General features: G+C 64.9%; 93 protein-coding genes and 4 pseudogenes (2 of these 97 running past the window's edge). 37 read left to right on the top strand and 60 right to left on the bottom strand.

The genetic code is table 11. The annotated features are described in order from the left end of the window. The 6 genes in view from ACVMIH_RS40675 to ACVMIH_RS40650 are tightly spaced (at most 31 nt apart) and all read left to right on the top strand, a layout consistent with a single transcriptional unit that may run on beyond the window. Positions 1–272: the 3' end of a DUF1028 domain-containing protein gene (locus ACVMIH_RS40675; RefSeq protein ID WP_456784279.1), read on the top strand. 439 nt of this gene lie to the left of the window's left edge; only the last 272 of its 711 coding nucleotides appear in the window; the start codon falls outside the window, past its left edge; it ends in the stop codon at positions 270–272. After that, entirely contained in the window at positions 269–1258 is a 990-nt protein-coding gene (locus tag ACVMIH_RS40670) for an ABC transporter ATP-binding protein (RefSeq protein WP_456784278.1), read from the top strand. Before ACVMIH_RS40675 ends, ACVMIH_RS40670 begins: the two co-directional genes overlap by 4 nt. After that, positions 1255–2352 carry an ABC transporter ATP-binding protein gene (locus ACVMIH_RS40665; protein WP_456784277.1) on the top strand — a complete coding sequence of 366 codons (1098 nt, stop codon included), beginning with the start codon at positions 1255–1257 and terminating at the stop codon, positions 2350–2352. The genes ACVMIH_RS40670 and ACVMIH_RS40665 overlap by 4 nt, the downstream gene beginning before the upstream one ends. 17 nt (positions 2353–2369) lie before the next feature. Continuing rightward, positions 2370–3881 carry an ABC transporter substrate-binding protein gene (locus tag ACVMIH_RS40660; RefSeq protein ID WP_141340829.1) on the top strand — a complete coding sequence of 504 codons (1512 nt, stop codon included), beginning with the start codon at positions 2370–2372 and terminating at the stop codon, positions 3879–3881. 31 nt (positions 3882–3912) lie between these two features. Then, complete coding sequence (locus tag ACVMIH_RS40655) at positions 3913–4854, top strand: ABC transporter permease (RefSeq protein ID WP_016842919.1); 942 nt, start codon at positions 3913–3915, stop codon at positions 4852–4854. Between the two features lie 4 nt (positions 4855–4858). Next, positions 4859–5749, top strand: a complete 891-nt coding sequence (locus ACVMIH_RS40650; RefSeq protein WP_057017605.1) for an ABC transporter permease — start codon at positions 4859–4861, stop codon at positions 5747–5749. A gap of 273 nt (positions 5750–6022) precedes the next feature. Here ACVMIH_RS40650 and cnbZ read toward each other — a convergent pair whose 3' ends face one another. The 6 genes from cnbZ to ACVMIH_RS40620 all read right to left on the bottom strand — a co-directional run bounded on the left by cnbZ (position 6023) and on the right by ACVMIH_RS40620 (position 13163). Beyond that, positions 6023–6766, bottom strand: a complete 744-nt coding sequence (cnbZ, locus tag ACVMIH_RS40645) for a 2-amino-5-chloromuconate deaminase CnbZ (RefSeq protein WP_456866218.1) — start codon at positions 6764–6766, stop codon at positions 6023–6025. 132 nt (positions 6767–6898) lie between these two features. Continuing rightward, the gene (locus ACVMIH_RS40640) at positions 6899–10000 is read right to left on the bottom strand and encodes a multidrug efflux RND transporter permease subunit (protein WP_057017603.1); all 3102 of its coding nucleotides are present in this window, start codon (positions 9998–10000) and stop codon (positions 6899–6901) included. 81 nt (positions 10001–10081) lie between these two features. Further along, positions 10082–11275 carry an efflux RND transporter periplasmic adaptor subunit gene (locus ACVMIH_RS40635; RefSeq protein ID WP_076827115.1) on the bottom strand — a complete coding sequence of 398 codons (1194 nt, stop codon included), beginning with the start codon at positions 11273–11275 and terminating at the stop codon, positions 10082–10084. A gap of 1 nt (position 11276) precedes the next feature. Further along, on the bottom strand, positions 11277–11978 hold the full coding sequence (locus ACVMIH_RS40630) for a TetR/AcrR family transcriptional regulator (RefSeq protein WP_076827113.1): 702 nt from the start codon (positions 11976–11978) through the stop codon (positions 11277–11279). 64 nt (positions 11979–12042) lie between these two features. Further along, positions 12043–12633: a thiamine pyrophosphate-dependent enzyme gene (locus ACVMIH_RS40625; protein ID WP_028338816.1), complete on the bottom strand. Its 591-nt coding sequence runs from the start codon at positions 12631–12633 to the stop codon at positions 12043–12045. Then, positions 12630–13163: a thiamine pyrophosphate-binding protein gene (locus ACVMIH_RS40620; protein ID WP_057017601.1), complete on the bottom strand. Its 534-nt coding sequence runs from the start codon at positions 13161–13163 to the stop codon at positions 12630–12632. Before ACVMIH_RS40620 ends, ACVMIH_RS40625 begins: the two co-directional genes overlap by 4 nt. Before the next feature lie 204 nt (positions 13164–13367). Between ACVMIH_RS40620 and ACVMIH_RS40615 the strand changes: the two genes are divergently transcribed. Both ACVMIH_RS40615 and rocD read left to right on the top strand, forming a co-directional pair. Further along, complete coding sequence (locus tag ACVMIH_RS40615) at positions 13368–14591, top strand: cytochrome P450 (protein WP_229190412.1); 1224 nt, start codon at positions 13368–13370, stop codon at positions 14589–14591. 117 nt (positions 14592–14708) lie between these two features. Next, a complete protein-coding gene (rocD, locus tag ACVMIH_RS40610) occupies positions 14709–15923 on the top strand; it encodes an ornithine--oxo-acid transaminase (protein WP_229190413.1) in 1215 nt (404 codons plus the stop codon). Positions 15924–16448: 525 nt separating this feature from the next. On the opposite strand, the gene ACVMIH_RS40605 is transcribed toward rocD, so the two are convergent. Continuing rightward, positions 16449–16904 (bottom strand): hypothetical protein, encoded by a 456-nt coding sequence (locus tag ACVMIH_RS40605; protein ID WP_456784273.1) that lies wholly within the window; start codon positions 16902–16904, stop codon positions 16449–16451. Positions 16905–16955: 51 nt separating this feature from the next. Between ACVMIH_RS40605 and ACVMIH_RS40600 the strand changes: the two genes are divergently transcribed. Further along, entirely contained in the window at positions 16956–17879 is a 924-nt protein-coding gene (locus ACVMIH_RS40600) for a Spy/CpxP family protein refolding chaperone (protein WP_244558778.1), read from the top strand. 129 nt (positions 17880–18008) lie between these two features. Beyond that, complete coding sequence (locus ACVMIH_RS40595) at positions 18009–18701, top strand: potassium channel family protein (RefSeq protein ID WP_028331847.1); 693 nt, start codon at positions 18009–18011, stop codon at positions 18699–18701. A gap of 42 nt (positions 18702–18743) precedes the next feature. On the opposite strand, the gene ACVMIH_RS40590 is transcribed toward ACVMIH_RS40595, so the two are convergent. The 10 genes and pseudogenes from ACVMIH_RS40590 to ACVMIH_RS40545 form a co-directional block, all read right to left on the bottom strand. Beyond that, positions 18744–19607: a sugar phosphate isomerase/epimerase family protein gene (locus ACVMIH_RS40590; protein WP_456866214.1), complete on the bottom strand. Its 864-nt coding sequence runs from the start codon at positions 19605–19607 to the stop codon at positions 18744–18746. After that, positions 19607–20800, bottom strand: coding sequence for a dihydrodipicolinate synthase family protein (locus ACVMIH_RS40585; RefSeq protein ID WP_456866211.1), 1194 nt, complete (start codon positions 20798–20800; stop codon positions 19607–19609). The genes ACVMIH_RS40590 and ACVMIH_RS40585 overlap by 1 nt, the downstream gene beginning before the upstream one ends. Before the next feature lie 14 nt (positions 20801–20814). After that, a pseudogene (locus ACVMIH_RS40580) lies at positions 20815–21968 on the bottom strand (Gfo/Idh/MocA family protein). Next, entirely contained in the window at positions 21965–23371 is a 1407-nt protein-coding gene (locus ACVMIH_RS40575) for an enolase-like domain-containing protein (protein ID WP_057017595.1), read from the bottom strand. The pseudogene ACVMIH_RS40580 and the gene ACVMIH_RS40575 overlap by 4 nt, the downstream one beginning before the upstream one ends. Positions 23372–23385: 14 nt before the next feature. Beyond that, complete coding sequence (locus tag ACVMIH_RS40570) at positions 23386–24231, bottom strand: ABC transporter ATP-binding protein (protein WP_057017594.1); 846 nt, start codon at positions 24229–24231, stop codon at positions 23386–23388. 124 nt (positions 24232–24355) lie between these two features. After that, positions 24356–25354 (bottom strand): ABC transporter substrate-binding protein, encoded by a 999-nt coding sequence (locus ACVMIH_RS40565; protein ID WP_057017654.1) that lies wholly within the window; start codon positions 25352–25354, stop codon positions 24356–24358. Positions 25355–25490: 136 nt separating this feature from the next. Continuing rightward, positions 25491–26300 carry an ABC transporter permease gene (locus tag ACVMIH_RS40560; RefSeq protein WP_057017593.1) on the bottom strand — a complete coding sequence of 270 codons (810 nt, stop codon included), beginning with the start codon at positions 26298–26300 and terminating at the stop codon, positions 25491–25493. 284 nt (positions 26301–26584) lie between these two features. Next, a complete protein-coding gene (locus ACVMIH_RS40555) occupies positions 26585–27241 on the bottom strand; it encodes a TetR/AcrR family transcriptional regulator (protein WP_057017592.1) in 657 nt (218 codons plus the stop codon). A gap of 235 nt (positions 27242–27476) precedes the next feature. Continuing rightward, a pseudogene (locus ACVMIH_RS40550) lies at positions 27477–28237 on the bottom strand (IS5 family transposase). Positions 28238–28313: 76 nt separating this feature from the next. Further along, complete coding sequence (locus ACVMIH_RS40545; protein WP_057017489.1) at positions 28314–29162, bottom strand: VOC family protein; 849 nt, start codon at positions 29160–29162, stop codon at positions 28314–28316. A 226-nt stretch (positions 29163–29388) separates the two neighbouring features. Between ACVMIH_RS40545 and ACVMIH_RS40540 the strand changes: the two are divergent. Continuing rightward, a pseudogene (locus tag ACVMIH_RS40540) lies at positions 29389–30283 on the top strand (sugar kinase). 21 nt (positions 30284–30304) lie between these two features. Next, positions 30305–31240 (top strand): ribokinase, encoded by a 936-nt coding sequence (gene rbsK / locus ACVMIH_RS40535; protein ID WP_057017491.1) that lies wholly within the window; start codon positions 30305–30307, stop codon positions 31238–31240. A 102-nt stretch (positions 31241–31342) separates the two neighbouring features. Here rbsK and ACVMIH_RS40530 read toward each other — a convergent pair whose 3' ends face one another. Beyond that, a complete protein-coding gene (locus tag ACVMIH_RS40530; RefSeq protein WP_057017492.1) occupies positions 31343–32566 on the bottom strand; it encodes an NAD(P)/FAD-dependent oxidoreductase in 1224 nt (407 codons plus the stop codon). A gap of 259 nt (positions 32567–32825) precedes the next feature. On the opposite strand from ACVMIH_RS40530, the gene ACVMIH_RS40525 reads away from it, so the two are divergent. Beyond that, entirely contained in the window at positions 32826–33620 is a 795-nt protein-coding gene (locus ACVMIH_RS40525) for an enoyl-CoA hydratase/isomerase family protein (RefSeq protein ID WP_057017572.1), read from the top strand. A 14-nt stretch (positions 33621–33634) separates the two neighbouring features. Here the strand turns inward: ACVMIH_RS40525 and ACVMIH_RS40520 are convergent, their stop codons facing one another. The 4 genes from ACVMIH_RS40520 to ACVMIH_RS40505 form a co-directional block, all read right to left on the bottom strand. Continuing rightward, positions 33635–34975 (bottom strand): TRAP transporter large permease, encoded by a 1341-nt coding sequence (locus ACVMIH_RS40520; RefSeq protein WP_456866206.1) that lies wholly within the window; start codon positions 34973–34975, stop codon positions 33635–33637. Beyond that, positions 34972–35556: a TRAP transporter small permease gene (locus ACVMIH_RS40515; protein ID WP_456866203.1), complete on the bottom strand. Its 585-nt coding sequence runs from the start codon at positions 35554–35556 to the stop codon at positions 34972–34974. Before ACVMIH_RS40515 ends, ACVMIH_RS40520 begins: the two co-directional genes overlap by 4 nt. A 153-nt stretch (positions 35557–35709) precedes the next feature. Then, positions 35710–36711 (bottom strand): TRAP transporter substrate-binding protein, encoded by a 1002-nt coding sequence (locus ACVMIH_RS40510; protein ID WP_057017493.1) that lies wholly within the window; start codon positions 36709–36711, stop codon positions 35710–35712. Positions 36712–36865: 154 nt separating this feature from the next. Further along, the gene (locus ACVMIH_RS40505) at positions 36866–38569 is read right to left on the bottom strand and encodes an IlvD/Edd family dehydratase (RefSeq protein WP_456866200.1); all 1704 of its coding nucleotides are present in this window, start codon (positions 38567–38569) and stop codon (positions 36866–36868) included. Between the two features lie 172 nt (positions 38570–38741). Here ACVMIH_RS40505 and ACVMIH_RS40500 point away from each other — a divergent pair, with 172 nt between their 5' ends. Next, entirely contained in the window at positions 38742–39434 is a 693-nt protein-coding gene (locus tag ACVMIH_RS40500) for a GntR family transcriptional regulator (protein WP_057017495.1), read from the top strand. A 34-nt stretch (positions 39435–39468) separates the two neighbouring features. Beyond that, positions 39469–40035: an invasion associated locus B family protein gene (locus ACVMIH_RS40495; protein WP_141340326.1), complete on the top strand. Its 567-nt coding sequence runs from the start codon at positions 39469–39471 to the stop codon at positions 40033–40035. On the opposite strand, the gene ACVMIH_RS40490 is transcribed toward ACVMIH_RS40495, so the two are convergent. Continuing rightward, complete coding sequence (locus ACVMIH_RS40490; protein WP_456866197.1) at positions 40036–40857, bottom strand: NAD-dependent epimerase/dehydratase family protein; 822 nt, start codon at positions 40855–40857, stop codon at positions 40036–40038. A 113-nt stretch (positions 40858–40970) separates the two neighbouring features. Here ACVMIH_RS40490 and ACVMIH_RS40485 point away from each other — a divergent pair, with 113 nt between their 5' ends. After that, a complete protein-coding gene (locus ACVMIH_RS40485) occupies positions 40971–41933 on the top strand; it encodes an SMP-30/gluconolactonase/LRE family protein (protein WP_076827002.1) in 963 nt (320 codons plus the stop codon). 219 nt (positions 41934–42152) lie between these two features. Here the strand turns inward: ACVMIH_RS40485 and ACVMIH_RS40480 are convergent, their stop codons facing one another. Together ACVMIH_RS40480 and ACVMIH_RS40475 are read right to left on the bottom strand one after the other, a co-directional pair. After that, positions 42153–43586: an aldehyde dehydrogenase family protein gene (locus tag ACVMIH_RS40480; protein WP_076827004.1), complete on the bottom strand. Its 1434-nt coding sequence runs from the start codon at positions 43584–43586 to the stop codon at positions 42153–42155. A gap of 292 nt (positions 43587–43878) precedes the next feature. Further along, on the bottom strand, positions 43879–46245 hold the full coding sequence (locus tag ACVMIH_RS40475) for a transketolase (RefSeq protein WP_456866194.1): 2367 nt from the start codon (positions 46243–46245) through the stop codon (positions 43879–43881). A gap of 131 nt (positions 46246–46376) precedes the next feature. Between ACVMIH_RS40475 and ACVMIH_RS40470 the strand changes: the two genes are divergently transcribed. Then, positions 46377–46838: an Lrp/AsnC family transcriptional regulator gene (locus tag ACVMIH_RS40470; protein ID WP_016841346.1), complete on the top strand. Its 462-nt coding sequence runs from the start codon at positions 46377–46379 to the stop codon at positions 46836–46838. 743 nt (positions 46839–47581) lie between these two features. On the opposite strand, the gene ACVMIH_RS40465 is transcribed toward ACVMIH_RS40470, so the two are convergent. Next, the gene (locus ACVMIH_RS40465; RefSeq protein WP_456866191.1) at positions 47582–48754 is read right to left on the bottom strand and encodes a fumarylacetoacetate hydrolase family protein; all 1173 of its coding nucleotides are present in this window, start codon (positions 48752–48754) and stop codon (positions 47582–47584) included. A 148-nt stretch (positions 48755–48902) separates the two neighbouring features. On the opposite strand from ACVMIH_RS40465, the gene ppk2 reads away from it, so the two are divergent. The 3 genes from ppk2 to ACVMIH_RS40450 all read left to right on the top strand — a co-directional run bounded on the left by ppk2 (position 48903) and on the right by ACVMIH_RS40450 (position 51462). Continuing rightward, a complete protein-coding gene (gene ppk2 / locus ACVMIH_RS40460; RefSeq protein ID WP_057017503.1) occupies positions 48903–49835 on the top strand; it encodes a polyphosphate kinase 2 in 933 nt (310 codons plus the stop codon). Positions 49836–49987: 152 nt separating this feature from the next. Next, a complete protein-coding gene (locus tag ACVMIH_RS40455; RefSeq protein WP_057017504.1) occupies positions 49988–50410 on the top strand; it encodes a DUF6294 family protein in 423 nt (140 codons plus the stop codon). 173 nt (positions 50411–50583) lie between these two features. Then, positions 50584–51462 carry a transporter substrate-binding domain-containing protein gene (locus ACVMIH_RS40450; RefSeq protein WP_057017505.1) on the top strand — a complete coding sequence of 293 codons (879 nt, stop codon included), beginning with the start codon at positions 50584–50586 and terminating at the stop codon, positions 51460–51462. 171 nt (positions 51463–51633) lie between these two features. On the opposite strand, the gene ACVMIH_RS40445 is transcribed toward ACVMIH_RS40450, so the two are convergent. The 8 genes and pseudogenes from ACVMIH_RS40445 to ACVMIH_RS40410 form a co-directional block, all read right to left on the bottom strand. Further along, the gene (locus tag ACVMIH_RS40445) at positions 51634–52302 is read right to left on the bottom strand and encodes an amino acid ABC transporter permease (protein ID WP_057017506.1); all 669 of its coding nucleotides are present in this window, start codon (positions 52300–52302) and stop codon (positions 51634–51636) included. Between the two features lie 58 nt (positions 52303–52360). Next, the gene (locus ACVMIH_RS40440; RefSeq protein ID WP_057017507.1) at positions 52361–53620 is read right to left on the bottom strand and encodes an NAD(P)/FAD-dependent oxidoreductase; all 1260 of its coding nucleotides are present in this window, start codon (positions 53618–53620) and stop codon (positions 52361–52363) included. A gap of 4 nt (positions 53621–53624) precedes the next feature. Then, positions 53625–54376 (bottom strand): annotated as a pseudogene (locus tag ACVMIH_RS40435) (SDR family NAD(P)-dependent oxidoreductase). Between the two features lie 107 nt (positions 54377–54483). After that, positions 54484–55566, bottom strand: coding sequence for a zinc-binding dehydrogenase (locus ACVMIH_RS40430; protein WP_057017508.1), 1083 nt, complete (start codon positions 55564–55566; stop codon positions 54484–54486). A gap of 117 nt (positions 55567–55683) precedes the next feature. Then, a complete protein-coding gene (locus ACVMIH_RS40425) occupies positions 55684–59589 on the bottom strand; it encodes an autotransporter domain-containing protein (protein WP_456866189.1) in 3906 nt (1301 codons plus the stop codon). Positions 59590–59836: 247 nt separating this feature from the next. Continuing rightward, positions 59837–60781 (bottom strand): DMT family transporter, encoded by a 945-nt coding sequence (locus ACVMIH_RS40420; RefSeq protein ID WP_199805253.1) that lies wholly within the window; start codon positions 60779–60781, stop codon positions 59837–59839. Between the two features lie 233 nt (positions 60782–61014). After that, positions 61015–61854 (bottom strand): aldo/keto reductase, encoded by an 840-nt coding sequence (locus tag ACVMIH_RS40415; RefSeq protein WP_057017573.1) that lies wholly within the window; start codon positions 61852–61854, stop codon positions 61015–61017. Between the two features lie 266 nt (positions 61855–62120). Next, positions 62121–63605 (bottom strand): aldehyde dehydrogenase family protein, encoded by a 1485-nt coding sequence (locus ACVMIH_RS40410; protein WP_057017574.1) that lies wholly within the window; start codon positions 63603–63605, stop codon positions 62121–62123. 118 nt (positions 63606–63723) lie between these two features. Here ACVMIH_RS40410 and ACVMIH_RS40405 point away from each other — a divergent pair, with 118 nt between their 5' ends. Then, positions 63724–64809 (top strand): substrate-binding domain-containing protein, encoded by a 1086-nt coding sequence (locus tag ACVMIH_RS40405; RefSeq protein ID WP_057017575.1) that lies wholly within the window; start codon positions 63724–63726, stop codon positions 64807–64809. A 94-nt stretch (positions 64810–64903) separates the two neighbouring features. On the opposite strand, the gene ACVMIH_RS40400 is transcribed toward ACVMIH_RS40405, so the two are convergent. The 6 genes from ACVMIH_RS40400 to ACVMIH_RS40375 form a co-directional block, all read right to left on the bottom strand. Continuing rightward, a complete protein-coding gene (locus ACVMIH_RS40400; RefSeq protein ID WP_456866186.1) occupies positions 64904–65803 on the bottom strand; it encodes an SMP-30/gluconolactonase/LRE family protein in 900 nt (299 codons plus the stop codon). A 194-nt stretch (positions 65804–65997) separates the two neighbouring features. Next, positions 65998–66423 carry a globin family protein gene (locus tag ACVMIH_RS40395; protein WP_141340332.1) on the bottom strand — a complete coding sequence of 142 codons (426 nt, stop codon included), beginning with the start codon at positions 66421–66423 and terminating at the stop codon, positions 65998–66000. A gap of 115 nt (positions 66424–66538) precedes the next feature. Then, positions 66539–67333 carry an ABC transporter ATP-binding protein gene (locus tag ACVMIH_RS40390; protein ID WP_057017512.1) on the bottom strand — a complete coding sequence of 265 codons (795 nt, stop codon included), beginning with the start codon at positions 67331–67333 and terminating at the stop codon, positions 66539–66541. 10 nt (positions 67334–67343) lie between these two features. Further along, positions 67344–68246 carry a nitrate ABC transporter permease gene (gene ntrB / locus ACVMIH_RS40385; RefSeq protein ID WP_076827017.1) on the bottom strand — a complete coding sequence of 301 codons (903 nt, stop codon included), beginning with the start codon at positions 68244–68246 and terminating at the stop codon, positions 67344–67346. 60 nt (positions 68247–68306) lie between these two features. After that, positions 68307–69617, bottom strand: coding sequence for a CmpA/NrtA family ABC transporter substrate-binding protein (locus ACVMIH_RS40380; protein WP_076827018.1), 1311 nt, complete (start codon positions 69615–69617; stop codon positions 68307–68309). A 343-nt stretch (positions 69618–69960) separates the two neighbouring features. Then, entirely contained in the window at positions 69961–70875 is a 915-nt protein-coding gene (locus tag ACVMIH_RS40375; protein WP_076827021.1) for an intradiol ring-cleavage dioxygenase, read from the bottom strand. 169 nt (positions 70876–71044) lie between these two features. Here ACVMIH_RS40375 and ACVMIH_RS40370 point away from each other — a divergent pair, with 169 nt between their 5' ends. The 3 genes from ACVMIH_RS40370 to ACVMIH_RS40360 all read left to right on the top strand — a co-directional run bounded on the left by ACVMIH_RS40370 (position 71045) and on the right by ACVMIH_RS40360 (position 75418). After that, positions 71045–72319, top strand: coding sequence for a serine hydrolase domain-containing protein (locus tag ACVMIH_RS40370; protein WP_456866184.1), 1275 nt, complete (start codon positions 71045–71047; stop codon positions 72317–72319). A gap of 183 nt (positions 72320–72502) precedes the next feature. Beyond that, entirely contained in the window at positions 72503–74011 is a 1509-nt protein-coding gene (locus ACVMIH_RS40365) for a sensor histidine kinase (protein WP_200844599.1), read from the top strand. A gap of 87 nt (positions 74012–74098) precedes the next feature. Further along, complete coding sequence (locus ACVMIH_RS40360; protein ID WP_057017518.1) at positions 74099–75418, top strand: dicarboxylate/amino acid:cation symporter; 1320 nt, start codon at positions 74099–74101, stop codon at positions 75416–75418. A gap of 51 nt (positions 75419–75469) precedes the next feature. Here ACVMIH_RS40360 and ACVMIH_RS40355 read toward each other — a convergent pair whose 3' ends face one another. Then, positions 75470–75784: a hypothetical protein gene (locus ACVMIH_RS40355; protein WP_156436237.1), complete on the bottom strand. Its 315-nt coding sequence runs from the start codon at positions 75782–75784 to the stop codon at positions 75470–75472. Positions 75785–76348: 564 nt separating this feature from the next. Here ACVMIH_RS40355 and ACVMIH_RS40350 point away from each other — a divergent pair. Next, positions 76349–76744: a helix-turn-helix domain-containing protein gene (locus ACVMIH_RS40350; RefSeq protein ID WP_016844123.1), complete on the top strand. Its 396-nt coding sequence runs from the start codon at positions 76349–76351 to the stop codon at positions 76742–76744. 523 nt (positions 76745–77267) lie between these two features. After that, positions 77268–77585: a hypothetical protein gene (locus ACVMIH_RS40345; protein WP_076827027.1), complete on the top strand. Its 318-nt coding sequence runs from the start codon at positions 77268–77270 to the stop codon at positions 77583–77585. Between the two features lie 39 nt (positions 77586–77624). Here ACVMIH_RS40345 and ACVMIH_RS40340 read toward each other — a convergent pair whose 3' ends face one another. From ACVMIH_RS40340 to ACVMIH_RS40305, 8 genes are all read right to left on the bottom strand, one after another. Continuing rightward, a complete protein-coding gene (locus tag ACVMIH_RS40340) occupies positions 77625–78707 on the bottom strand; it encodes an isocitrate/isopropylmalate dehydrogenase family protein (protein ID WP_057017521.1) in 1083 nt (360 codons plus the stop codon). A 109-nt stretch (positions 78708–78816) separates the two neighbouring features. After that, positions 78817–79887 (bottom strand): alcohol dehydrogenase, encoded by a 1071-nt coding sequence (locus ACVMIH_RS40335; RefSeq protein ID WP_057017522.1) that lies wholly within the window; start codon positions 79885–79887, stop codon positions 78817–78819. A gap of 84 nt (positions 79888–79971) precedes the next feature. Further along, complete coding sequence (locus tag ACVMIH_RS40330; protein WP_057017523.1) at positions 79972–80940, bottom strand: ABC transporter ATP-binding protein; 969 nt, start codon at positions 80938–80940, stop codon at positions 79972–79974. Then, positions 80937–81923, bottom strand: a complete 987-nt coding sequence (locus tag ACVMIH_RS40325; RefSeq protein ID WP_057017524.1) for an ABC transporter ATP-binding protein — start codon at positions 81921–81923, stop codon at positions 80937–80939. Before ACVMIH_RS40325 ends, ACVMIH_RS40330 begins: the two co-directional genes overlap by 4 nt. Then, positions 81920–82792: an ABC transporter permease gene (locus tag ACVMIH_RS40320; RefSeq protein ID WP_057017525.1), complete on the bottom strand. Its 873-nt coding sequence runs from the start codon at positions 82790–82792 to the stop codon at positions 81920–81922. Before ACVMIH_RS40320 ends, ACVMIH_RS40325 begins: the two co-directional genes overlap by 4 nt. Then, positions 82779–83729, bottom strand: coding sequence for an ABC transporter permease (locus tag ACVMIH_RS40315; RefSeq protein ID WP_057017526.1), 951 nt, complete (start codon positions 83727–83729; stop codon positions 82779–82781). The genes ACVMIH_RS40320 and ACVMIH_RS40315 overlap by 14 nt, the downstream gene beginning before the upstream one ends. 6 nt (positions 83730–83735) lie before the next feature. Continuing rightward, entirely contained in the window at positions 83736–85277 is a 1542-nt protein-coding gene (locus ACVMIH_RS40310; RefSeq protein ID WP_456866180.1) for an ABC transporter substrate-binding protein, read from the bottom strand. 117 nt (positions 85278–85394) lie between these two features. Continuing rightward, positions 85395–86627: a CaiB/BaiF CoA transferase family protein gene (locus tag ACVMIH_RS40305; RefSeq protein ID WP_456866178.1), complete on the bottom strand. Its 1233-nt coding sequence runs from the start codon at positions 86625–86627 to the stop codon at positions 85395–85397. A gap of 153 nt (positions 86628–86780) precedes the next feature. On the opposite strand from ACVMIH_RS40305, the gene glgA reads away from it, so the two are divergent. Both glgA and ACVMIH_RS40295 read left to right on the top strand, forming a co-directional pair. Next, a complete protein-coding gene (gene glgA, locus ACVMIH_RS40300) occupies positions 86781–88208 on the top strand; it encodes a glycogen synthase GlgA (protein WP_456866175.1) in 1428 nt (475 codons plus the stop codon). A gap of 180 nt (positions 88209–88388) precedes the next feature. Then, positions 88389–89447, top strand: a complete 1059-nt coding sequence (locus tag ACVMIH_RS40295) for a class I SAM-dependent methyltransferase (protein WP_057017529.1) — start codon at positions 88389–88391, stop codon at positions 89445–89447. Positions 89448–89558: 111 nt separating this feature from the next. On the opposite strand, the gene ACVMIH_RS40290 is transcribed toward ACVMIH_RS40295, so the two are convergent. The 5 genes from ACVMIH_RS40290 to ACVMIH_RS40270 form a co-directional block, all read right to left on the bottom strand. Then, positions 89559–91190: a L,D-transpeptidase family protein gene (locus ACVMIH_RS40290; protein WP_456866172.1), complete on the bottom strand. Its 1632-nt coding sequence runs from the start codon at positions 91188–91190 to the stop codon at positions 89559–89561. Positions 91191–91453: 263 nt separating this feature from the next. Further along, positions 91454–92692, bottom strand: coding sequence for an MFS transporter (locus ACVMIH_RS40285; RefSeq protein ID WP_229190824.1), 1239 nt, complete (start codon positions 92690–92692; stop codon positions 91454–91456). Positions 92693–92780: 88 nt separating this feature from the next. After that, positions 92781–93311 carry a PRC-barrel domain-containing protein gene (locus tag ACVMIH_RS40280; RefSeq protein ID WP_456866694.1) on the bottom strand — a complete coding sequence of 177 codons (531 nt, stop codon included), beginning with the start codon at positions 93309–93311 and terminating at the stop codon, positions 92781–92783. A gap of 60 nt (positions 93312–93371) precedes the next feature. Further along, a complete protein-coding gene (locus ACVMIH_RS40275) occupies positions 93372–95573 on the bottom strand; it encodes an amylo-alpha-1,6-glucosidase (RefSeq protein ID WP_168857902.1) in 2202 nt (733 codons plus the stop codon). A gap of 84 nt (positions 95574–95657) precedes the next feature. Beyond that, the gene (locus tag ACVMIH_RS40270) at positions 95658–97421 is read right to left on the bottom strand and encodes an ABC transporter ATP-binding protein (protein ID WP_456784256.1); all 1764 of its coding nucleotides are present in this window, start codon (positions 97419–97421) and stop codon (positions 95658–95660) included. A gap of 313 nt (positions 97422–97734) precedes the next feature. On the opposite strand from ACVMIH_RS40270, the gene ACVMIH_RS40265 reads away from it, so the two are divergent. The 6 genes from ACVMIH_RS40265 to ACVMIH_RS40240 all read left to right on the top strand — a co-directional run bounded on the left by ACVMIH_RS40265 (position 97735) and on the right by ACVMIH_RS40240 (position 103687). Further along, positions 97735–98802 (top strand): glycosyltransferase family 4 protein, encoded by a 1068-nt coding sequence (locus tag ACVMIH_RS40265; protein ID WP_057017535.1) that lies wholly within the window; start codon positions 97735–97737, stop codon positions 98800–98802. 302 nt (positions 98803–99104) lie between these two features. After that, a complete protein-coding gene (locus ACVMIH_RS40260; protein ID WP_057017536.1) occupies positions 99105–100358 on the top strand; it encodes an ABC transporter substrate-binding protein in 1254 nt (417 codons plus the stop codon). 16 nt (positions 100359–100374) lie between these two features. Continuing rightward, the gene (locus ACVMIH_RS40255; RefSeq protein ID WP_028334343.1) at positions 100375–101244 is read left to right on the top strand and encodes a branched-chain amino acid ABC transporter permease; all 870 of its coding nucleotides are present in this window, start codon (positions 100375–100377) and stop codon (positions 101242–101244) included. Continuing rightward, complete coding sequence (locus ACVMIH_RS40250) at positions 101244–102230, top strand: branched-chain amino acid ABC transporter permease (protein WP_057017537.1); 987 nt, start codon at positions 101244–101246, stop codon at positions 102228–102230. The genes ACVMIH_RS40255 and ACVMIH_RS40250 overlap by 1 nt, the downstream gene beginning before the upstream one ends. Before the next feature lie 10 nt (positions 102231–102240). Then, positions 102241–102990: an ABC transporter ATP-binding protein gene (locus tag ACVMIH_RS40245; RefSeq protein ID WP_057017538.1), complete on the top strand. Its 750-nt coding sequence runs from the start codon at positions 102241–102243 to the stop codon at positions 102988–102990. Continuing rightward, on the top strand, positions 102983–103687 hold the full coding sequence (locus tag ACVMIH_RS40240) for an ABC transporter ATP-binding protein (protein WP_199805251.1): 705 nt from the start codon (positions 102983–102985) through the stop codon (positions 103685–103687). Before ACVMIH_RS40245 ends, ACVMIH_RS40240 begins: the two co-directional genes overlap by 8 nt. Positions 103688–103807: 120 nt before the next feature. Here the strand turns inward: ACVMIH_RS40240 and ACVMIH_RS40235 are convergent, their stop codons facing one another. Together ACVMIH_RS40235 and ACVMIH_RS40230 are read right to left on the bottom strand one after the other, a co-directional pair. Then, positions 103808–105751 (bottom strand): alkyl/aryl-sulfatase, encoded by a 1944-nt coding sequence (locus ACVMIH_RS40235; RefSeq protein WP_057017540.1) that lies wholly within the window; start codon positions 105749–105751, stop codon positions 103808–103810. Between the two features lie 49 nt (positions 105752–105800). After that, entirely contained in the window at positions 105801–107621 is a 1821-nt protein-coding gene (locus ACVMIH_RS40230) for a flavin-containing monooxygenase (RefSeq protein ID WP_082653805.1), read from the bottom strand. A 123-nt stretch (positions 107622–107744) separates the two neighbouring features. On the opposite strand from ACVMIH_RS40230, the gene ACVMIH_RS40225 reads away from it, so the two are divergent. Further along, positions 107745–108533, top strand: coding sequence for an IclR family transcriptional regulator (locus ACVMIH_RS40225; RefSeq protein WP_057017541.1), 789 nt, complete (start codon positions 107745–107747; stop codon positions 108531–108533). Between the two features lie 209 nt (positions 108534–108742). Here the strand turns inward: ACVMIH_RS40225 and ACVMIH_RS40220 are convergent, their stop codons facing one another. From ACVMIH_RS40220 to ACVMIH_RS40205, 4 genes are all read right to left on the bottom strand, one after another. Further along, positions 108743–109846, bottom strand: coding sequence for an ABC transporter ATP-binding protein (locus ACVMIH_RS40220; RefSeq protein WP_057017542.1), 1104 nt, complete (start codon positions 109844–109846; stop codon positions 108743–108745). A 15-nt stretch (positions 109847–109861) separates the two neighbouring features. After that, a complete protein-coding gene (locus ACVMIH_RS40215; protein ID WP_244558777.1) occupies positions 109862–110887 on the bottom strand; it encodes an ABC transporter substrate-binding protein in 1026 nt (341 codons plus the stop codon). Between the two features lie 23 nt (positions 110888–110910). Beyond that, positions 110911–112653, bottom strand: a complete 1743-nt coding sequence (locus tag ACVMIH_RS40210) for an ABC transporter permease (protein ID WP_050385128.1) — start codon at positions 112651–112653, stop codon at positions 110911–110913. 611 nt (positions 112654–113264) lie between these two features. After that, on the bottom strand, positions 113265–113627 hold the full coding sequence (locus ACVMIH_RS40205; protein WP_456866169.1) for a darcynin family protein: 363 nt from the start codon (positions 113625–113627) through the stop codon (positions 113265–113267). A 140-nt stretch (positions 113628–113767) separates the two neighbouring features. Between ACVMIH_RS40205 and ACVMIH_RS40200 the strand changes: the two genes are divergently transcribed. Next, the gene (locus ACVMIH_RS40200) at positions 113768–114328 is read left to right on the top strand and encodes a TetR/AcrR family transcriptional regulator (protein WP_456866166.1); all 561 of its coding nucleotides are present in this window, start codon (positions 113768–113770) and stop codon (positions 114326–114328) included. A gap of 99 nt (positions 114329–114427) precedes the next feature. Next, positions 114428–115343: the 5' portion of an MFS transporter gene (locus ACVMIH_RS40195; protein ID WP_253640382.1), read on the top strand. Its footprint extends 482 nt past the window's final position; 916 of the gene's 1398 nt are visible here — the first part of the coding sequence; the start codon lies at positions 114428–114430; the stop codon falls past the right edge of the window.

The following is a 115343-nucleotide window of genomic DNA, read 5'->3' as shown; positions in this document are numbered from 1 at the left end:
CGATGTTCGCCGGCGAAGCGGCCGGCGGCGACAAGCGCGGCAAGCAATCGGCGGCTCTTCTGATCCACGGCGCGGAGGAATGGCCATTGCTCGACCTGCGCGTCGACGACCACGCCGATCCCCTGCGCGAGCTGGAGCGGCTGGAGGCCGTCAGCCGCGAGCACTGGGCGCCATTCCGGAGCTTCATGCCGACCCGCGACAACCCGGCCGGAACCAGCGATCGCGCCACCATCGACGCCGGCATCGCGGCGGCAACCACGAGCCGTAAATGACAGCAGGCCCGCTGATCGAGATCGAAGGCCTGCGCGTCACCTTCCAGGGCGATGACGGCCGCACCACGCATGCCGTCGACAGCGTCGATCTCTCCGTCGCCAAGGGCGCCACGCTCGGACTGGTCGGCGAGTCCGGCTGCGGCAAGAGCGTGACCTCGCTCGCGATCATGGGGCTGTTGCCGAAGCAATCCGCCGCGGTGTCCGGCGCGATCCGCTTCGACGGCTTCGACCTGCTCGAGGTGCCGGACGAGACGTTGCGCGACCTGCGCGGCGATCGCCTCGCGATGATCTTCCAGGAGCCGATGACCTCGCTCAATCCGAGCTTTACCATCGGCGACCAGATTACGGAGACGATTCTGCGCCATCGCGGCGGCTCCCGCCGCACGGCGCGCGAACGCACCATCGAGCTGCTGCGCCGCGTGCATATTCCCTCGCCCGAGAAACGCATCGACGAGTTTCCGCACAAGCTGTCCGGCGGCATGCGCCAGCGCGTGATGATCGCGATGGCGCTGGCTTGCGACCCGCAGCTTCTGATCGCCGACGAGCCGACCACCGCACTCGACGTCACCTTGCAGGCGCAGATCCTCGATCTGATGCGGGAGCTGAAGGCCGCGAGCGGCGCCGCGATCATCCTGATCACCCACGATCTCGGCGTCGTCGCCGAAGTCTGCGACGAGGTCGCGGTGATGTATGCCGGCGAAATCGTCGAGCGCGCGCCGGTCGACGAGCTGTTTGCCAATCCGCAGCATCCCTACACGGTCGGCCTGCTCGGCTCGATCCCGCGGCTCGACCGCCGCACCAGCCATCTCGCCACCATCGAGGGCATGGTGCCGAACATGGCGAACCCGCCCGCCGGCTGCCGCTTCGCCGCGCGCTGTCCGTTCGTCGAGGATGCCTGCACCAAATCGCCGCCGCCGCTCGCGCTGCTGAGCCCGACCCACGCCTCGCGCTGCATCCGCGCGCCGCTGGAGCGGCTGGTGTCATGACGGCGCTGCTCGAGGTCGAAGGGCTGGTGAAGCATTTCGTCGCCGAACGCTCGCTGTTCGGCCGGCCGACCGCCCATGTGAAGGCGGTCGACGGCGTCAGCTTCACGGTCGAGGCCGGCAAGACGCTAGCGCTGGTCGGCGAATCCGGCTGCGGCAAATCCACCGTCAGCCGGCTGGTGCTGCGGCTGATCGAGCGGGATGCCGGACGGATCCGCTTCGAAGGCCGCGACCTCGGCACGCTCAATGCCGAGCAGCTCCGCGCATTCCGCCGCGACGCGCAGCTGATCTTCCAGGACCCCTACGCCTCGCTCAACCCGCGCATGACGGTGAGCCAGATCCTGACCGAGCCACTGGCGCTGCACAATCTCGTCCCGGCCGCGGACCGCCGCGCGCGGGTCGAGGAGCTGCTGCGTCTGGTCGGGCTCGAGCCGCGCTTTGCGCGGCGCTATCCGCACGAATTCTCTGGCGGCCAGCGCCAGCGCATCGCGATTGCCCGCGCGCTCGCGGTCGAGCCGAAGCTGATCATCTGCGACGAGCCGGTGTCGGCGCTCGACGTCTCGATCCGCTCGCAGATCCTGAACTTGCTGCGCGACCTGCAGGACCGCCTGAAGCTCGCCTATATCTTCGTCTCGCACGATCTCGCCGTCGTGAAGCACATCGCCGATCGCGTCGCCGTGATGAATCTCGGCACCATCGTCGAGACCGCCGATGCACAGGCGCTGTTCGCGGCCCCGCGCCATCCCTACAGCCGTGCGCTGCTATCGGCGATCCCGGTGCCGAAGCCGCGCGCCAGGCGCAGCCGCATCGTGCTCGAGGGCGAGTTGCCGAGCGCGCTCAATCCGCCCTCCGGCTGCCGCTTCCATACCCGCTGTCCCTATGCGATCGCGCGCTGCCGCAGCGAAGTGCCGCAATTGCGCGAAGATGGCACCGGATATGCAACGGCCTGTCACCGGACGGGCGAGCTGCCCGGCGCGGAGGCGATCGTGCCCTCCGATGGCGGGTTCTCGCCGACACTGGAAAAGCTGGTGGCGGCGTTCAATGCGGCGGAAGCCTCGGGACAGCCCGGGGTTATTTCACAGGGAACAGAGGCGTAGGGAACAAGGGGTTGGCGATGAGATTTTGGCGCTTGGCGGTCCTGATGGCGGCCCTCGTGACCTGGTGCGGAACGAGCGCGCGTGCCGAGACGACACTCCGCATCGGGCTCGCCGAGGACCCGGACATCCTCGATCCTTCAATCGGACGCACCTATGTCGGCCGCATCGTCTTTTCAGCCTTCTGCGACAAGCTGTTCGACATCGACGAGAAGCTGAACATCGTTCCGCAACTCGCGCTGTCCTACGAGAACTCGGCCGACGGCAAGGAGATGACGATCAAGCTCCGGCCGGGCGTCAAGTTCCACGACGGTGAGCCGTTCGACGCCGAAGCCGCCAAATTCTCGCTGGAGCGCCATCTGACACTGCCGACCTCGTTTCGCAAACCGGAATTGGCTGCTCTCGACCACGTCGACGTCGTTGATCCCCTGACCATCAAGCTGGTGCTCAAGACGCCCTACTCGCCGCTGATCGCCCAGTTGACCGACCGCGCCGGCATGATGGTTTCGCCGAAGGCGGTGAAGGAAGCGGGTGACAAATTCGGACTGCATCCAGTCTGCGCAGGACCCTACAAGTTCGTCGAACGCGTGCAGCAGGACCGCATGGTGTTCGAGAAATTCGGGGATTACTGGAACAAGGACAACGTCTTCATCGATCGCATCGTGTTCCTTCCTATCGTCGATGCCACGGTGCGGCTCGCCAATCTGAAATCCGGCGGGCTCGATCTGATCGAGCGCGTGCTCGCCACCGATATCAAGGACGTCCGAGGTGACAAGCGGCTCGTGCTGTCGACCGCACCTGAACTCGGGTACCTCGGCCTCACCATCAACGTCGGCAACGACAAGAGCAAGGGGCCGCTCAGCCAGTCGGAAAAGGTGCGCCAGGCGCTCGATCTGTCGATCGACCGCGAGGCGCTCAACCAGGTCGTCTTCAACGGCGAGTTCACGCCGGGCAATCAGTGGGTCAGCCCGACACACCCTTACTATCAGAAGGCGTTTCCGGTTCGGGGACGCGACATTGCCAAGGCCAAGGCGCTGCTGAAGGAGGCCGGTGTCACGCTGCCCGTCGCCATCGACTACATGGTCCCCAAAGGCGCCGAGAACGAAGCCGTAGCCCAGGTCGTGCAGTCGATGGCGGCCGAAGCCGGCTTTGACATCAAGATCCGCGTGGTCGAATTCGCGACGACTTTCAAGCAGGCCCAGGCCGGCGAATTTCAGGTGTTTCAGATCAACTGGAGCGGCCGGATCGATCCCGACGGCAATTCCTATGTCTTCCTGCACACCAAGGCGCCGCAGAACGATGGCGGCTATTCTAACGCGGAAGCCGACAAGCTGATGGAAGATGCACGGCTGATCAACGATCCCGCCCAGCGCAAGGCAATCTACGAGAAGATGACCAGGATCGTGCTCAATGACGAGCCGATCATCTATCTCTATCACCGCACACTCCTGATCGCGCATTCCACAAAAGTCGCGGGTTACCGGCAGATGCCGGACGGATTGGTGCGCGTGGTCGGGCTGAAATTGAAATGATCGCCACAGCGCAGGACACGCGAGGCCGACAATGCTGAACTTCCTCGCCAAGCGGCTGGTTCAGCTGGTCCCGACGCTGTTCTTCGTCTCGCTCCTGATCTTCTCGCTGCAACATTTGCTGCCCGGCGATCCGGCACTCGTCATGGCCGGCGAGGAGCGCGATCCGGCCGTCATCGAACAGATCCGCCAGCAATACCATTTGGATCAACCGATCCCGGTGCAATACGCCTATTGGGTCAAGGGCGTGCTCACGGGCGACCTCGGCGAGTCACTGCGCAACAAGATGCCGGTGTCGAGCCTGATCGCGCAGAAGCTGCCGGTTACGATGCAAATCGCCGGCATGGCGATCGTGGTCGCCTTCCTGATCGGCATTCCCGCCGGCATCATCTCGGCGGTGAAAATCGGCACCGCGTGGGACTATGGCGCCAATTTGTTCGCGCTGTGGGGTATCTCGACGCCGAATTTCTGGCTCGGCATCATGCTGATCTTCCTGTTCTCCGTCGAACTTGGCTGGCTGCCGGCCTCCGGCTACGTGCCGCTCAGCGAAAACTGGCGCGCGAGCCTCGCCGCATCGGTCATGCCGGCCTTCGTGCTCGGCAATGCGATCGCGGCGATCCTGATGCGGCATACGCGAAGCGCGATGCTGCAGGTGCTGGAGAGCGACTATGTCCGCACCGCGCGCGCCAAGGGCCTGTCCGAGCGCACCGTGATCCTCAAGCATGCGATGCGCAACGCGCTGACGCCGATCATCACGCTCGGCGCGCTCGAGCTCGGCACGCTGCTGTCGGGCGCGGTGCTCACTGAGCAAATCTTCTCGATCCCGGGCTTCGGCAAGCTGATCGTCGATGCCGTGTTCAACCGCGACTATGCGGTCGTGCAGGGCGTGGTGCTGACCACGGCGACGATCTACATCACGCTCAACCTGATCGCCGACATCGCCTACATCCTCGTCAACCCGCGGCTGAGGGGTTGATCGGATGACCGACGCTGCACTCAGCCCCCTCGCTCCGCTTGCCGCCGCCGAAACGCTCGAGAGCCCGGCGCGGCGCGCCTGGCGGCGGCTGATCCGGCGCAAGGGTGCCGTGCTCGGGCTCACCGTGATCGCGCTCTTCATCCTGCTCGCCGTGTTCGCGCCGTTGATCGTGCCCTATGATCCGGTCGCGACGAGCTGGTCGCTGGTACGCAAGGCGCCGTCGGCGCAGCACTGGCTCGGCACCGACGAGCTCGGCCGCGACGTGTTCGCCCGCGTCGTGTTCGGCGCTCGCGCCTCGCTGCTTGCCGGCGTCATCTCGGTCGGCATCGCGCTTGCGGTCGGCGTGCCGCTCGGCCTCGTCGCCGGCTATCGCGGCGGTTTCATCGACGCGCTGATCAGCCGCATCACCGATGCGATGCTGGCCTGCCCGTTCCTGATCCTGGCGATCGCACTCGCAGCGTTCCTCGGCCCGAGTCTTAGCAATGCCATGATCGCGATCGGCGTCTCGGCGACCCCGATCTTCATCCGCCTGACCCGCGGCCAGGTGATGAGCGTCAAGGTCGAGGACTACGTCGAGGCGGCGCGCGCCATGGGCAATCCGCGCTGGCGCATCGCGCTGGTCCACATCCTGCCCAACATCCTGCCGGCGCTGCTTGTGCAGGCGACGCTGTCGATCGCGGCCGCGATCATCGCCGAGGCCGCGCTGTCGTTCCTCGGCCTCGGCCAGCAGCCGCCGGCGCCGTCCTGGGGCAGCATGCTCAACGCCGCGCAACGCTTCCTGACCAGCGCGCCATGGATGGCAGTCTGGCCTGGGCTTGCGATCTTCCTGGTCGTGTTGTCGTTCAATCTGGTCGGCGACGGCCTGCGCGACGCGCTCGATCCGAAGGCGCGGTAGTGGATTCGTGCCACAGCGAGCGCCTGTGCTCTCTCCGTCACCCCCGCGCAAAGGCTCGCCTTTGTCGCTGGAGGAGCGCGCATCTTGCGCGCGTCTCGAAGGGTCGACGGCCACCGACCGGGCCGTTCATCCTTCGAGACGCGCTACGCGCTCCTCAGGATGACGGGACACCAAGTTCTCGTCATTGCGAGCGAAGCGAAGCAATCCACCATCACCGAGCATGCGGAACTATGGATTGCTTCGTCGCTTCGCTCCTCGCAATGACGGCGGAAGCTAAATCACCACTTCCCTGAGCACCCTGCGGCAATCCATCTCGTATTCGAGATCGACGACCGGCGGGCGACAGAAGTGCCAGGTCAGGCCGGACCGGGTGGCGCCGCGGCGGACCAGCTCGTCGACGAGCACGGGATGGATGTCGTGCACGGTGTAGGCCTGCACCGCCGTCGTCTCCTGCCAGCCGAAGCTGAACTCCGCAAGACGGCGTTCCATCTCGCCGGCGGTGAAGCGGACCTTCTCCCGCCACGCGCCGGGACTGAGATCGCGATAGCAGACGATGCGGTCGGGATAGCTGGCGGTGCCGCCGCGGGCCTCCGCGCCGCCGGCGATCACGAAAGACGGCGACGTCGTCGTGCTCGGCCGCGTGAACGAGAACGCATGGAACGACGGCTCGGCCGGCGGATCGATCTCGGGACAGACGTTGCTGCGCGCCACCGGATTGATGGTGCCGTCGAACAGGCCCCATTCGGCGAGCGTCTTGACGTAGTGCTGGTTGAAGGCACGGAAGCCGTCCTCGGTGAAGGCGGCCGGCGAACGCAATTCGCAGGCGCAGAACGCGGTCAGCGGCCGGCCGGCGTCGCGGATGTAGGTCGCGATCCGCGCAAAACCTTCCGCGAGCGGCAGCAGGCGATCGAAGCGCACCCGCTCGATCTCATAGCCCGCGTTCGCCTGCACGCCGCTTGAATATTGGAACACGGCCGGAATGAACCGGTAATTGCCCGCCGCAAACTCGCTCGCCATGCCTGTTTCCTCCGGATTTCCTTGAGGCGAGTATTTTCTGCCCGCCGTCGGCAAAGGCTATCACGAGACAAAGAAAAGGCGGCAGTGGCTTTTGCCAGTGCCGCCTTCCCTGCGAGCATGGGCTTGGAGGGCTCAGGTCGGTTTCAGCGCGCCGCCGCGACGGTCGAGCTCGTAGTCGGCGATCTGCTTGGCGCGATCGGAATGGGCCGCGGCCTGGTGGTCGGTCGCAATCACCGTGTAGACCATCGGCAGCACGAACAGCGTGAACAGCGTGCCGATCGTCATACCGGCGACGACCACGAGCCCGATCGAGAAGCGGCTGGCAGCGCCGGCGCCCGAGGCCGTGAGCAGCGGCAGCAGGCCGGTGACCATGGCCGCCGTCGTCATCAGGATCGGACGCAGGCGGATCCGGGCGGCCATCTCGATCGCCGCGCGGCGGTCCAGTCCCTCGTTGAGCTGCAACTCGTTGGCGAACTCCACCATCAGGATGCCGTGCTTGGTGATCAGTCCGACCAGCGTCAGCAGGCCCACCTGGGTGTAGATGTTCATGGTGGCGACGCCGAAGAACAGCGGGATCAAGGCGCCGACGATCGCCATCGGCACGGAGATCATGATCACGAACGGATCGCGCAGGCTCTCGAACTGCGCCGCCAGCACCAGGAAGATGATGATGATGGCGAACGCGAAGGTGACCAGCAGCTGGTTGCCTTCGTGGACGTATTGCCGGGAGTCGGCCAGGAAGTCGTAGCTGAAGCCGGACGGCAGCTTCTTGGCTTCACCCTGCAGGAACTCGACCGCCTGGCCCATCGAGACGCCGGGCATCGGCACCGCCTGGAAGGTCGACGAGTTGAGCTGGTTGTAGTGGGTCAGCGCGTTCGGATCGACGCCGGTCTCGACCGAAACCACGGTGGACAGCCGCACCAGCTGCCCGGTCGCGGTCGGGACGTAGTAATCGTTGAACGCCTCAGGCGCGAGCCGGCTGGCGCGCGGCACCTGCGGAATCACCTGGTAGGAGCGTCCTTCCAGATTGAAGCGGTTGACATAGTTGCCGCCCAGCAGCGTCGCCAGGGCGCCGCCGATCGACTGCATGGTGATGCCGAGGTCGCTCGCCTTCGAGCGGTCGACCTTCACCCGGACCACCGGCTGGTTGAAGTCAAGGTCGCTGTCGGTGACGATGAACAGGCCGCTCTTACGCGCCGCATCCTTCAGCTTGCTCATCTGGTCGAACACCTGCTGGAATCCGGCCGTCGAAGAGATCACCATCTGTACCGGCAGACCGCCGGGGCCGCCGGGCAGCGGCGGCAGGCTGAACGCGAACGCGCTGATGCCCTCGATCTTGGACAGCTCGGCCTGAACCAGCGGCTGCAGCGCCTGCGCGCTGCGCTTGCGCTCATCCCACGGCTTGAGCAGCATGCCCGCGAAGCCGCCCTGCGGACCGGTGATGCCGTTCAGGATGAACCGCAGGTCGGTCTCGGGAAACTTCTGGAACTCCTTGTCCATCTTGTCGCCGTAGAAATCGATGTAGTCGATGTTGGCGTATTTCGGCGCCTTGGTCACCGCGAACACGATGCCCTGGTCCTCCTGCGGCGCCAGCTCCTTCTGGATGTGCATATAGAGGAAGCCGACCAGACCGAGGATGGTCACAGCGAACAGCGCCGTGATCGGGCGGTAGTCGAGCGAACGGTCGAGCTGACGGCCATAGGCCCGCGTCAACGCGCCGAACACGCGATTGACCACCTTGGCGAAACGCCCCTCCTCCGCGCTCTTGAGGAACACCGAGCACATCATCGGCGACAGCGTCAGCGCGATCACGCCCGACACGATCACCGAGCCCGCCAGCGTGAAGGCGAATTCGCGGAACAGCGTGCCGGTCACGCCGCCGAGGAAGCCGATCGGCGCGTACACCGCCGCCAGCGTGATCGTCATGGAGACGACGGGACCGACGATCTCGCGGGCCCCCTTTAGCGATGCCTGCACCGGTGGCAGGCCCTCCTCGAGATGTCGATGGATGTTCTCCACGACAACGATCGCGTCGTCGACCACGAGGCCGATCGCCAGCACCATCGCCAGCAGCGTCAGCAGGTTGAAGCTGAAGCCGGCGGCCAGCATCAGGATGCAGACGCCGATCAGCGACAGCGGGATGGTGACGACGGGAATGATCACCGACCGCAGCGAGGCCAGGAACAGGAAGATAACGACGACGACGATCAGGACCGCTTCGGTGAGCGTCTTCTCGACCTCATCGATCGACGATTGAATGAACTTGGTGGAATCGTAGGCCACCTTCATCTTCATCGACGGCGGCAGGTTGCGCTCGAGGTCGGGGAACAGCGCGCGCACGCCCTTCACCAGGGTCAGCGGGTTGCCCTGCGGCGTCGCCTTGATGCCGATGAAGATCGCATGCTCGCCGTTGAAGGCGACGCTGGCGTCCGTGCTCTGCGCCGCGAGCTCCACCGTCGCGATGTCCTCGATGCGCACGAAGCCGCCGTCCTTCGCCTTCACGATCATCCGCTTGAACTGGTCGATGTTCTGAAGGTCGGTATTGGCCGAGACGTTGGAGACGATGAAGAAGCCCTTGGTCTGGCCGGCGGCCGCCTGGAAGTTGTTGGCGGCGATCGCGGCGGCGACGTCGTTGGGCGATACGCCGCGTCCGGCCATGCGGGTCGGATCGAGCCAGACGCGCATCGCGAAGGTCTGGCCGCCGAGGATGTCGGCCGAGGCGACGCCATCGACCGTCGAGAGCACCGGCTGCACGACGCGGGTCAGATAGTCGGAGATCGACGATCCGGTCAGCTCCTCGCTGGAGAAGCCGAGATACATCACGGCGATGGTGTCACCGGTCGCCTTGGTCACGACGGGATCGAAGGCTTCCTTCGGGATCAGGTATTTGACCGAGTTGACCTTGGCGAGCACCTCGGTGAGCGCCTGGTTCGGATCGTGATTGAGCTTGACGTAGACCTGAATCGTCGAGGTGCCGAGCACCGAGTTCGACGTCATGTAATCGACGCCTTCGGCCGACGCGACGGCCTGCTCGATCGGCGTGGTGATGAAGCCGTTGATCAGCTCGGGCGACGCACCGGGATATGACGTGGTGATCGTCACGACGGTGTTCGAAAGATTCGGATATTGCCGGATCGGCAAAACCATCGCCGCGCGCAGGCCGATCAGCAGGATCAGCAGACTGACGACGACCGACAGCACCGGGCGCTTGATGAAAATATCAGTGAAGGCCATCGCCAACTCGATTCGTGTTCTGCCGGCTTGCGGCAAGATGTGGCGGAGGGCCGATGGCCCTCCGAGTTCGATGAATGAAGATCAGTAGCGCGGCGGTTCGGCCGGAACCGGCGGCGGCGGATCGGTCGAGATCGCAACCGGCATGCCCGACTGCAGCTTGATCTGGCCGACTGCGACGACCTTGTCCCCCGCCTTCAGACCCTTGAGGATCTCGACACGGCCCTCGACGCGGTTGCCGGTCTTCACGAAGGTGCGGTCCGCGGTCAGGGTGGTCTTGCCGTCGTCGCCCTTCTTCTCGGTGATCAGGAACACCGAGTCGCCGTACAGCGTGTAGTCGACCGCGGTTTCGGGAATGGTCACGACCGGCGGCTTCCCGGGCAGCACGATCGTGGTGGTCGCGAACATGCCGGGCTTGAGGATGCTGTCCGGATTCTGGATCGTGGCCTGCACCCGGATGTTGCGGGTGTCGGTCGCGATCTGCGGCTCGATGGTCGTGATCTTGCCCTCGAAGGTGCGGCCCGGATAGGCGTCGACCGAGACCCGTACGGCCTGGCCGACCTTGATCTGAGAGCTCTGCTTCTCGGTGACGGTCAGGTTGGCGTACAGCACCGACAGATCGGTCAGCGACACGATCTGCGTGCCGGCCGTCAGATACTGGCCGACTTCGACCTGGCGCACGCCGAGATCGCCTTCGAACGGTGCGCGCACCAGCTTCTGCGAGATCAGCGCTTCGGTCTTGGCAATGCCCGCCTTGGCCTGGTCGTAAGCCGCCTGCGCCGTATCGACGGTCGACTGCGGACCGAACTGGCGCGACGCGAGTTGCTTGGCGCGGTCGAGCTGCAGCTCGCCCACGGTCGCCTGCGCCTTGTAGTTGGCGAGGTCGCCCTGCTCCGGTGCGTCGAACAACTGCACCAGCGGCGTACCGGCCTTTACGTGGCTGCCGGCGGTGAACTGGATCTCGGTGATGCGGCCCGGCACGTCGGTCGTGACGTTGACCTGGTGCACGGCGACGAGATCGCCGACAGCGGTCAGCAGGTTCGGAATCACCTCAGTCTTCGCCTCGACGGCCGACACGTTCGCCGGCGGCGGCTTATTGTTGGCAAAGAACTGCGCGATCATGTGGCTGCGGAAGGCGTTGAAGCCGACCAGCGCACCGACGAGCAGGGCCAGCAACAGGCCTACGATGATGAACCAGCGCACCATGCGGACGGGACGCTTGGCTTGCTTCTCCTTGATCGGTTGCCCCGAGATGTGGCTTTCGGTCTGAATATTCATGTCATGCACTTTCTGCAGTTACCGACGGTCCTGCGATCGGCGACGGCTGGCGGCCCAAATGAGTTGAAATTGCGGCTTCGGTAAGTCCGATGCCGCGAAGGATGAATTGGCAAAGCTGCCGCTCGGCCGCAGCGGCATCGCCGTAGGGGAGACATGGTGTCGCAGGCAGCTGGGTCAGCGCACCCATCAGCACGGTATGGTGCGCAAACCAGAACAGGTTGAGCGGCTCGTCGCCGATCTTCGTGGCCTCGCCGGCGGCGATCGCCCGCTCGAGCGAGGCGGCGAAGGTCGGGCCGATCAGCTTGCCGACCTTGTCATAGAGCAGGCGCGCAAACTCGCCGTCGTCGAGATGGCTCGTCACCATCAGCCGCATCCGCTGCGTCTCTTCCTGGTCCGGCGCATCACGCAACTGCATGAAGTGATCGACCATGCCTTGCACCAGCTCGACCAGGGTCGCGGTCGAGGGCTCCTGGCCGAGCAGATGCGCGAGATCGGGATCCGCCTCGCACTCCTCGGCAAGGATCTCGGCATAGAGCGCCGCCTTGGACGGGAAGTGCTTGAACAGCAGCCCTTCCGAAATGGCAGCCGCGGCCGCCACGCTCTTTGTCGTGGTGCCGGCAAAGCCGCTGCGGGCGAAACACCGCTTGGCGGCGCTCAGGATCAACTGACGCCGCAAGTCACTCGTCATGCGTAAGGTAGACATTTGGGTCGTGAGTAATCACTCACTTTACCAAAAGTCAAGGTTCTATTGCACCGCGAAAGCCACTTTAAATAGGAGTGTGGCCGATCGACCCTCTGATGCGGTTCACGAGGTAGGTGCCGTCGCGGCTGGACAGCACGCGCTCCAGATTGGCCCCGTCGATCTTCGCGCTGGCGAACCGCGGCCCCGCCGTAACGTCTTGCAAAGACGAGGCAAAAGCCTCGACCTCAGCCATCGTGCTGATCGCTCGGCTATCCCCGATTCCGCAGGCTTTGGCAACACCCACGAGGTCGGCGGTTCCGCCGGTATGGCTGGCCTGGCCGCCGGTCTCGCCGTAAGCCTCATTGTCCAGCACGATGATCGAGAGATTTTTCGGCTGCTGCAGGCCGACGGTGGCGAGGCTTCCCATCCCCATCAGCATCTCGCCGTCGCCGGTGATCACGACGACCGGCAGCGTCGGCTGGGCCAGCGCGAGGCCGAGCCCGATCATCACGGCGCCGCCCATGCCACCCCAGAGATAAAAGTTGCGGTCGTGGTCGCCGGCAGCGGCGATGTCATAGGTCGAGGCGCCGAGGCCGCCGACGGCGAACGCGCCCTTGCGATCTTTCAGCAGTTCGGAAACGACGGCACGGCGGTCGAGGAGATTGGCTTTGCTCATTTGGTGAAGACCTTTGCCCCGATCAGGCGCTGCGACAGCAGGACGGCGGTGGGCGTGCAGGCGTTAAAGGCCTGCGCTGCGCCGGCCTCGACGACTTCGCGGACTTCTTCAGGGTGCGAGGCGCGCAGCACCTTGATCCCGGACAGTTCGAGTATCCCTTGCGTGTTCGAGCCCATCGGCACCTGCCAGGGATTGAACTCGCCCCATTCGCCGCGCATCGTCACCAGCGTCAGGAACGGCAGGCGGAAGATCTGCACCAGCGACAGCATGTTGATGCAATTGCCGACCCCGCTCGACTGCATCAGCAGCACGCCGCGCTGGCCGCCGGCCCAGGCGCCCGCGAGCAGCGCCACGCCCTCTTCCTCGGTGGTCAGCGCGATGCCGCGCATCGAGGACGACCCCAGCACCCGCTCGATCAGCTCTGAATGGCCGGCGTCGGGCACGTAGGGCACCTGACGCACCTCGAAGCGCTGCAATATCGAGAAGATCTCCTCGGGCCAGGAGGCCGCAGTGTCGGCACGGGCATGCATTGGCGTTTCCGGTCTTGTTGTTTGATCGCGACTGTAGAGGGGCGCGCGCGCTTCATCAAAGCGCAAAACCGCATATGGCTCTGCGATTTGCTCGCACCACGCGACGCCCCGCCGCGCTGTTCCCGGCCCCAGCAAATTGTGTTGCGCGGCCGCCGCACGCGGCTTACGATAGTTGCAAATGAAACTAATTGGGTTGGATGCGCCATGAACGGACACGCGCGCGAGCTGGCTGACGGCTTCGACCTCGAGAAGCTGACGCCGGAGTTCTATGCCGACCCCTACCCGACCTATCGCGCGTTGCGCGAGAGCGCGCCGGTCAAGCGGCTGCCGAACGGCTGCTATTTTCTCACCCGCTACGACGACCTCATCGCCGCCTACAAGAACACCAAGGCATTCTCCTCCGACAAGAAGAAGGAGTTCTTGCCGAAATACGGCAACTCGCTGCTCTACGAGCATCACACGACCAGCCTCGTCTTCAACGATCCGCCGGCGCATACCCGCGTGCGGCGGCTGATCATGGGCGCATTGTCGCCGCGGGCGATCGCCGGCATGGAGCCTGACCTGATCGCGCTGGTCGACAGCCTGCTCGACCGGATCGAGACCCGCGACCGCTTCGAGCTGATCGGCGACTTCGCCTCGGCCATTCCGGTCGAGGTGATCGGCAATCTGCTCGACGTGCCGCACGACGAACGCGAGCCGCTGCGTGACTGGTCGCTGGCGATCCTGGGCGCGCTGGAGCCGGTGATCGGCAAGGAGGCGTTCGATCGCGGCAACAATGCGGTGAAGGATTTCCTCGCCTATCTCGAAACGCTGGTTGAACGCCGCCGCAAGAAGCCGGGCAACCCCGAACGCGACGTGCTGACAAGGCTGATCCAGGGTGAGGACAATGGCGAGCGGCTGACCGCGAAGGAATTGCTGCACAACTGCATCTTCCTGCTCAACGCCGGCCACGAAACCACGACCAATCTGATCGGCAACGGGCTGGTGACGCTCAGCCAAAATCCGGATCAGAAGCAACGGCTGATCGCGCAACCCGAGCTGATCAAGACCGCGGTCGAGGAGATGCTGCGCTACGAAAGCTCGAACCAGCTCGGCAACCGCATGATCGTGGAAGAGACCGAGCTCGGCGGCATCAAGCTGCCGGCGGGCACGCTGGTCACGCTCTGCATCGGCGCGGCCAACCGCGACCCCGCGCAATTCCCCAACCCCGAAGCTTTCGACGTCGCGCGCACGCCGAACCGCCACCTCGCCTTCGGCACCGGCGCGCATCAATGCGCCGGCATGGCGCTGGCGCGCCTCGAAGGCGCCATCGCGATCTCGCGGTTCCTCAAACGCTTCCCGAACTACGCGCTCGACGGCGAGCCGGTGCGCGGCGGGCGGGTGCGCTTCCGCGGCTTCCTCAGCGTGCCCTGCAGCATCAGCGCATAAATTGTCCCCTGCGAATTCGGCCGGCGACACACTTCCCTGTGGAGGAACTGATGCCCAAATCAACTGCAGGCACGATTTGATGTAATCTCTCGTGCGCTGCAGCGGGAGTGACGCATGATGAATGCATCGGTCACTGATTTCCTCGCAACCGAGGCGCAGTTCGGCACTTACAATTACGAGCCGATCGGGGTCGTGCTGTCCCGCGGCGAAGGCGTCTGGGTCTGGGATACCGATGGCAACCGGTACCTCGACTGTCTCTCCGCCTATTCGGCGGTGAGCCAGGGCCACTGCCATCCTAAGATCCTCGCAGCCATGATCGAGCAGGCGCAGCGGCTGACGCTGACCTCGCGCGCCTTCCACAACGACCAGCTTGCTCCCTTCTACCGCGAGCTCGCGGAGCTGACCGGCTCGCACAAGGTGCTGCCGATGAACAGCGGCGCTGAAGCGGTGGAGAGCGCGATCAAGTCGGTGCGCAAATGGGCCTATGAGGTCAAGGGCGTGCCGGACGGGCAGGCCGAGATCATCGTCTGCGCCAATAATTTCCACGGACGCACGCTCGGCATCGTCGGCTTCTCGACCGACCCCGGCTCGCGCGATCATTTCGGCCCGTTCGCGCCGGGCTTCAAGATCATCCCGTTCGGCGATGCCGCCGCGCTCGAGCAGGCGATCACGCCGAACACCGCGGCCTTCCTGGTCGAGCCGATCCAGGGCGAAGCCGGCGTCGTGATTCCTCCGCCAGGCTATTTCGCCCGCGTGCGCGAGCTGTGCACCGCGCATAATGTGATGCTTGTGCTCGACGAGATTCAGACCGGGCTCGGCCGCACCGGCAAGCTGCTCGCCGAGCAGCACGAGGGGATCGAGGCCGACGTGACGCTGCTCGGCAAGGCGCTGTCGGGCGGCTTCTATCCGGTGTCGGCGGTGCTTTCCAACAACGCCGTGCTCGGCACGTTGCGGCCCGGCCAGCACGGCTCGACCTTCGGCGGCAATCCGCTGGCCTGCGCGGTGGCGCGGGCGGCGCTGCGCGTGCTGATAGACGAGGGAATGATCGAGAACGCGGCGCAACAGGGCGCCCGCTTTCTCGCCGGATTGCAGGACATCCGCGCCAACGTGATCCGCGAGGTGCGCGGGCGCGGGCTGATGTTGGCGATCGAGCTGCATCCGGAAGCCGGCGGCGCCCGTCGCTATTGCCTGGCGCTGCAGGCGCGCGGCATCCTCGCCAAGGACACCCACGAGCACACCATCCGGATCGCTCCGCCGCTGGTGATCACGGCCGATCAGGTCGACTGGGCGACGGAGCGGATCGCGGCGACCCTCACGCAGGACGTCTCCTGACGGTTCCCCTCGCCGGAAGACCGTAACGCCGGCCGCAGCCACAACGAACGAATCCGACGTCGGTGCGTTAAAGTACTGCGGGCGACTGTTGAACGGAGAGCTAAGCTCATGCTTTCCCGCAGCGCTTTGCTTGTTGTCTTTTCGATTGGCAGCTCGATGCTCGTGCCGCACGGCGGCGCGTCCGCCCAGCCACACGGAAAGGGTCCACCGGCGGCAAGGCCGGCTGCACCGGCCGCAATGGCGCGTCCCGCCGCGCCGATGGTACACGCCGCCCCTCCCGCAATGGCCAGGCCGCCCGCAATGGCGAGACCGCCTGCAATGGCTCGGCCACCCGCGATGGCACGGCCGGCAGCACCCGCGTTCCACGCCCCGCAGCGACCGGCGATGGCGCCGCGCCCGGCCCCGCATTTCGCCGCCCCGTCGGTGCGCCAGGCCCCCCATATCGCCGCGCCGCGTGTCGCAACGCCACGCCCCGGATTCCGTCGAGGAGCACCGCAGCGCCAGGCTCCGCATATCGCGGCGCCATCACGCCCGAGTCCACCTTCGCGCTTGAGCGAGCGGCCGTCGCCGACGGAGCGCGTTCAACAGCGCGCGCAGCAGCATCAGCAGATGATCCAGCAACGCCAGCAGGCGGCGCAGCAGCGGCAGCGTGACGCGCTCTCGCGCCAGACCACCGAGCGGCAGACCCGGATCGATCGCCTGCAGCAACGCGTGCAGCAATTGCAGTCGCAAAAGGTCCAAGGTGCACGCGCGCAACGCGTCCATAACCGTGCCCTGCAGGCGCAGAGCCGTCTGTTGCAACGCGAGCAGCGTGCGCAGCAGGCCGACGTTGCCCGCCAGCAGAGATTGGCGCCGGCAGCAACGGTTGGAGCCGCGGTCGCGACCACAGCCGCGACGCAGGCGGCGCAGCGCGAGCGGTTTGCCGCGCACTTCCGCGAGCAGGCAGGCGCGCAAGGCCCGGCAGGGCTTGCGGCGCGCCAAGGCGGCTGGGCGCCCCGACATGCCTGGCGACGCGGCAGCCACGCGGCCTTCGTGGCGTGGCTTGGGCCGGTGTTCTGGCCCTACGCCTATTCGGACATCTTTGACTACACGTTCTGGTCCTATGCCTACGAGCCCGGCTATTGGGCCTACGCCTATGACGACTTCGTCGACACCGTGTTCTGGGACACCAACAGTCCCTACTCCGCCTATGCCAGCATCTATCCTGGCGACTATCCGGCGACCGCGGGCCGCGATCGGTCCCGTCAGCGCACCGACACGAGCCCGCAGGCAGTCAAGCAGCTCTGCGGCGAACCGGACAAGGGCGTCACGGCCTGGCCGCTTGCCGACATCGCGCGGGCGGTACGGCCGGACCAGCAGCAGCGCGCCCTGCTCGACGAGTTGAAGACATCAGCGGCAAAGGCCGCCGATATCTTCAAGGACTCCTGTTCGGACAGCTATGCCATGACGCCCACCGGCCGCTTGCGGTCGATGCAAAACCGCATCAGCGCGACGCTCGAGGCGATCAAGATCGTGCGGCCTGCGCTGGAGAATTTCTACAGCTCGCTCAGCGACGAGCAACAGGCCCGCTTCAATGCGCTCGGTCCACATGTCGGCGAGCGTTCGCCGCAGCAGGAGGCGACCGCGCAAGCCGGCAATTGCGGCGATTCGAAATCCGACCTGGCGCACCTGCCGATCAACCGGATCGCGGCCTCGCTTCATCCAGCCGGCAAGCAGAAGGAGGCGCTCGACCGCCTGAGCGATGCGACCACAAGAGCCATAGCGGACCTGCAGGCGGCCTGCCCGAACGACGTGCAGCTGACGCCGGTCGGCCGGCTGGAGGCGATGCAGCACCGGCTCGAAGCCATGCAGAAGGCCGCGAAGCTGATCGAGCCGGCACTGGACGAGTTCTATGCGATGCTGAGCAGCGAGCAGAAAGCCCGCTTCAACACGCTGCAGCGGGTCGCGAGCCCCTGAGACGGCCGGACGGCGATCCGGATCGCCGGGCGCGCCACAGAATGCCAGCCCCCCATCTTGCCTTTGCGGCCGGCGCGCAGCAATGTCTGGTACCGGCATCCTGATGCAATGCCGAATGACGGGGCGGGAATGAAGCGCGGCTGGATGAGCACTGGCGAGCTACGCGAGCGCTGGGGCGATTCCTTGTTGACGGTGCTCACTGTCCTGCTCCTGGTCATGATTTTCGTGGTGGCGCCGTTGCAGGCGTTGGGCCTGTTCGAATTCCAGATTTTTGAGCTCCTGCTCGCGCTGGTCCTGGTCGGCGGCGTCTTCCTGATGTCAGGCAGCACGCTGGCGGTCGTCACGATGCTGGTCGCGCTCGTCATGATCGTCACGGGCGGGATCCTGAGACTACGCTCACCTTCAATTTTCGATCTCAACCTGTTCGCCGCATCCTGGCTGCTCGTCGGCCTCACCATGGCCGTGACGGTGGCGCGCGCGACGTTCGCGCCAGGCCGCGTCACCTATCACCGTGTGATCGGCGCGGTCCTGCTCTATCTCACGGTCGCCGTGATCTTCGCGGCGCTCTACACCTTTGTCGGCACGCTGAGGCCCGACGCATTTCCCGGCATGAAGGTGGAAGACAGCCCGACATTGGCGAGCCGCGTCCTCTATTTCAGCTTCGCCACGCTCACGACGACAGGTTATGGCGACGTCGCTCCGTTGCATCCGATCGCGCGGAGCCTGTGCAATCTCGAGGCGATCTTCGGCCAGCTCTATCCGGCAACGCTGCTGGCGCGGCTCGTCACGCTTGAGATCGAGCACCGCAACGAGGAGTCCTGATGGGGCGGGAAGCATGCAGCGCCGTGCCCACCTGACGGCGTACTAGATCACCGTCCGGTGCCGCTCGATGCAGGTTCGCAGCACTTCGTCCAGCGGACGGCCCCACCAGTCATTCGAAAAGATCTCAATCTCCGAATAGCCGTCAAAGCCCTGCGCCTCGACGGCGGCGCGCACCGATCTGATGTCGATGACGCCGTCACCCATCATGCCGCGGTCGTTGAGGATGTCCTTGGTCGGCACCAGCCAGTCGCAGACATGGAACGCGAGCAGGCGATCCTGGCCGGCGCGCGCGATCTGGCGCATCAACTCCGGATCCCACCAGATGTGATAGACGTCGAGCGCGACGCCGATCGCGCCGGTTCTGCCGGGATCGAGTGCGTCGCAGATATCGAGCGCATGCCTTGTGGTGTTCACGCAGGCGCGGTCGGCGGCATAGGCCGGATGCAGCGGCTCGATCGCGAGCGGCAGCTTTGCTTGTTTCGCATAGTCCAGCATCTCGGCGATGCCGTCATGCACCTGCGATCGTGCCAACGCTATATCCTTCGACGCCGCGCTGCCTGGCCGTGAATATTGCGGCAGGCCGCCGACCACCAGCACGATGCAGGAGGCGCCGAGCGCCGCCGCCTCGTCGACAGCACGGCGATTGTCGTCGCGCGCCTCGCTGCGATGCGCGCCATCTGCCGTGAACATGCCGCCGCGGCAATAGCCCGACAGATCGAGCCCGGCATCCCTGACCGCACGGACGGCGCGATCGAGGCCGACGGCTGCGACCTGGTCGCGCCAGGGATCGATGGCTCGGATGCCATGGCGCGCGCAGGCCTCGACGATGGCGAGAAGATCGCCCTGCTTGTGGACGGTCGCCGTGTTCAGCGACAGCCAGCGGTGGTCGTTGGAAAAGTCGCGCATCAGGCGTCGATGCCGCGCGTGGCCAGGATCGTCGCCATCCGGCGCGTCGCGAGCTCCGGATTGGCGAGCAGACCAGCCTTGTCGGCGAGCCGGAACAGCTCGGCAAGATGCAAGGTCGAGCGCGCGCTCTCCTGCCCGCCGACCATCGTAAAATGATCCTGGTGCCCGTTGAGATAGGCCATGAACACGATGCCGGTCTTGTAGAAGCGCGTCGGCGCCTTGAAGATGTGGCGCGACAGCGGCACCGTCGGTCCAAGCACATCGTGGAAGCTGGCCTCATCGCCGGCCGCGAGCCGCGACAGCGCGTAGGACGCCGCCGGTGCGATCGCATCGAAAATGCCGAGCAGCGCGTGGGAAAATCCCTTGTCGTCGCCGGCGATCAGTTCGGCATAGTTGAAGTCGTCGCCGGTGTACATTTTGACCCGCGGATCGAGTCGGCGCCGCATGTCGATCTCGCGCTGCTTGTCGAGCAGCGAGACCTTGACGCCATCGACCTTGGCCGCATTGGCGTTGATGATCGCAACCGCCGTATCCATCGCCTTGTCGAGATCGGCCGTGCCCCAGTAACCTGATAGCGCCGGATCGAACATGTCGCCGAGCCAATGGATGATCGCGGGCTCACGAACCTGCGACAGCACGCGGTCGTAGACCCTGGCGTAGTCGTCAGCGCTCTTGCCGAGCTTTGCCAATGCGCGCGAGGCCATCAGGATGATGCGGCCGCCGGCCCTCTCCACTGCCGCGATCTGCTCCTCATAGGCGTGGATCACATTGTCGATCGACCTGGCGTGCTCAACCGCGAGATGGTCGGTGCCGGCGCCGGAGAACACCAGCGCATTGCCCCTGGCCTTGGCCGCCTTCACCGAGCGCTGGATCAGTTCGAGCGAGGTCGGCCAATCCAGCCCCATGCCGCGCTGCGCGGTGTCCATGGCTTCGGCGACGCCGAGGCCGAGGTCCCAGACGTGCTCACGAAACGCGATCGTCCTGTCCCAGTCGATCGCCGCGGCCAGCCAGGGATCGACGTCGGCGCGCGGATCGGCCACCACATGCGCGGCCGAGAATGCCACGCGGTTCAGCGTACCCTCGAGCTTCGCCGGAAAGGTCCGCGACGCCGCCAGGCGATAGGTCTCGAGGGCGCCATCGGCGGTCGGCAGCTTCAGCGACTGAGATGATATCGGCCGGACTGGCTTGTTCATGGCAAGGTCCCTTCTCAGACTGATATCGGGGCGACGTCGATCCAGCGCCGCTCCTTCCAGCTCCTCAGCGCGCATTCGGCGAGCTGCACGCCCTTGGCGCCTTCGAGCAGGGTGTATTTGTAGGGCGCGTCCTCGCAGACATGGCGGATGAACATCTCCCACTGTTCCTTGAAGCCGTTGTCGTAGACGACGTTCTCAGGCAGCTTCTGCCAGTCGGCATAGAAATCATGCATCCGCTTCTCGTCCGGATTCCACACCGGCCGCGGCGTCGCCTGGCGTGCCTGGATCACGCAGTCGGTCAGGCCCGCCACCGCCGAGCCATGGGTGCCGTCGACCTGGAAGGTGACGAGGTCGTCGCGGTAGACACGCGTCACCCAGCTCATGTTGATGTGCGCAATGACGCCACCCTTCAGGCGGAACGTGGCGTAGGCGGAATCATCGGCGGTCGCCTGGTATTTCTTGCCCTTCTCGTCATAGCGCTCGGGGATGTCAGTCGTGCCGAGGCAGGTCACGCTCTCGACTTCGCCGAACAGATTGTCGAGCACGTAGCGCCAGTGGCAGACCATGTCGAGGATGATGCCGCCGCCGTCCTCGGCGCGGTAGTTCCACGACGGCCGCTGCGCTTGCTGCCAGCCGCCCTCGAACACCCAATAGCCGAACTCGCCGCGCACCGAGAGCATGCGGCCGAAGAAGCCGGAGTCGCGCAGGAAAGCGAGCTTCTTCAGGCCCGGCAGGAACAGCTTGTCCTGCACACGGTGCCGTGCTTGAGGCCCCTGGCATTGGCGAGCTTCACCACCGCAACGGCCTCCTCGAGATTGGTCGCGATCGGCTTCTCGCAATAGACATGCTTGCCGGCATTGATCGCCTTGGTCAGCAGCGAGGGCCGCGCCTGCGTGGTCGCGGCGTCGAAGAACACGGTGTCGCCGTTGTCCGCGAGCGCACGATCGAGATCGGTGGTGTGGCGTTCGATGTTGTAGCGTTTTGCCAACGCGCCGACCTTCTCGGCGTCGCGGCCGACCAGGATCGGATCGGGCATGACGCGGTCGCCGTTCGCGAGCTGCACACCGCCCTGCTCGCGGATCGCGACGATCGAGCGGATCAGATGCTGGTTGAGCCCCATCCGGCCGGTGACGCCGTTCATGATCAGGCCGAGGCGTTTGGTCGTCATACTGCTTGCTCCTGCGAAACGCGTGGTGTTGGCCGCTTGAGCGGCTGCATGGTGGACCAGTCCGGATGGATCGAACTGGCAAAGCCCGGCGCGGCGGCGATCGATTCCGTCAGCAGATCGCCGTCATGGATCGCGAGGCGGACCTTGCTGCCCGCGCGCGTGTAGAGATCGGAATGCGCGGTGAAGAAGGCGTCGGCCTCGTCAGCCGGGGTGTCGGCAAAGCCATCGACATAATGATGTCCGTTGCGCTCGGCATGGGTGACGCCGATCAGCGCCCCGAGCGCGAGGTCCTGCTGCACGCCGAGCCCGGCCTGGCAGGTCAGGTCCTCGCCGCTGATGAAATACCCGCCGCTCTCAGCGTTCCACGCCGCCGCGCGGGTGGCGTTGATGATGGACTTGTAGATGCCCTTGCAGGATTTCGAGGAGATGCCGCGATAGCCGAGCACGCGGGCCTGCGGGAATGCGTCATAGGAATCGTCGGCTTCGTCGATGATGATGCCGTACGCCGCCAGTTTCCCGAGCGGCGAGGCTCTTGTGATATCGCGCGGCATCGGCTGCTCGATATAGAGCAGGTTTGCCCTGATCGGCTGCAGCGCCGCGTCATGGTCGAGCCGGTCGACCAGCGCGTTCAGCGCGGCAAGGTCGGCATATTGCTCGTTGGCGTCGAGCGTGATCCTGGTTGCGTAAGGCAGCTTTGCGAGCTCGCCGCCGATCCGCGCCAGCCGCGCCGCGTCATGTGCGGGATCGCCGTTCAGCTTAAGCTTGAAATAGCGCGCACCGGCGTTCTCGTTGCGGTCGGCGACGCCGCCCTCGCCTTCAACCTTGTCGTCCATTCCGACCGTGTGCCTGACGGCGACACGCTCGAGCCGTTGGCGCGTCGACAGAAACCGCGCGATCGCCGCGTCGTCTAGATCAGGCGTCAGCCGCTCGTCGATGCCGGCGATATTGCCGGCCATGCCGTCGAAGAAGTTCGCGCCGGCGGCGCGCAGCAGCGCATCCAGGATCGCCTTGTCGATCTCGGCCGGGCCAAAGCCGGCGGCAAGCGGCGGAATGTCTTCAGCTGCGCAGGCCGCAACCTGCGGGCCGATACGTTCGGCGTGGAGGCCAAACGCGGTCTCAAGACCCTTGTTCGCCAGATAGAGCCCGCGCGCGATCGCAAGCGAGCGGCGAAGCCCGTCGAGCGACTGCGCTTCGGTGAGATGCGGCCGCTTGTCGAACCATTTCGGCGCCAGCATCTCGGCGCTGGCGCCGGTGGCGCGGCCCTTGCCTTCCACCTCGATCTCGACCCGCACGAACATCTGCGTCGATGCGGTGATCGTCACCGCGCCGAAGCGGAACGGCCGGGCGAACACCAGCGGCCGTTCGAAGAAGGCGATATCGTTGACTTTGAGGCGAAGCGGCATTGACGGCTCGGGTGTTAGTCCAGCGACCCCTGTGAGAAGAAATGCTTCCGGATCCGCTGCACCAGTTCGTTGAAGACAGGATCGGACATCGTCTCGAGCGAGCGCAGCCGTGGCATCGGCACGTCGTAGATCGCGGCGATCGCGCCGGGCCGCTCGGTCATCACGAGCACGCGGTCGGCGAGGAACACGGCTTCCGGGATCGAGTGCGTGATCAACAGGACCGTCTTGCCGGTCTCGCGCTGGATCCGCATCAATTCGACATTCATCCGCTCGCGCGTCATGGCGTCGAGCGCGCCGAACGGCTCGTCCATCAGCATGATCTTGGGGTCGTGCACCAGGGCGCGACAGATCGAGGCGCGCTGCTGCATGCCGCCGGAAAGCTGCCAGGGCAGCTTCTTCTCGAAACCTTCGAGGCCGACCAGCTTCAGCAGATCCTTGGCGCGCGCGAGATACTTGTCCCGCGGCAGCTGCTTCATGTCGATCGGCAACATCACGTTGGAGAGGATGTTGCGCCACGGCAGCAGCAGCGCGTTCTGGAACACGATGCCGACATTGCCGTGCGGCCTGGTCACCGGCTCGCCGTCGACCAGCACCTCGCCGGTCGTCGGCGGCAGCAGGCCCGAGATCATCTTGAGCAGGGTGGACTTGCCGCAGCCGGAGGGCCCGACCACGACAAAGAACTCGCCGTCGTTGATGGTGAAGTCGAGCGGCCGCAGCGACGGCACATCGCCGTCGCGTGACCGGTAGGTCTTCGAGACGCCGGAGAGTTTGATACCCGGCGTGGCATCCGCGGCGCGGTCCGACACCAGGCGCAGATGCGCGGCGGGCTGAACATCGGCTGGTTTGGTTGCAGGATTCATTCTGTCGAATCCACTAGGATGTAGAATGCTGTCATTCCGGGATGGTCCGAAGGACCAGACCCGGAATCTCGAGATTCCGGGTTCGATGCTTCGCATCGCCCCGGAATGACGGTGTTTGTTGCGCTCACGAGTCACCCTTCGGCAGATAGTCGTTGGTGTAGAACGCCTTCGGATTGGCCTTGGCCTTGGCGTCGAGGCCGCCATACTCGACCATCAAATTGACCGACTCGGTCATGTTCTGGTCGGTGACCTGGAACGGCCGCTTGGTCCTGGTCTCCGGCGTACGATAGAGCGGGATCGTCAGCTCGAAGCCTTGCGTCAACGTGTCGATCTTGCCGCCCTTCGGGTTGGCGTCGAGGATCGACTGCGCAGCCGCCTTGGGGTCCTTCTCCGCGGCTTCCACCGCCTTTGTCGTCGCCGACATGAAGCGGCGGACCAGGTCGGCATTGGCCTTCACATAGTCGGAGTTCGCGATGATGCCCGACGACACCATGTTGATGCCGTAGTCGGCGAACTTGATCGGATAGACGTCCTTGCCGGTGGCGTCCTTGATCTTCATCGACTGGTCCATGACGTAGCCGAGCAGCAGGTCGGCCTGGCCGTTGATCACGGCGTTGAGCTTGGTCTGGCCGTCGCCGGCGACGGTGTTGAAATCGCTTTCCTTCAGACCGGTCTTCTTCAGGAACAGCGGCCAGATCTGCGTCATCGAATCCGCCGGCGTGATCGCGACCGTCTTGCCCTTGATGTCCTCCGGCTTCCTGATGTTCTTGTCGGCAAGGCTCATCGCCGACATCGGGCTGGTCTGCAGCAGCACGCCGGTGGCAATCACCGGCGCACCCTTCACGGCCGCGCGCATCATCGTCGGCACGTCGACATAGCCGAAATCGGCGGTCTTGGCGGCCACCGCCTGCGTGGTCGCGGCCGAGCCGCGGCCTTCCTGGATCTCGAGGTCGATGCCCTCAGTGGCATAGATGCCCTTGGCCTTGCCGTAATAGAACGGCGCGTGCTCGCCGTAGACGTACCAGTTCAGCATCAGCACGACCTTGTCGGCCGCAGATGCAGGGGCCACCGCAAGCGCGGTCCAGGCCAGTGCGGCAATGACAGCAGTAATCAATCGCATCACGTTCTCTCCCTGTTTTTCGTCATTGCGAGGAGCGAGAGCGACGAAGCAATCCATTTCTCAGCTTGTGGCGCGATGGATTGCTTCGCTTCGCTCGCAATGACGGTTTCCCTTTTCGTTAGGTGGCTCTGCGATATCCCTAGGAAGCAAAAATGATGTCATCGCGCTGGCTGACGTGCCAGGGGATCACCAGCCGCTCGATGCGGTCGACGATCCAGAACAGGATGACGCCGAGCAGCGCGAGGATCACCAGCGCGGCGAACATCGTCGGCAGGTCGAAGGTGCCGATCGAGCGCTGCATCACATAGCCGATGCCGGAATTGGAGCCGACGAACTCGCCGACGACGGCGCCGACCACGGCGAGCGTCACCGAGACTTTCAGGCCGGAGAAGATCGCGGGCATCGCGTGCGGCAGGTTGACCGCACGGAACACCTGGAAGCGGCTGCCCTGCATCGCGCGCGCCAGATCGACCATATCAGGGTCGACCGACTTGAAGCCCTGCACCGCCGACACCACCACGGGGAAGAAGCCGAGCAGGAACGCGGAGATCACCTTAGGGATGATGCCGAAGCCGAACCACACCACGAACAGCGGCGCGATCGCGATCTTCGGCACGGATTGGGAGAACACCAGCAGCGGATAGACGTAGCTCTCGATCGTCTTCGAGCCCGCGATCAGCATCGCAACGGGAATGCCGAACAGCGCCGAGAGCAGGAAGCCGCAGATCGTTGCATAGGTTGTCGGCCAGGACTGCCGCAGCAGTTCCGGCCAGTCGCTCCACAGCACCGCGACGACGTCGCCGGGCGAGGGAATTTGGTAGGCGGGAATATGGAACAAGCGGATCGCGAGGTCCCAGGCCGCCACGATGACAACCAAAAACAGGAACGGACGTACCCACGCCGCATTCAGCACCTTCGACAGGCCCGAAGGGCTCTTTGCCTCCGCCACGTCACGCTCCCTTTGCAGTCTCTCTATTCGTTCAGAAATTAACCCGTTGGATAAATACTGTCCAGCCCCAAGCGCGCGGCAAAATCGCGCCGAAATACGCGACTTTCGTCAGGTGAGAATTTTTGTCGGATGAGACTTCGTAGCCCGGATGAAGCGCAGCGAAACCCGGGACCGCTATCCGCGCATGCAACTCCCCGGATTGCGCGGAGCCTGTCATCGGGCGCGCGTTCGCGCGACCCGTTGGCTCCATCCGGGCTACGGATCACCGCAATGATCGCAAGACCTCACACCACGCGGTGCTCGGCCGCGCGCAGCACCGGCATCGCGCCGCCGAACGCCGCCGTGGATTTGCCGGTCAGCGCCGCCAGCACCAGCGCGGTCATGTGCTCGAGGCGCTCGTCGCGGGCGTCCTTCTTCAAGAGGTCGCGGCCGAAGATCACGCTCAGCGTGGCGCTGTTGGAGAGATAGAAGAATGCGAGCCCGGCGATCGAGATGTAGAGCTGCACCGGATCGACCGCGACGCGGAAATCGCCGCTCTCGACCCCGCGCGTCACCACGGTGCGGATCATCTCGACAAAGGGCGAGTGCATCGACTTGACCTTGGTCGAACGCTTCAGGTGTTTTGCCTTGGCGAGGTTTTCGGTGTTCAGCAGCGCCAGGAACTCGGGGTTGCGCAGAAAATAGTTCCACGTGAAGTCGATCAGGCGCCCGATTGCCTCGGGCGGATCGAGATGCTCGAGATCGAGGGTGCGTTCCTCGGCACGGATCTTCTCATAGGCGCCTTCCAGCACCTCGAGATAAAGATCCTCTTTGTTGCCGACGTGGTAGTACAGCATACGTTTGTTGGCGTCGGCATTGGCCGCGATGCGGTCGACCCGCGCCCCGGCGAGGCCATGGGCGGCGAATTCCTGCTTGGCCGCCTCGAGAATCCGCAGCCGCATCCCCTGGGGGTCGCGCTGCCATCTCTGTATTCGCTTTGCCTTGGCCAAATCGATCGCCCGTGATGCTGAATTGATGAATGTAGCATGACGAACGACGTTTGAGAACGAATGTTGTCGTGACGGCCATGCGGGAATATTTCTCGCAGACGCGGCATGCAGCGTCCTCCCTGCCATTCCCGGATGCACGCTGTCGTGACGACGCGCGCATGAAACGCGGCCTAGGACCGATCGACATTCATTGCATCCAGATCATTGCGGCAGCGAGATGGATGAAGCCGGTAAAGTTGTCAGATCGCCTGTCATAACGGGTTGCCAAGCGTCGGAAGTGTTTGAGCTGGCCAAAGCAGCGCTCGATGCGGTTGCGCTGTTTGTATGCGTCGGCGTCGTGCGGAATGATGATCCTGCGGGTGCGGTTTGACGGGATCACCGCCGTTGCGCCGATTTCCGCGATGATCGCACGCAGGGCGTTGCTGTCATAGGCCTTGTCGGCGAGCACGGCATCGCCGCTTTGGCCGTGGAGCAGTGCCGGCGCCTGGGTGATGTCATTAACTTGCCCAGCCGTGACGATGAAGCGGAGCGGACGGCCGAGCGCATCAGCCAGCATGTGGATCTTGGTGGTCAGTCCACCTCGGGAACGCCCCAGCGCCTGATCTTTGGCCCCCCTTTTCCGCTCGTCGCCTGCTGGTGGGCGCGAACGATGGTGCTGTCGATCATCAGATACTGGTTGTCGCGATCGGCGGTCAGAGCAGCGAACACGCACTCCCAGACGCCGGCATGGCACCAGCGGCTGAAGCGCTGATGCACCGTTTTCCACTTGCCGTACCGTTCCGGCAGGTCGCTCCAGTGTGCGCCCGATCGCAAAACCCACAAACATCCGTTGACGAACAGTCGATTGTCCGCAGCCGTACGTCCCGGGTCGCCAGCTTTCCCCGGCAGCAGTGGCGCAATCCTCGCCCATTGCGCCTCCGTCAGCTCATATCGTTTCGCCGCCACCATCTGCTCCGTGTCTCGAATCACGGAACTCTATGAATCAGCGATCAAACCGCTTGGGAATCCTGAATGTCGATCGGTCCTAGTCCGGCTTTCCTTGTGAAGGCTGCACCAGAAGCGTCGGCACACCGCATGTGCTGTTGCGCACCGTCATCACGCGCGTGCCGGGCTTGCGGCCGGTACGAACCTCGGAGACGTCGACGCCAGCGGCGATCAGCCGCGCACGTGTGGCGTCGATATCGGTGACGCGCCAGCAGATGCCGCGCAGCCGGTCCGGCGCGTCCGTCTCCGATTTGCCCGGCCGGTGCGTGACCTCGACCACGAGGTCGCCGCAGCGGAAGAACATCAGCCGGCCCCACTCCGGATGCGACCGGTCGAGCGCCATGTCGAGCCCGAGCCGCGCGCCATAGAGCGCGGCGGCGCGTTCCGGGTCGGCGGTCGAAACCACCACATGATCCATCGCGGTGATCGATGCGGTCGTGGTACGCACCGACAACGGCCGCTCCTGCTCGCGTTCCAGGAAGAACATGCGCACGCCGCGCGTCGCATCGGTCGCGGCCCGCGTACGCTTCCACGACAGCACGGCGCCGCTGGTCTCGTCGCGGCTTTCGACTTCAGTGACGGGTTCGGGCTTCAGCGTCAGCCGGTCGAGCCGGCGGTGTGTCCTGGCGATGTCGCTGGTGCGGAAGCAGAGGCTCGCAAGCCCCTCACCTTGCGTAACGAGCGCGCTGCGGATGCGCTGGGCTGCGTCATCGTCGCCGAGCGGCGCCACCAATTCCAGCGTGGTGTTGTCGAGCGTGAACAGCGCGCGGTTCGCACCACCGCCACTGTAGCGCCAGGAAGGCGTCCGCGCGAACAGCGCCTCATAGGCCGCGCTGGCAGCAGCGATGTCACTGGTCAGGACGACGATGTGATCGAGACCGGTAATCATGGCTGCAACCTCCCCGAATCTGCCGTCATTGTGTTTCTCCCTTAACCCAACCCGGAACCACGGACTGCCGCCGGCCGTTATGCCGCATGCCAGAACGGCCCGGCGCAGCCATCATCTCTACCTGTAAACCAGGCAGGGTTGCGAATATTTTCAGCGATATCGGCCGATCAGCAATGCTAGTCTGGAACCGCCGGCCGGGACCACACCAAGCCACGACGGAAAGCGAATGCAGGCCCTCTTCATCGGACAGACCTATATCGACGTCACCTTCATCACAGATCACATGCCTGTTGGCGACGAAAAGCACGTCGCCGACGCCTATGCGGTGTCGTTCGGCGGCAACGCCGTGACCGCAGCATTCTGCTGCGCCAAGCTCGGCGTCCCGCCGGACCTGATCGCCACCATGGCCAATGACTGGCTGGGACGGATGTTCTGGGACATGGCCGACAGGTACGGCATCTCGTTCCACCCCCGCAAAGTCAACTCCTCCTCGCTGTCCTTCATCATGCCGAACGACGGCAAGCGCGCCATCGTCCGCTGCCGCGACGACCAGCACATCCATCCTTTTCCGCTGCTGAACATCAAGGGCTGCCGCGCGTTGCACATCGACGGCCACCAGCCGGACGCCGCGATCCATTATGCGAAGCTGTGCCGCGAGGATGGCATCCTGACCTCGCTCGACGGCGGCGGCCTGCGCACCAACACCCACGATCTGCTCGCATTCATCGACATTGCGATCGTCGCCGAACGCCTGTGCGAGCAGATGGACAAGACGCCGGAGCAGATGCTCGACTATCTCAAGGGTCGCGGCTGCAAGGTCGGCGGCGTCACCATGGGCGAGCGCGGCCTGCTCTGGTATGACGAGGCCGGCACAGTGCGCACGCTGCCGGCCTTTCCCGATCCCGCGCGCGCGCGTGATCGACACCAACGGCGCCGGCGACGTCTTCCACGGCGCCTACATCTACTCTTACCTTTCGAACCCGAGCAAAGGCTGGCATGAGCACTTCAAGTTCGCGCGTGCAGCCTCGACCTTCAAGATCCAGAAGCTCGGCAACGAGGCCGGCTTGCCGACACTCGCCGATATCGCAGCGGTCAAGCAGGAATTTCGCGCCGAGGCCTGATATCGGTGAACGGGGCTAGTCATGAGGCACGTCTTCATCGCCGGCAGCATCAATATGGACGTGGTGGCGACCGCCGAGCGCCATCCGCGGATCGGCGAAACCGTCGCCGGCGAGGCCGTGCTCTATTTTCCCGGCGGCAAGGGCGCCAACCAGGCGGTGGCTTCGGCCAAGCTCGGCGTAGCGACCACGCTGATCGGCCGGCTCGGCACCGATGCGTTCGGCAAGGAGCTGCGAGCGTTCCTTGCCGCGCAAGGCGTCGATCTCACCTCGGTCAAGACCACGCACGGCACGCATTCCGGCACGGCGATCATCACGCTCGCCAATGCCGACAACACGATTGTCGTCGTGCCAGGCGCCAACGGGCTCGTTGACGCTCATGATGTCAAGGTCCCCTCACTTATGAAGGGTGACGTCGCGGTCAGCCAGTTCGAGATCCCGCTGCCGGCGATCGCTGCCTTCTTCCGACGCGCCCGCGCCGTCGGCGCCACCACGATCCTCAATCCGGCACCGGCAAAACAGGCCGACAAGGCTCTGCTCGATCTCGTCGACATCCTCGTTCTGAACGAGACCGAACTCGGCTACCTGACTGGCACGGGGCTGCGCGACAGCGACACGCCGGAGCGCTTCTCCGAGGCGGCCCGGGCGTTGGGGCAAGGCAGGATCGTCTGCGTCACGCTCGGAAAGCGCGGCGTGCTGGCGCTGGTCGACAACCAGCCGCTGCTCGTGCCGGGACGCGAGGTCAAGGCCGTCGACACCACAGGCGCCGGCGATTGCTTCGTCGGCGCCCTCGCCTCACAGCTCGCCATCGGCAAGCCGCTCGGCGACGCGCTGGCCTACGCCAACGCCGCCGCCTCGATTTGCGTGCAACGGATGGGAGCCGCGCCGTCGATGCCGACGGCGGATGAGGTGGAGGACGCTCTCTCCCCAAGTCGTCCCGGCGAAGGCCGGGACCCATAACCACCGGCCACAGTTTGGGGGCACACGCGTGGCAACTGCGTTCGTCTCCGCCAACGACTGCCGCGGAGTATGGGTCCCGGCTTTCGCCGGGACGACGCTTGCTTACATTTGCGCCAGCGCACTCTTCAGATCAAAGCTCGCATCCGCCGCCTGCTCCGGCGTAATCGAGCCGCCGGCGCCGAGCAGCCGGCGACCGAACATGTGATCGCCGGCGCGATTGATCGATTCGATGCCGAGCAGCTTGTCGCCGCGATAGCAGAACGCCGAGAACGCGCCCTGCGCGCGGTCGCCGCGCACTACGACGCGGTCGTAGCCGGTGGTGAGACCCGCCATCTGCAGCTTGTCGGGGCCCTGGTCGCTCCAGAACCACGGCAGACCGTCATAGACCTCGGTCTTGCCGGTCAGCCGCGACGCCACGCAGCGCGCATGGTCGGTCGCATTCTGCACCGACTCCAGCCGCAGCGACCCGCCGAAGCGTTTGCTGGTATAGAGCGCGCAATCGCCGATCGCGGAGACATTCGGATCGGCGGTCAACAGATGCTCGTCGACGATGATGCCGGATGCCACCGGCAGCCCGGCCTCCGCCGCAAGCTCGACATTCGGCAGCACACCGACGCCGACCACGACGAGGTCGGCCGGGATATGCGTGCCGTTGCTCAGGCTGACACCGGTAACCTTGCCGCCATCGGCCTCGATCGCCGTGACCTGCACCCCGAGGTGAATCCGGATGCCGGCCGCGCTGTGGCGGGATTGCGAGAACTCGGAAATCTCCGCGGTCACCGCCCGCGCCATCACGCGGGAGGCAAGCTCGACCACGTCGACCTCGAGGCCCTTGGCCCGGGCAGTGGCGGCGAATTCGAGCCCGATGAAGCCCGCACCGATCACGACGACGCGCATGCCGGGCGCGATCAAGTCGCGCAGCGCCTGGCTCTCATCCAGAATGCGCAGGTAGCGGACTGCGTCGAGCTTGGCGTTGGGGATATCCAGCAGCCGGTTCCGCGCGCCGGTTGCGAACACCAGGTGTCCGTAATCGAGCGACGCGCCGGAGGCGAGCGCCACCTTCCGCGCATTGCGGTCGATCGCATGGGCGCGATCGGTGATCAGCTCGATCTTGTTGTCCTGGTAGAACTTGTCGGGCCGGAACATCAGGCTCTCGGGCCCGCCGGTCCCTTTCAGATAGGCCTTCGACAGCGGCGGCCGCTGATACGGCAAATGGCCTTCGTCATTGATCAGGGCGATGCGCTCGGCGAAGCCGGCCTGGCGCAGCGACGCCGCGAGCTGGAAGCCGGCGTGTCCGGCGCCGACGATGATGACCGAGCCTGTCATCGGAACAACCCAAATACGCGCGAGCAGGAGTGACCCATGCCGTTTCCTCTTGTCGATGTTAGCTTGCTTGCCCCGTCCCCACAGCGCTCGTGTCTGCGTACCGAAGGCGCACGCCATTTGGCCTCATGGCTCGTACCGATGCAAGGGGGTCCCAGGCGATTCTGGGCGCGCCCGCGGCCCCCGGGCGCGCCGGGCCGGATTGCCACGGCTCCCGCCAAGGCCTTAAATGTCCGGAACCAACAAGCCCAAGGTCTTCAATATGCCAGCACCCGCCCCCTCCGCCACCGACCCCGCTTTGCTCCGCATCGACGGCGCCATCGCGACCATCACACTGAACCGGCCGGCCGCGTTCAACGCGATCGACATGACGATTGCCAAGAAGCTCGAGCAGCTCAGCGCCGAGGTCGAAGCCAACAAGGACGTTCGCGTACTGGTCATCGAGGGCGAAGGCCGCGCCTTCTGCGCCGGTGGCGATTTGCAGACCATCGGCGCCGCGACCGAAGCCAACAATGTCGCCCCCGTGGTCGGCGAGATGCTTCACCACTACCATGCCTTCATCGAGACGGTCCGGCGGATGCCGAAGATCGTGCTATCCAGCGTGCATGGTTCGGCGGCCGGAGCCGGCATGGGCCTCGCGTTCGTGACCGACCTGTGTATCGCCGCAGAGGATGCCCGCTTCACGCCCGCCTATGCCAAGATCGGCGTATCGCCGGATGGCGGCAGCACGGTCGGCATCGTCGGCACGGTCGGTACCCGCCGCGCGCTGCAGATTTTCCTGGCCGAGGATGGCTTCACCGCGCAGCAGGCCTATGAATGGGGTCTCGTCGTCAAGACCGTCCCCGCGGCCGAGCTGAAGGCAGCGACGCGGCAGCTCGCCGAGCGCCTGGCGCAGAATCCGCCCGCCGCAATCGCGGGGACCAAATCACTGGTCTATCAGGCCGCCACCACGCCGACCAATCAGCAGCTCGACGCCGAGGAACACAAGATCATCACGGCGATGCATACCGACGATTTCCGCGTCGCCGTGAAGAAGTTCACCAGCAAGTCGAAGTAGGCGCGACGGACCGGCTAGTTCGGACAGATATAGCCGGTGCCGCCGGGTGCCTTGAAACAGCCGACCGATTCCGGGATCACCTGCTTGGGCAGCCACAGCACGACCTTCGGAAAATAGATCGTGAAGCAGATCGTGACCAGGAACACGACATAGATCGGCAGCGCCGCCCGCAACGCTTTTGCAAAACTGATGCCGACGAATTTTGAGGCCATCAGCAGCACGAGCCCGTACGGCGGCGTGATCAGGCCGAACGCCAGCGTTGCGATCAGCACCACGCCCATATGCACGCCGTTGATGTCGCCCGCCTGGGTCAGCGCGTTGACCAGCGGCATGAAGATGATGATGGTCGGCACCGGCTCGATGAAGTCGCCGACCACGGTGAACAGCAGCACCATCAAAAGCATGATGAGATGCGGGTCGTTGCCGGCGATCGAGGTGATCCAGTCGGCGATGTAGATCGCGCCGCGCAGATAGGCCAGCATCCAGCCGAACGCGTTCGCGGCACCGATCGTGATCAGCGGCAGCGAGAAGATCAGGCCGGCGAGGCAGAAATCATACGGGATCTTCTTCAGGTGCCCGCGGTTCAGCGCCGGGATCACCACGACGATGATGTAGGCGACCGCGACGACCCCGGCCTCGGTCGGCGTGAACCAGCCGGTCAGGATGCCGCCCAGCAGGATCACCGGGATCATCATCGGCAGCGCCGCGTCACCGGCGGCGAACGCAACCTGGCGCAGCGGCGCACGCGGCTTGCGCAGGCCCGAGGGACCGAAGAAGTAGCAGTAGATCATCAGCCCGAAGCCGATCATCAGTCCGGGGACCACACCGGCCATGAACAGCCCGGCGATCGAGACATTGCCGACCGCGCCATAGACGACCGCCGTGATGCTCGGCGGCACCAGCGCTGCGATCGTCGACGCCGAGGCGATGATCGCGGCGATGAAGGCCGGCTCGTACCCTTCCCGCCGCATCGGCCCACCGAGCGCCCGGCTCATGACCGCGACGTCGGCGGTGGTCGAGCCGGACATCTCCGAGAAGAACATGCTGAAGACGACGACGACCTGCGACAGCCCGCCCCTGATATGGCCGACCAGCGAGACCGAGAGATTGGCGATGCGGACCACGACATTTGCGGAGCTCATGAGCTCGCCGACCAGCAGGAAGAACGGGATCGCAAGCAGCGCCTCGGAATCGACGCCGTCGAAGACCTTCTGGATGATCGCCGCCAGCGAGACGTCTGATAGCACTGCGCCGACGAACACGCCAGCCATCAGCGAGAACGGCACGGGCACGCCGAGATAGCCGAAGAACAGGAAGCAGAACGACATCAGCGCAAACACGACCGGTGCGCTCACGGCTGCACTCCCGTCGTCGCGCGGGTATCGATCGCAGGAATCGGAAGGTGGTCATCCGGCGGCTCCGGATGGTCGAAGCCATTGCGGATCCCATTGACGAGCTGCTCGATCGTGAACAGGCCGATCAGGATGCCGGACAGCGGGATCACCGCATAGAGCGAGGCGATCGGCGTACCGGACGGCAGGCGGAAGCTGCCGAAGCCTCGGAGGTAATTTTGATAGCCGTACCAGACCAGGCAGAAGGCGACACCCAGCACCACCAGACGGATGACGATCTCGACGATCAGCCGCGACCTGCCATGCAGCGCTTCGGAGATCGCGGTGAGATAGAGATGGTCGTTGCGCCGTGTCGCGACCGCGGCCCCGATGAAGATCGCGTAGATGAACAGCGTCGAGGTCACCTCCTGCAGCCACAGCCAGGGATGACCGATGGTGCGGGTGACGATATCGGCGGTCACCGACAGCGAGAAGCCGAAGCACAGCAGGCCGCACAGCATCATCAGGATCAGCTCGAGCCGGTCGAGCGCCCGCCATTTCAGATGCAGCTGCCGTTGCAGCACCAGTGTGTCGGCGATGGCCATCGAATGCTCCGTCCTCGTATGTCGTCCCGGCGAAGGCCGGGACCCATAACCACCGGCGCCTGATGCTTTGAGAAAGAACGGCGGCCCGGTGCTTCAATGGACGAGCCGCGGCGTATGGGTCCCGGCCTTCGCCGGGACGACGCAGGAAGTGGGCTAGTTGACCGCGCGGATCAAATTCTTAATCTTCTCCGCATGCGGCCCGAGATCCTTGGCGAGCTTGTCGAGATAGGGATCGGCGATCGCGGTAAAGCTCTTCTTGTCCACATCCTCGACCACCTTGACGCCGAATGACTTCAGTTTTGCAGCCGCATTCTTCTCCAGTTCGAACGCCTTCGCCGGCTCCTTGGCGCTCACCTCCGCGGCCGCTGTCGTCACCCAGGCCTTCTGCTCGGCTGAAAGGCTCTGCCACAGCCTGTCGCTGATGAACAACAGCGCATTGTTGGCCTCATGCTCGGTCATCGAGAGCACCGGCGCGACTTCGTAGTGCTTATTGACGAGGTAAACATTCACGCTGTTTTCCGCCGCCTCGACGACGCCGGTCTGCAGCGACGTGTACACGCTGCCGAACGGCATATGGACGGTTTGCGCGGCGTAAGCCGGGAAGATCGTGTCTTCCGTAGCCGTCGCCTGAACGCGAATCTTTACACCCTTGAGGTCGCTGACGTTGTGGATTTCCTTCCTGGCGTAGATGCTTCTAACGCCTTGGCTGCCCGTCGCGATGACATGAAGGCCTTGCGACGTGTCGTCGATCATCGCCTTGATCGCGTCAATCACCTTCTGATCGGCAAGGGCCTTCACCACATGGTTGGCGTCGCGGAACAGGAAATGCAGCGACATCACACCGGCCTGCGGCGAGATAGTCGCGGTGTTCGCCGACGAGATGATGGCGAATTCAATGTCTCCGGATTTCACGAGCTGCAGCAGCTGCGGCTCCTGTCCGAGCTGCGCTCCCGGATACTGGTCGACGATCATGGTCCCCTTGCTCAACTCCTTGAGCTTGGCGGAGAACATGTCGTAGGCCACGCTGTATCCGGTGTTGAGCTGCTGATCGTGCGCGAAGCGGTAGTGCTTGACTTCCTGCGCGCCGGCGCCCGCGGAAAGCAGCAGCGCTGCCGCGGCCATGGCAATCCCGACGATCCTGGCTGAATAGCCCATCGCGACGTTCCCCCTGTTTTTAATTGAGGGGGATCATCCCACCAGTCGCGCAGGATTGTCAATAAAACAGAGGCAATCAGCTCGTCGTAGGCGACAACGAGCACCACATCGCAGAAATTATCGACAATTCAGCAGATGCGCCGAACTTTGCAAGCTACTTCCCCTTGGCGCGCATGAAGTCGAAATCGCAGCCCTCATCGGCCTGCAGGATGGTGTCGTTGAAGAGATGCGCGTAGCCGCGCTTGGCCCAATCGGGCGAACCGGCCGGCGCGAGCGCGTCGCGGCGCTTCTGCAATTCGGCCTCGTCGACCAACAGATCGATGCTGCGCTTGGCGACATCGAGCCGGATCATGTCGCCGTTCCGCACCAGCCCGAGCGGACCGCCGACCGCGGATTCCGGCGTGATGTGCAGCACGATGGTGCCGAACGCGGTGCCGCTCATCCGCGCATCGGAGATGCGGACCATGTCCTTCACGCCGGCGCGCGCGAGTTTCTTCGGGATCGGCAGGTAACCCGCCTCCGGCATGCCCGGCGCGCCCTTCGGGCCGGCATTGCGCAACACCAGCACGTCGTCGGCGGTGACATCGAGCGCGGGATCGTCGACCCGCAGCGTCATGTCCTCGACCGATTCGAACACCACGGCGCGGCCGATGTGCTGCAATAGTTTCGGGCTCGCCGCCGACTGCTTGATGACGGCACCGCGCGGCGCGAGATTGCCGTGCAGGATCGCCATCGCGCCTTCGGATTTGATCGGGTTCGCCTTGGAGCGGATCGCGTCCTGCCCCGGCACATCCTCGGCATTGGCGACGACCTCGCGCAAGGTCTGGCCGGTGATGGTTTTGGCATCGAGATCGATCAGGTCGCCGAGCTGCGCCATCAGCTTCGGCACGCCACCGGCGTGATGGAAATGCTCCATGTAGTGTTCGCCCGACGGCTTGAGGTCGACCAGCACGGGGACCTCGCGGCCGAGCTTGTCGAACGCCTCGAGGTCGATCTTGTGCGGCGAGCGGTTGGCGATCGCCGTGAGATGGATCAGGCCGTTGGTCGAGCCGCCGATCGCCTGCATGACGACCTGGGCGTTGCGGAACGAGGACGGCGTCAGGATCTCGCTCGGCTTCGGTCCCTTGGTCTTCGCCATCTCGGCGGCGACGCGGCCGCTGGCCTCGGCGGAACGGAAGCGTTCGGCATGGGGCGCCGGGATCGTCGCGCTCATCGGCAGCGACAGGCCGAACGCCTCGGTGATGCAGGCCATGGTGGAGGCAGTGCCCATCACCATGCAGGTGCCGACCGAGGGCGCGAGGCGGCCGTTCACCGCCTCGATCTCGTTGTCGTCGATCTCGCCGGCGCGATACTTGCCCCACAGCCGGCGGCAGTCCGTGCAGGCGCCGAGCACCTCGCCCTTGTGATGGCCGACGACCATGGGCCCGACCGGAATCACCACCGTCGGCAGATCGGCGCTGATCGCGGCCATGATCTGCGCCGGCAAGGTCTTGTCGCAACCGCCGATCACGATCACCGCATCCATCGGCTGGGCGCGGATCATTTCCTCGGTATCCATCGCCATCAGGTTGCGCAGATACATCGAGGTCGGGTGCGCAAAGCTCTCCGCGATCGAGATGGTCGGGAACACGAACGGCATCGCGCCCGACAGCATCACGCCGCGCTTCACGGCCTCGATGATCTGCGGCACGTTGCCGTGGCAGGGATTGTAGTCGCTGTAGGTGTTGGTGATGCCGACGATCGGGCGATTGAGCGCATCGTCAGAATAGCCCATCGCCTTGATGAACGCCTTGCGCAGGAACAGCGAGAAGCCGGCGTCACCATAGCTTGTCAGTCCCTTGCGAAGTCCGTCGGCCATTTTCTTCTCGTCCCGTGGTTGTTCGGCCGCACTTAAGGAGCGGCAGGAATTATTGTCAATATGAGATAATCCGGTCGCGGCGGGTGGCCGGTCTGCGGCAAAATCGCACCCATTATTGACAATAACCGTGGCGCTATGCTGACCTCAGGCAACGATCCAAAGCCGAGAGCGCATGACAGCCGAGCCCACATTGCCCGAACTCCAGGCCCCCTCGCGCGAGGAGGAACAAGCGGAGGTGATCCGCCGGCTGGAGGAGGACATCATCTTCGGCCGCTTCGCGCCCGGTTTGCGCCTGGTCGAGGATAACCTGATGCAGCGCTACGGCGCGAGCCGGCATTTCGTCCGCCAGGCCCTGTTCCAGCTCGAGCGCCAGGGCATCGTGCTGCGCGAGAAGAATGTCGGCGCCACGGTGCGGTTCTATTCGGCCGAGGAAGTGCGGCAGATCTATGAGGTGCGCGAGATGCTGACGCGGCAGGCCGCGCTGATGATCGCCCTGCCCGCGCCGCAAAGCCTGATCGACCAGTTGAGCGAGCTGCAACGGCACTACTGCATCAAGGCCGAGGCGCAGGACATGCGCGGCATTCACGAGACCAACGATGCGTTCCACCTCGCGCTGTTTTCCGCCTGCGGCAATCCTTACCTCGTCCGCTCATTGCAGGACTACATGAACCTGACGCTGCCGATGCGCGCCAAGAATCTCGCCGACAGCGAGGGCCTCGCATTGTCGCGCCGCCAGCACGAATTGATGATCGAGCTCTTGAAGGGCCGCGACAGCTGGGCGCTGGCGCAGCTTTGCGTCGATCACATGCAGTACAGCAAGGCGGATTATCTCGTCCGCATCTCCAACGACAAAAAGCCGCAATAGCGCGATACGCGGCCTCCTCGTGAAGGAGACGGCGATGCGCTATGTGGCTATATTCCTTGGATCGTTCACCGTGCAGCTTGCGCTCGGCGGCGTCGGCGAAGCGGCCGATCCGCGCGCGACGCAGCTCACCTACGAGCCCTGGACCAAGACGTGCCTGACAGAGGCGAGCTGCTTCGTCGGCGCCGCCGCGCGCGGTCAGTGTTCGCCATCGGGCGGCACACTCAGCGTCTCGCCGCAGAGTAGCAAGCGCGCGATCGTGAGCGCCAATGTCGGAACGCGGACCATGCTGGAAGGCACGATCAGCCTCCGCATCGATCAGGACGAGCCGATCCAGATCGCGAGGCCGCATTGCTACACGCTCGGCTGCGGCGGCACGCTCGAGGCCGACGGCGAAATGATCGAGCGGCTGAAGCACGCGCAGACGATCGCTGTCGAAGCCAAGAACCTCACCGGGCAGACCATAAGCCTCGCCTTTCCCCTCACGCACTTCGCCGAGACCTTTGACGGGCCCGGCAGCCCGCCCAAGACATCCGGGCAAGGTTCGAAGGAGGCGCAGCAGCACACCGAATCCGTGAAGCAACTGCCGCAATGCGAGGACTGATCACTTCTTCCAGTCGATCACCCTCTCCTTGTCGCCGTCGAACCCCATGCTGCAGAACGCGCCGCCCTGGTAATAGTCGCCGACCGGATCCGGCGGCAGCTTGGCCTGCTCGGCCATCGCGTGCTCGCGGAAATCTTCAGCCCTTCCGGTCGGACGATAGCCGAGATCGTAGGCGCGGTGATTGTCCCACCACGAGCGCTCATTGTAGGACGCGCCGTACAGCACCTCGAAATGGATGTCGGGATGCTCGAGCCCGATGCGGCAGAGCTGGACGAGGTCTTCCGGCTTGAGCCAGATCGAGAGCCTGCGGTGGTCGAGCGGCGCCTCGCCGAAATTGCCGATCCGGAGGCACGTGACCTTGATGCCGTGCTTGTCGGCATAGAGCGCGCCGACGCCTTCGCCGAACACCTTGCTCACACCATAGCGACTGTCCGGCCGCGCGGTGACGTCGGTGCCGATGCGGTGATGACGCGGATAGAACCCGACCGCGTGATTGGATGAGGCGAAGATCACGCGCTTGACGCCCTTTTTGCGCGCCGCCTCGAACAGATTGTAGCAACCGATGATGTTGGACTGCAGGATCGCGTCCCAGGGGCCTTCGACCGAATAGCCGCCGAAATGCAGAATGCCGTCGACGCCTTCGCAGATCGCCTCGACCTGTGCGAGGTCGGCGAGATCGGCCGCCTTGAACTTTTCGTTGCTGCCGAGATCGGAGGGCTGCTTGATATCGCTCAGCAGGAGATCCGGATAGATCGGCGACAGCAGCTTGCGCAGGCTCGTTCCGATTCCCCCTGATGCGCCGGTCATCAATATGCGTGGCATGCCGTCCCTCTTCTTTCCTGATTGCTGCGATCGAATTGCGGTCGCAGGCCGACAATGATAGCAAACCAGGCGCTCAAGGAAACACCATCGAAACACAACAACGAGAACAGCAAATGTCCGATGTTCATTCCGCCGGCTGGCGTCCCGCGACCTGCTATCCCGATCCCGCGATCCGCGCGCTCGATCCGCGTTTCGAGAAATACTGGCTGAAACTCTCCGCCGTCGAGCGCATCGCGACCGGCCTGCGCTGGGCCGAAGGTCCGGTGTGGTTCGGCGACGGCCGCTATCTGTTGTGCAGCGACATCCCGAACCAGCGCATCCTCAAATGGGAGGAAGAGACCGGCGCGGTCAGCATCTTCCGCAAGCCGTCGAACTTCGCCAACGGCAACACCCGCGATCGCCGGGGCCGGCTGATCACCTGCGAGCATGGCGGCCGCCGCGTGGTGCGCACCGAATATGACGGATCGATCACGGTGCTGATCGACTCCTTCGGCGGCAAGCGGCTGAACTCGCCGAACGACGTCGTGGTGAAATCCGACGGTTCGATCTGGTTCACCGATCCGATCTTCGGCCTGCTCGGCAACTACGAAGGCTACAAGGCCGATCCCGAGATCGAGCCCAACGTCTACCGGCTCGATCCCGAAACCGGCAAGGCCACCATCGTCGCCGAGGGCGTGCTGGGGCCGAACGGGCTGTGCTTCTCGCCGAACGAGAAGATCCTCTACGTCGTCGAATCCCGCGGCGAGCCGAACCGCAAGATCCTCGCCTATGACGTCGCAGCCGACGGCAAGACGATCTCCAACAAGCGCGTCTTCATCGACGCCGGCCCGGGCACGCCCGACGGCATGCGCTGCGACATCGACGGCAATCTGTGGTGCGGCTGGGGCATGGGTGATCCCGAACTCGACGGCGTCGTCGTGTTCGCGCCCGACGGCGTCATGATCGGCCGCATCGCGCTGCCGGAGCGCTGCGCCAACCTCTGCTTCGGTGGCGTCAAGCGCAACCGCCTGTTCATGGCGGCGAGCCAGTCGATCTATGCGCTCTACGTCAACACCCAAGGCGCGCTCGGCGGCTAGCCCGGCCGTCATTGCGAGGAGCGAACCGACGAAGCAATCCATCTGTCCGCCCGTGAGGAGAGATGGATTGCTTTGCTTCGCTTCGCTCGCAATGACGGCGAGACTGCAACCTTCATCTTCGCAAGATTCGCACTCTTCAAGACCTTGCGCCCCCAAAATGGCTGACGCCGGAGCAGTTGCCTGCCCCGGCGCCAAAAGTCGCGTCTCTCGTGGCTCGGCTTACGCGGCGTTGTAGCCGGCGACCGCCTTGGCCTCGAGATATTCTTCCAGACCGTAGCGGCCCCACTCGCGGCCGTTGCCGGACTGCTTGTAGCCGCCGAACGGCGCGGTGCGCTCGTTCGGCACGCCCTGCAGGTTGACGTTGCCGGCGCGGATCTGGCGGCCGACGCGGCGCGCGGTTTCCACGGTGTCGGCGGAGACGTAACCGGCGAGACCATACGGCGTGTCGTTGGCGATCTTCACCGCGTCGGCTTCGTCCTTGGCGCCGAGGATGGTCAGCACCGGTCCGAAGATCTCTTCGCGGGCGATCGTCATGTCATTGGTGACGTCGGCGAAGATGGTCGGACGGACATAGAAGCCCTTGTTGACGCCCTCGGGCAGACCCGGGCCGCCGGCGACGAGCGTTGCGCCCTCGTCGATGCCCTTCTGGATCAGCGCCTGGATCTTGTCCCACTGGCCGCGGTTGACCACCGGACCGATCGTCGTGCCGTCGGCACGCGGATCGCCGGCCTTGGTCTTGTCGGCGACGCCCTTCGCGATGGCGGCCACTTCCTTCATCTTGGAGAGCGGCACGATCATGCGCGACGGCGCGTTGCAGGACTGGCCCGAGTTGTTGAACATGTGCATCACGCCGCCGGTCACCGCCTTGGTCAGGTCGGCACCGTCGAGGATCACGTTCGGCGACTTGCCGCCGAGCTCCTGGCTGACGCGCTTCACGGTCGGCGCCGCACGCTTGGCGACGTCGACGCCGGCGCGGGTCGAACCGGTGAACGAGATCATGTCGATGTCCGGGTGCTCGCTCATCGCGGCACCTACCTCCGGGCCGAGGCCGTTGAGCAGGTTGAACACACCCTTCGGCACGCCGGCTTCATGGAGGATTTCCGCAAAGATCAGCGCCGAGGTCGGGGTGAACTCCGACGGCTTCAGGATCATGGTGCAGCCGGCGGCGAGCGCGGGCGCGACCTTGCAGGCGATCTGGTTGAGCGGCCAGTTCCAGGGGGTGATCATGCCGACGACGCCGACCGGCTCGCGCACGATCACGGCGGTGCCCATGGTCTCCTCGAACTCGTACTTCTTCAGCACTTCGAGGGTGTTCATGAGGTGGCCAAGGCCGGCGCCGGCCTGCAGCTTCTCGGCCATCGGCAACGGCGCGCCCATTTCGTCGGAGACGGCGGCGCCGATCTCCTTCATGCGGCCCTTGTAGACCTCGACGATCTTGGTGAGCAGCGCGACGCGCTCCTCGCGGCTGGTCCGGGAAAAGGTCTCGAAGGCGCGCTTGGCGGCGGCGACTGCCTTGTCGACATCGGCCTTGGAGCCGAGCGCAATCTCATACATCGCTTCTTCGGTCGCCGGATTGACGACCGGGGTGGACTTGCCTTTGACGACGGGATCGACCCAGGCGCCGTCGATGTAGAATTGCATGCGATTGACCATCGGAAACCTCTTGTACGGGGCGTATGGAATGGGGAACGAAAGCGTTCGGCAGGCATCCTTGCACGAAAGCCCGGCGAATTGAACCCGCCATATGCGGGACGCGGCTCGTGCGCGCGAACAGCATATAATGTCGCTATCGCGCAGGTGGCAAGGTTGGTCTCGTCGCCCCCGGCGAAGGCCGGGGCCCATAAACTCCGCCGGCAATTGGTAAAGGGTGCTGTTAGAACGAGTCGCGTTTACTTGCTGCCAGTTGTGGTAATGGGTCCCGGCCTTCGCCGGGACGACGATGTGGCTACACCGCCATCTTGCGATGCCGCACTGGGGCGCCGACCGAGACGCTTTCCGCCGCGTCGATGATGGCGTTGGCGTCGATGCCGTAGTGGCGGTAGAGGTCGCCGATAGTGCCGGTCTGGCCGAAATGCTCGACACCGAGCGCCTCGACACGGTGGCCGCGCACGCTGCCGAGCCAGCCGAGCGTTGCCGGATGGCCGTCGATCACGGTCACAATGCCGCAGTCGCGGCCGAGCGGCGCCAGCATGCGCTCGATATGACTCAAATGCTGCGCGCCGCGGCGGTCGCGGCGCAAATTCCGCGCGGCGGACCAACCCGCATAGAGCCGGTCGGCGGAGGTGACCGCCAGCAGACCGACGTCGCGGTGGTTCTCGCCGATCAGGCCGACCGCCTCGATCGCCTCCGGCGCGACGGTGCCGGTATACGCGATGACGATGTCGCAGTTCGGGCCCGGCTTGCGGATCCAATAGGCGCCGTCGGTGATGTCGCGCTGCAGGTCCGGGGTCATGATCCGTTGCGGCTGCTCCAGCGTACGGGTCGAGAGTCGCAAGTAAACCGAACCACCCTCGGCACCCTCGCGCTGCATGTGGCCAAAGCCCCAGCCCATGATCACGGCAAGTTCATCGACGAAGGCCGGATCGAACGAGGCGAGCCCGTCCTGCCCGATCCCGATCAAGGGCGTCTTGATCGACTGATGCGCGCCGCCTTCCGGCGCCAGCGAGATGCCCGACGGCGTCGCCGCCACCATGAAGCGGGCATCCTGGTAGCAGGCATAGTTCAGCGCATCGAGGCCGCGTTCGATGAAGGGATCGTACAGCGTGCCGACCGGCAACAGCCGCGCGCCGTTGATCTGGTGCGACAGGCCGAGCGCCGACAGCATGATGAACAGATTCATCTCGGCGATGCCGAGCTCGAGGTGCTGTCCCTTCGGCGAATATTCCCAGGTGTAGGCGGACGGGATCTTCTCCTGCCGGAACAAGTCGTGGTTCTCCGCCTTCGCGAACAGGCCGCGGCGGTTGACCCAGGCGCCGAGATTGGTCGACACGGTGACATCGGGCGATGCGGTGACGATGCGCGAGGCGAGTTCGCTATCGCCGCGCGCCAGCTCGTGCAGCACGAGACCAAAACCCTGTTGCGTCGACATCTGCGCCGAGGCCTTGAAGGCCAGCCGTTCCGGCACGTCGATTTCTGGCGCCGACAGGCGGCGGCGCCCCTCGCGGTTGAACGGCGACTCGGCCAGGAATGCCTCGAGCTTCGCAGGCTCCTGCGAAAGGCCCTCGAACTTGTCCCACTCGTGGCCGGGGCGGATATTCTGCGCGGCGCGCCATTTCTCCATCTGGGCGACCGTCATCAGGCCGGCGTGGTTGTCCTTGTGGCCCTGCATCGGCAGGCCGACACCCTTGATGGTATAGGCGATGAAGCAGACCGGCCGATCATGGTCGATCGCCTCGAAGGCCTCGATCATGCTCGCCATGTCGTGGCCGCCGAGATTCGACATCAGCGCCAGCAACTCGTCGTCGCTGCGGCGCTCGATCAGCGCCGACACCTCGCCCTGGTCGCCGATGTCGTCGCGCAGATGCTTGCGGAACGCGGCGCCGCCCTGGAAGCAGAGCGCGGCGTACATCTGGTTCGGGCAGTTGTCGATCCAGCGCCGCAGCGCCTCGCCGCCGGGCTCGGCGAACGCCTCGAGCATCAGCTTGCCGTACTTCACGATCACCACGTCCCAGCCGAAGTTGCGGAACATGGTCTCGAACTTGGCCCACAGCCCCTCGCGCACCACGGCGTCGAGCGACTGCCTGTTGTAGTCGACCACCCACCATGTGTTGCGCAGGCCGTGCTTCCAGCCTTCGAGCAGCGCCTCGAAGATGTTGCCCTCGTCCATCTCGGCGTCGCCGACCAGCGCGATCATGCGGCCCTCCGGCCGGTCCTGCAGCCAGCCGTGCGCCTTGACGTAGTCCTGCACCAGCGAGGCGAACAATGTCTGCGCGACGCCGAGGCCGACCGAGCCGGTCGAGAAGTCGACGTCGTCGCTGTCCTTGGTGCGCGAGGGGTAGGACTGCGCGCCCTTGTAGCCGCGAAAATTCTCCAGCTTGTCGCGGGTTTGGTGGCCGAACAGATACTGGATGGCGTGGAACACCGGGCTCGCATGCGGCTTCACCGCGACGCGGTCCTGCGGGCGCAACACCGAGAAATAAAGCGCCGACATGATGTTGGCGAGCGAGGCCGACGAGGCCTGGTGGCCGCCGACCTTCAACCCGTCGGTAGAGGGCCGCACATGGTTGGCGTGATGGATGGTCCATGACGACAGCCACAGCACCTTGCGGGCCAGGGCAGACAGCATGTCGAGGCGTTCGGGCGCGATTCCCATGGCAATGCTCCGGGCGATATGCCGGAATGTTACTGCCGCAGGCGGCGGCGAAAATCTCAATTCCACGCGACAGCACAGCAAAAATTGGGATAAATTCCCACGATCCGACTTCAACTGACGAGTTCATCCCAATGCCTGCCCTCGATGCCATCGACCGCAAGATCCTGAGTCTGCTCCAGACCGACAGCCGCATGACCATGCAGGAACTCGCCGACAAGGTCGGGCTGTCGGTGTCGCCCTGCCACCGCCGGGTCAAGCTGCTCGAGGAGCGCGGCGTGATCTCTCGCTACATCGCAACCGTCGACCAGAAGTCGATCGGGCTGCACGTCTCCGTCTTCATCTCGATCAAGCTGGCGCGGCAGAAGGAGGAAGACCTCAACCGCTTCGCGCGCGCGATCTCGAAATGGGACGAGGTGCTCGAATGCTATCTGATGACCGGCAACCGCGATTATCTGCTGCGCGTCGTCGCCGCCGACCTTTCCTCCTATGAGGCATTCCTGAAGAACAAGCTGACCCGGCTCGACGGCATCGCCTCGATCGAGTCGAGCTTTGCGCTGAGCCAGGTGAAGTATTCGACGGCGTTGCCGGTGTGAGGGCGTTGGTTGGTCACTCGAATGACGCCAACCCCACAGTGTCGTCCCGGCGAAGGCCGGGACCCATACGCCGCAGCAGTTGTTGTGAGAGGGACTCGTCGTTGCAGCATCGCTTAACAATTTGCATTTGGGGTTATGGGTTCCCTGCTTTCGCAGGGACGGCACTGAGTGTGTGAATCGTCCGAGCTTTGCATCTCGTTCCGTTTTGCAAAAGAGGCTTGCGCCGTCGGGCAACTCAGTGATTGGCGCTGGCGCCCTGCCCGGCTGGACGGCCTCGCCGCGACAACAAGGCTACGGCGCGATCCATATCCCAATCACGATGATGGCCAGTGATACGGCAATGACCAGCATATCGGTGGTGAGCCAATCGGGCATTCCGTTTGATGGCTGCTCGCTCATGTCCGCGACTCCTTCTGTTCGCGTCGAGCCGATATGCTGGAGCGGACCGGCGCGAACGAGGATGAACTGGTTCACATAAAGCTAGGAAAAAGCGGCAAATTCCGCGTGTTTTAACGCGCTCAAGTTGCGCCACACGGTCGATCTGCCGCGCAGGTTTCTGAACATGTTCGACAACGCCGCCGCTTCGGCACAGTCACCATCGTCGTCGTTCAACGCGCTGCGAGAGGCGGCTGAACGTCACCGGATTGTCGGCGCAACCCGGCGCCGACCTGCCGCGCACGCGACAGGCCGCACACGGCCGACGAAGCAGCCGAGGTAGTGGAGTCGCCGTCCCGTCCCGATCCTCACAGCACCTTGCGCTGTGCGAGGTTCTTCATCAGCGCACCGACGCCGAAGGTCCAGGGCTCGCATTCGTCGCTATTGCGCATCCGGTTGACCAGCTTGCCGAGCTGTGGTGCGGCGATGGTCACGATGTCGTCGCGCTTGTGGGTAAAGCCCTCGCCCTTGGAATCGCGATCCTTGACCGGCGCGAACATCGTGCCGAGGAACAGCGCAAATCCATCAGGATATTGATGCACGGGGCCGATGGTCTGGGCGACCAGATCGGTCGGGTCGCGGCTGATCTTGCTGATCGAGGAATGGCCCTCGAGCACGAAGCCGTCCGCGCCAGTCACGGTCAGTCCGACATCCATCTTCCTGACATCGTCGAGCGAGAAGGTCTGGTCGAACAGCCGGAGCAGCGGACCGATCGCGCAGGACGCGTTGTTGTCCTTGGCCTTCGACAGCAACAGCGCCGAGCGCCCCTCGAAGTCGCGCAGATTGACGTCGTTGCCGAGCGCGGCGCCGACGATCTTGCCGGCGGCGGAGACAACAAGCACGACCTCCGGCTCCGGATTATTCCAGGTCGACTTCGGATGCAGCCCGGCATCCATGCCTGATCCGACCGAGGACAGCGTCGGCGCCTTGGTGAACACTTCGGCGTCGGGACCGATGCCGACCTCGAGATACTGGCTCCAGGCATTCTGATCGATCAGCACCTGCTTCAGTTTCATCGCCTGCTCGGAGCCGGGCTTCAGCTTGGAGAGATCGTCGCCGACCAGGCGCACCACTTCCTTGCGGATCGCGTCCGCCGAGGACGGATTGCCGCGCGCCCGCTCCTCGATCACGCGCTCCAGCATCGAGATTGCGAAGGTGACGCCGGCGGCCTTCAGCACCTGGAGATCGACCGGCGCCAGCAGGTGCGGCCTGGCCTTGTCGCGGCCGTCGGGCGGGGTGTTGGCGAGGATCGCCTCGAAATCGCCGATCCGCTCGCCGCCCGTGGCGCGCAGCGCGGCCGCGGGATCGCTTTCCTCGCAGAGCGCGCTCACCGTCGGGAACCGCGCCGTGACATCGAACACACCGTCTGCCCGCACCGCGACGACGGCGGGCCCGCCGGCCTGCGGCAACCAGACCCGCCCGACCAGCGTGCCGGCGGTGCCGTCCTCCGGCAGGACGTCTTTTGGCGTGAGCGAAATCATCGGCACATCTCCCTTTTTGGTTTTGTCGGCTTGTTAGCACAGTCCGCCCGGCGGCGTGAAACAGCGGTCACGGCATTGTCATAGAGGGGTAACATCGCCCGTCAATGCTGCCGTCCGATCCATCTAACACACTGAAAGACGGACCTTCATGACGACCTCCGCCCTCACCGACGAAGCCTCCCGGGATGAAGCCTTGCGCGCCCGCATCCATCAGGAGATGGCCGACAGCCTCGACGAGGAACTCGAGCTCGAGCTCGACGACGTGAGGCTCGACGAGCTCGACCATGACGGCGCCGCCGGCAGGCCGTCGATCGACCGCAAGTTCTATTTCCGCGAATTGCTGCGGCTGCAGGGCGAGCTGGTCAAGCTGCAGGACTGGGTGCAGCACGAGAAGAAGAAGGTCGTCGTGCTGTTCGAGGGCCGCGATTCCGCCGGCAAGGGCGGCGTGATCAAGCGCATCACCCAGCGGCTCAACCCGCGGGTCTGCCGGATCGCGGCGCTGCCGGCGCCGAACGAGCGCGAGCGCACGCAATGGTACTTCCAGCGCTATGTCTCGCATCTGCCGGCCGGCGGCGAGATCGTGCTGTTCGACCGCAGCTGGTACAACCGCGCCGGCGTCGAGAAGGTGATGGGGTTCTGCAGCGACGAGCAGTATGAGGAATTCTTCAACTCGGTGCCGGAATTCGAGCGCATGCTGATCCGCTCCGGCACCGTCCTCCTGAAATACTGGTTTTCGATCACCGACGAGGAACAGGCGTTCCGCTTCTCGATGCGGATCCAGGATCCGCTGAAGCAGTGGAAGCTGAGCCCGATGGACGTCGAGGCGCGGACCCGCTGGGAGCTCTACACCAAGGCGAAGGAAACGATGCTGGAACGCACGCACCTGCAGGACTCGCCGTGGTGGATCGTCGATGCAGTCGACAAGAAGCGCGCCCGGCTCAACTGCATCTCGCATCTCTTGAGCCTGATCCCCTATCAGGCGGTCACCCACCAGCCGGTGGTGCTGCCGCCGCGGGTGCGCAACCCGGACTATCACCGCGGCCCGATCCCGCAGGAGATGTACGTGCCGGGACGATATTGATTCTGGGCACGAGCGCGCTCTGTCCTCCCCCGCTTACGGGGAGGATCACTAAATCGCGATTGGAGATTGTGAGGCAGCTCACTGGTCCTTTTGCGCCCTCCCTTTAAACCAGAGGTTGCTCGCAATTCGCGGGCTAGAAGGAGGCGTACGCTATGTTGAAAGAACATCTTGAAAGCAAAAGCTCGGCGACCGACCAGCCAAAAAGCTATAAGGGTGTTGCGACACATGCTATCCAAACCCTTGACCTCAGTTGGAGCGCGCCTATTCGTTACGGCGATTGCAAGCTGTCCGGCTTCTTGAACGGCACCCTGAACAACGGCCCCACTCTCAGGCTTCGTTCTGACGGAACAGCAGAATTGCTGGCAAAATTTTTCTCGACCGACGACGGTGATGTTTGGGTTATCGATCGTCTCGTTCTTTTGGACATTCACGGGACGGTGCTTTTTCAATTTCCACACCTTTCAAGTCCAGAAACCCAGACAGACAACCAAGTGCTCGATTGGGTAGCCGAACTGAGCTTCCCCGCCGTTTTCTTTTCTTCGGTCACAGGGGCGAACATGACCTATCGTTGCTAACCCCTAAGGGCGCGGTTCGCGGCTTATTCGACCTCCCCCACAAGCGGGAGAGGTGAAGTCCGGCACGTAGGCGACCGCGCCCTTGCCTTGCCTACCAATGGTGCAGGCGCGCGCACTTGCTGGCACCGGATACCGACGCTAGGCTTCCCCCGATTTGGTGCAGGGAGGCCCGCTTGACTCAATCCGACGACATCAAAATCTCCGAAGATCGCCGCGACGCGCTGCGCTATGCGCTCGGGATCGGCAGCGGCGCGGCGCTCGCGGCCGCGATGGCAACGCCGGCCTCGGCGCAGACGCCAGCCGACAACACGCTGGATCGCATCCGGGCCAACAAGGTGCTGCGGATCGCGGTGCTGCCGGGCGAGCTGCCCTATTTCAACAAGGACCTCGCCTCGGGCACCTGGTCCGGCTTCTCGATCGAGATGGCCAACGACCTGGCCAAACTGCTCGACGTCAAGCTGGAGTATGTCGAGTCGACCTACGGCAATTCAATCCTTGATCTGCAGGCCAACAAGATCGACCTCGGCTTCGCGCTCAACCCGACGCCGCAGCGCGCGCTGGTGGTCGATTTCACCAATCTGGTGTTCCCGCATCCGTTCGGCGCGATGCTGAGGAAGGGGCTGGAAGCCAAGACCTGGGCCGACATCAACAAGCCCGAGGTCAAGATCGCGGTCGACGTCGGCTCGGCCAACGAGGCGGTGGCGCGCCGCTTTGCGCCGAACGCCACCATCAAGTCGCTGAAGTCGCGCGACGAGGTGATGCTGGAAATGTCGTCGGGTCGCGTCGATTGCGTGGTCAACGCGCTGGTGCTCGGGCTGACCGCGATCGCCAAGAACCCGAACCTCGGCACCTACAAGATCCTGGCCTCGCCATCAGTGACGATCGCGAGCGGCACGGCGGTACGGCGCGAAGCCGACAAGCGCTGGCGCGATTTTCTCTCGGTGTGGATCGACTACAACCGCGGCATCGGCCAGATGCGCGAATGGTTCGTCAAGGGCCTCGGCCTTGCCGGCGTCAAGCCCGAGGATGTACCGGTGGAGTTGAGTATCTGAGGCGATTGCCGAGACGGCAGTGATCTCCCTCTCCCGCTTGCGACCGCTTGCGGGGAGGGCCGGGGTGGGGTGTCGCCACAAGCGACACCCTATGTATGGAGAGAGCCCCCACCCGGATCGCACCTAACGATGCGATCCGACCTCCCCCGCAAGCGGGAGAGGTCAGGCAACTCACACCTTGTCGTAGGTCAGCCCGCGCTCCAACCGCCTCGCCACCAGCGTCGACGGGAACAGGATCGCAAAATAGATCAGCGCCACGATGGTGTAGACCTCGAGCGGCCGGTAGGTGTCGGCGTTGATCAAGGTCGCGTTGTAGACGAGATCGGGTACCGCGATGATCGAGACCAGCGAGGTGTTCTTGAGCTGCGTGACCGACTGGTTGACATAGGGCGCCATCATCGGCTTCAGCGCCTGCGGCAGGATCACGAGCCGCATCAGGCGCCAGCCGCGGAAGCCGAGCGCCTTCGCCGCGTCCCACTGCCCGATCGGCACGCTCTCGATCGAGCCGCGCACGATCTCGGCGTAGAATGCGCCGCCATAGAGCGACAGCACGCTGACGGCGGCGACATGCGCCGGGATGTTGACGCCGATCACGACCGGAAACGCGTAGTAGAACCAGATGATCTGCACCAGCAGCGGCGTGCAGCGGAACAATTCGATATAGGCGATCAGGAGCCAGTCGATCACGGGAATGCGCCGCAGCCGCAGCATGCCGACGATCAGGCCGATCAGGGTCCCGAGGATGATGGTGCCGATCGTGTAGGCGATGGTCCAGCCGAGCCCGAGCCAGAACAGATGGCTGTACTTGGCAAGGATGCCGAAATCCCAGACGTAGTTCATCCTGCCCCTCGGTTGCCGCGCGCTTGATCGCCAAGCATTGCAGGCGGTCTCGCGCGAGTCACGCGATATACCGGGCGGGCGAAAATGCCCGCACCTCGAACGGCGGCGCATCGCCCGCGATCATCGCCGCAATTGCGGCGCCCGTTCCGGGGCCGGTGGTGAAGCCGATATGCTGGTTGCCGAAGGCGAACCAGAGCCCGCGATGTCGCGGCGCCGCGCCGATCATCGGCAGGCTGTCGGGCAGCGTCGGCCGCGCGCCGCGCCAGCGCTCGCCGACCGCATCGCCGAATTCGACTACGCTGCGCGCCATCGGCACCACCGCCTCGAGCTGCGAAAAATTCGAGGGCGCATCGCGCGCAGTGAGCTCGACGCCGCTGGTGACGCGAACGCCCTGCTCCATCGGCGTCATCAGAAAGCCGCCCTCCGCATCATGGATCGGCCGCAGCAATTTGCGTGCCGGGTTCGGCACGAAATGCTGATGATAGCCGCGCTCGAACGCCAGCGGCACGCGATAGCCGAGCGGCTGCAGCAGCTCGGCCGACCACGGCCCGAGCGCGACCACGACATGGCGCGCGGCGATCTCGCCGTCGGCGAGCTGCACGCGCCAGCCGTCGCCATGCGGCTCGATCCGCCGGATTCCGGATTGCCTGATCGTGCCCCCGCCAGCGGCGAACATCTGCGCGTAGGCCTTGACCACTGCGCCGGGTGAATCGACCGATGCCGTCTGCGTGTGCAGCAGGCCGACGCTATAGGCAGGAATGATGTTGGGCTCGAGCGCGGAGATCGCCTGCCGATCAAGCACCTCGCTCCGGATGCCGAACTCGGCGAGCGCTGCCTGCTCGGCCTGGGCGGCGGCGAGCCCGTCGCTGCGCCAGGCCTTGAGCCAGCCGGTTTCGCGGATGCGATGGCCGGCGCCGGCCTGCACGATCCAGTCGCGATGCAGCTTCAGCGAGGTCCTGATCAGGCCGTGCAGCGCGGCGGCGCGCGGTTTGGTCTGCGACGGCGTTGCCGCCGCGAGGAAGCGGATCACCCAGCCGGTATTGGCGAGCGCCCACGCAATGTTCCAGCGCAGCGCCGGATGCGCGTTGGTCAGATATTTCGGCAGGTTCTTCAGCAGCGACGGCGTATTGAGCGGCAGGATCGAGCCCGAGGAGATGATGCCGGCATTGCCGTAGGAGGTTTCGCTGCCGGGCTCGCGGCGATCGACGACGACGACGGAGAGCCCGCGCTGTTGCGCGGCGAGGCCCGCCGAGACGCCGACCATGCCGGCACCGAGCACCGCAACATCGACCTGCTCTGTTGGTTCGCCCTCGCTCATGGCGTCACATCAAGGTCAGGCCGCCATCGACCGGCAGCGTCGCGCCAGTGACGTGGCATGCTTCCGGCGACAGCAGGAAGGCGACGACGGCCGCGACCTCGTCGGCCTCGGCCAGCCGCTGCATCGGATTGGCCTTTGCGACGCTCTCCCAGGTCGCGGTATCAACGCGCCGAACAGGCCGGGATCCTTGCGGGTGTAGCCCGGCATCACGGCGTTGGCGGTGGCGCCTGACGCGGCGAGCTCGATCGCGAGCGACTTCACCAGCACCTCGAGCGCGGCCTTCGCGGCGGCCGATGCCGGATAGGTGGCGCCGGGCACGAAGCGATGCGGCCCGAAGCTCGACACCGCGACAACGCGGCCTTGCGCGCTGCGCGTAAGGTCAGACAGCGCCGCCGCCGCGATTTCATGGAAGGCCGCCGCCATCACCGCGAAGGCGCGCTCCAGCGCCTCGCGCGGCAGGCTTAAGAATTCGCGCCGGTCGGCAAAACCCGCGGCGTGCACGATGGCGTCGATCGGATCGAACGCGGCCCGCGTTGCCGCGACCAGCGCGGTGCCGGCGCCGGCCTTGGCGAGATCGCCGGTGCTCACCTCGACCTTCGCGCCCTTGCTGCGGCATTCCTCCGCGACCGAATTCAGCCGCGCGAGGCCGGCGGCCTCGACGCCCTGTCCGTGCAGCATCAGGGATTGAGCGGGGCCGGCGAGCCGGCGCGCGACTGCGGCGCCGATGCCGCCTCCCGTGATGATCGAAATTCGCATGAGGTACGTGCTGTCAGTGCGATACGAGACAGCGAACTATAGATTCGGCGTCACGAAATGCAAACCGCGCCCCTGGCCATCAGTTTAGCGCCGCGTTCAACGCCAGATCAGCGCCACGGCTCGACCAGGATCTTGGTGTGCGCCTCGGGATTGGCGAGATCGGCAAACGCCTGCGCGACGCCGTCGATGCCGACGCGGCCAGTGACCAGCGAGGCGGCATCGACCTGGCCTTCCGCGATCAGGCGCAGCGAATAGGCGAATTCCTCGGGCGTGTAGCCGAGCACATATTGGACGTTGAGCTCCTTGATGATGCCGAGCATCGGCTCGGACTTGTCGGTCTCCATGCAGACGCCGACCACGACGACACGGGCGCTGCGCGGGGCGCCCTCGAACACCTGCTGCAGCACGCCGGGCACGCCGACGCATTCGAAGATCAGCGCAGGCTTCAGCGGCGGCAGCAGCGCCTGCATCGGCGGACGCGCCGCCTTCTCCGCATCGGTCATCTGGGCGTGCTCGGCCCAGCTCGCATAGGGCTGCGTCCTGGCGGGATCGACCACCACATCGGCGCCCATCTTCTCGGCGAGCAGGCGCCGCGCCGGCGAATAATCCGCAGCAACGATCGGTCCGAGCCCCCTGATCTTCAGCGCCGCGATCACCGCCAGCCCGACCGGTCCGCAGCCGATCACCAACGGCACCTCGCCGCCCTGGATGTTGGCCATCGCCACCGCATGCACGCCGACCGCAAGCGGTTCGGTGAGCGCGGCGTGCTCGGCCGCAAGCCCGTTCGGCACTTCGAGCAGCAGCGGCTCGCTGAGCAGCATCTGCTCGGCATAGCCGCCGAGATAATCGTTGGAATAGCCGATGCCCTTCGGGCCCTCCGGCGTCAGCAGCGCCGGCAGCGAGCACACTTTCGTCCCGGGCTTCAGCTTGCGCGTCGTGTTCGGGCCGTAGTCGAGGACCTCGCAGCAGAACTCATGGCCGAACACGACGTCGCGCGACAGATCCATCGGCGTGCGACCGGGCAGGAACTTGCTCAGCTCCACCATGCGGTGGGCATGCTTGCGTGCGTGCAGATCGGAACCGCAGATGCCGCAGGCGAGCGATTTGACCAGCACCTGGCCGGCGCCGGGCTTCGGCTCGGGCACCCGGTCGACGACAATCTCGCCGTTCCTGAAGATCGCTGCGCGCATATTCCCTCCCGCGTGGGTTTTGTCCCACTCATTTTGATGCGTATTTCGTCTCGCGAAATGCTGTCGCGGATCAAGTCCGGGACAAGCTTTCGCCGCAGGAGGCTATAGCACGGAGGGTCACCACGTATAGCGCATAACGCCCTTGCCGGCGTAAGACTGTGTCACGTTGGAGAATTCGCCCTCGAAGGTCGCGGCGGCCGACCAGCCGTTGCGCCACTTCAGCTCGGCGGAGGCGGTGGTCAGCGCCGAGTCGCTGGCCTGCGCCGCGCCGTTGACCATGAAGGCCGCGCCGGGCAGCGTCTGGAACACCGCACCAACGGCGCGGTCCGGATTGAAGTCATGCGCCCAGGCAACGCGGCCGCGCAGCGTGAAGATGCCGCCGTCAATAACGAACGATTTGTCGGAGCGCAGACCGAGTTCGCTCCGGACGTCGGTGACGCTCTTCGCGGCATAATTCAGCGCGAAGGCACCGCCGCCGGAGACCACGCTCTCCGCATAGGCCGGCAGCTCGAAGCTCGTGAACTGCGCCGCCGCATAAGGCGTCAGCCCGATCCACGGCGTGGCAGTGCGATAGCCGCCCTCGAGCCGGCCCGACCAGGCATTGGCATTGAAGTTGGCGCGCAGATGATCGGCGCCGGCCGCGGCGACGATGCGATCGGTGGTGACATCCTGCCAGCCATAGGCGAGCGCCGCGCTCAAGTACGCCGCGCCGACGCTGTGGCGAACGAACGCACCGGCCTGGAACAGATCAGAGCGGCCCCAGCCGAGACCGTTGACGCTGAAGCTGCTCGCGCCGCCGGCGAGCGCAAAGCCGGCAATGGTGTTCGGCGAGAAGCGGTAGTCGGCGCCAACCGCGGTGCCATAGAGGCTGCTGCCGGTGTTGTTCGAGCCCAGCACCGCATTGCCGCTGGTGGTCTGCGAGCCGCCATAGCCCGCCGCCCATACGCTCCAGCGCTGCTCGAAATCGACCAGCCGCGGCGGCGCCTTGGTATAGATCGCGGCCAGCGCATCGCGCGGCTCGCTCTGGCGCGCCGCATAGGCGAGCGGCATGCTCTTCTCGGCGAACGGCGTCGCCCCCGCGCCGCCGCCAAACCCACCATCGCGCCCGGCGACGAACGGATCGGTCAGCAGACCGAGGAACAGGCCCATCGCGTTGAACGTCGCCTGCTGCGAACCGGTCGCGCCCTCGCCCGAGGCCTGCGTCAAGCCGGCCGGCGACAGCCCGGCGAACACCGCGTTGACACCGCCATTGGCGTTGAAGAAGTTCTGCAGTGTGGCGGCGACGTTCTGCTGATTGACGTTCAGCTTCGACTTCGCGCCGTAATCGAGCGTGAAGTTCAGATAGGTGTTGCTCGCGCCATAGCCGAGCGTCGCGACGAGGTTCGACGGCAGCCCGGTTGAATCGATACCGGCGAACGTGCCGTTGCGGCCGCCGGCCGCCGACAGGATGGTGTATTGCTTGGCAATCGTACTGCCGGCGGCGACGCTGACGCCGACCGATCCGGCCAGCGTCGCACTGCCGCTCACCTTGGCCAAGGTGGACGCCGTCGAATTGAGCCCGACGAGGTACAGTGCCCCCGACTGGAAGGCGAGGTTGCCCGCCACGTTCAGGGATGTGCCTGGTGTCGCGTTGCCGGGCATCAGGATGCCGCCGCTTGCAATCGTCGTGTTGCCGACGGTGCCGATGCCGGAGAGCGCGCCGCCGGCATTCACCGTGGTGAGGCTCGACGAGGCGATCGAGCCGTCGACCTGCAGGATGCCGCCATTGACGACGGTGGTGCCGGTGTAGGTATTGGTGCCCGACAGGGTCAGCGTGCCGCTGCCGGTCTTTTCAAAATTCGCCGGACCGGTGCGACCGCCGCCGAAACAGCCACAGATATGGAATGGGTTCAACGGATCGAAGTCGGCAAGCACGCCGCTGAGCGTCGTCGAGAGATTATTGCTGCCAACGGCGAGGGTGTTGCCTGAGCCGATATAATAGAAGCCAGAGCCTGCGATCGAACCCGCGGTGATGCGCCCGTCGCCGTTCAGCCCCGTGCTGAGCGAGAAATCGACCAGTCCGGTGCCGTTGGTGATGAACTGTGCGTTGCCACCGGTCGCGTTGTTGAAGAACTTAATGGTACTGCCGGCTTCAGTGGTAATGGTGGCGTCGCCCGCGGTAGCGAACGCCGTGAAGATGTGTTGGCTGCCGGCCTGGTTGTCGATAATCGCATTGCCCGCGGTGGCATAGGCATCGAACTGGAGAACGCCGCCAGCCCGATTGACGATCGTCGCGTTGGCCGCGGTCGGCGCCTCCACCGGGTTGATACCGACAGATCCGAAATAGAGCACGCCGCTGTTGTCGAAACTGGCGTTCGCCGCCGTGCTGTTCTGAAAAAAGGCGACCTGACCGCCCGCGAGCGTAACGATGGTTGCCGAAGCCGCAGATGAGGACTCGAAAAACTGCGTCGAGCCGCCATTGGTGCCGTTGGTGATGGTGGCCTGCCCTGCATTGGTGTGGCCCAGAAACACCGCGGCGCCGCCGTTGGAGTTGTCGATCACGGCCTTGGCGGCCGTGCTGGTGTCGGAGCCGCCGGGAGGACCAAACGCGTCGCCGAACACCACAGTGCCGCCGTTGGTGTTGGTGAACCTGGCGTTGCCGGCAGAACTGGTGTCGCGGAACACTGTGAGCGCACCATTGGTGTTGCTCACGGTGGCATTGCCAGCGGTGCTGCTGTCGCGAAACTCCGTAATGCCGAAATTCTGGTTGACGATCGTCGCCGTCGACGCCGTGGTGGAATTGTAGAACGTCGTGGTGGCGATCCCGTTGAAGCCGTCGTTGACGATCTTGGTGATGCCCGCGGTGTTGGCATTCACGATGTCGAACTTGCCGTCGACGGTGACCTCGCCGACGATCGAAGCGGTGTGGCTGGCGTCGCCGAGTTGCAATGTCGCGCAATCGCAGATCGTGGTGCCGCCGGTGTAGGTGTTGGTGCCGAGCAGCACGACGCGGCCGAGGCCGCCTGAATTATCCAGCACGGTCAGCTTGCCGGGGCCGTTGCCGTCGGCGATGTTGCCGGCGATCGTGAGCGTGACGCCATTGGCATCGATCGCGCTGCCGATGGCCGACGTATTGATCTTGAAGTTGTTGGCGAAGGTCAGGTTGCTGAGGCCGTCGGCCTGAAACGAGGCATTGTCGAGCGTGACGGTGCCTGACCCGACCGAACTGTTGTTGCTGACGACAACGGTCGTATCGACCACCAGCGTGCCGCCGGAATAGGTGTTGGCGCCGGAGAGCTGCACATTGGAGAATCCGGACGCGGACGAGTCGATCAGGCGCAGAACCCCGGCGCCGACGCCGTCGGCGATCACGCCCTGGAGATTGACCTGGGCGCCGTTCGCATCGACCGTGCCGCCGGCCGCATTGACCGCGATGTTGTTGGCGAAGGCGACGCTCGAGACCGTCGGCGACTGCATCTGGAACGTCCCGCCATTGAGCGTGATGGTGCCGGTGCCGACCGAATCCGCATTCGTCACCTGCACGGTTCCGGCGGAGATCAGCGTGCCGCCGGAATAGGCATTGGTGCCCACGAGCACCAGCGTGCTGTTGCCGAGCTGCTGCACCATCGCCGGACCGCCAATGCCGTCGGTGAGGTTGGCGTTGATCGTGATGGTCTGGCCGTTGTTGGCCTGGTTGATCAGGCCGCCGGTCGGCCCGGACAGGCTGAAGCCAATCGGGTTGCCATTGATCGTGTAGGATTGCGAATTGGCGGTGAAGCTCCAGGACCCCGGCAGCATCAAGCCGGGCCCGATGGTGACCGTCGCCGATCCCGATGAATCGAAAATGGCTGACTGGTTCGGGAGGATCGGCGGCGCGCCGGCCGACGTGGTCGACCAGTTGGTCGGGAGTTCGTAGACATCGGTGCTCGTCGAGCTGCCCGTGCCGCCCCAGGTGTAGCTCTCGCCCCAGGTGTAGCTCTGCGCTCGTGCCGAACCGGTCGGCAACGCGATTGCGCTGGTCAGGGCGCAGAGTGCCAAGGCCATCGCAGCGCGAGACGACCGACCAGCTGACAGGAAAAAGAACGAACCAAAATGCACGTACCCGACCCCCAAACGCTCTGCGGCGCTCTTGGGGCTAGGGTTAGCACGCGGCGAACCGTGAGGTTCGCCGATCGTTTCCGAAATCCGGTGATTCAGCGATCCGAGATCAAAGATTTCGGCCCGACTGTTGTACCCGCGCAACGCTAGTTGAAGCCGGCTTCGCAACCGACGCACGATTTCGTCCGGACGCTCAGGCGTTCGGCGACGGCTCGCTGGCCACGGTCAGCAGCTGCGACCGTCGGACGCGCTCGCGATGCGCGGTGTAGAGGCCTGAGGCGACGATGAAGCCGGCGCCGAGAATGGTCCAACGGTCGGGCACTTCGCCGAAGATCAGGAAGCCGAGGATGCTGACCCACAGCAGCTGCGTGTAGGAGAACGGCGCGAGCACCGAGGCATCGCCATAGCGGAACGCCAGCACCACGATCCACTGTCCGACGGTGGACGCAACACCGATCAGGATGCCGAACATGATGTCGTGCCAGCTCGGCGTGACCCAGACGAACGGCACCAGCGCGCTGACGATGGCGACGCCGACGATCGACGAATAGGTCATCACGGTGATCGGGCGCTCGCTGCCGCTCATCATGCGCGTCAGGATCAACGTGGCCGCCCACGCCAGCGCCGAGACGATCGGAAAGATCGCGGCGGGATGGAAGGCACTGGTGCCCGGCCGCAGGATGATAAACACGCCGGCGAGGCCGACCGCGGTCGCGATCCAGCGTCGCATACCGACCCTCTCACCGAGGAAAGCGATCGACAGCGCGGTGACGAACAGCGGCGAGACGAAGCTGGTGGCGGAGGCTTCGGCGATCGGCAGGAAGCCGAGCCCCGTGATGAAGATCAGCGAGGAGCCGAGCAGCGCGGCGCCGCGCAGCACGTGCAGGCCGGGACGGCTGCTGCGCAGCGCGAACAGCGGCGAGCCTGGCAGCATCGCCGGCGTCATGATCATCGCAAACACCAGGAAGCGGATCCAGGCGATCTCGATCGAGGGCAGCGTGGAGGAGAGATATTTTGCCGTGACGTCGGAGGTGCCCAGGAACACGGTCGACAGCAGGATCAGCGCGATGCCCTTGAACGGCCGGTCGGTGCGGGTGGGCGCCTTGCTTGTCGCTGCGGGCGCGGTCTTTGCGGGCAATGAAAGGGGAACGCTGTCCAGCCTGGCGGCCACGGCTGCGGGGGGCGGTGTCACGGCAATCTCGAAGGCAAAATAAAGGGAATCTGCTCCTCGTACAAAACGCCAATTCCGCCGCGAGAACAATGCCCGAAAACGGGACTCCGATATGCGCCAGCGCGCGCGACCGCCCGCCGCAGGCCGTGTGCCGCCGCAACTGCAACAGTTTGTTAAGAACTGTGTGGAGCGGAACGCCCTCAGAGCATCGGCAGCGAGCGCGGCTTCGGCCCGCGCGGGAACGCGGCATCGAGCGCGGCGAGTTCATCGCCGCTGAGCTTCAGAGTTCCTGCCGCCGCATTCTCCGCCGCGTGTTCCGCGTTCGACGCCTTCGGAATCGCGAGCACCGACGGCAGCCGCGTGAGGAAACTTAGCGCCACCTGGCGCGGCGTTGCCTTGTGCGCCTGCGCGATCGATTGCAGCAGCGTGCCGGCCCTGCTCGACGACGAAGGAAAATCATTGTGACCGAACGGCGAATAGGCGACGACGGCGACGCCGTGCTGCTCGCACCACGGGATCACGGCGTGCTCGATGGCGCGCTCCTGCAGATGGTAGAGCACCTGGTTGCAGGCAATCTTGCCTTCACCCGCGACATCGAGCAGTTCGTCGAGATCCTCGGTGTCGAAATTACTGACGCCCCAGGACCGGATCTTGCCCGCCGCGATCAATTCGTCGAACGCCGCGACCGTCTCGGCAAGCGGAGTGGTTCCGCGCCAGTGCAACAGATAGCAATCGAGGCCATCGGTCTTCAGCCGCTTCAGCGAGCGCTCGCAGGCGGTAATAGTGCCGCGCCGCGAGGCGTTGCTCGGCAGGACCTTCGAGACCAGGAACAGTTCGTCGCGCCGGCCGGACATCGCATCCGCGATCACGAGCTCGGCGTCGCCATACATCTCGGCGGTGTCGATATGCGTCATGCCGGCATCGATGCCGCGCTTCAGCGCAGCGACGGCCGCCTTGCGGTCACCGCGATCGAGATACCAGGTGCCCTGCCCGATCACCGAGACCTGCGGGCCGTTGTCGCCGAATTTTTTCGTCTGCACGATCGCCTCGTTCTGCGTAGTTCCCTTGTGGCTCCGCGCAGGACGATAAAGCATACCGACGACCATGTCTCCACATCGTCATCCCGGCGATATCTCCACATCATCGTCCCGGCGAAGGCCGGGACCCATACTCCGCAGCAGTGGTCGTTGGCGGGACTCGTCATTCCACCCGTTGTGCAACAACAGATATTCGTGGTTATGGGTCCCGGCCTTCGCCGGGACGACAGCTGTATTGTGACGCGCGCTCTCGCGTCTCTCGACGCGCATCAAACGTTGAGGTTCATCCACACCGCCTTAGGCTCGGTAAAATTGTCGAGCGCGGCGGTGCCGTGCTCGCGGCCGAGGCCGGAATCGCGCTCGCCGCCCCACGGCAATCGCACGTCGGTGTAGCCATAGGTGTTGATCCACACCGTGCCGGCGCGGGCCTTCTTGGCGAAGCGCTGCACGCGACCCATATCCGCGCTCCAGACGCCGGCGGCGAGGCTGTAGGCGGTGCCGTTAGCGATGCGCAGCGCATCGGCCTCGTCCTTGAACTTGATTACGCTGACGACGGGGCCAAAAATCTCCTCCTGCGAGATGCGCATCTCGTGCGCAACGTTGGCGAACACCGCGGGGCTGATGAAATAGCCGAGGTCACCGACCCGCGCACCGCCGGTGGCCAGCAGCGCGCCCTCATGCTTGCCGATCTCGACATAATCGAGGATCGAGCGCATCTGCTTCTCGGAGATGACTGGCCCGAGCGCGGTGGCGCGATCGGCGGGATCGCCGATCCGCAACGCTTCCGCACGGTCGACCAGACGCTCGACCACCTCGTCATAGGCGTTCTCCTGCACCAGCACGCGCGAGCCGGCCGAGCAGACCTGCCCGGCGTTGAAGAAGATGCCGGCAGCCGCGGCCTTGGCAGCGGCTTCGAGATTGGCATCGTCGAAGATCACATTGGCGGACTTGCCGCCGAGCTCGAGCGAGACCCGTTTGAAGTTGCCGGCGGCGCCCTTCATGATGCCGCGGCCGACGCCGGGCGAGCCGGTGAACGTCACCTTGTCGACATCGGGATGATTGACCAGCGCGTCGCCGACGACGCGACCGGGCCCGGTCACGATGTTGAGCACGCCCTTCGGCAAACCGGCCTCGAGCGCGAGCTCGCCGATGCGCAGCGCCGACAACGAGGTCAGCTCGGCCGGCTTCATCACCACCGTGCAGCCGCAGGCGAGCGCCGGCGCGAGCTTCCACATGCCGATCATCAGCGGGAAATTCCACGGCACGATCGCGGCGACCACGCCGACCGGCTCGCGCACCGTATAGGTCAACGCGTCGTCGCGCGCCGAGACCACATCGCCGCTGATCTTGTCGGCCCAGCCGGCGTAATAGGTCAGCGTGTCGATGGCGGCCGGAAAATCCTGGCGCAGCACACCCGCAATCGGCTTGCCGGCATCGAGGCTTTCGAGCGCGACAATCTCGTCGGCATGCTGCTTCAGCAGTTCAGCCCATCGGAGCAGAATGTGGCCACGTTCAACCGCGCGCATGGTGCGCCACGGCCCCTCGAAGGCGCGGCGGGCAGCCGCCACGGCACGATCGACATCGGCCTCATTGCCCTCGGCAATCGTAGCGATCACCTGCTCGGTGGCGGGATTGAGCGACTTGAAGGTATTTCCGGACAACGAACGGACGCGGGCGCCGTCGATCAGCAGCAGTTCGTCCCTGATGGTCGGGGCGCGGCGGGCGTCACGCTCATAGTCATATGCAACGGACATCATATTTCCTCCTGGTGTTGTCACTCAACCTAGGAGGCTTGGATCAGCAGTAAATATGATATCTTGTGCCGATTGGCATGCCAAGGATATGAAGTCAACTTCATAAGTGGTGACCACGATGCTGCAGATCGAGATCGAGACCGTCTGGCGCTTTCGGAAAGAGGACAGCCCGCAGACCGCGGTCGTGATGCTCGGCATCCTCAACGAGATCCGGAAGACCGGAAAGATCACCAGCGCCGCCAGCGATGCGCAGCTGTCCTATCGCCATGTCTGGAACCTGATCGAGCAATGGACCGAGTTCTTCGGCGTGCCGCTGGTTGAAACCCACCGCGGCAAGGGCTCGAAGCTGACGCCATTCGGCGAGAAGCTGGTGTGGGCCGGCGAGCGCATGCAGGCGCGGCTCGGGCTGCAGCTCGAGAACCTCGCGCAGGAACTGGTCACCGAGATCAAGCCATTTCTCGAGCAGCGACCGTCGGTGATCCGGGTCCATGCCAGCCACGGCTTTGCGGTATCCAAGCTGCGCGAATTCCTTGATCGCGCGGGCGGCGTCGGCGTCGATCTGCGCTATGTCAGCAACCAGAACTCGCTGGTCTCGCTGGCGCAGGGCGCCTGCGATCTCTCCGGCGTGCACCTGCCGCGCGGCGAATTGCGCGCGCAGGGCATCAAGGCCTGCCGCGAATGGCTCGATCCGCGCGAGGACCGCGTCATCAATTTCGTGACCCGCGAGATGGGCCTGATGGTCAAGCGCGGCAACCCGCTGAAGATCACGACGCTGAAGGACCTCGTCGAGCGCAAGGCCCGTTTCGTCAACCGCGACCACGATTCCGGCACGCGGCTGCTATTCGATCAATTGCTGAGGCTGCATAAGATCCCGGAAGGGCGGATCAACGGCGCCCAGCATATGGAATTCACCCATGCGGCGGTCGCCGCCTATGTCGCGAGCGGCATGGCGGATGCGAGTTTTGGCGTCGAGGCCGCGGCGCGGCAGTTCGGGCTCGATTTCATCCGCCTGCTCACGGAAGATTATTTCTTCGTGTGCAAGCGCGCCTTCCTCGAGACCGAGCCGATGCAGCGCGTGCTCGACATCATGAAGAGCAGCGAGTTCCACAAGGCGGTGGGCGCCCTTCCCGGTTATGTCGCCTCCAACACCGGCGCCGTCAGCGGGGTGAAGGAGTTTCTCGAGAAGCTGCATTCCGACCGCTGATCAGCCAGACCCCGGCAACGGCCGACCTGATGGCCGTCGATCCTTCGGGACTCGCGCCAGGTGCGATAACGATGGTCGACAGTCAGGAAGATAGCTAGCCGAGCCCGCTGATGTCGGCGACCAGCACCGAGCCAGTCACCGATTCCGTGATGTAGAGGCGGTCGCGGTCGGCGCCGCCGATGGCGACATTGGTGCAGCTCGGCCCGGCGCAGGACTTGATCCGCGCGATGCACTCGCCGTTCGGCGCAAACACGAAGACATGGCCGAGCGAGGCGTGCGCGACGAACAGCCGACCGGCGACGTCCATCGTCATGCCGTCGGGTCCGCTCGGGCCGAATAGCGAGCAGAAGCGGCCGACCTTGGAGACGCTGCCGTCCTTCATGAACGGCGCGCGCCAGACCGCATTGTCGCGCGTCATCGCGACGAACAGCACCGCCTCGTGCGGATCGAGCACCAGGCCGTTCGGGCTGATGCCGGTGTCGATCAGGCAGTCGAGCGCTCCGTTCACCCGCAGCCGATAGACGCGGCCGGTCGGATCGTGCAGCCCGGTCTGGCCCTGATCGGTGAAATAGATGTCGCCGTTCGAGGCGATGTGCAGGTCGTTGCAGCCGCGGAACGATTCCGAGTTGCGCGAGCGCAGCAGCGGCGTGACCTCGCCGGACCTGGCGTCGAGCTCCATCAAGCCGTGCCGATAATCGGCGATCAGGATGCGGCCCATCGCATCGATCTTCAGCCCGTTCGGCCAGCCGTCATACTCGGCAACCTGCGACCACGACTTGTCCGGCGCGATCCCGAAGATGCGGCCAAACGGAATGTCGACGATGTAGAGATTGCCGTCGGCATCGAACGACGGTCCCTCGATGAAGCAGTCGGTCACCGCGCCCGGGCGGTTGGCGTCGGCCCATTCGCTCGCCACCCTGCGGCGGAATTCCGCCGGCACGACGGAGAAGATTTCAGTCGCGATCAGTTTCGGCGGCGTTTCCAGGAACATCATTGTTGGTTCACCCGTTGGCGGAACGGGGCGAACCATAGAGAAGATTGCTGGCGCCGTCGAATACCCCAAAGCCCACCACGTCATTGCGAGCGAAGCGAAGCAATCCATACCTCCATGCGTGGCAAGATGGATTGCTTCGTCACTTCGTTCCTCGCAATGACGTTGGACAGCCGTCCTGTGCTTACGACGTTTTCCTATTCGGCCGGCTGCGCCGGGCGATAGGCTTCCGAGATCATGTAGCCGGACAGCGTGCCGTACGCCGCGGTCCACGCGGCGGCGACGTCAGGTGTCCAGGCTTCGCCGAGCCCTTTCTCCAGCGTCCACAACAACGCGCCGCCGACGACCGGATAATGCTCGGGCTTGGCGCCGTAGCTGACATGCCGCTTGGCCAGCGCACTCGCGGCCGGCAGGATCGTGTCGAGATTGCTCAGCCCATTCACGACGACGGCAAGCGTCGTCATCAATTTCTTGCGCTGCTCCTTCATGTCGACCGGAAACATCGCCTTCACGGCGGGCGCGACTTCGAACAAGCGGTCGTAGAAAATGACCGCGGCCTGCTCCGAGATCGGCGCGACCTTGCCAAAGCTGTCCTGAACCAGCTTGATTTGGGTCGGATTCATCTCAATTCTCCTCGGTCATGAAATAAGTTCTGAAGCGATTTTTCAAAACGCGAGCATTGGTAACCGAAGCCGGCGCTTCGGTTCAAAGCGAAAACGCTTGCCGTCGACGTGATCATCACGCCGCCTCGACGAAGCTGTGGCGCTCATAGAGGAATTCGAGCACGCGCTGCCGGCACTTCAGGTAGCCCTGGTTGGTCGCGAGCTCGAGCCGCTTGCGCGGCCGCGCCAACGGCACCTCGAGCACCTCGCCGATCCGCGCGCTCGGACCGTTGGTCATCATCACGATGCGGTCCGACAGCAGCACCGCCTCGTCGACGTCGTGGGTGATCATCAGGATGGTGTTGCCGAGCTTCTGGTGCAGCGCCATCACCGAATCCTGCAGATGCGCGCGGGTCAGCGCGTCGAGCGCGCCGAACGGCTCGTCCAGCAGCAGCACCTTCGGCTCCATCGCGAGCGCACGCGCGATGCCGACGCGCTGCTTCATGCCGCCCGAGATCTCGCTCGGCCGCTTATCCTTGGCATGCGCCATTTGCACCAGGCTGAGATTGTGCATAACCCAGGCGTCGCGCTCGGCCTTGCTCTTGGTCCTTGCAAACACCTTGTCGACGCCGAGCTTGACGTTCTCGTAGACGGTGAGCCACGGCAGCAGGCTGTGGTTCTGGAACACCACGGCCCGATCCGGCCCCGGCGAATTGACCTCGCGGTTCTCCAGCAGCACGCCGCCATTGGTGGCGCCGGTGAGGCCGGCGACGATGTTGAGCAGGGTCGACTTGCCGCAGCCGGAGTGACCGATGATCGAGACGTATTCGCCCTTCTCGATCGTCAGGTTGATGTCCTTCAGCACCTCCGTAGTGGCGTTGCCGCGGGTGAAGGTCTTGTCGATGTGATCGAGCTTCAGATAGGCCTGCATGACTTCCTCCTCAGTTCGCCGCCGTGCCGCGGGTCACCACTTTGCCGAGGCCCGCAATGAGCCGGTCGAGCACGAAGCCGATGATGCCGACATAGAACAGCGCCAGGATGATTTCGCTGATATGCGAGGAATTCCACGCATCCCAGATGAAGAAGCCGATGCCGACGCCGCCGATCAGCATTTCCGCGGCGACGATCGCGAGCCAGGACAGGCCGATGCCGATGCGCAGGCCGGTGAACATGTAGGGCGCGGCCGCCGGGATCATGATCTTGGTGAAGAACTCCAGCGGATTGAGCTGCACGACCGCCGCGACGTTGCGGTAGTCCTGCGGGATGTTGCGGATGCCGACCGCGGTGTTGATGATGATCGGCCACACCGAGGTGATGAAGATCACGAAGATCGCCGAGGGCTGGCCATCGCGGAATGCGGCCAGCGACAGCGGCAGCCAGGCGAGCGGCGGGATGGTACGCAGCACCTGGAACAGCGGATCGAGCCCGCGCATCGCCCAGACCGACTGTCCGACCAGCGTGCCGAGCGCGATGCCCGCAATCGCCGCCAGCGAATAGCCGTAGGCGACGCGCTGCAGGCTGGCGGAGAGATGCCAGAACAGGCCCTTGTCGATGCCGCCATTGTCGAAGAACGGATCGAGGATCAGCTCCTTGGTATCTTTGAACACTTTCGACGGCGGCGGCAGGCTGGAGCCGGCGCGCCGGCAGATCAGCTCCCACACCACCAGCAGCAGCGCGACCACGATCAGCGGCGGCACCACGCGCGCCGCGGTCTCCTTCGCCATCCTGGCGTAGGTCTCGGCGCGCGGCGCGCGCTTCGGCGTCATGGTCACGACCGGCGCCGCGGCAGCGGCCGGCGGGATCGCGACCGCCGACACTTCGGTCTTCATGGCAGGCATCGACATTGAACGAAAATCTCCATGGTCAAAAAAGGAGAGCTGCACTGCTCGCGCGGCTCGCTCAAATCAGACGTCAACACGCTTGATGGACAACGACTTCAGATAGACCGCGGGATCGGCGGGATCGAACACCTTGCCGTCGAAGAAGGTCTCCTTGCCGCGCGAGGTCGAGGCCGGAATGTCGGACACGCCAAGCTCCTTGGCGGCCTCCTTCCAGAGATCCTCGCGGTTCACCTTGGCGATCAGCGCCTTGGTGTCGAAGCCTGCCTCGTACTTGCCCCAACGGATGTCTTCCGTGAGGAACCAGAGGTCGTGGCTCTGATAGGGATAGGAAGCGTTGTCGCTCCAGAACCGCATCTGCTGCGGCGAATTCTCGACCACGCGGCCGGTGCCGTAGTCGAACTTGCCCTTCATGCGGTCGGTGATGTCCTCGACCGGGCAGTTGATCCACTGCCGCTTGGCGCAGATCGCCGCGGTCTCCTCGCGGTTCTCCGCCTTCTCGCACCACTGCTGGGCTTCCATGACAGCCATCAGCAGCGCCTTCGCGGCCTTCGGATTCTTGTCGACCCAGGCGGCGCGCAGGCCGAGCGATTTCTCCGGATGCTTGTCCCAGAGCTCGCCGGTCGTGATCGCGGTATAGCCGATCTCCTGATGGATCAGCTGCAGATTCCACGGCTCGCACACGCAGAAGCAGTCCATCGTGCCGACCTTCATGTTGGCCACCATCTGCGGCGGCGGCACCACGATGGTCTCGATGTCCTTGTCCGGATCGATGCCGCCGGCGGCGAGCCAGTAGCGGATCCACAGATCATGCGTGCCGCCGGGAAAGGTCATCGCGGCCTTCACCGCCTTGCCGGAGGCCTTCTTCTTCTCCAGCGCCGCCTTGAACGGCGCGGTGTCGATGCCGACCTTGAGATCGGCATATTCCTTGGCGACCGAGATGCACTGGCCGTTCAAATTGAGCCGCGCCATGATGTACATCGGCGTCGGCTGATTGTTCTGCGTCACCTTGCCGGCCGAGATCAGATACGGCATCGGGGTCAGGATATGCGCGCCGTCGATGCCGTTGCCCTCGGAGCCGAGCACGAGGTTGTCGCGCGTGGTGCCCCACGAGGCCTGCTTCTGCACCTCGACATCGGGCATGCCGTATTTGGCGAAGATGCCCTTCTCCTTGGCGACGAACAGCGGCGAGGCATCGGTCAGCGCAATGAAGCCGAGCTTGGCAGCCTTCACTTCCGGACCGGCGCCCTGCGCGAATGCACCTGCGGGAAAGTTGAGCTTGGCCGCGGCGAGCAGCGCGGCGGCGCCGCTGCTTGCCTTGAGTAGCTGACGGCGGCTGAGGCCGCGGCTTGGCGGCTTGTCGGTGGGCTTGGTCATCGGTCGTCCTTTGCGTCGTTGCGTTGCGGTATTGCGTCAGTGCGTCGAGCGCCGCCCTTCGGATGGCGACGCGCGCAGGGCGCAAAAAGGCGTGCACCGGGAAGGCCCCGGTCTGGCGGCGTCAGAAATCCGATGGGGTAGCCTCGAGGGACGGCTTCAATGGCGTCGGCTAATGATGATTCAAGCCTTGTGCCAATCTACCGCAGTGCAAAAATCGATTTTGATGCAAAGCCTTGCGCAACATGTCGCAGCCCGCGCGAATTTTCCGCGCGCTGCCAAAACTTGCGATTCGCCCAATCCTTGTGCGGCGCACAAGAATTGGGCAGAAGCGTTCGGAAACCGATCAGGCGTCTTCGGTGACCTTGGCGCCGAGCGGCGCGGGCGCCATTCCGCCGCCGGGCTTCACATGGAATTCGTAGGTCATCAGGCTCCACGGCCCATCCGAACGCTGGCCATCGGGCATGACAGGATCGGTGCGGCGCTCGACCTTGGCGATCAATTCATCCTTCACGCCGAACACGACGTCGGAATCGATGTACTTGTCGCCCTCGACGAAGACATGCGTGATCAACGGCTCGTAGCCCTTGGCGTTGACCAGGAAGTGCACATGCGCCGGCCGCATCGGGTGACGGTTGGTCTGCGTGATCATCTGCCCCACCGGGCCGTCGGTCGGGATCGGATAGCTGCACGGCACGATAGTGCGGAAGAAGAAGCGGCCGTCGGCATCGGTGATGAAGCGCGCCCGCGACGACGGACCTTCGGTGGCATAGCTCGGCTTCTGCGAGTCATAGAATCCGTCATCGTCCGCGTGCCAGATATCGACCGGCACATTGGCCAGCGGCTTGCCGCCGAGGTCGGTGACGCGGCTCTGCACGAACATGCGCTCGCCCGGCAGGCTTGCCGAGATGTCGGTGCCGTGCGGCGTCACCTTGTGCTCGCCGACATAGAACGGGCCGAGCACGGTGGTCTCGGTCGCGCCATCGCGATCGCGATGGTTGACCGCATCGACGAGCATCGACACGCCGAGCACGTCGGACAACAGGATGAACTCCTGGCGAATGTCGGTGCACTTCTGCCCGGTGCGGGTCAGGAAGCCGATCGCTTGGTCCCATTCCTCGAAGGTGAGATCGGTCCTGCGCACATAATCGTGCAGCGACTTCACCAATTCCTGCAGCAGGAACTTGGCCCGTGGATCGGGTGTCTGGTCGAAGCTGCGGATGACGGCGGCGGTGAGCTCGGTTTCGTTGAACTGGGTCATCTCGGCGTTTCCCTTGACGGATACCTTGGCAGATACTTTGGGCCCCTTGGGGGGCGCGATTGCAGGGGCGACGGTACACCACCAGCTCAATGCCGGTAAGCGGCAGCGGATTGGTGCAGCAGACACTTTTCGGCTATCAAGGCTGCCTTGCAAGCCGGAGAAACGCCTGATGCTAGCCCCCACGCCTGCCTCGCCCGAATCCGCGGGAATGTCGACCACTGCCCTCAACCGCCTCGAAGCGCATCTGAAGAGCCGCTACATCGATGCCGGCCGTTTTCCTGGCACGCAGGTCCTGATCTATCGCCGCGGCAAGATCGTGCATTCCACGGTCCAGGGCTTTGCCGATCTCGAGCGCAAGGCGCCGGTCAAGGACGACACCATCTTCCGCATCTATTCGATGACCAAGCCGATCACATCAGTCGCCTTCATGATGCTGGTCGAGGAAGGCAAGGTCGCGCTCGACGAGCCGGTCGCGAAATATATTCCGGAATGGAAGAACCTCGGCGTATTCGTCGCCGGCACCGCGCCCGCCTTCCTGACCCGCCCACCGACGCGGCCGATGCAGATCGTCGACCTCTTGCGCCACACCTCGGGCCTCACTTACGGCTTCCAGCAGCGCTCGAATGTCGACGCGGCCTATCGCGAGAAGAAGATCGGCGAGGTCATCAAGGCCGGCACGCTCGACGGCATGATCGAGGACCTGGCGAAGATCCCGCTGGAGTTCTCGCCGGGCGAAGCCTGGAACTACTCGGTCTCGACCGACGTGCTCGGTTATCTCGTCGGCAAGATCTCCGGCCAGCCGTTCGAGCAATTCCTGAAGGAGCGCATCTTCAAGCCGCTCGGCATGAAAGACACGGATTTCTTCGTGCCGGCCGACAAGGCGCATCGGTTTGCCGCCTGCTATTCCGCCGATCCGCAGGGCGGCTTCAACCCGCTCGCCGCCGAGCGCAAGGGCACACTGACGCTGCAGGACGATCCGACCACCAGCTCGTTCCTGGCGCCGCCTTCGCTGATCTCGGGCGGCGGCGGACTGTGCTCGACCGCGGCCGACTACCTGACCTTCTGCCGGACGCTGCTCAATGGCGGCGAGCTCGGCGGCGTCAGGCTGCTCGGCCCGAAGACGCTGAAGCTGATGACCTCGAACCATCTGCCCGGCGGCGTCGACCTGCCGTCGATGTCGCGCTCGATGTTCGCCGAAGCCGCCTATAACGGCATCGGCTTCGGCCTCGGCTTCGCCGTCACCATGCACCCGTCGCAGACGCTGATCGCCGGCAGTCCAGGCGAATTCAACTGGGGCGGCGCCGCGACGACGTCGTTCTTCATCGACCCGGCCGAGGAGCTGATCACGATCTTCATGACCCAGGTGCTGCCGTCGAGCGCCTATCCGCTGCGGCGCGAGCTGCGCACCATGGTCTACGCCGCGATCACCGAGAGCAATCTCTGACACGACGTCATTCCGCGGCGCACACTCCTCGTTCGAGCATGATCCTTTCGGAAAACCGCTTCACACTTTTCCGGATCATGCTTTGGGCGCCGCGGAACCTTTCTGATATAAAACTATTTCCTTTGGCGAATTTTTCCCGCCTCCCCTAAGCTCGCAGCGAATGGGCACCGACCCGGGGACTTCGTGCCGAAACTGACATTGCCAGTCCGTCTCGCGCTTCTGGTCGCGGGAACGATGTTGCCGCTGATCATCTTCGCGGTCGGGATCGTCTTCCACAATTATCAGCGGGATCGTCAGGCGGCCACGCAGCGCGTGCTGGAGACGGCGCGCAGCATCCGTCTGCTGCTCGATGCGGAAATGCAGCGCATGACCGGCGGGCTGCAGGTGCTGGCCCTGACCAACTCGCTGCGCAACAGCGACTTCGACAACTTCCGCCGCGTCGCGGTCGGTTTCATCGACCAGTACGGCAAGGAAGGCGTGGTGCTGGTGGCAGACCGCGCCGGACGCCAGGTGTTCTCCTCGCTGACGCCGGACACCGCGAGCCTGCCGCCGCGCAACAATCTCGAGATCCTCGAGAAGGTGTTCGCGACGCGGCAGCCGCAATACTCCAACCTGTTCTTCGGCGCGGTGAAGCAGCGGCTGATCATCACCGTCGAGGTACCGGTGATGCGCGACGGTGAGGTGCTCTACGACATCTCCTTCAGCCCGCCGATCGAGGTGTTCCAGGCCATCATCGAGAAGCAGCGCCTCAACCAGGACTGGACCATCTCGATCTTCGACAGCGACGGCGTCAACCTCGCGCGGGTGCCAAATCCGCAGGCGACCATCGGCCAGCGCGCCTCGCCATCGCTGTTTGCCGAGATGTTCCGCCGCGGCGAGGCGACGCTGCCGACCGTGTCGCTGGAGGGCGTGGCGCTGATCACCGGTTTCACCAGGTCGCGCGTCACCGGCTGGACCGTCGCCGCGGGGATCGCCGAGAACTCGCTGGTGGCGCCGCTGTGGCGCTCGCTGGCGATCACCAGCGTGATCGGCGGCATCCTGCTGCTGGTCGGGCTCGGCTTTGCGGTGCGGATGGCAACCACGATCGCGCGCGGCGAGATGCTGCACGACCTGCTGATCGAAGAGCTCAACCACCGCGTCAAGAACACGCTGGCGATCCTGCAATCGATCGCCACGCAGACCTTCCGCAGCGCAAGCCGCACCGAGCGCGACAAGTTCGAGGGGCGGCTCGGCGCGCTGGCGGAGGCGCACAATCTGCTCTCCACCGACAAATGGCAGGGCTCCGACTTCCAGGACGTCGTCAGCCGCGTGCTGCGGCCCTACCTCTTGAACACGTCCGAGCGGGTCAGGATGTTCGGCCCCCGCGTGCCGCTGTCGCCCCGGCTTGCCTTGGTACTGTCAATGATCCTCCATGAGATGGCGACCAACGCCGCCAAATATGGCGCACTGTCCAACGACACCGGCACGGTGACGCTGGACTGGGAAATCCTCAACGAGAGCCCCGGACCGAAGCTGCGCATGATCTGGACCGAAACCGGCGGCCCACAGGTCACCGCGCCGGTCCAGCGTGGCTTCGGCTCCCGGCTGATCGAGCGCAGCGCCCGCGACCAGCTAGGTGGCGAGGCCACCGTGGATTTCCTGCCCCACGGCGTCGTCTACACCGTGACCAGCACTCTCGAAATCGACGGCTGACCCGACAGGAGTGGCCGATCCTGCGACATCTTGGCACGCAAGTTGCTATGATTGGCGGGTTCGGCCGGCCAGAAACAGGGGGAAGTCATGTCGACCATCGCAGCGGAAGCGACAGTTGCGCGCAAGCCGCTTTACACATCACTGTTCGTGCAGGTGCTCGTCGCGCTGCTGCTCGGCATCGTCATCGGCATGGCCGCGCCCGATTTCGCGATCGGGTTGAAGATCTTCAGCGATGCCTTCCTGAAGCTGATCTCGATGATCGTGGCGCCGATCGTGTTCTGCGTCGTCGTGCACGGCATTGCGGGTGCCGGCGACCTCAAGAAGGTCGGCCGGGTCGGCGTCAAGGCGCTGGTCTATTTCGAGGCGATGACGACGGTTGCGCTCGTGGTCGGCCTGCTGCTCGCCTATCTGTTCGGCCCCGGCCACGGCATGAACATCGACACCTCGACGCTGGATGCCAAGGCGCTCGGCAACTATGCCAACAACGCGCAGAAGCTGAAGGGCGAAGGCATCGGCAGCTTCCTGCTCAACATCATTCCGACCACCTCGTTCGACGCGCTGTCGCGCAACGACGTGCTGCAGGTTTTGTTCTTCGCCATCATCTTCGGCGTCAGCCTGGCGCTGGTCGGCGGCGAGAAGGGCGAGAAAATCTCCTCCTTCATCGACGCGGTCTCGACCGTGCTGTTCCGCGCCATGGGCCTGATCGTGCGCTTCGCGCCGATCGGCGTGCTCGGCGCCGTCGCCTATACGGTCGGCAAATACGGCGTCGGCTCGCTGAAGCAGCTGCTCTCGCTGGTCGCGCTGTTCTACGTGTCGGTCGCGATCTTCGTGCTCGGCGTGCTCGGCGCCGTGATGGCACTCGCCGGCATCAACATCCTCAAATTCCTCGGCTACCTGCGCGAGGAGCTGATGATCGTGGTCGCCACGGCATCGTCCGACGCGGTGCTGCCGCAGGTGATGCGCAAGCTGGAGCGTTTCGGCGTCAAGGATTCGGTGGTCGGCCTCGTGATCCCGACCGGCTATTCCTTCAACCTCGATGCCTTCTCGATCTACCTGACGCTCGCGGTCGTGTTCATCGCGCAGGCGACCAACACGCCGCTGTCGTTCGGCGACCTGATGCTGGTGCTCGGCGTGTCGCTGATCACCTCGAAAGGTGCGCACGGCGTGCCCGGCTCGGCGATCGTCATCCTGGCGGCGACGCTCAACGCCGTGCCGAGCATCCCGGCGATTGGCCTCGTGCTGGTGCTCTCGGTCGACTGGTTCATCGGCATGGCGCGCGCAGTCGGCAATTTGATCGGCAACTGCGTCGCCACCGTCGTGGTCGCGGCATGGGAAGGCGACCTCGACCGCGACAAGGCCCGTCGCGTGCTCGAAGGCGCCGAGGCGGTTGACGTGACCGCGGGCTGAGCCGCGCGTCCCAAGCCGAGCGGCGTCCCGCGCGTGGCGCGGGGCGCTGACTTACTTGATCAGCCTCAAATACGGCGGCAGTTGCCGGGCCGTCGATTGTTCCAGCACGGGCTCATCCGAAGCGATCATGTCACAGAGGGCCTTCAGCTCGGAATCCGTCACCTTGTGGAGCTCCATCCGAAGCTCGAGGATGGCAAGGGACAACAGCCGTGCCGTCTCCGTGTTCGCCCGGTCGGTCAGGAACGCCTGACATTCCTCCAGCGTTGCAAGCAGCGCCAGCAACCGTTCTTCCGTGTTTGCGACCGGCATATCTTCAACTCCCGAAGCCGCGAGGTAGAGTCGAGGCGTTCCCCTCTTTCGCTTCATTGGCCCCTCCCGCCAGAGTTCGCCGGCTTGTCGTAGGCACACATTTGTTCCAGATGATTGAGAACTTTTGGGCAATTGTCCAGCAACATTCCGAAAGCCTGACTTGGACTTACGTCAAACTCTTGCAAATCGGATGATTCAGTCAAGCACCCGCCGGCCCCTTCTCGACCTCAGGCTGCACTAGCTGGGGTTGCATCCGTGCAACGACGCCCGTACAATATAGTGGCCCGTAGAACTACGGGCGCTGTGCATTGACGCCTATTATGCATGTGCGCAAAATCTGTGTCGATCAAACTCGCGCTAGTTGTGGTTTGGTCAATATTTTGCCAAATGTAGAGGGCGGGGTGTCGACAGACACCTTGGCGCGGTCGACTTCAGGTAGTCGACCGAGTCGGTACTAGGGTGTTTCCTTGCGCGTTTGCGTTTGGATACCATCCCGCGATCTTCCTGGATTTCGTAGTTCAGACGAACTGGCGATCCACTCGAGCTTAACGCGGTACATCATGAACGTGTCCCTGACCCAGCCGGGCCAGGGATTCTCGATTTGAAGGACGGGTCACAAGAATGAATAGATCAGCAGCAAAGAAGATGAAGCAGCGCAGTGCCGGCAAGCCGGACATTGAGTTGGGCAAGCGGATTCGCCTGCGCCGTGTCGAGCAAAAGATCTCGCAGGCCGAACTCGGCGACAAGCTTGGCGTCAGCTTCCAGCAGGTTCAAAAGTACGAGAAGGGCGTCAACCGTGTCGGCGCTGCCCGCCTTCAACAGATCGCGACCGCGCTGGATGTGCCGGTCACCTTCTTCTACGACGGCGACAATAAGGCCCGCGAAGTCGAGAGCCTGCTGTTCCTCGACAGCGCGTTCAGCCTCCGGTTGCTGCGCGCCTACAGCAAGATCAAGGATCAGACGGTGCAACGTCAGCTGGTGTCGCTGATGGAATCGATCGCCGCCAACGAAGACTGAGCGCGGATCGGGTCGCGTCGCCGCGAACGCGATCCCACCACACCGCAACGGCCGGTCACCGGCCGCTGCGGCTGCACACGCCGGTCGGGCCAGGAAGACGTCGAAGCGCTGCCATCGCCGATGGCGGCGCATTTTCTTGAGGCGCGGCTGTCTTTCAAGATTTTGTGATCCAGGCGGATAGCTTCAGTCCCCGCCGGATGCGCGGTCATGAAGCGGCGACGAGCATCGCGTCATGATCCCGCCGCTCCACGTGAGCATGATCTTCGCGCAGGCGACCGCGCATGCGCGCCGCGCTTTTCCAGCTCGCGCTTCGACTGCTCATCTCGCGGAGCGCATGCGCGCGCAATGCGTCGCTATTCTGTCGCGCGGCCAATTGTCGCCCGCGCATCAGGCGACCTCATAACTCCCGCATTTCCTCAGTTGAACCGGCGTCGCCAGAACCAAGTGCACGAGCCTGTCTTTTTTGTCGCAGCAACGAAGTGGCCCGCATGGACGTTCTCAGGCTTCAACCAAGGAGATCTCGATGAATATCAAGCTTGCCGTTATTGGACTCGCCGCGCTTGGAAGCGCAGCGTTGATGTCCGGCGCGGCATCCGCGATGCCCAACGGGCTTCCGCAAGCCGGTCACATCGCGGGCGAAACGTCCAATGTCGACAAGGTGCGCCAGGTCTGCGATCGCTGGGGCCGCTGCTATTGGCGACCGGGCGCATACGGCTACTACGGACCGCGCCATCACGGATGGCATCATCGTCCGCAATTCCACCATCGCCCGCATCATTACGGGCACCGCCCTCATCACGGCGGACATCATGGTGGCCATCACGGCGGACACCATCGCTAATCATCAGCGAGGGGGCTTCGGCCCCCTCACCCTTCCGCGCTAGAGCGCTGCCAATACCGCCTTCGCGACATCGGTCGTGCCGTTGCTGCCGCCGAACTCAAACGGCTTGATGCCATCGGCGTAGACCTTGTCGACCGCGTGCTCGATCCGTTCGCCGGCTTCGGCGGCGCTTTCGAGTCCATGCTTGTCGGCGAGCCAGTCCAGCATCATCGCGGCCGACAGGATCATCGCGGTCGGATTGGCCTTGCCCTGCCCCATGATGTCGGGCGCCGTGCCATGACACGGCTGAAACACCGCGTAGCGGTCGCCGATGTCGGCTGACGGCGCCATGCCCATGCCGCCGATCAGACCGGCGGTGAGATCGGACAGGATGTCGCCGAACATGTTCTCGGTCACCATGACGTCGAAGTCCCACGGACGCTTCACCAGCGCAGCCGCGGCCGCATCGATGTAGAGGTGGTCAGCCCTGACGTCGGGATGACGCCTCGCAGTCTCGTCGAAGATGTTCCGGAAGAATGCGAACGCCTTGAACACGTTCGCCTTGTCGACGCAGGTCAGCCCGCCATTGACCTTGCCGCGCGCCTTGCGGCGTTCGGCGAGCCGGAACGAGAACTCGAACAGCCGCTCGGAGGTGTGGCGCGTGATCACCATCGTCTCGCGCGCCTCGCTGTCGGTGACGACGCCCTTGCCCATCGAGGCGAACAGGCCCTCGGTCGATTCCCTGATCACGACGAGGTCGATACCCCGCTGGTCGGCGCCGACGATCGTGCTCGATACGCCGGGGATCAACCGCGCGGGCCGCACGCCGGCGTAGAGATCGAAGATCATGCGCAACTCGATCTGCGGCGCGATCTCGGTGTTGTCGGGGTAGCGCACCGACGGCAGGCCGCAGGCTCCGAGCAGGATCGCGTCGGCCTCCTCGCACAGCCGGATCGTGCTCTCCGGCATCGACTTGCCGGTTTCCTTGTAATGGCCCGCGCCGGCCGGCGCCTCGGTGAAGCGAAATTTGAGACCGGCCGACGCCTCGATCTTGCGCAGCACGTCGAGCGCCGGCGCCATCACCTCGGGGCCGATGCCATCGCCACCGAGGACGGCGATGTGGAGTGCGTCGTTGGCGGACATGAGATTCTCCGGAGCACAACAGTCATTCCGGGGCGATGCGGAGCATCGAACCCGGAATCTCGAGATTCCGGGTTCACGCTTCGCGTGCCCCGGAATGACGGAAGGGAGACTACGGCGTCAGCACCGCGCGGCCGACCAGCTGGCCCTTCTGCAGATTGGTCAGCGCCTCGTTCGCCTTTGCCAGCGGCATCGGCGTGACCGGGATCGCCGGAATCTTCTTGGTCCGCACCAGGTCGAGCAGTTCCTGGGTCTCGCGCAGATTGCCGACATAGCTGCCCTGGATGGTGACCGCCTTGATCGGGATCAGCGGCAGCGCCCAGGGCGCGCCGCCGCCGAACAGGCCGACGATCACGAGCTTGCCGCCCTTGGTCAGGCAGTCGAAGCCGAGCTGCGAGGTCTGGGCGTTGCCGACCAGATCGATCGCGGCACGGATCGGCTGGCCGGCCTTCTTGACAAGCTGTTCCAGCGCGTCGGGCGCCTTGCCGTCGACGGTCGCGAGCGCGCCGGCGGCTTCGGCCGCCTCACGCTTCCTGGCGTCGATATCGACCACGATCGCACCCTTGCCGCCCATCGCCTTCAACAGTGAGAGCGCCATCAGCCCGAGACCGCCGGCGCCGAAGATCACGATCGGTGTGTCGAGATCCTTCTCGACCTTCTTCAGCGCGCTGTAGGTCGTGACACCGGAGCAGGCATAGGGCGCGGCCGTGACGGGATCGAGCCCCTTGAGGTTGAGCAGATACTTCGGATGCGGCACCGTCATGTGGTCGGCGTAGCCGCCGTCGCAATAGACACCGAGCGCATTCGGCTTGATCGCGCACATGTTCTCGTCGCCGCCGAGGCAGGTCGGGCATTTGCCGCAGCCGAGCCAGGGATAGGCCAGCGCGATATCGCCGACCTTGAGGCCGCCCTTGTCGGCGTCCCTGACGTCGGGCCCGAAGGCCACGATCTCGCCGACCGTCTCATGGCCCATCGTGCGCGGCAGCGAGACGCCGCGATCCTTCAGGGACAGCGGCTTGCGGCCGTGGCCGAGATCATAGCCGCCCTCCCAGATATGCAGGTCGCTGTGGCAGACGCCGGCGGCCTTGACCTTGATCAGCACCTGCGTGCCCGACGGCTGTGGCGTCGGCTGATCGACCTCCTTCAAGGGGGCGTTGAAATCGACGACCTGGAAACTCTTCATCGCTGTTCTCCCGTAGCTTGTTCTTGCGGCGGACCTTGCCACGCCTGCCCGTCCGGGACAAACGCGGTGTCGGCCTCCGGATATTTAGATCAGGGGATGATGGCAAGCCGCGAACTGGCCGGGCGCAACCACGCGCAGTTCCGGCACTTCGCTGGCGCAGCGCGCGTCGGCCCGCGGGCAACGGGTGCGGAAGCGGCAGCCGGAGGGCGGCGCGATCGGCGACGGCGGCTCGCCGACCGGCACGCTCTGGGTCGGGCGGACATCCGGATCCGGCACCGGGATCGCCTCGATCAGCAGCGCGGTATAGGGATGCGCCGGCCGTGCAAACAACTGCTCCGACGGGCCGACCTCGCAGAGCCGGCCGAGATACATCACCGCGACGCGATCTGAGACTGCCTTCACCACGGCGAGGTCGTGGGCGATGAACAGCAGGGTCAGGCCGTAGCGCGCCTTCATCTCCTCCAGCAGATTGAGGATCTGGGCGCGGATCGAGACATCGAGCGCGGACACCGGCTCGTCGCAGATCACGAATTCCGGATTGAGCACCAGCGAGCGGGCGATGCAGATGCGCTGGCATTGTCCGCCGGAGAATTCATGCGGCAGGCGTCCGCTCACCAGCGCCGGATCGAGGCCGACCGCCGACAGCACGTCACTGACGCGCCGCCGGCGTTCCTCGGGATCCTTGACGCCCGCGATCACCAGCGGCTCGGCGACGATGTCGCCGATCCGCCGCCGCGGATTGAGCGAGGCAATCGGGTCCTGGAAGATCAGCTGCACGCGCCGGCGCATCTTGCGCAGCGGCTCGCCCTTCAGTGTGGTGAGATCGTGCCCATCGAACAGCACCTTGCCGGAGACGGCCTGGCGCAATTGCAGCACCGCGCGGCCAAGGGTGGACTTGCCGCAGCCGGATTCGCCGACCAGCCCCAGCGTCTCGCCGCGCGCGATCTCGAGACTGACATCGGAGACGGCATGGATGGTCTTGCCTCCCACCGAATATTCGACGACGAGGTTTTCCACCTTCATCAGCGGATCGGGTGCTGCCTGCAGCATCATGCGCGGACCCCCGCGGTGATCGGATGGAAGCAGGCGTAGAGATGCTCCGGCGTTTCGGCCCGGCTGAGCTGCGGCTTCTCCGCGCCGCAGCGCTCCGCGGAATAGCGGCAGCGCGGCGAGAACGAGCAGCCCTTGAGCGGCCGGGTCGGATCGGGCGGCCGCCCCGAAATCGCCGGCAGCGGCGTATGCGGCGCGACGTCGAGCTTCGGCAGCGCGGCGAGCAGCGCCTCGGTGTAGGGCATCCGCATCTGCTTGAACAAGGCAGGCGTCGGCGCGCGTTCGACGACGCGTCCGGCATACATCACCGCGACCTCGTCGGTGCGGCCGGCGACCACGCCGAGGTCATGTGTGATGATGATCATCGCCATGTGACGGCGCTGCTGCTCGCGCGCCAGGAGATCGAGGATCTGTGCCTGGATCGTGACGTCGAGCGCGGTGGTCGGCTCGTCCGCGATCAGGAGCTGTGGCTCGCAGGACAGTGCCACCGCAATCGCGACGCGCTGGCGCATGCCACCGGAGAGCTGGTGCGGATATTGCGCGAGGCGCTGCTCGGGCGCGGGAATGCCGACCGCCGCCAACAGTTCGATGCTGCGCTGCCGGGCCTCGGCGAGATCGAGCTCGAGATGTTCCACAATGGTCTCGATCAGCTGGGTGCCGATGGTCAGCACCGGATTGAGCGAGGTCATTGGGTCCTGGAACACGACCGCGAGCGAGCGACCGCGCAGCTTGCGCAATTTCTCCGCCGGCAGTTTCGTCAGATCCTGCCCGTCGAACATCACGCGGCCGGACAGTTTCGCCTTCTTGGGCAGCAGCTGCAGGATCGCGCGCGACAGCATGGTCTTGCCGCACCCGGACTCGCCGACGATGCCGAGCGTCCTGCCGGCGCCGACGGCGAGATCGACATGATCCACCGCCCGCAGATTGCCGCGCGGCGTCGGCAGGTCGACCACCGCATTCTCGACCGAAAGCAGCGTCCGGCTCATAGCGCCCCCTGCCTGGGATCGGTCAGCGCGCGCATCGTATCGCCGATCAGGTTGAACGAGAGCACGGTCAGGAACATCGCGATCGCCGGAATGAAGGCGAGCCGCGGCGCCACCTCGAGGCTCTCACGCCCCTCCCCGATCATGCTGCCCCAGCTCGAGATCGGCGGCGGCACGCCGAGGCCGAGAAAGGACAGCGAGCCCTCGACCACGATGGTGACGGCGACGCCGAGCAGGAAGAAGGCGAGCAGCGGCAGCATCACATTGGGCAGCAGCTCGCGCAGCAGGATGCGCGCATGCGTGGCGCCGAGCGCCTGCGCCGCGATGACGAATTCGCGTCGCGCCAGCGACAAGGTCGCCGCCCGCGCCACCCGCATGAAGGCTGGAATGCCGAGCACGCCGAGGATGCAGGTCAGATTGAAGATCGACTGGCCGAGATAGGCGGTGACCGCAAGCGCCAGGATCAGCGGCGGGAACGCCAGCAGCACGTCCATGCTGCCGACCACGAAGGATTCGAAACGGCCGCGGAAATAGCCCGCGAGCATGCCGAGCGCGCCGCCGATGGTGACACCGATCATCGGTGCGCAGAGGCCGACGATCAGCGAGATGCGCGCGCCATAGATCAACCGCGACAACTCGTCACGGCCGAGACCGTCGGTGCCGAGCCAATGCTCGGCGGAGATCGGCGCCCGCCGCTCCAGCATGTCCATGTCGGTCGGGCTCGGCAGCGGCAGCAGGTCGGCAAAGATCGCGACCGCGAACACCAGCACCATCCAGCCGATCGCGATCCAGAACAGCATGCCGAGCCCGCGGCGGCGCCGGGCGGGCGTCGCATCGGCCTCTTCCTCGAGGCTGAGCTCAAGCGTGGCCATGGCGGATCCTCGGATCGAGAAGGGCGTAGAGCATGTCGACGATGAAATTCATGATCACGAAGCCCGCGGCAACCAGCAGCACCACGCCCTGCAGGATGATCAGATCGCGGGTATAGATCGCGCCGACCAGGAGGCGGCCGATCCCCGGCAAGGCGAAGATCGACTCGACGATGACGGCGCCACCGATCAGGCGGCCGATATTGATGCCGGTGATGGTGACGAGCGTCAGCGACGACGGCTTCAGTGCGTGCACGAACAGGATGCGCGACGGCTTGAGGCCCTTCGCCTTGGCGAGCGCGATGTAGTCCTCCTGCAGCGCCGCGATCATGTCGGAGCGCAGCACGCGCATGATGCCCGGCCATTCCGCAAGCCCGAGCGTCAGCGCCGGCAGCACCATGAAGCGCAGATTGGCGACCGGGTCCTCGGTGAACGGCACGTAGCCGGTCGCCGGCAGCAGACGCAGCTCGACCGCAAACAGATAGATCAGCAGGATCGCGGACAGGAAGGTCGGCACCGACAGCATGCCGAAGGCCGAGCCAGTCATGAAGCGGTCGAACGCGCTGCCGGCCTTGGCCGCGCAGGCGATCGCCAGCGGCACGCCGATCGCGAGCCCGATCAGCTCGGCCAGGATCATCAGCTCGAACGAGACCGGGACGCGGTCGCTGACAGCCTGCAGCACCGTCTGCCCGGTGCGGAAGGATCGTCCGAAGTCACCCTGCAGGATGTGCCACAGCCAGCCGAGGTAGCGCAGCCAGATCGGCTGATCGAGCCCCATGTCGTGACGCAGGGCCGCGACGTTCTCCGGCGTCGCTTGGTCGCCGAGGATCACATAGGCCAGATCGCCGGGCAACAGCGAGGCGATCACGAAAGTCAGGACCGAGACCGCGATCAGCACCGGTACCAGGTACAGGAGCCTGCGCGCGACGAAGAACAGCATGAAAGGCTATTCCTTCCAGGCGTCGGAGACGTCGAGCACCCCGTTGAACATCTTCGGCACGCCCTTCACCTTCGCGCTCGAGATTGCGTAGTAGGTGTTCTGGAAAGTCCAGAACCAGATTGCTTCCTTGTTGATCAGGCGGCTGATCGCGCAATAGTCCTCGGTGCGCTGGGCGACGTCGGCCGTGGTCCGCGCATGCTCCAGCAACCGGTCCAGCTCTGGATTGGAGTAGTTCGCGAGCGCCACCGGGCTGCCGGTGTGGAAATTGGCGTACATCTGCGGATCGGGATCGGCGAGATCGACGATGCGCCACGGCGTGAGCTGGAACTGGCGCATGAAGGCGCGCGGCGGAATGGTTGCCTGATCGACCTGCTCGATCTCCATGTTGGCGCCGATGCGCTTCCAGAATTGCTGCAGCACCTGGCCGCCGGTGCGGCCGCGCGGCGTCGCCGTGACCAGCATCTTGAATTCGACCGGCTTGCCGTAATCCTTGATCAACGCCTTGGCCTTTTCGACATCGTAGGGCAGCGCGCCGTCATCCTTGCACTTCACCCAGGACCCGTCGCCGTAGGGATTGCTGGCCGGTCGCGCCAGACCATTGGTAATCGCCTGCGACATCTTCGTGCGGTCGAGCGCCATCACCAGCGCCTGACGCACGCGCACGTCGTCGAACGGCGGGACCTTGGTGTTGAAGGCAGCGACTGCAGCCCCCGAGCCTTCATAGGTATGCACGGTCAGGCTCGTGTCCTTGCGCGCCCTGATGATGTTGTCGGCATCGGCTTCGTCGTCCCAGATGATGTCGGCCTCGCCCGATTGCAGCGAGGCAAAGCGCGACTGTGCATCCGGCAAGGGCTTCAGGACGATGCGGTCGAGATACGGCTTGCCCTTGTTCCAGTAGTCCGGGTTCTTCTCGAGCACAATGCGGTCGCCGGCGGTCCAGGACTTCAGGATGTAGGGACCGGTGCCGACCGGGTTGCGGTTGTAGTCGTCGCCCTTGGTCTTCCATGCGGTCGGCGACTGCATGACGTTGTTGGAGCTTTGAATGGTCTGCGTCGCCGGGAAGTTCACGGCCGGGTCGCTGAAATTATAGACCACCGTCAGGTCGTCGACCGGGTTCACGCTGATGATGTTCGTGATGTAGAAGGCGCAACGGCATTTGTTGGCGGGATCCTTCTGGCGGTCGAAATTCTCCTTCACCGCCTGCGCGTTGAATGGCGTGCCGTCATGGAATTTGACGCCTGGCCGCAGCTTGATGGTCCAGGTCTTGAAGTCTTCCGAATGCTCCCATGACAGCGCGAGCTTCGGCTTCACCTCGCCCTTGTCGTCGAGTGTGGTCAGCGTGTCGAAGATTGCGGCCGCCGCGGTATTGGCTGAGGTGTCGTAGACGCCGACCTTGAGCGGGTCGAAGCCGGGAATGTCGAGTTCCTGGCCAACGTTGAGCGTGCCGCCCAGCTTCTGCGCATTGGCCGATGCAGCGAATGCCGCGCCACTGAATCCCGCCACAAGAAATATGCGCGCAACGGCGTGCGCGCGCCCGACCAGCTTCATCAATGCTCCCTCCCAGGTGGGCGACGTCCGGTGTTCCGGATCGTCGTCTGTTGGGCGGCAGATTGTCCGGAATCGCCGCGCGCGACAAGACCGTAATGCGGATGAAAAGCCGCAGGCTTAATGACGCGCCGTCTTTGCCGGTTGCGCTGCGAAGCCTGCGATCTGATCCTCGGAGAGCCCGATCTCCTTCAGATAGGACAGCGTGTGCTCGCCCAGCGTCGACATCCGCTTGCGCGCACCGACCGCAGCGCCAGACATGCGGAACGGCAGATTGAGCACCTTGAAGCTGCCGCCGCCGTCCGCAACCTCGGCCAGCGCGCCGCGATGGGCGATTTGCGGATCGTCGAGTGCCTCGCGCACGGTGCGATAGGCCGATGACGGCACGCCATACTCGTTGAGCGCGGCAAGGCAGGCCTGCGTGCTGACCGAGCGCGACCACGCCTCCACGCCCTCCATCAGGCCCGCCCAGTTCTCCCGCCGATCGGCATATTTGGCGAAGCGCGGATCGGACACCCAATCGGGACGACCGATCACCTGCATCAGGTTCTGGAACGTCTTCTCGCTGGCGATCGCCACCATCACGTAGCCGTCGGTGGTCTCGATCGGGCCGAACATCGGGCGCTGGGTTTGCTTCACCTCGAATTGCGACCATTGCAACTCGTTCAGGGTCAGGCTCAGCATCGATTCCAGCATCGAGACGTCGATGTGCTGGCCCTTGCCGCTGGCGGCGCGCTGGTAGAGCGCCGCCGAGATCGCACCGAAGGCGTAGACGCCGGTCAGCACATCGGCGTGGTAGATGCCGCAATAGTCCGGCCGGCTGCGGCCCGGTTGGTAGGCGAGATGCGCCATCTCGTAGCCCGAGGCGGCATGGATCACCGGCGCATAGGCCGGCAATTCCGCCGACGGGCCGGTCTGGCCGTAGCCGGAGATCGAGCAAAAGATCAGCTTCGGATTGATGTCGCGGATAGAGGCATAGTCGAGCTTCAGCCGCCGCATCACGCCGGGACGGAAATTCTCCACCAGCACGTCGGCGGTGGCGATCAGCCGGCGCACGGCTTCGACGCCGGCCGGCGACTTCAGGTCGAGCACCAGGCTGTTCTTGCCTATATTGAGCTGGCCGAACGCCGTCGAGCAATTGTTGCGCACCGGCGGCCGCGTCCGCATCGTCTCGCCCTCGGCGGGCTCGATCTTGATCACCTCCGCGCCCATGTCGGCGAGCATCCGCGTGCAATGAGGTCCGGCGATCGTGGTCGAAAAATCGAGCACGCGAAGGCCGTCGAAGCTCCGTGTCAAATTCCCCTCATCGTCAGCGGCTATGGTCGTCGGCAAGGCTTCCTCCACCTTCGTCATTGGTTGTTCGGCGTCGCGTGACCCTAAAGTGAGCAGCCCTGGCAGGAAAGCGTCTCGTCCAGACCGGGAGCGCGGGCCGTCTTGCATTTTACTCAAAGGCAGATTGGACCCGATCTTGCATAGCCATGTCACGGGCTGGAACGAGGGCGCTTGTTGAAGGTCTTATTCGTCACGACGGAGATGGACGATTTCGTCCGCGTGGGCGGGCTCGCCGCCGTTTCCGCCGCCCTTCCACGGGCGCTCCGCCCGTGGAGCGACGTCAGGATCATGCTTCCCGGCTACCGGGATGTGGTCGAACAGTTCACGCATATTGAAATCGTTGGGCAATGCCGAGCGCTCGCCGAGATGCCGGCCTGCACGCTCGGGCTTGCGTCGACCAGGGACGCACTTCCGGTCTATGTGCTGCTGTGCCCGCAACTCTACGAGAGGCCGGGCAATCCCTATGGCGATGAGTCCGGCCGCGACTGGCCCGACAACGACATCCGCTTCGGCCGCTTTGCCTCCGCCGCTGCCGAACTTGCAGCCGGGATGCTGGACAAGAATTGGGCAGCGGACCTCGTACACGCCAACGACTGGCAGGCGGCGCTCACACCGGCCTACCTCGCCTGGCGCAACGCGCGGATTCCGTCGATCCTCACCATCCACAATCTCGCCTATCAGGGCCTGTTTCCGAAGGACTCGCTGCGGCGGATCGGCGCACCGGAAAGCTCATTCCACATCGACGGGCTGGAGTTCTACGACAAGCTCTCCTTCCTCAAGGGCGGCCTCGTCTACGCCTCGCATCTGACTACGGTCAGCGCGACCTACGCCAGGGAGATCACAACCGCGGAGCTCGGCTGCGGTCTGGAAGGCCTGCTCCGCGTGCGCTCCGACGCCGACCAGCTGACCGGCATCCTGAACGGCATCGACGAGAGTTGGGATCCGCGCCATTGCGCGCAGCTCGCACAGCCGTTCGGCTCCGGCGACTGGAAGGGCAAGCAGGCCAACGCCGACTATGTCCGCCGCCAGTTCGGCCTTGCGGTCTCGCGCGGGCCGATCTTTGGCCTCGTCGCCCGCCTCGTGCATCAGAAAGGCGTCGACCTCGTGCTGTCGGCCGCCGACGAGATCGTCAGGGACGGCGGACAGATCGTCGTCACCGGCAGCGGCGAGCCGGCCATCGAGGATGCGCTGGTGGCCGCGCATCGCCGCCGGCCCGATGCGATCGGCGTGATCATCGGCTTCAACGATGGGCAGGCGCGCCGAATCTTCGCCGGCAGCGATTTCACCCTGATGCCGTCGCGCTTCGAGCCCTGCGGCCTCAGCCAGATGTATGCGCAGCGCTTCGGCTCGCTGCCGATCGGCCACCAGACCGGCGGGCTTGCGGAAACCATCGCCGACGGCGAGACCGGCTTCCTGTTCGCGCAGCCGTCGGCGGAATCCTTCCTCGGCGGCGTCAGGCGCGCCTTCGACGCCTACCGCGCCAAGGACCGGCTCAACGCCATGCGCTCCAGCGCGATGGCCAAGTCCTACAGCTGGGACCTGTCGGCCGCCTGCTACGGAGCGCTGTACAAAAGGCTGATCATGCCGCGCGTGATGGCGTAGGCGGCTCGCCTCGCGGGCTTGTGAAGCCGGGCGGCTGTGGGATCCCACCGGCCCGGTAACAATCGGGTCATTGCACCGAACCTTTCAGGCAATCACGTCGCCACACGGCTGGACGACGACGCATGCGTGAAATTGCGAATGATGACTTTTGGCCAAACGCGATTGCGATGGAGGAACATCATGGACGTCAACGAAGAGCGCCTCAATTCATTCATGGGAAAGATGATCGGCGATGTCGGCGCGGCGATGAATGCCTCGTTGATGCTGCTGGGCGACAAGCTCGGGCTGTACAGGGCCCTCGCGCAGGGCGGGCCGATGAATGCCGCGGCCCTGGCCAAGGCAACGGGAACGGCCGAGCGCTACATCCAGGAGTGGCTGTCGGCGCAGGCGGCCTCCGGCTACATCGAGTACGACAAGGCATCCGGAAAATTCTCGATGCTGCCCGAGCAGGCGCTCGCGCTGGCCGACGAGGACAGCCCGGTCTTCCTCGGCGCCGTCGGAAGCCTGGTCGGCGCGACCTTTCTCGATGAGCCAAAAATTACCGACGCCTTCAAGACCGGCAAAGGCGTCGGCTGGAACAGGCGCAGCGAGTGCCTGTTCTGCGGCACCGCCCGCTTCTTCCGCACCAGCTACAAGCACTATCTGGTGCAGGAATGGCTGCCGGCGCTCGAGGGCGTCGTCGACAAGCTGAAGAAAGGCGCCGTCGTCGCCGACGTCGGCTGCGGGCACGGCGTCTCGACGCGATTGATGGCGGAGGCGTTTCCAAAATCAACCTTCTACGGCTTCGATTATCACGAGGGCTCGATCGAGGCGGCGCGGAAGTCCGCGCGGGAGGCGGGATTGTCGGACCGCGTTCATTTCGAAACGCATTCCGCCAAGACATTCCCGGCCAAGGGCTATGACCTGGTGTGCTTCTTCGACTGCCTGCACGACATGGGCGATCCGGTCGGCGCCCTCAAGCATACCCGCTCCACCCTCGCCGACGACGGCACCTGCATGCTGATCGAGCCGTTCGCCAACGACCGGCTGGAGGACAACCTCAATCCGATCGGGCGCGTCTACTACGCCGCCTCGACGATGATCTGCACGCCGGCGTCGCTGGACCAGGAGGTCGGGCTCGCGCTCGGCGCGCAGGCCGGAGAGGCAAGACTGCGCGAGGTGGCGCGCCAGGGCGGCTTCTCGCGGTTCCGCCGCGCCGCGGAAACGCCGTTCAACCTGATCCTGGAAGCTCGCCCGTAAGACGGGCAACCGCACAATGCGATTGGGCGGCGACATCACGCCGCCGCCCAACGCTGCAATGCTGATCTCACGCCCCGGCCGCTCGTTGTGGCCTGCGTCCTCGACGCCCCGCTACCAGTCCTGTTGCGATTGCCAGAAGTACTGGCCGCCGCGCCGGCGCGGATTGGCCGCTTGCGGATTACCGTAAATCTGGGGATTGCCGTACTGAGGATTGCTGTATTGGGGACTGCCATACGGAGTACCGTATTGGGTGCCCGATTGGGGATTCCAGCTGCGCTGATAGAAGAAGCCGAAACCGTCGTCGTCTCTGCTCGCAACCATGTCGTCGGTCATCATGGGCCGGGTCGGCTTGCGCGTGATGAAACCGCCCTGAGGCTGGTTGCTCAGAACGGCGACGAATTCGGTGCGATAGTTGGTCTCGGCGCTCAATGGCTCGTCCGAGATGATGATCGAAGAGCGCGCAACGACGGTCGGCGCGATGCGATCCAGCACATCCTGCGGGATGGTGATGCGGTCGAGCGCGTTCCTGGCGCTGTCGCCGTCGTCGATCGACACCTCGGTCCAGCGCAGACCGCCCGCGTCGTTGCGTGCCATCGCCGTGTAGATGTGCGTGCCGATCGGTTTGTCCGGATCGCGAATCGTGACTGGAACCTCGATGCTCGAGTCGAACACTTCGCCGCCATCAGCCCACGGCTTGTGGGTGTTGCGCCGAACGTAAAGCTTCTGCGTCGCGCGGCTGATGTAGACGGACACCGGCTCCAGCGCGAGCTTCGCCTCGGTCGCCGCCTTCTGGGTATCGGCTTTCCTGGTCTCGGCCGCCTTGGCGGCGTCCTTGGCGGCGGCTGCGGCGTCGAGCTTCGGCTTGGCGTCGCCCTGGGCGGCCTCGAACTGCGTGGTCGCTTCGGCGGCCTTGGCCACCGCCTTCTGCTTCAGATCCTCGGCGCGCGCCTTGGCCTGGTCGGTCTTGGCCGCGGCGAGCGTCTTGTCGGCCAACGCAACCGCAGCATCGGCACGGGTCTTGATCTGTTGCAATTTGCGCAGCGACGCCGGTGTGAACAGTGCGGCCTCCTTGGTCGCGGCTATCGAAGCCTTCTTCGCCTCGTCGGCTGCCTTGGCGGCATCCGCGGCCTCGCGGCTGAGCTTCTCGGCGCGCGCCGGAGCTGCCGCAATGGCTTGCGCGTTCGGCACGAACAGCGCCGGATGGGTGAAATCGACCGGGGCCGGGTCGTTCGGCGCGATGATCACCCGCATCCCGATCCGGGTCTTGTCGAACAGCTTCTCGGCAAAATCGTAGGGCATCCGGACACAGCCGTGCGAGGCCGCATATCCCGGCAGCGGCCCGCCATGCAGCGCGATGCCGTTCCAGGTGATGCGCTGCATGTTGGGCATCCAGGCATCGTCATACAGGGTCGAGTGGTGGTCCTTGTCCTTCTCGATCAGCGCAAAGACGCCGGCCGGCGTCTCGCGTCCCTTGACGCCGCTCGAGACCGGCGCACGGTAGATCCAGCCCTCGGCGTCGTAGAGCGTCACCTTCTGGGCCTTGATCGACACGATCGCCATGATCGGCTCGCCAGCGGTGCGCGGCGCGGTCGCCTCGACGGCTGCCGCGGGACGCTGCTCTTTCGCCGCGACGCCACCGGTCAGTGACGCAAGTGTGACCATCGCTGCGAAAGTCACAAAGGCGGGTTGGCCCCAACGCCGCATCGCTCCGGTGGTTTGCGCCGTCGTCGTTCGATGTACCATGCCGCTCCTCGGTCGAAATGCCTGCCCGCGCTCCGTCAACCCCGTACCAGACCGCGATTTTGGATTGATTAATCGCCGCCACGGTCCAACGCGCGAACTCGCTCCTGGGGACCATCGGACTCGTTCCAGCAGCAAATCACTTATGTATTCACTCATATATGACGGCACACGCAGGAGAAAGGGTGCCGCGCAGCAAAACCGACCGGTAGCCGTATCCCAGTCTGGTCGGTGGCGGCCAATGGTGCCGCGGTTGCGCCCTGCCATCATGCCGTCCGCCGCGTCTCCGGCATCACCAGCCAGATCACGAACAGCCCGAATGCGGCGATCCCGGCGAGGCCCATGAAGGCCGTGCTGCTGCCGAGCTTGTCGCTGACATAGCCGGCCAGCACCGTGCTGAGCGACGCGCCAATGCCGACCGCGGTACCGACAATGCCCTGCGCCAGGTTGAAATGGCCGCTGCCGAAGGCGATGTCGGCCACGATCAGCGGCACCATTACGCTGAAGATCGCCGCGGTGATGCCGTCGAAAATCTGCACCATGACCAGCACATAAGGGTCGCGCACCGTCGCGAACAACAGGCCGCGGATCGCCAGCGCGGCGAATGCGATCAACAACAGCGGCCGCCGCCCCCAGGCCTGGGCCTTGCGGCCGACCGACGGCGAGGACAGCGCGACGATCGCCTGCGGCACAATGATGCAGGCAGCGATCAGGACCGGCGCCCATTGGCTCGACCGTGTCGTCACCACGCCCGCCATCAAGGGCAGCATCGCGGCATTGGCGAGCTGGAACAGCATCATCGCGCCGGCGAAGATCAAGAGCGGCCGCTGCCGCACCAGGCCGACGACGCTGGTGGCGCGCTTGTCGGGGACTTCCCGTTTCACCTCGCCATGGGCCTGCGCGATGTCGATCTCGCGCTCGCGGATCCGGGCCAGCGACAACAGCGTCGGGATCGCCAGGATGAAGGTGACGAGGAACACCGAGCGGCTCGACAGCAGATAGCCGCAGGCGCCCATCAGTGCTGCGGCCGAGCCGCTGCCGAGCGAGGCGAAGCGCGCATTGCGGCCGAGCCGCTCGCCGATCGCAAGCGGCCCGACCAGGCCGAGGCTGATCGCGGCGATCGCCGGACCGAGCACGCAGCTCGCGAGCGCGTGCAGCGTCGCGGCGAGCGTCACCACGGGAAAGATCGGCCAGAGCGCGTAGGCCAACGCGCTGGCGCCAATCGCGGCCACCGCACAGCCCGCAACGACCCGCTCGGAGCGCGCCGCATCGACGATCGCTCCGCCGGGCATCTGGCCCAAGAGTCCGATAATGCCGCCGATCGAGAGCACGAAGCCGATCTCGACCTGGGTCCATTTCTGCGTCGTCAGATAGACCGCGACGAACGGGCCGAAGCCGGTCTGCACGTCGGCCAGGAAGAAGATGAACCAGTCGAGGCCGCGCTGGCTTTCCCGCGACGGCCCGCGCGGTTCCTCCGGAGTGGGCTGATCGGGGACAATTGACACAACGTTGGTGCTGCCGGCTGATCGCTCGCCACGATCGTCGCCAACCGTCTCTAAAGAAGAGTTCGGACGCGCGACCAGCTCTACCCCCCTAATGTTCGTAATCCCATGGATGCAGGCTTCCCGCCGCGCCCAGCACGATCAGCGGCGTATCTTCCTTGTACTCGGGCGCAGCGCTCACCTGCTGCTTGTTGAGGTCCAGCGTGATGCTGTCGCTCTTGCTGGAAACACCGGCGAAACGCAGCGCGTTCCAATCGACCACGATCTTGCGGCTGCCGACGCCGAGGAAGCCGCCGAAATCGATCACTGCGGCGCGGACCTTGCCGTCGCGGTCGACAATGACGTCGACGATACGGCCCATGTTCTCATTGGCGGAACTGCGAACGTCGCGCCCGAGAATGCCGTGCGCATCGCGAGCACCGATCACGGTCACCGACGGCGGCGGCGACGGTTCCTTGGACGATTCCTTTGAGGGCTCCTTCGCCTGCTCCTTCGGCGTCGCAGAGGCTGCTGGCGGCGCCTGGGCTGCCGGCGGCGATGGTGCAGGCGCCGGCGCTTCGTCGTCGGCGGCCCGGACACCCGCGCATGCCAGCAGCGCCGCTGCGACCAGCATCATCATCATCCTCGGACGCATGTTACTCTCCCCGCGATTTCCCGGCGCGCGCATGCCGCACGACGACGCTCAATGCGTCAGCACGATAGACACCTGGATCTGGCCGCGCGTTCGCAACACTTCGAGCGACACCTCGTCGTCATGGCGGCGCAGCCTCAGATCGACACTGGAAGCGCCGAGCCTGAGGTCGCGCAGCACCACGTCGTTGAGGAACTCCGGCAGCCGCGGATCGCGCAACCTAATCTCGCCGCGCGCGGTGTCGAACTCGAGGCCGAGCGCCGCCTCCAGCAGCGTGAACGGCGTCGCGCTCGCCCAGGCCTGCGGTGCACAGGCCACGGGATAGAGCACCGGGCCGCGCCGGCGCTCGCGGCGGAAGCCGCAGAACAATTCCGGCAGCCGCCGCAGTTCCATATAGCTCGCGGCGTCGAACAGGCCCTTGAACAGATGCGCGACCGAATGCTTGAGGCCGTAGCGGGCAAATCCGAGCGCGATCAGCGCATTGTCATGCGGCCAGATCGAGCCGTCGTGATAGGACATCGGGTTGTAGCGCACTTCGCCCGCGGCGACGGTGCGGATGCCCCAGCCCGAAAAGAACTTCTGGCTCATCAGGTCGGCGGCGACCCGTCGCGCGCGGTCTTCCCGCACCATGCCGGAAAACAATGTCTGGCCGGCATTCGACGTGCGCACCTTGCACGGCTGCTTGGCGCCGTCGAGCGCGACCGCATATGTGCCGAGCTCCTCGCACCAAAATGCTTCCTCGAACCGCTCGCGCAGCCGCTCGGCCTCGGCTTCCAGCTTCGCAGCCTTGTCGGCAAAGCCGAGCTTGCGCGCCGCGCGCGCGGCAAGCTGCTTGCCGGCAAATACGTAGCCCTGCACTTCCGCGAGCGCGATATTGCCCTCGGCAAGCGTTCCGTCGGCGTGGAAGATGGCGTCGAACGAATCCTTCCAGCCTTGATTGCGCAGCCCCTCCTCGGTGGCGCGCTGATATTCGACGAAGCCGTCACCGTCGGGATCGCCCGGGCCGTCGATCCATTGCAAGCCGGCCTCGACCGCGGGCCACAGCTCGCGCAGCGTCTCCAAATCGCCGGTGCGCTCCAGATAGAGCCCGGCGAGCAGCACGAACAGCGGAGTCGAATCGACGCTGCCATAATAATGCGCGAACGGCACCTCACGAAGCGCGGCCATCTCGCCGCCGCGCATCTCGTGCAGGATCTTGCCTGGCGCGGCATCGGCCAGCGGATCGACCGCCTTGGCCTGGAACAGCGCGAGCCGCTTCAGCACGCCCTTGGCGATCCGTGGATCGACCCACAGCATCTGCAACGCGGTGATCAGCCCGTCGCGGCCGAACGTCGTCGAATACCAGGGAATGCCGGCATAGGGGTAACGGCCCTGCGGCGTCTCGGTCATCAGCATGTTGAGGTCGGCCATCGCCTGGCACAGCACCTCGTTGAAGATGTTGTTCGAGGTCTCGATGCTGGCTGCGCCGGCCGACGAAGTCCGCATCTCGCGGCGATGCGCCAGCAGGCCGCGGAAGAACGGCACCGGCTTCTGCATGATCGGCTTGTTGCAGGAGACCGCGACGAACAGCGACGTGACCTGCCCCGGCTCGAGATCGAAATGATAGGTCGCCGCGTTGACCGACAGCCGCGTCGGCCGCGGATCGAAATGCAGCGCGGTGATCCGCGTCTGCTCGTCGAGGCCGCAATATTCCAGCACCACGTCGGTCGGGCCGAGCAGCTTGCTCGAGCCGATGCCACGCCGCGGCCGGCGCTCGCCGCGCACCTCGAACAGATCGGCAAAGTCATTGTCGAACAGCAGCGTGAGATCGAAGCTCGCGGCATGATCGCCGTGATTCTGCAGGCCGATGCGCTGATAGGCCGTGCCGCGCCACAGAAAGATCGAGCGCACGATATGCAGCGTGTCCTTCGGCAGCGTGAGGCGGTCGTCGCGATAGACGTCGGAATTGGTAAGGTCGACCGTCAGCGCCGAATTGTCGTCGCGCATGTTGGAGCCGAGCAGGAGCGGCTGCACGTCCTCCAGCACCATTTCCAGCCGCGCCAGGTAGCGGGTGTCGGCGTTGAACAGGCCGTCCGGCCCGCCGGCCGAGGCGCCGATGTCGCCATGGCTGTCGAGCACGATGAAGGTGTCGTCATGCTTGAGCGAGCGCCGCGGCCGCGCCGCGGGCCCGGTCATCGGAATGTAGAACGGCGATTCGGCGACGTGCTCCGTGATGCGAGCGGTGATGATCTGCGTAACGACGTCAGCTGCCATCAGAACCTCTGGCGACTTTGCTTGGCCCGTATCCTGGTTCGAACGAACGCACCGGAACGCACAAACGCACTTGACGACGCGGGGTCAGGCCGCGCTGGTGGAAAGTCGGCCCATTTCACGCGCGACCAGGTCGCGGTAGGGGCCCCTTCCCTTCACGAGGATATCGGGCGGACCGTCCTCGACGATCCGGCCACCCTGCAGCACGAGCACGCGGTCGAAGCTGCGCAACGTCGCGAGGCGGTGCGCGATCGCGACCACGGTACGCCCGCGCATCAGCCGCGACAACGCCTCGCGGATCGCCTCCTCGGAGTCGGCATCGAGCGCCGCGGTGGCCTCATCGAGCAGCAGGATCGGCGCATCCTTCAGGAAGGCGCGCGCGATCGCGATGCGCTGGCGCTGGCCGCCGGAGACCTTGACGCCGCGATCGCCGACGATGGTGTTCATGCCCTCGGGCAAAGTTTCGATGAAGTCGCAGCGCGCCGCGATCGCCGCCCGCAGCACCTCGTCGTCGGTGGCGTCCGGCCGGCCGTAGCGGATGTTCTCCAGGATCGAACGGTGGAACAGCGAGATATCCTGCGGCACCACCGAGATTGCGGCGCGCAGGCTTTGCTGCGTGACGCGCGAGATGTCCTGGCCGTCGACGGTGATGTTGCCCTGCTCGACGTCGTAGAAGCGCTGCAGAAGGGTAAACAGTGTTGACTTGCCGCCGCCGGAGTGGCCGACCAGGCCGACCCGCTGGCCGGGCTGGATGCGCAGGCTGAAGCGCTCGAACACCTGCAGGCCGCCGGGATAGCGGAACGAGACGTTGTTGAAGGCGATCGCGGCGCCGCTCTTCACCAGCGCCTCGGCCTCCGGATGGTCCTTCAGCTCGTGCGGCTGCAGCAGCGTCGCCAGCGCCTCGGTCAGCCGCGCGACATGCTGGGTGACGTCGACCAGCGCGACCGCGAGATCGCGGGTGGCGCTGAGGATCGAGATGCCGAGCGTGCAGACCAGCACGACGTCGCCGGTGGTCGCCGCGCCCTGCTGCCAGAGGCTGAGCGCCCAGGCCAGCATCGCGATGGTCAGGATGACGGTCACGCCGGCGTGAATGAGACGAAGCTTCTCGAGGTAGCGCAGGGAACGGCCACGCGCGACGAGTTCCCGATTGACGGTCGCATCGAAGCGTTCGTGCTCATAGCCGAGGCCGCAGAACGCGCGTACCAGCGGCAGGTTGTTGATGACGTCGACCATTTCGCCGTCCACGGCGGCCGCCCTGTTGGCGAAATCGTCATGCAGCGGCCGGCCGGCGGCGGCGATGCGGAACATGGCCACCACCATGGTTCCGGCGATCAGGATCAGCACTGCTGACATTGTCACGCTGACTGTTCCAACCAGGGCGATCGCCGCGAAGGTCGCGATGCAGGGCGGCAACACGTTCCATACGAACATATTCTCGACGGTGAACACCGCGTTCGAGGTCGCCGTGATCCGGCTGGTCAGCATGCCCGGCAGCCGGTCCGTGAAATAGCTCGGCGCGTGGCCGGTGAGATGGCGGAACATGTCGCGGCGAAGATCGCCGGTGACGCTGACAAAGGTGTAGCTCGCGGTCCAGCTCGCGATCCGCCACAGGAAGTTGTCGGCTGCAATCAGTGACATGAGCAGAGCGAATGCCAGCCATACGCCGCTCGCGGCCGACGGCCCTGCCGACAGCGCATCGACCAGATTCTTCACGCCGTATTGCGTGCCTACCGAGCAGGCAACCGCCGCAACAACGGCTGACAAAATCACAACATGCGACGGCAGACGCCGGCGCAGATAGCGCAACACAAAGGGAAACGGACGATGCGCATATCCTGACAGATGGTCCATGACGTCCTGCAAAGCTGTTGAAGGTGAACGAGAAAATTCTAGTCGAAGCTCTCGCGCACGATGACGTGAAGGGCGGCGGTGGGATTCCTTGATGCAGCCATCACTGCGCAACAATTTTGCAACGCTGGCATAGGCAAAACCGTGTTGGAGCGTGATGGCATCAGCAAGACCACAGTGTGATGGAAGAAAGAAGCGGCAGATCTCCCACATCTAAGGAACCTCGCACGTGCGAGAACGTTCCCGTCTTTGGCATGTCGGTGCCATCTGAGGGCTGAGGGTAGTTCATTCCACATTACAAACAGGAGACGGAGAGATGCGCATCGCGCAGGTTGCCCCGCTGACGGAGGCTGTTCCCCCCAAGCTCTACGGCGGCACCGAACGGGTCGTGCACTGGCTGACCGAAGAACTTGTAACACTTGGACATGACGTGACGTTGTTCGCCAGTGGCGATTCTCAAACCTCCGCGAAGCTCGATGCGACCTGGCCGAAGGCACTGCGGCTCGACGGCTCGGTCCGCGATCCCAATGCGCTCCACATGGTGATGCTGGAACGCGTGCGGCAGAAGGCCGACGACGAGGAGTTCGACTTCCTGCACTGCCATCTCGACTATTATCCGTGGTCGCTGTTCGCGCGGCAGCCGACGCCGTTCGTCACCACCTTGCACGGACGGCTCGACCTGCCGGAGCATCAGCCGGTCTTCAACACCTTCTCGAAGATTCCGGTGATCTCGATCTCCAACGCGCAGCGGCGGCCGGTGCCGCAGGCGCATTGGGTGCGCACCATCCATCACGGCCTACCGGAGAATCTGCTGACGCCGCAACCGGCGAAGCCGTCCTATCTCGCGGTACTCGGGCGCATCGCGCCGGAGAAAGGCGTCGATCGCGCGATCAAGATCGCAACCCGCTGCGGCATTCCGCTGAGGATCGCGGCTAAGGTCGATCGTGCCGACCAGGAATATTACGATGAGTTGATCAAGCCGCTGATCACCAGCAACCCGTTGGTCGAGTTCATCGGCGAAATCAGCGACCGCGAGAAGCCGGATTTTCTCAGCGGCGCGATCGGGCTCCTGGTTCCGATCGACTGGCCGGAGCCGTTCGGCCTCGTGATGATCGAAGCGATGGCCTGCGGCACGCCCGTCATCGCCTATAACCGCGGCTCGGTGCCGGAGATCATCGAGGATGGCCTGACCGGCTTCATCGTCGAGGACGAGATCAGTGCGATCTCCTCCGTCGGCCGCCTAGGAACGCTCAATCGCGACGCGATCCGCAAGCAGTTCGAGACCCGCTTCACCGCGCGGCGCATGGCGCTCGACTATCTCGCCGCCTTCCGCGGCCTGATGGAAGCCGAGCCGCGCTTCAAGCTGGTGGCCAGCGCAGAGTAGCAGTTGCAGCGGCCGATCGAATGATCCGGCGGGCCGGCCGGCACCATCCGTGCCGGTCCGTCGGGTCGTTCGATTGTCAATAATACCGTCGTGAGCGGCGGCAACTCTCACGCAGCAAAACACTACGCATGCCCGCGTCGCACGATTGCTGCGACGCACCAGCGATGACAGGTTTCCCCATCAGTTCGGCTGATATCGCCTTTGCGAATGCCGAATTACGTGCTCTTATGCGCCGCGCTTGAGCAAAAAATAATAAGCGAGCGGACGGAGCAACCGTGCCGTGATCGCGCAGGGGGAACGCCATGACAGGGGACCGCAAGCCGTCGGCCATTAATAATGCCGCACCGACCAGAGCCTCACAAAACAAGCTGAACCGCCGCAAATTCCTCGCCAAGACCGGCGGCGTGCTGGCGGCAGGCGCGTTCGGCGCCGTTCCGCTGCGCGGCTGGGCGGCCGATCCGATCAACATCGGCGCGCTCTATCCGACCACCGGCAGCATGGCGCAGATCGGCGTCGGCTGCGTGGCTGCGGCCAAGCTCGCGGTCGACATGGTCAACGAGGCCGGCGGCATCAAGTCGCTCGGCGGCGCCAAGCTCAACCTCATCGTCTCGGACGTGCAGAGCGACACCACGGTGACGCGCACCGAGACCGACCGCCTGATCACGGGCAACAAGCTGTCGGCGATCCACGGCTGCTATGCCAGCGCGCTGACCTTGATCGCGAGCGAAGTCTGCGAACGGGCGAAGGTCCCGATCATCACCGGATCGAGCTCCGATCAGCTCAACAAGGGACGCACCTACACCTTCACGCCGTTCGCGCGCGCTTCGCAGTTTGCCAAGGCGCAGCTGCAGATGGCCAAGCTGGTCAGCGAGCAGGCCAAGGTCGCCGTCATTTTCGAGAACACCGCGTTCGGCACCTCGACCTCGAACGGGCTGAAGGAGCTGGCGCCGGGCGAAGGCGTCGAGATCGTGATGTTCGAGCCCTACTCGGCCGGCTTCACCGATGCGAGCCCGCTGATCAACAAGGTCAAGGCCTCCGGCGCCAACACGCTGTTCTCACTGTCCTATCTCAACGACCTCATCCTGATCGTGCGCACCGTGAAGCAGGTCGGGCTCAACATCGCGATCAACGGCGGCTCCGGCGGCTTCGTGATGCCGGACTTCTACAAGAATGTCGGCAATGCCGCCGAGGGCCTGCAGGGCGTTGCGCACTGGAACCACGACGTCAGCGACGACGCGCAGAAGGTGAATGCCGAATTCAAGAAGCGCACCGGCGAGTTCGCGTTCGAATATGCCGGCGGCCTGGTCGCGCAGACCTTCATGCTGGCCGACGCGCTGGAGCGCGCCGCCTCCGCCGATCCCAAGAAGGTGCGCGAGGCGCTCTCGACGCTCGATGTTTCCTCGGGCTTTGCTGCGATGGCGCCGGGCGGCAAGGTGAAGTTCGGGCCGGACGGCAAGAACGTCTACGGCCGCCCGGTCGGCGTGCAGTGGCAAAACACCGATCTCGTCAGCGTCTTCCCGAAGGAAGACGCCCGCGCCCCGCTGATGAAGACCTGAACCGCGGTCGCATCGCATGTGGGAGACACTGGCCCAGGCCGTGATCAACGGCCTGCTCATCGGCGGCATCTACGCGCTTGTCAGCATCGGCGTCACGCTGATCTTCGGCGTGGTCAAGATCGTCAACTTCGCCCAGGGCGAGTTCGTGATGATCGGGATGTATATCTCGTTCTTCCTCGCCACCCAGTTCGGCATCGATCCACTGGTCTCGCTCGTGGTCTCGATGCCGGTGCTGTTCCTCGCCGGCGTCCTGATCCAGCATTTCCTGATCCGCAGGGTGCTGGGGCCGAACGACATGCCGCAGATCTTCCTGACCTTCGCGCTGTCGCTGTTGCTGCTCAATCTCTCGCTGATGTTGTTCAGCGCCAATTACCGCACAGTCCACACGTCCTATTCGGATGCGGCGTGGCATATCGGCGGGCTGTACATCCCGGTGGCGAAACTGATCGCCTTCGCGGTCGCGATGGCGCTGAGCGGGCTGCTGTGGGTATTCCTGCACACCACCGATCTCGGCCGCGCGATGCGCGCCGCATCGCAGAACCGCGACGTCGCGATGCTGATGGGGATCAATCCGAACCGCGTGTTCGCGGTCGCGTTCGGCACCGCGCTGGCGCTCGCGGGCGCCGCCGGCTCGCTGCTGATGCCGTTCTATTCAGCCTATCCGTTTGTCGGCCAGGTGTTTGTGCTGATGGCGTTCGTCGCCGTGGTGATGGGCACGCTCGGCAATGTGATGGGCGCGCTGATCGCAAGCCTGATGATGGGCGTCGCGGAATCGCTCGGCATCCAGTTCGTCGGCGCCGATTCCGGCCTGATCGTGGTGTTCGCGCTGCTGCTGCTGACGCTCGCGTTCAGGCCGAGCGGGCTCGGCGCCAGGAGGGGCCGGTGATGCAGACGTCCAGCAACATGAAATGGCTGTGGCTTGCGATCGGGGCGGTCGTCATGCTCGCCTTGCCCCAGCTCGTCACCTCGTCATTCGCGATCGACATCTTCATCCGCATCCTGCTGTTCTCCTTCATCGGCGTCGCCTGGAACCTGATGGGCGGCTACGCCAAGCAGCTGTCGCTTGGCCACGCCGCCTATTTCGGGCTCGGCGCCTACACCTCCACCATCATGCAGGTGAACTACGGCATCTCGCCCTGGATCGGGATGATCGCGGGCGGCGTGGTCGCGATGCTCGCAAGCCTGCCGATCGGCTGGCTCTGCTTCCGCCTGCGCGGCCCCTATTTCACCATCGCCACCATCGCGACCGCCCAGGTGCTGATGCTGATCTTCCTCAAGTTCCGCGACTTCGCCTGGGGCGCCGAAGGCACCACGATCCCGAACCTCGGCAGCGCGCCGCTGATGATGCAGTTCGAGGAGAAGTCGTCGTACTATTACGTCGTGCTCGGCCTGCTCGTGGTCGGGCTGTGGATCACCCACAGGATCGAGAAATCCTGGATCGGCTACTATCTCGTCGCGATCGGCGAGGATGAGGACGCCGCCGAGGCGGTCGGCGTCAACGCGCCGAAGGTCAAGCGCGACATCTACATGATCAGCGCGTTCCTGACTGCGCTCGCCGGGACTTTCTACACGCAGTACATCTACTTCATCGATCCTGCGACCGCGTTCAGCTTCAACGTCTCGATCGAGGCGGCGCTGGTGTCGATCGTCGGCGGCATCGGCACGCTGTGGGGCCCGGTGATCGGCACCGTGCTGCTGGAGACCACCTCGGCGCTGCTGCAAAGCTGGCTCGGCAGCTCGGTCGGCGGCATCCAGCTCACGGTCTACAGCCTGATCCTGATGGCTGTCATCCTGTGGCGGCCGACCGGGCTGATCGGGTTCGCGACCGATATCTATCACCGCACCGCCCGGCGCAAGCCGGCGCGCGCCTGAGGTCGTCGCGATGGCAGAAGCACTCGTCATCAAGGGTCTCAGCAAGCGCTTCGGCGGCCTGCGCGCCGTGCAGGACGTCAGCTTCACGGTGCAGGAGAACGAGACGGTCGCGCTCATCGGGCCGAACGGCGCCGGCAAGACCACGAGCTTTCATTTGATCACGGGATTTCATCGACCGGATTCCGGCTCGGTGCTCGCCTTCGGTCACGAGGTCGTGGGGCTCAAGCCGCATGACGTCTGCGCGCTGGGCCTTGCCCGCACCTTCCAGGTGGCAAAGCCGTTCGGCGCGATGACCGTGCTCGCCAATGTGATGACCGGCGCGTTCCTGCGCGACCGGCATATCGCGGCCGCGCACAACAAGGCGCTCGAGGCGATCGAGTTCGTCGGCCTCTCCGCCAAAGAGCAGACCCCGGCCAAGGACCTCACCACCATCGACCAGCGCCGGCTGGAAATGGCCCGCGCGCTGGCAACGCAGCCAAAAATCCTGCTGCTCGACGAGGTGATGGCCGGACTCAACCCGGCCGAGATCGACCAGGCGGTGGCGCTGGTGAAGAAGCTCTCCGCCAGCGGCCTCACCATCGTGATCGTCGAGCATGTGATGCGCGCGATCATGGCGGTGGCTCGCCACATCGTGGTGCTCGACCACGGCCAGAAGATCGCCGAGGGCGCGCCGAAGGAGATCGTGGAGAATCCGGAAGTGATCCGCGCCTATCTCGGCTCCTATGTGCATCCGCCGGCGCAGGGAGACGCCCATGCTTGAGCTCTCGCGCGTCAGCGCCAGCTACGGCTCGGTCCCTGCCATCACCGATGTCAGCATCTCCATTGGCGAGGGCGAAGCCGTCGGCCTGTTAGGTGCCAACGGTGCCGGCAAGAGCACGACGCTGCGCGCCGTCTCCGGCCTCGTCAAGCTGTTCGGCGGCAAGGTCACGTTCGACGGCGTCGACCTCGCCACGCTGCCGCCCTACCGGATCCCCGAGCTCGGCATCGCGCATGTGCCGGAAGGCCGCCAGGTGTTCCCGGAAATGACGGTGCAGGAGAATCTCGAGATCGGCGCCTACACGCCGAAGGCCAAGGCGGATCGCGCGCGCACGATGGAGCTCGTCTACAGCATCTTCCCGCGGCTCGCCGACCGCAGGAGACAGCTCGCCGGCACCATGAGCGGCGGCGAGCAGCAGATGGTCGCGGTCGGCCGCGGGCTGATGCTGAAGCCCCGCCTTCTGATGCTGGACGAGCCCTCGCTGGGCCTCGCGCCTGTGATGACCGACGTCACCTTCGAGAAGATCGGCGAGATCCACAAGATGGGCACCGCGATCCTGCTGGTCGAGCAGAATGTCAGCCGCGCGCTGTCGCTGGTGCAGCGGGCCTACGTGCTGGAAAGCGGCAATGTGATCATGCAAGGCAGCAGCGCCGAGCTCGCGGGCAACAAGCAGGTGCAGGCGGCGTATCTCGGGATTTGAGATACTTGCCAACTCAGTGCGTAAGTTAAGTGCCACGTCATTCCGGGATGGTCCGAAGGACCAGACCCGGAATCTCGAGATTCCGGGTTCGATGCTTCGCATCGCCCGGGAATGACTTCGTCAAGTCACCGCCGTCCGCTTCGGCTCGACGATCTCGAACATCCGCGGGAATTCGTCCATCAGCGCCATCAATTCATCGAGCCGCTGCAGCTCGCCGGATGTCTTGATCCTGCCGGCATCGACGGCGTCCGGGAAAGTGGTCAGCTTGGCGATGACCTCGTCCAGCACGCTGCGCGCCAGCGTGAAGCTCGCCTGCGCATCGGCCGCCTGCGCACCCCTAACGTAGGTCAGGGCTGAATTCTCGAGATTGAGCACGAAGGTCTCGCCGGTATCGGTAAAGCTCCAGTTCAGCACGATGCGCTTGCCTTCGGCCTTGGGGCCGTTGAGGCGGATGCCGAGCACGTCCCAAAGCTGCTCGGTGCGCAGCGCAGCCAGCGTCTCGCGCGGCATCGGCGAGCGCGGCGGCGTCTTCGGCATGCCCTGCCGCAGCTCCTGCGCACCGAACAGATAGGCGTTGCGCCAGGTCGAGCTTTCCGCGGCATAGCCGAGCTGCTCGAACGTGTCGGCGAGGAGCGAGCGCGCGGCCTGATTATCAGGCTCGGCGAACACGAGATGGCTGACGGCCTGCGCCACGAAACGGAATTCGCCCTTGGCAAAATCCGCCGCGGCGCGTTTCAGGATCGCGTCGGCGCCGCCCATATACTCCACATATTTCTTGCCGGCCTCGACCGGCGGCAGCGGATCGAGGTTGACCGGATTGGCATCGTACCAGCCGAGATATTTCTGGTAGATCGCCTTCACATTGTGCCTGATGTGGCCGTAATAGCCGCGGCCGTGCCAGGCGCCCTCCAGGCTCTGCGGCAGGCGGATCGTCTCGGCGATCTCGGCTGCATTGAGCCCATGGTTCATTAGACGGATGGTCTGGTCGTGCGCGTATTTGTAGAGGTCGCGCTGCTCGCGGATCATGGTGTCGATCCGCGCCTGCCCCCACACCGGCCAGTGGTGCTGGCCGCACATCGCTTCCGCCTTGCCGCCCCACATCTGCAACGCCTCGCCGAGATATTTCGACCAGGCCAGCGCATCGCGCACATCCGCGCCGCGGAACGGCAGCAGATTGTGGAAATTGTGCGTGCAGTTCTCCGCAAGATTCAGGAGCTTGTAGCGCGGGATGAAGAAATGCATCTCCGCCGGCGCCTCGCTGTTCGGCGCCATCTGGAATTCGAACTCGACGCCGTCGATCACGCGCTTGTCGCCGGTCGCGATGATCAAATCGGTCGGCCGCAGCAGCGCCACGCCGCCCGCCGCCATAGTCTTGCCGAGGCCGCAGTCGACATGGCCGCGCACGCCCCTGGCGAGGAACGGCCCGAACTGGTATTGCGCACGGCGCAGCATCGCCGGCCCCGCGATGATGTTCTCGGAGACCGCATGCTCCATGAAGAGGTTCGGCGCGATGATCGGCACGCCCGCCGCCAGCATAGCGTCGTCGAGCACACCGCGGGCGCCGCCCCAATGGTCGGTGTGGGTGTGGGTGAAGATGACGGCGGCGACCGGCCGCTTGCCGCGGTGCCGGAAGTACAATTCCATCGCGGCGCGCGCGCCCTCGATCGAGGTCAGCGTGTCGACCACGATGACGCCCGTGTCACCCTCGATCAGGGTCATGTTGGCGATGTCGAGGCCACGCACCTGGTAGACACCCGGCACCACCTCGAACAGGCCGTGATGCATGTTGAGCCGCGACTGCCGCCACAGGCTCGGATCGACGGTCGCGGGCGCTTTCTCCTCGGACAGGAATCCGTAGGGCTCGAGACTCCAGACCACCCTGCCCTGGGCCGAGGTGACGCGTGCGTTCTCGATGGTGCCGAGAAAGCCGCGCGCGGCGTCGTCGAAGTCCCTGGTGTCGGCGAACGGCAGCGCCTTCAGCGTCGCCGCGTGCTGCGCGATGACCGGCGCGGATGCCGCCTTCGGACTTTCATGCGACGTTTCGCTTGCGGTTGTCTGGGCCATACTCAAGCACTCCCTCGATTGGCGGAAATCGGTTCCGATCGCGCTTCCCTCAGCGGAATTGCACGCCCTCGAACTGGCCGCTACGGCGCCAGCCGTCGATATATTTGAAGTAGGCCAGCGCGCCCGAGGGATGGCCGACACTGAGCTTGGCCGCGGAACCGGGCTCACGGCCCTCATTGTTGTAGTAACCGGGCGTGCAATCCGGCCCGCCGATCATCCGGCCGACGCCAGTCAGCAGCAGTTCGACCCAGCGATCCTCGGCTTCCTTGCTGACCTCGATTTCCATGAAGCCGTTGTCCTGCGCGTGGCCGACCATCAGCGCGATGGTGCGCGCCGCTTCGGTCAGATTGTGTGGCACGTTGGAGATCAGATTGGCGCCCTGGGTCGGCTGCACGAAGAACACGTTGGGGAAGCCGTGCACGTGGATGCCGTGCTTGGTACGCATGCCCTCGGCCCAGTGCTCCGATAGCTTGATGCCGTCGCGGCCGGTCAGATCGAAGCCCGCGCGCCGCTTGTACTCGGTACCGACCTCAAAGCCGGACGCATAGATGATGCAGTCGAGCTGATACTCCTTGCCCGCAACGACGATTCCGTTCTCGGTGATCTCCTCGACGCCCTTGCCGTCGGTATCGACCAGATGGGTGCCCGGCGTATTGAACGCCTGCAGATAGGCGTCGTGGAAGCATGGCCGCTTGCAGAGCTGGCCGTACCAGGCCTTGAGATTCCTGGCAGTGTCGGCATCGCGGACGATGGTGTCGACCCGGTTGCGGATTTCCTCCATCTTCTCGAAGTCAGAATCCTCGAACGCGGCCCGCATGTTCTCCACGCTTCGCTGCTCGCGCGGCAGCAGCATGATCTTGGCGCGGATCCGCTTCGACAGGTCGGTCCAGCCGTCCTGCACCAGATCTTCCTCGGCCGATCCGCCGGCCTGGTTGGCGGTGAAATTCTCCAGCCAGCGCTGTTGCCAGCCCGGCGTCGCGATCTCGGCAAACCAGTCGGGATCGATCGGCCCGTTGCCACGCACATCGACCGACGACGGCGTGCGCTGGAATACGTAGAGCTCCTTGCAGGCGCGCGCGAGGTGCGGAATGCATTGCACGGAGGTCGCGCCGGTGCCGATGATGCCGACGCGCTTGTCGGCAAGCTTGTCCATCAGCGCGCCCGCAGGGTTACCGCCGGTGTAGTCGTAATCCCAGCGGCTGGTGTGGAACGAGTGGCCCTTGAAGCGCTCGATGCCGGGTATGCCGGGCAGTTTCGGCACGTGCAGCGGGCCTGTGCCGATGCCGACATATTGCGCGGTAAACGCGTCGCCCCGCGTGGTGCGGATGATCCAGCGCGATTGCGCGGCGTCCCAATCGAGGCTCGTGACCTCGGTGTGGAACAGCGCGTTGTCGTAGAGACTGAATTGCCGGCCGATCCGCTGGCAATGCGCGAGGATCTCGGGCGCATGCGCGTATTTCTCGGACGGCATGTGGCCGGTCTCTTCCAGCAGCGGCATGTAGACCATCGACGCCGTATCGCATTGCGCGCCGGGATATCGGTTCCAGTACCAGGTGCCGCCGAAATCGCCGCCCTTCTCGACAATGCGGACGTCCTTGATCCCGGCCTCGGTCAGCCGCGCCGCGGTGGCGAGCCCGGCGAAGCCGCCGCCGATAAAGGCGAAGGTGACGTGATCGGTCTTCGGCGCGCGCTCAACGACCGGCGTGTAGGGATCGTCGAGATAATGCGCGAGCTGGCCCTTGATCTGGAGATACTGGTCATTGCCGTCGGGACGCAGCCGCTTGTTGCGCTCCTCCTGATACTTCAGGCGCAGCCTCTCCTTGTCGATCGCGGCGGGCTTTGCGTCTCGGGCTTGCTCGGTCATCGTCATCGGAAGTCGCCTCGCTCCAGCGGTTCCTCGTCCTTATTCCCGGCAGATAAGCCGATATCGACACGATTTGCAAATTCATTCCGATATATTGACAAATCAGGCCATCTGCGACCAATATTCCGTATGATAGCATCTTCCCCTGCCGAGACTCAGGCGGACCCGTCCTTTGCGACCACCCTGGCGCATGGGCTCGATGTACTGGCGGCGTTTCGCCGTCATCCCGGCTCGCTGTCGAACGCCGAACTCGCGTTGCATACCGGCCTGTCGCGGCCGACGGTGTCGCGGCTGACCTACACGCTCGAGCAGCTCGGTTATCTCAGGCGCGACACCAAGGGCCGCTTCGTGCTCGGGCTGGGTGCGCTCGCCGCCGCCTATCCTGTGTTGTCCGCGCTGAAGGTGCGTCAACTGGCACGTCCGCTGATGCGCGACTTCGCGACCTATGCCGGCGGCACGGTGTCGATCGCGATGCCGTTCGGCATCGACTTCATCTATGTCGAGACGCTGCGCACGACGGATACGGCGCCGCACGTGCCCGACGTCGGCTTTGTCAGCACGCTGGCGCCGACCGCGGTGGGACGCGCCCTGCTGTCGCTGTTCACCGAGGACGAGCTCGGCGCCTATGTCGCGCGCGTCAAGGCCGAGCGCCCCGACGAATTCGATTACGTGCAGAAGCGCACCTTGCCCGACATCGAATTGTGCCGCGAGCGCGGCTTTGCCGTCTCGCTCGGCGAATGGCGGCGCGAGATCTTCGGCGTCGCCGCCCCGCTCTATCGCACGCCGACCGGCGAGTGCCTGTCGGTCAATTGCGGCGTCCCCTCCTTCCGCTTCAGCGCCGAGCAGATCGAGCGCGAATGCGGCCCGCGCATCCTCGGACTAGCCCGCAGCATCCGCGCGCTGGTGGAGGAAGGCTAGCCCGAGAACCGGCGGCCGCCGCTTCACCTCGCCCCGCGTGCGGGGAGAGGTCGGAACGCATCGTTAGATGGGTTCCGGGTGAGGGGAGCCTCCGCAAACGCAACTATCACTGTATTCGCGGAAGCAGCCCCTCACCCCACCCTCTCCCCTGCGAAGAGCGGGGCGAGGGAGCCCAGCCCCTTCGCCACTCGACGCGACAATACCACGCTCTACTCATGCGATGCCGGCCCGCTGTCGCGATAGGCCCACAGGCATTCGCGCGGCAACGCGACCTGTGCCTCGACGCCGACCTGATGGCGCGCGGCGGTGCCGAGCTCGATCGCTTCCAGCCGTTTGCCGAACAGCTCGATGCCGTAGGCGGTCTGGGTGCCCTGATATCTGCGGTCGAGCACCTTTGCCGCGAACGTGTTGGCGCCGTCGGGCCGGCCGATCGCGATGTTCTCGGGCCGCAGCGCGATCCGCACTTTCTCGTCGGGCTTGAGCGCCTGGCACAGCGCGACCTCCCCCTGCCGGCCGTCACCGAAATCGACCACCCCATAGCGGCCATTGCATGTGACGAGCGTGCCCGCGAGCTCGTTGGTGGCGCCAGTGAAATTGGCGACGAACAGATCGGCCGGACGGTTGTAGATCACGTCGGGCGTGTCCATCTGCAGCAGCTTGCCGTCGCGCATCACCCCGATCCGGTCGCCGAGCACGACCGCCTCGGCCTGGTCATGGGTGACGTAGAGCGCGGTCATCCCGGTCTGCTTGAGGATGACGCGAAGGTCGTCGCGCAGCCGCAGACGCAGTTTGGCATCGAGGTTCGACAGCGGCTCGTCGAGCAGGAGGAGTTGCGGCCGGTACACCATGCTGCGCGCCAGCGCGACGCGCTGCATTTGGCCGCCCGACAGCGCCACCACCGGCCGGTCGGCATAGTCGGACAGTCCGACCAGCGCCAGCGCCTCCTCGACCATGCGGGCAGCATCGGTGCGCCCGATCTTGCGGTGCTTCAGCGGATAGATCACGTTCTGCCGCACCGTCATATGCGGCCACACCGCATAGGACTGGAACACCATGCCGAGATCGCGCGAACGCGGCGGCACGAGGATGCCGCTTGCCGGCGAGGAGACCACCCGCCCGGAAATGCTGATCTCGCCACCGGTCGGATGCTCGAGCCCGGCGACGCAGCGCAGCGTCGTGGTCTTGCCGCAGCCGGACGGCCCCAGCAGCACCACGATCTCGCCGGCCGGCACGCCAAAGCTGACGCCGTCGATGGCCGGGCGGCCGATCGAGAACTGCTTCCTGAGATCGGTGACTTCGAGCGTCGCCGTCATCGCTGCACCATCAGCCTATTGCCGGTAGCCAAACGTCTTGTCCCAGTCCGCGACCCACGCCGCGTGCAGCTTCACATACTCGTCGAACTTCGGATACCAGAGCTTGACCACCTTTGGATCGAACCCCTCCGGATATGCCGGCGGCGCCTTCAGGGATGTGAGATTGCCAAGCTCCTTGATCATGAAGGTCTGTCCTTCCTTGGACAGACACCAGTTCAGGAACAGCTTTGCTGCATTGGGATGGGCCGCCGTCTTCGGAATGCCGGTCGCGTAGGGATTGACCGGAGCGCCTTCGGGCGGAAAGAAGATCTCGATCGGCGCGCCGTCCTTCTTCTTTTGGTAGATCACGTTGTAGAGCAGCGGCGCGATCGCGATCTCGCCGCGCACCAGCGCATCGGCCGTCGGCGCGCCGGAGGGATACAGCACCGGATGGGTCGCGGCCTGCTTTGCCCAATAGTCCTCGCCGAGCGCCTGGCGCTCGAACATGATCCGCGTCCAGGTGGTGCCGCCGGACTGCGCGAACACCTGCCCGATCAATTTGTCATACTGCGGCTTGGTCAGGTCCATCCAGGATTTCGGCGGGTCCTTCACCAGCTCGGTGTTGTAGGCGATCGACCAGGCGATCGTCGCGCGCGGCCAGTATTTCGGCGAGATCAGCGCGTGCGGATCGTAATCGGCCGCGTTCGGCGGCGCGTAATCCTGGAACAGGTCTTCCAGCGGCTGCATCAGCGCGCGGTCGGAATGGTCGACGACGTCGGCGATCAGCTTGCCGGCCGCGGCCTCAGTCTTCACGCGGGTGATCAGCTGGCCGCCGGGCGCCCGGACCATCTCGACCTTGATCTCGGGAAAGCGCTTATTGAAGGCCTTGATGACCTGCTGCTCGATCTCGGCGAAGTTCGCGGTGTAGTAGACGAGCTTGCCTTCGGACTTGGCCGCCGCGATCAACTCCGCCGAGCCGAACTCCTGCGCCTGTGCCGCAGGCGCCAATGCAAGCGTCGCCACGCTTGCCAAGGCCAGTGTGGTGAAGGTTCGTCTATCCATCGCAATCCTCCCCTTATTCGTTGTTATCCGGTCCGCGCCACGTTGCCCTGCGCCGATCCGCGCGACAGCCAGTTGGCGCCGCCGATCAGGACACCGAGCAGCACGGTCTGCACCAGGCTGAAGGCCGCGGTCTTGCCGATATTGCCGCCCTCATAATAGTCGAGCAGCAGCACCGACATCACCATGGTGTTGCTGGTGTAGAGGAAGAGCGACGAGCCGAGCTCGCGGATCGCCAGCACGAACAGCAGCGTCATCGACGCCAGCACCCCCGGCCGCGCCAGCGGCAACACGATCGTCCTGATGGTGCCGAGCATGCCCTTGCCGCAGACCCAGGCGGCCTCCTCGAGTTCGCGGTGGATTTGCAGGAACGAGGTCGACAGCGCTTTCACGGTGTCCGGCATGAAGCGCGCAATGAAGGCCAGCGCGAGAATCCAGATCGTGCCGTAGAGCCCACCCGGCACGCCGATCCAGGCCCAGAGATAGGCGACGCCGACCACCAGCCCGGGGATCGCGACCGGCAGGGTCGAGATCAGGTCGATGGCGCCGCGTCCGCTGACGCGGGTGCGATGGATGGTGTAGCCGATCGCAAAGGCGAGCGCGCCGCCGACAACGGCCGTGATGACGCCGACCTCGACCGCATTATAGATCGAGCGCATCGTCAACGGATTGTCGAAGATGCTCTCGAAATGCGTCAGCGAATATTGCCGCATGTCGAACAGGCTCGCGACGTCGCGGATGAACATGAACTTGCGGAACGCCGCGACGATCAGCGCCAGCGACGGCAGCACCACGACGATGAGGAGGTAGACGATCCCGATCGCGAAGGTGAGCCAGCGCCATGGGCCGAGATCGAGGCTGCGCGGCCGGAACGCCTTGCCCGCGACGGTGGTATAGCTGCGTCCGCTCAGCAATTTCTGCTGCAGATAGACCAGGAGCCCCGTGACCACCATCAGGATGATCGCGACCGCAGCCGCGGTGTTGTAGAGCGGCGGCGACCAGTTGGTGAGCTTGAAGATGTAAGTGGTGAGCACGTTCAGGTTGGTCGGCGCGCCGAGCACGGCGGGGATGCCGTAGATGCCGAGCATCACGATGAACGACAGCAGCATGCCCGAGACGATCGCCGGCATGATCAGCGGGAACGTCACCGTGAACAGGGTCGCGACCGGGCTCGCGCCGGAGATTTCCGCGGCCTCCTCCAGGCTCGGGTCCATGTTGCGCAGCGCCGACGAGGTGAACATGTAGACATATGGCGCGTAGTAGATGCCGAACACGAACACCAGGCCCCACATCGAATAGAGATCGACGCGCAGGTCGGAGCCCATCCACTTGAACATCGTGTTGATCAAGCCGGTCTTCGGCGAACCGAGAATCGCCCAGGCCACCCCCGCGACCAGCGGCGGCGCGAACAGCGGCAGGATGCTCGCCGCGGCGATGAAGCCCTTGAACGGCGTGTTGGTGCGCACCACGATCCAGGAGAACAACAGCCCGATCGCGACCGCGATCACCGTGCCGCCGCCGCAGGCAATCAGCGTGTTGAGCAGCGCTTCGGCGACGTTCGGATTGGCCAGCACGGCGAGGAAATTGGCGATCGACAAATGGCTCAGGCTGAGACGGATGCCGTCGACCACCGGATTGGTGTCGGTGAGCGCGCCGAGCAGCAGCATGAAGACGGGATAGATGACCAGGAAGGTCAGGATCGCCAGCAATGCCGCGACCCAGAGGCCGGTGAACGCGCGGCGGCGAGTCCCCTCGCTGGCGCTTCGCATGGCTTCGCTGCGCCGGTCGGCCTGTCCGTGCAATGCGCGTTCCCTCTTGCGGCCCGATCTGACGCCGGGCCTGCTTGTATACCAAGGGTAGTCGATCGTGACTGTGACGCAAGCTATCCGAAAGTCGCTTCGGCGCGATTCTGTGACGCACCGCGGGAACACGAAATCGATTGATCGCGTTCGCACGCTGCTCCACCGCCGTCGTCCCGGCGACGGCCGGGACCCATACTCCGCGGCGGATGTCTTGAACGGGACTCGTCGTTCCAGCACGCCCAACAAGCAGCATCGGTGGCTATGGGTCCCGGCCTGCGCCGGGACGACGATGCGGGTGGGGCGGAATTCGAGATGTCAAAACAGCCACTCGGTGTCATCACCCGCGCAAGCGAAAGCGGGTGATCCATCACTGACACCTCACTCCAAGGCATGGACGGCCTCCCGAATCGGACCAATCCAGCCAATGTTGATGTGTCAGCTATGTCTCCGAACACCCGTCAGTGATCTGTCCGGGCTGAACATCGAGCCGGGCGATGACAGATGTGGATGGGACGCAGTTGCGTCGCCACAGGCTGCCGGGACGCCGGCCCGGAACGATCCGGGCCGGCGTCGGCATCCTAGGCAAGGTAATTGCCTTCGAGCGCCGGCATGATGTCGAGCACTTCGAAATAGTGGTCCCAGAACCTCGTCTCGCGCAGGTGGTCGCAGAACCACGCCCAGGCCGAGAGGTCATCGGTCTCGCAGATCATGACGTCGGTCGCCCTGGTCGAGAAGGCCTCCGGCTCGAACCAGCGCACCTTCAGCTCTGGACGGCGCCGGAGCAAGGGAATGACCTCCTCGTGCAGGAAGGCGAGGCGCTGGTCGGTCTTCAGATCGAGCCAGTGCCGCGTGGTCTTGATCATGACGAAGATATGAAACCTGTGCGGATCGTCCTCGTGCTCGGGAAGCACGGGGGACGAGGTCGTTTGCAGTGTCACCATTGATCGGTTCTCCTTTCACGGCCATAATGTGAGTAATTGCTCATATTTCACAACTCGCGTTTTGGGAGATATCCGTCATGCCGGCGAAGCGGCGCATAAAGGCCCGGAAACAGCCGCTTCAGCAGCGTTCGCGGGAAACCGTGGCGGTGATTCTGGAAGCGGCGGCTCGCGTTTTGGAAGCGGGCGGGCTCGAGGGCTACAACACCAATGCGGTCGCCGAGCGCGGCGGGATCAGCGTCGGCTCGGTGTACCAGTACTTCCCGAACAAGGACGCGCTGACGCTGGCTTTGATCACGAGGTTCGAGGACGCGCTGCTGGCGAAAGTGCGGGATGCGGTCGCGGCATCCGAGGGCAAGAGCCTGACGGTATCGCTCAGCCTGATCGTTCGGGCCCAGCTCGAGGCGCATGCCGAGCGCGCCGGGCTCAATCGCATTCTGGAGGCCGAGGAGGATCGCCTGCGCGCGGCGTCATTGGGCACGTCAGCGACCGGCGAATTGAAGGAACTGGTCGCCGCCCTGCTGGCGCGGCATCGTCGTGAGATCGCAAGGTCAGTCGACGATGACGCCATCGAGGATCTGATCGTGATCAGCCGCGCCATGGTCGACCACGCGCTTCAAAACGACCTCTCGCAGGCTGCGGCCAGCCGCCGGGTGCTGCGCGCCATCGAAGGATATCTGTTCGGTCCGCGGCGGGACTTCTGACGCTTCCGGCAAGGCCGCTTCGCATACGCATCATGCAATGGCGCGGCTGGGGAACGGGATGCCGGCGTAGTACATGGCGGTCGCGGAGACATTTCAGGCATGCTCGAGAAGACCCCGACCACCGCGGCAACGGCGCCGATCACCGATGGGTTGCCTTGGGAACGCCGCCGCTGGGCGGTGGCCGCGATCTTCACGGCGCTGGCGATGGCCTCGCTCGATACCGCGATCGCCAATATCGCGCTGCCGGCGATTGCGAGCGATCTGCATGTCAGCCCTGCGGAAGTGGTCTGGGTCGTCAACGTCTATCAGATCGCGCTGGTCGCGACGCTGCTGCCGCTCGGCGCGCTCGGCGAGATCGTCGGCCACCAGCGAATCTATCTCGGCGGCCTGCTGCTGTTCACATTGGCGTCACTCGGCTGTGCCCTGGCGTGGTCGCTGCCGAGTCTGCTGGTTGCGCGCACCTTGCAGGGGCTCGGCGCCAGCGGCCTGATGAGCGTCAACACAGCGCTGGTGCGCTTCGTCTATCCGAGCCGGATGCACGGCCGCGGCTTCGGCCACAATGCGCTCGTGGTCGCGACCGCCTTCACGCTGGGGCCGACCATCGCCTCCGGAATCCTCGCGCTCGGCCCATGGCCCTGGCTGTTCGCCGTCAATATTCCGTTCGGCGTCGTCGCGTTGCTGATCGGCATGAAGACGCTGCCGACGACGCCGCGCGCCACCCACGCCTTCGATTTCGCCGGCGCGGCGCTGGCCTGCGCCTGTCTCGGCCTCTTCATCATCGGCATCGGCAGCGCCGCGCACAAGGCCGCGCCGGCGCTTGTCATCGCCGAGCTTGTCGGCGCCGTCCTGTTCGGATGGATCCTGACCCGGCGGCATGCCGACCATCCGGCGCCGATGCTGCCGATCGACCTGTTCCGGCGGCCGATCTTCGCGCTGTCCGCCGCGACCGCCGTCTGCTCGTTCGCTGTGCAGGGCCTCGCCTTCGTGTCGCTGCCGTTCTACTTCGAGGACATAT

The organism is Bradyrhizobium sp. USDA 4503, from assembly GCF_054055815.1.
The sequence above is the reverse complement of the archived record's forward strand: the minus strand, read 5'-3'. Positions and strand labels throughout refer to the sequence as shown.

Coding starts and splice junctions, on each gene's coding strand:
- ACVMIH_RS40670 (WP_456784278.1), top strand. CDS start 269: ATGACAGCAGGCCCGCTGATCGAGATCGAAGGCCTGCGCGTCACCTTC.
- ACVMIH_RS40665 (WP_456784277.1), top strand. CDS start 1,255: ATGACGGCGCTGCTCGAGGTCGAAGGGCTGGTGAAGCATTTCGTCGCC.
- ACVMIH_RS40660 (WP_141340829.1), top strand. CDS start 2,370: ATGAGATTTTGGCGCTTGGCGGTCCTGATGGCGGCCCTCGTGACCTGG.
- ACVMIH_RS40655 (WP_016842919.1), top strand. CDS start 3,913: ATGCTGAACTTCCTCGCCAAGCGGCTGGTTCAGCTGGTCCCGACGCTG.
- ACVMIH_RS40650 (WP_057017605.1), top strand. CDS start 4,859: ATGACCGACGCTGCACTCAGCCCCCTCGCTCCGCTTGCCGCCGCCGAA.
- cnbZ (WP_456866218.1), bottom strand. CDS start 6,766: ATGGCGAGCGAGTTTGCGGCGGGCAATTACCGGTTCATTCCGGCCGTG.
- ACVMIH_RS40640 (WP_057017603.1), bottom strand. CDS start 10,000: ATGGCCTTCACTGATATTTTCATCAAGCGCCCGGTGCTGTCGGTCGTC.
- ACVMIH_RS40635 (WP_076827115.1), bottom strand. CDS start 11,275: ATGAATATTCAGACCGAAAGCCACATCTCGGGGCAACCGATCAAGGAG.
- ACVMIH_RS40630 (WP_076827113.1), bottom strand. CDS start 11,978: ATGTCTACCTTACGCATGACGAGTGACTTGCGGCGTCAGTTGATCCTG.
- ACVMIH_RS40625 (WP_028338816.1), bottom strand. CDS start 12,633: ATGAGCAAAGCCAATCTCCTCGACCGCCGTGCCGTCGTTTCCGAACTG.
- ACVMIH_RS40620 (WP_057017601.1), bottom strand. CDS start 13,163: ATGCATGCCCGTGCCGACACTGCGGCCTCCTGGCCCGAGGAGATCTTC.
- ACVMIH_RS40615 (WP_229190412.1), top strand. CDS start 13,368: ATGAACGGACACGCGCGCGAGCTGGCTGACGGCTTCGACCTCGAGAAG.
- rocD (WP_229190413.1), top strand. CDS start 14,709: ATGAATGCATCGGTCACTGATTTCCTCGCAACCGAGGCGCAGTTCGGC.
- ACVMIH_RS40595 (WP_028331847.1), top strand. CDS start 18,009: ATGAAGCGCGGCTGGATGAGCACTGGCGAGCTACGCGAGCGCTGGGGC.
- ACVMIH_RS40590 (WP_456866214.1), bottom strand. CDS start 19,607: ATGCGCGACTTTTCCAACGACCACCGCTGGCTGTCGCTGAACACGGCG.
- ACVMIH_RS40585 (WP_456866211.1), bottom strand. CDS start 20,800: ATGAACAAGCCAGTCCGGCCGATATCATCTCAGTCGCTGAAGCTGCCG.
- ACVMIH_RS40575 (WP_057017595.1), bottom strand. CDS start 23,371: ATGCCGCTTCGCCTCAAAGTCAACGATATCGCCTTCTTCGAACGGCCG.
- ACVMIH_RS40570 (WP_057017594.1), bottom strand. CDS start 24,231: ATGAATCCTGCAACCAAACCAGCCGATGTTCAGCCCGCCGCGCATCTG.
- ACVMIH_RS40555 (WP_057017592.1), bottom strand. CDS start 27,241: ATGCGGCTGCGGATTCTCGAGGCGGCCAAGCAGGAATTCGCCGCCCAT.
- ACVMIH_RS40545 (WP_057017489.1), bottom strand. CDS start 29,162: ATGATTACCGGTCTCGATCACATCGTCGTCCTGACCAGTGACATCGCT.
- rbsK (WP_057017491.1), top strand. CDS start 30,305: ATGAGGCACGTCTTCATCGCCGGCAGCATCAATATGGACGTGGTGGCG.
- ACVMIH_RS40530 (WP_057017492.1), bottom strand. CDS start 32,566: ATGACAGGCTCGGTCATCATCGTCGGCGCCGGACACGCCGGCTTCCAG.
- ACVMIH_RS40525 (WP_057017572.1), top strand. CDS start 32,826: ATGCCAGCACCCGCCCCCTCCGCCACCGACCCCGCTTTGCTCCGCATC.
- ACVMIH_RS40515 (WP_456866203.1), bottom strand. CDS start 35,556: ATGGCCATCGCCGACACACTGGTGCTGCAACGGCAGCTGCATCTGAAA.
- ACVMIH_RS40510 (WP_057017493.1), bottom strand. CDS start 36,711: ATGGGCTATTCAGCCAGGATCGTCGGGATTGCCATGGCCGCGGCAGCG.
- ACVMIH_RS40505 (WP_456866200.1), bottom strand. CDS start 38,569: ATGGCCGACGGACTTCGCAAGGGACTGACAAGCTATGGTGACGCCGGC.
- ACVMIH_RS40500 (WP_057017495.1), top strand. CDS start 38,742: ATGACAGCCGAGCCCACATTGCCCGAACTCCAGGCCCCCTCGCGCGAG.
- ACVMIH_RS40495 (WP_141340326.1), top strand. CDS start 39,469: ATGCGCTATGTGGCTATATTCCTTGGATCGTTCACCGTGCAGCTTGCG.
- ACVMIH_RS40490 (WP_456866197.1), bottom strand. CDS start 40,857: ATGCCACGCATATTGATGACCGGCGCATCAGGGGGAATCGGAACGAGC.
- ACVMIH_RS40485 (WP_076827002.1), top strand. CDS start 40,971: ATGTCCGATGTTCATTCCGCCGGCTGGCGTCCCGCGACCTGCTATCCC.
- ACVMIH_RS40480 (WP_076827004.1), bottom strand. CDS start 43,586: ATGGTCAATCGCATGCAATTCTACATCGACGGCGCCTGGGTCGATCCC.
- ACVMIH_RS40475 (WP_456866194.1), bottom strand. CDS start 46,245: ATGGGAATCGCGCCCGAACGCCTCGACATGCTGTCTGCCCTGGCCCGC.
- ACVMIH_RS40470 (WP_016841346.1), top strand. CDS start 46,377: ATGCCTGCCCTCGATGCCATCGACCGCAAGATCCTGAGTCTGCTCCAG.
- ACVMIH_RS40465 (WP_456866191.1), bottom strand. CDS start 48,754: ATGATTTCGCTCACGCCAAAAGACGTCCTGCCGGAGGACGGCACCGCC.
- ppk2 (WP_057017503.1), top strand. CDS start 48,903: ATGACGACCTCCGCCCTCACCGACGAAGCCTCCCGGGATGAAGCCTTG.
- ACVMIH_RS40455 (WP_057017504.1), top strand. CDS start 49,988: ATGTTGAAAGAACATCTTGAAAGCAAAAGCTCGGCGACCGACCAGCCA.
- ACVMIH_RS40445 (WP_057017506.1), bottom strand. CDS start 52,302: ATGAACTACGTCTGGGATTTCGGCATCCTTGCCAAGTACAGCCATCTG.
- ACVMIH_RS40440 (WP_057017507.1), bottom strand. CDS start 53,620: ATGAGCGAGGGCGAACCAACAGAGCAGGTCGATGTTGCGGTGCTCGGT.
- ACVMIH_RS40430 (WP_057017508.1), bottom strand. CDS start 55,566: ATGCGCGCAGCGATCTTCAGGAACGGCGAGATTGTCGTCGACCGGGTG.
- ACVMIH_RS40425 (WP_456866189.1), bottom strand. CDS start 59,589: ATGGCCTTGGCACTCTGCGCCCTGACCAGCGCAATCGCGTTGCCGACC.
- ACVMIH_RS40410 (WP_057017574.1), bottom strand. CDS start 63,605: ATGTCCGTTGCATATGACTATGAGCGTGACGCCCGCCGCGCCCCGACC.
- ACVMIH_RS40405 (WP_057017575.1), top strand. CDS start 63,724: ATGCTGCAGATCGAGATCGAGACCGTCTGGCGCTTTCGGAAAGAGGAC.
- ACVMIH_RS40400 (WP_456866186.1), bottom strand. CDS start 65,803: ATGATGTTCCTGGAAACGCCGCCGAAACTGATCGCGACTGAAATCTTC.
- ACVMIH_RS40395 (WP_141340332.1), bottom strand. CDS start 66,423: ATGAATCCGACCCAAATCAAGCTGGTTCAGGACAGCTTTGGCAAGGTC.
- ACVMIH_RS40390 (WP_057017512.1), bottom strand. CDS start 67,333: ATGCAGGCCTATCTGAAGCTCGATCACATCGACAAGACCTTCACCCGC.
- ntrB (WP_076827017.1), bottom strand. CDS start 68,246: ATGTCGATGCCTGCCATGAAGACCGAAGTGTCGGCGGTCGCGATCCCG.
- ACVMIH_RS40380 (WP_076827018.1), bottom strand. CDS start 69,617: ATGACCAAGCCCACCGACAAGCCGCCAAGCCGCGGCCTCAGCCGCCGT.
- ACVMIH_RS40375 (WP_076827021.1), bottom strand. CDS start 70,875: ATGACCCAGTTCAACGAAACCGAGCTCACCGCCGCCGTCATCCGCAGC.
- ACVMIH_RS40370 (WP_456866184.1), top strand. CDS start 71,045: ATGCTAGCCCCCACGCCTGCCTCGCCCGAATCCGCGGGAATGTCGACC.
- ACVMIH_RS40360 (WP_057017518.1), top strand. CDS start 74,099: ATGTCGACCATCGCAGCGGAAGCGACAGTTGCGCGCAAGCCGCTTTAC.
- ACVMIH_RS40355 (WP_156436237.1), bottom strand. CDS start 75,784: ATGAAGCGAAAGAGGGGAACGCCTCGACTCTACCTCGCGGCTTCGGGA.
- ACVMIH_RS40350 (WP_016844123.1), top strand. CDS start 76,349: ATGAATAGATCAGCAGCAAAGAAGATGAAGCAGCGCAGTGCCGGCAAG.
- ACVMIH_RS40345 (WP_076827027.1), top strand. CDS start 77,268: ATGAATATCAAGCTTGCCGTTATTGGACTCGCCGCGCTTGGAAGCGCA.
- ACVMIH_RS40340 (WP_057017521.1), bottom strand. CDS start 78,707: ATGTCCGCCAACGACGCACTCCACATCGCCGTCCTCGGTGGCGATGGC.
- ACVMIH_RS40335 (WP_057017522.1), bottom strand. CDS start 79,887: ATGAAGAGTTTCCAGGTCGTCGATTTCAACGCCCCCTTGAAGGAGGTC.
- ACVMIH_RS40330 (WP_057017523.1), bottom strand. CDS start 80,940: ATGATGCTGCAGGCAGCACCCGATCCGCTGATGAAGGTGGAAAACCTC.
- ACVMIH_RS40325 (WP_057017524.1), bottom strand. CDS start 81,923: ATGAGCCGGACGCTGCTTTCGGTCGAGAATGCGGTGGTCGACCTGCCG.
- ACVMIH_RS40320 (WP_057017525.1), bottom strand. CDS start 82,792: ATGGCCACGCTTGAGCTCAGCCTCGAGGAAGAGGCCGATGCGACGCCC.
- ACVMIH_RS40315 (WP_057017526.1), bottom strand. CDS start 83,729: ATGCTGTTCTTCGTCGCGCGCAGGCTCCTGTACCTGGTACCGGTGCTG.
- ACVMIH_RS40310 (WP_456866180.1), bottom strand. CDS start 85,277: ATGAAGCTGGTCGGGCGCGCGCACGCCGTTGCGCGCATATTTCTTGTG.
- ACVMIH_RS40305 (WP_456866178.1), bottom strand. CDS start 86,627: ATGACGAAGGTGGAGGAAGCCTTGCCGACGACCATAGCCGCTGACGAT.
- ACVMIH_RS40295 (WP_057017529.1), top strand. CDS start 88,389: ATGGACGTCAACGAAGAGCGCCTCAATTCATTCATGGGAAAGATGATC.
- ACVMIH_RS40290 (WP_456866172.1), bottom strand. CDS start 91,190: ATGGTACATCGAACGACGACGGCGCAAACCACCGGAGCGATGCGGCGT.
- ACVMIH_RS40280 (WP_456866694.1), bottom strand. CDS start 93,311: ATGATGATGATGCTGGTCGCAGCGGCGCTGCTGGCATGCGCGGGTGTC.
- ACVMIH_RS40275 (WP_168857902.1), bottom strand. CDS start 95,573: ATGGCAGCTGACGTCGTTACGCAGATCATCACCGCTCGCATCACGGAG.
- ACVMIH_RS40270 (WP_456784256.1), bottom strand. CDS start 97,421: ATGGACCATCTGTCAGGATATGCGCATCGTCCGTTTCCCTTTGTGTTG.
- ACVMIH_RS40265 (WP_057017535.1), top strand. CDS start 97,735: ATGCGCATCGCGCAGGTTGCCCCGCTGACGGAGGCTGTTCCCCCCAAG.
- ACVMIH_RS40260 (WP_057017536.1), top strand. CDS start 99,105: ATGACAGGGGACCGCAAGCCGTCGGCCATTAATAATGCCGCACCGACC.
- ACVMIH_RS40255 (WP_028334343.1), top strand. CDS start 100,375: ATGTGGGAGACACTGGCCCAGGCCGTGATCAACGGCCTGCTCATCGGC.
- ACVMIH_RS40250 (WP_057017537.1), top strand. CDS start 101,244: ATGCAGACGTCCAGCAACATGAAATGGCTGTGGCTTGCGATCGGGGCG.
- ACVMIH_RS40245 (WP_057017538.1), top strand. CDS start 102,241: ATGGCAGAAGCACTCGTCATCAAGGGTCTCAGCAAGCGCTTCGGCGGC.
- ACVMIH_RS40240 (WP_199805251.1), top strand. CDS start 102,983: ATGCTTGAGCTCTCGCGCGTCAGCGCCAGCTACGGCTCGGTCCCTGCC.
- ACVMIH_RS40235 (WP_057017540.1), bottom strand. CDS start 105,751: ATGGCCCAGACAACCGCAAGCGAAACGTCGCATGAAAGTCCGAAGGCG.
- ACVMIH_RS40230 (WP_082653805.1), bottom strand. CDS start 107,621: ATGACGATGACCGAGCAAGCCCGAGACGCAAAGCCCGCCGCGATCGAC.
- ACVMIH_RS40225 (WP_057017541.1), top strand. CDS start 107,745: ATGATAGCATCTTCCCCTGCCGAGACTCAGGCGGACCCGTCCTTTGCG.
- ACVMIH_RS40220 (WP_057017542.1), bottom strand. CDS start 109,846: ATGACGGCGACGCTCGAAGTCACCGATCTCAGGAAGCAGTTCTCGATC.
- ACVMIH_RS40215 (WP_244558777.1), bottom strand. CDS start 110,887: ATGGATAGACGAACCTTCACCACACTGGCCTTGGCAAGCGTGGCGACG.
- ACVMIH_RS40210 (WP_050385128.1), bottom strand. CDS start 112,653: ATGCGAAGCGCCAGCGAGGGGACTCGCCGCCGCGCGTTCACCGGCCTC.
- ACVMIH_RS40205 (WP_456866169.1), bottom strand. CDS start 113,627: ATGGTGACACTGCAAACGACCTCGTCCCCCGTGCTTCCCGAGCACGAG.